A 98,884-nucleotide genomic window follows, 5' to 3' on the forward strand; every position below is an offset into this window, starting at 1 on the left:
CGGCGAATCCCGCGAAGATCTTGCGGTGCAGATCCGGCGGGTAGAGGCGCGCGACCATGACGTAGAGGGCCACGGTCATCGCACCGCCGCCGAGCCCCTGGACCAGGCGGCCCGCGACGAGCACCCACATCGATTCCGCGAGCCCCGCGAGGAGGAGACCGACGATGAACAGGGCGATCGACAGGATAAGCGGCTTCACGGGGCCTGAACGATCCGACCAGTTGCCAGCCGTGACCATGCCGATGACGCCGACCGCGAGCGGACCCGCGAAGGCGAGCGCGTAGAGGTTCGCGCCGTCCAGTTCGACGCTCACGACGGGCATGATCGTCGTGACGGCGAGCGACTCGAACGCGCTGAGGAAGACGAGTGCACAGGCGCCGATCGTCACCCAGAGGAGCGCCGGGCTGAAGATGCTCGTCGGCGGTTTCGCGAAGGGGATCGGGATCGCCTGGGTCGTCGGCTGCGGGTCGACGACCCGCCGGGAGTCTGCGCCCTGCTGGGCGTCTGCGCCCTGCCGCGCACCTGCGCCCGGCTGCGCCCCGGATTCGGCCTGGTCGTCGGAACCGCTCCGGTCGTCGGGGGTGCTGGAAACGGAGGAGTCGACGGTCATCCCCTCAGCCTAGGATCTCATGTGTACTTGAGATCAACTCGGGGACGGTGCGGGCTGCAGCACGGAACTCGTCGTCATCGTGCACCTCTCACCGCCCGCCACCCGCGGGCTGGTCGACGGCGGCAGACCCGTCAACATCAGCAGTCCCATCGATGTCGGCGGCCCCAGCGACATCAGCAATCCCGACGACATCGGCGATCGCATCGGCATCGTCCCGCCCGCGCCTCCGTCGTGTGCGCGCCCGCGACCGTTTGGCCGCACTCACGACGATCGCGACCACCGCGAACGAAGCAGGGACGACGAGCGCGACACCCGCGAGGACGAGCAGCCCCGCAACGAGCACCGCCGAGACGACGGCCATCCACCAGCCCGCGCTCCATCGGGCGAGGAGTCGCAACGCCGCAACCACGCCCAGCGCGTACACCGAGATCATCGAGCTCGTGTGGATGAGGACGAACGGTTCGAGGCCGCCGCCCGTCACCCAGACCGCCGAGAGGTAGACGAGCGCGAGCGCACCGACGAGGAGGAGCGCCCTGCGAGGGATGCCGCCGCTCTCGGAGCCCTTCGCGAACCAGCGCGGGAGGTCGCCATCGCGGCCGAGCGCCGAACCGAGCTTCGCGAACGCACCCGCGTAGGCGTTGAGCACACCGACCGCGACGATGACGGCGACGATCGTGACGGCGATGCGGCCCGCGCCCGGGACGCTCGCGTCGACGAGATCGAGCAGCGGAACCGACGACGACCCGGCTCGTTCACCGAGCACCGTGACCGTCACGAACTGGAGCGACAGATAGGCCAGTCCCACGACGGCGACCGCGATCGCCGTGGCCCATGGGATCGTTCGACGCGGATTCCGGAACTCCCCCGCGATGTGCGTGACGGCCTCCCACCCGGCGAACGCCCACACGTACAGGCTGATCGCGAGGGCGACGCCAGACCAGCCGTTCGGGAGGAACGGTCGCAATTGCACGGTGTCGACTTCTGGCGCGGAAACGAGCACGACGCCGACTACCAGGACGACGAGCGCGCCCGTCAGGACGAGCTGGACGGGGCCGGCGAGCTTCAGCCCGAACGCGTTCGACGCGAACGGCGGGACGAGGATGGCGAGAGCGACGAGGTACACGTGCCAGGGCGCTCCTCCGAGACTCGCGACGACGTACTGCGCGCCGAGGATCGCGACGACCGGGCTCCCGACGCACACGCCGAAGAAGAACCAGTAGCCGGTCATCCGTGCTGCCGTCGGGCCAAGGGCGATGCGGACGTAGTGGGCGACGCCGCCGGAATCCGGATGACGCGACGCGAGGGCGGCGAACGTGCCGGCGAGCGGGATCGAGAGCAGTAGGACGGCGGCGACGGCGACGATGGATGCCGGTCCCGCCGCTTTCACGGCGAGCGCCGGCAGCAGGAGGATCCCGGTGCCGAGGACGGCGGCCGTGTACAGGGCCGCCCCGAGCGTGAGCCCGATCGTACCCGTCTGCGGTGCGACTGCTGCGTCATGCGGCGCGGGCACCGCTCCCGCGCCGGCATCGCGCACGGTCGGGGCCGACTCGACAGACTGCTCAACGCTCATGCGTCAAGCGTGGCGTGCGCGGATCGCTTTCGCCGCTGGCAGCCCAGCCGACCTCCATCGCTTTCCTGCCATCCCTGCCCGTCTCTCGCTGACGCGCGTCCGACCCTCATCCGACCCGCATTCCGCCGCTCCGCATCCGCCCAGCCGTTTTCACAATTCCGGAAAACGTGTGACAGGAGTGACGAAATCGGCCGAATTCGCCCAAGTAAGCGCCTTCCGCCCCAACTTCTCCGGAATTCCGAACAGTCCTCCATCACCACCGGGGTTGCAGAATTCAGGATGGTTTGCAGAATTCAGGACGATCGGACGGCGAGTCGGCCGAGATCATCCTGAATTGTGCAGATGTTCCTGAATTGTGCAACCACGGGGCGGGCAGCGCACGGGACGCGGCGCGGCGCCCTACTTCGAGAGCTTCGCGAGCGCGCGATCGAGATCCGCGATGAGGTCCTCGACGTCCTCGATGCCGACCGACAGCCGCACGACGTTCTCGGGAACCTCGAGCTCGGTGCCCTTGACCGACGCGTGCGTCATCTCGGACGGGTAGCCGATGAGCGATTCGACGCCGCCGAGCGACTCCGCGAGGCTGAACAGCTTCGTCTTCTCCACGAAACGGCGCGCGGCCTTCGGACCCGCCTTGAGCGCGAGCGACAGCATCCCGCCGAAGCCCGACATCTGACGCTTCGCGAGCTCGTGGCCGGGGTGTGACGGCAGGCCCGGGTAGTAGACGGCCTCGATCGCCGGGTGCCCGACGAGGTGCTCGGCGATCGCCTGCGCGTTGAGGCTGTGCTGGCGCATCCGCACCGACAGCGTCTTGATGCCGCGGGTCGTGAGCCATGCGTCCATCGGTGCGGACACGGGTCCTACTGCGAACTGCAGGAAGCCGACCTGCTCGGCGAGTGCGTCGTCGTTCAGGACGAGCGCGCCACCAAGGACGTCCGAGTGCCCGCCGAGGTACTTCGTGGTCGAGTGGACGACGACGTCGGCGCCGAGCGCGAGCGGGTTCTGCAGCGCGGGCGAGGCGAAGGTGTTGTCGACGACGACCGTGATCCCGGCGGCGTGACCGATCTCGGCGAGCTCTGCGATGTCGCTGATCTTCATGAGCGGATTGCTGGGCGTCTCGACCCACAGGATCTTCGTGCGGCCGGGGATGATCGCCTTCTGCACGGCAGCGAGGTTCGACATCTCGACGGTCGTGTTCTCGACGCCCTGCGCACCGTGCACACGGTTGATGAGGCGGTGGGTGCCGCCGTAGACGTCGTTGCCGAGGACGATGTGATCGCCCGACTTCACGAGCGCACGGATGAGCGTGTCCTCTGCGGCGAGGCCGGATGCGAAGGAGAGGCCGTGCTTGCCGCCTTCGAGCGCGGCGAGCTGCGTTTCGAGGGCCGATCGGGTCGGGTTGGCGGAGCGGCTGTACTCGTAGCCGCCACGCAGCTTGCCGACGCCTGCCTGCACGAACGTGGAGGTCTGGTAGATCGGCGGGATGATGGCGCCCGTGCTGGGGTCGAACGCCTGACCGGCGTGGATGGTGCGGGTGGCGAATCCGTGCTGCTTCTTGCTCATGCTTCGAATCTCTTTTCAGAATTCAGGAACATCCGCACAATTCAGGATGTTTGGGGCTCGGATTTCGCATTCCGGTCCTGAATTGTGCCAGGAGTCCTGAATTCTGAAACCACGAGGGTGGGAGAGGAGGAGGTGAGGAGGGGCCGGACGAGGCCGGACCGCTAGTGGGAGAGGTAGGTCAGCAGGTCGTGGCGCGTGATGACGCCGATCGGCTTGCCGTCCTCCGTCACGAGCAGGGCGGGCGAGACGCCGAGCGCGGCACGAGCGGAGGCGACCGACTCGCCCAGCCCGATGAGGGGCAACGGGTCGCCGACGAATCCGCTCACGGCATCGCTCATCTCGGCGCTGCCGCTGAACACGCTGTCCATGAGGCTCGCCTCATCGATCGCCCCGACGACCTCGCCCATGACGACGGGCGGTTCCGCGGTGATGACGGGCAGCTGCGAGACGCCGAACTCGGTCATGACGTTGACGACGTCGCGCACGGTGTCGCTCGGGTGCGCGTGGACGAGGTCCGGAAGCGCGCCCGTCTTGGCCTTGAGGATGTCGCCGACGGTGCGATCGTCCGAGATCTCGCTGAACCCGTAGGAGCGCAGCCAGCCGTCGTTGAAGATCTTGCCGAGGTAGCCGCGACCGCCGTCCGGCAGCAACACGACCACAACGGCCGATGCGGGGAGGTCACGAGCCGCGACGAGGGCGGCCTGCACGGCCATGCCGCTCGATCCGCCGACGAGCAGTCCCTCTTCACGGGCGAGGCGACGGGTGAGCGCGAACGATTCGGCATCGGTCACGGCGATCACGTCGTCGACGACCGACGGGTCGTAGGCGGCCGGCCAGAAGTCCTCTCCGACCCCCTCGACGAGGTACGGGCGACCGGTGCCGCCCGAGTAGACGGAGCCTTCCGGGTCCGCACCGATGATGCGGACGGCGCCGTCGGAGATCTCCTTCAGGTACTTGCCCGTCCCGGAGATCGTCCCCCCTGTGCCGACGCCGGCGACGAAGTGGGTGATCTCGCCGTCGGTGTCGCGCCAGATCTCCGGACCGGTGGTCTCGTAGTGGCTGCGCGGCCCGTTGGGATTCGCGTACTGGTTGGGCTTGAAGGCGCCGGGGATCTCAGCCGCGAGGCGGTCGGAGACGGAGTAGTAGGAGTCGGGGTGGTCGGGGGCGACCGACGTCGGGGTGACGACGATCTCCGCGCCGTACGCCGTGAGGACGTTGCGTTTGTCCTCGCCGACCTTGTCCGGCAGGACGAAGACGCACCGGTAGCCGCGCTGCTGGGCGACGAGCGCGAGGCCGACACCCGTGTTGCCGGAGGTCGGTTCGACGATCGTGCCGCCCGGCTTCAGCTGGCCCGAGGCCTCCGCTGCATCGATGATGCGTGTGGCGATGCGGTCCTTCGAGGAACCGCCGGGGTTCAGGTACTCCACCTTCACGAGGACGGTGGCTGCGATGCCCTCCGTCACCCGGTTCAGCTTCACGAGCGGCGTGTTCCCGATGAGGTCGAGAATGGTCGATGCGTATTTCATGTTTTCAGTTCCTGTCAGAGGCGTCGACGCCACGGGATGCGGTGGCGGACACGGGGTCGCTGGACGAGTGTGGGGTCAGCGACGACAACAGGAACGCGAGGGAATGGAAAGCATGCCAGCAGCTTATCGCGGCGGCATGGATTCCGCTCGGGAACGTCGCGATGCGGTGATCGGACGGCCGCGAGACTGCGATGGGACGTCCGCGAGACGCTGGCGATGCGAGGTGGGCCCGGTGCACGCCCGCGCCGTTGCCTAGAATCGGGGTATGTCCGTCTCGCGTCTGTCCGCACTCGCGCAGGACTATCTCAAGGCCATCTGGAGCGCCACCGAGTGGTCCGACGAGCCGGCGACGGTCAAACACCTCGCCGATCGGATGGGCGTGCGCCCCGCGACCGCATCGGATGCCGTCAAACGTCTCGCCGCGCAGGGCTTCGTCGTCCACGAACCGTACGGGAGCATCGAGTTGACCGATGCCGGTCGTGTGCACGCCGTCGCGATGGTGCGCAGGCACCGGCTGATCGAGACGTTCCTCGTGGAGCTCCTCGGCTACGGCTGGGACGAGGTGCACGACGAGGCGGAGATCCTCGAGCACGCGGTGAGCGACACGATGATCGAACGCATCGACACGGCCCTCGGGCACCCGTCGCGTGATCCGCACGGTGACCCGATCCCGTCCGCGGACGGCACGCCGCATCGCCCGGACGCGGTCCAGTTGAGCCTCGCACCGGTCGGTTCCGCGCTCACGGTGGTCCGGTTCTCCGACGCCGATCCCGACACGCTCCGGCACCTGTCCGCTCACGGTCTCGCGCTCGACACGCTCCTGCGGGTCGACGCGCATCGGCCGTTCGCAGGTGAACTGAGTCTGCAGCTCTCGGGCCAGGACTCGCCGGTCGTCCTCGGCAGCGTCGCGGCCGACGCCGTCTGGGTCACCGTCGGCGCCTGAGCCCCCGCGCCGGAGACGCTCGCGCCCGCCCCGCTTGGCAGGAGGCGCGCAGGGGCGTCGCGATAGACTACGCCCGTGGAAATCCTGGATCGCGGCGTGCAGACGACGAGTGACCGGACGCTCGGAATCGACGCGTACGAGCGCATCCTCGCGCTCATCATGAGCAACGAGATCCCGCCGGACGCACGCATCAACATCGACCGTCTCGCCCTCCGCCTCGAGGTCTCGGCGACGCCCGTCCGTGAAGCGCTCACGCGTCTCGAAGACGACGGACTCGTCGCCAAGACGCACCTCAAGGGCTACCGGACCACGGCGATGCTGACCGCTCAGCAGCTCGACGACCTCTACGGCCTCCGCCTGCTCCTCGAACCGGCGTCCGCCGCGACGGCCGCCGAGCGAGGATCGGACGAGGACATCGCTGCCCTCCAACAGGAACTCGACAGCTACGTCGGCACGCCTGCCCCGGACTCCGCGCAGAGCTACGCACGCTTCAGCGAGCACGATGCCAGGCTGCACGCGCTCATCGTCCGCGCGGCCGGCAATCCCGCCGTCTCGCACGCGCTCGAACGCACCCACTTCCACCTGCACGCGTTCCGGCTCTCCTACGATCAGCCGGCCGCTGTGACGACCTCCGATGAGCACGCACGCATCGTCGCGGCGATCGTCGCGCGAGACGCCGATGCCGCATCGGCCGCGGTCCGCGAGCACCTCGAGGCCTCGCGCAAGCGGTTCCTGCCGCGCGCGCCCGTGCCGCCCGCCGCCGACTGAGTCGTCCGCTCGCCGTCGTTCCACGCTCAGTCCCCACCACGACCCACGCGCACATCCTCCGTTTCAGGAAGAGGGAGACGTCGAGCGCACCCTGGGCTCGGCACAGCGCTCCTCCGGAGAACGGAGGACCCGGTGGAGGATGTCGAGGGCGAGGGCCAGGTCGTCGGCGCCGCCCGCCTCGTGTCCGTTGTGCGGCCAGACCGCCAGGTGCTTCTCGGCCGCATAGGCGTCGAACGCGGCGAGCACGGTGCGCGGGGTGCTGATGTCGTCGAGCAGGCCGACCGACAGGTGGCCCGGCGCGGTCGCCCGCTTGGCGAAGGTGACCCCGTCGAAGTAGGCGAGCGTCTCCTGGAAGGCTGCGGCGTCGTATCGCCGCATCGCGAACAGCGCCAGGAGTTCCGTGATCGGCCCGGATCGGGTGTGCGCGATCGCCTCCGGGAAGTCGCACAGGAACGGCGCCTGCGCGAGCACGGCCGCGAGGCCCGGGACGAGACCGCCGACGGCGAGCGCGATGCCGCCGCCCTGACTGTTCCCGATGACGGCGACGCGCGCGGCATCGACGATCTGCAGCGTACGAACGGCGTCGACCGCCCGGACCGCGTCGGTGTACACGCGCCGATACGTGTACCGCTCCTTGTCGGCGAGGCCGCGCGTGATGAAGCCGCCGCCGGAGGGGCCGCTCCCGACCGGGTCGGCCGTCACGCCGGAGCCCTGCCCGCGCGTGTCCATGGTGAGGTGGACGAAGCCGGCGCTCGCGATCGCGAGGTCGTCGAGCGGGTTGCCACGACCGGCGCCGTAGCCGGTGAAGTGGACGACCGCGGGCAGCCGCTCATCGCGTTCGAGCGTTCCTGCCGGTGCTCGGAGCCAGCCGTGGATGCGATGGCCGCCGAAGCCGCGGTAGCTGAGCTCGTAGACGTCGATCGTCCGCAGGCCGGTCGGCACGGGTTCGAGCGCGACGTCGATGTCGAAGGCTCGCGCGGCATCGATGGTGGTGCGCCAGAACTCGTCGAAGTCGGCCGGTTCGATCTGGGCGCTGCGCACCTCCCGCAGCTCGGGCGGGAGCCGGTCGAGGCTCATCGAGAGCCGTCCGCGACGAGCGCCGCGGAGGCGTCTCGAACCGGGGTGTCATCCCGTCTGGAGCCGGCATCCGGCACGCTGTCGTCCGCCGCCCGCACCTCGATCGCGGCCCCGAGGAGGTCGACCGACTCCCCCACCCCGATGCAGACGACCCGCCGCACGCCGCCGCCCACGATCACGACGTCGGCACCGGCATCACCTGCCAGGCGTCGTACGGTCGCCCGGACGATCACGCCGCCCGCCCATTCGACGTCGACCGCGAGCCCGCCCCGCGCTCGCACGCCGCGCACCGATCCCTCCGACCAGGCGGAGGGCAGCGCGGGCAGCAGCCGCACGGCGTTCGACTCGCTCTGCACGAGCATCTCGACGATGCCCGCCACGAAACCGTAGTTGCCGTCGATCTGGAACGGCGGGTGCGTGCTGAAGAGGTTGGGGAGCAGCCCGCCCCACTCGGAGCCGTCGACGGGGGCGAAGCGATGCGCGTCGCGCGTGAACGGCTCGGTCGCCTCCCGGAGGAGGGATCGTGCCGTCTCGCCGTCGCCGAGACGGGCGCGCAGGGCGATCTTCCACGCCCACGACCAGCCCATCGCCCCGGGTCCACGACGGTCCAGAAGCGCTGCGGCGGCTTCGGCGAGCTCCGGCGACTCCGCCGGATCGAGCGTTCCGAGCGGGTACAGGGCGACCATCTGCGACATGTGTCGGTGCTGCGGGTGCTCCTCGACGTGGTCGACGTCCCACTCCTGCAACCAACCGCCGGCCGTGATCTGCAGCGGCCTCAGGCGGAGCATCGCCGCGTCGACCCTGGCCAGCAGCTCGCCGCCCTCTCCCAGCACACGGCCGGCGTCGAGCACGTTGCCGAAGAGCTTCCGGAAGAGTTCGAGGTCCATGGGCGAGGAGTCGCCGAGCGATTCCGGATGCCCGTCCGGCCCGAGGAAGGTGTTCTCCGGCGACGTCGACGGGCTCGTCCGCAGCCAGCCGTCGTCGCCGTCGTCGATGAGCCAGGACAGCGCGAACTCCGCAGCGCCGACCAGGAGCGGCCACGCCTGATCGCGCAGGAACTCCAGGTCGTGGGTGAACTCCCAGTGCTGCCACAGGTGGTCGGACAGCCACGTGCCGCCGAGCATCCAGATCGCCCAGCCGGGATCGCCGTGCCCGTTGCCCACCGGCAGCGCCCAGCCCCACAGGTCGGTGTTGTGGTGGACGACCCAGCCGCGCGCTCCGTACAGTTGCTCGGCGACCGCGGCGCCGTTCCTGGATGCGTGGCCGAGGAGGTCCATGAGCGGCAGGTGGCACTCGGCGAGGCCGGCGGTCTCGGCACCCCAGTAGTTCATCTCCGTGTTGATGTTGACGGTGTAGTTCGAGGACCACGCGGCGCGCAGCTGATCGTTCCAGATCCCCTGCAGGTTGGCGGGCGGCCCGCCCGGACGCGACGCCGATGCGAGCAGGTACCGGCCGAACTGCACGAGCACCGTCGCCTGCAGGCCGTCGTCCTCACCGAAGACCTCGGTCGCCACGTCGAAGGTCCCGGCGCGGCGGCTGCCGACGGTCACGGTCGTCGCGCCGAGCAACGGACGGATGTCGGCGAGGTGCGCGTCGAGGATCGCGACCGGTCCGCGCGCGGCGGCGTCGACCGCCCGCTCCTCGGCTTCCGCGAGGCGCGCAGGGCGCTGGGAGGAGTCGAGGGAGAGGTCGTCGCCTCGCCACCAGTGGAGTGCGTTCGTCGAACTCGCAAGGGTGATGAACACCTCCGTCGCGCGCTCGACGACGAGGGAGTCGCCCACGGCTCTGGACGTGCCGTCGGTCGCGACCGCGACGGCCGCCGCGGCGAAGGGGTCGAAGCGGCGAGGACGACCGGATGCGTCGGTGCCGTCGATCTCCACGTCTCCATCGCCCCAGGTGAACGCGGGGGTCTCCTCCTCATGGAGCGGCGCGCCGTCGATCGGGACCTCCACGGCGAGGCGGAGGAGTCCCGGTTCCGCGTCGAGGCCTGCCGATCGGAGCGGCGTGGACAGGCCGACGGTCACGTCGATCGGTCGGTCCGACTCGATCCGAACGCACAGGACACCCGCCGGATGCGATGCCCAGGTGCGACGGCGCACGTTCACGCCGCCGGCCGTGAAGTGTTCCAGGACCACCGCGTCGTCGAGGTCGAGGATGCGCTCGCCACCGCCGTCCGCAGCCGCGTCATCGCCCGAATCGCCAGTCGTCGCATCAGCATCAACACCGCTCGGCGCGACCTCGATCGACAGGTCGACGAACGGCAGGAATTCCTGCGTGTAGGAGCCCTCGAACGCCATGAGGAGCGACTCCGCGGTGCGGTAGTCGCCTTCGGCGAGCGCCGCGCGCACGGCGGCGAGACGGTCCGGTCCGGCTCCGCCTTGGACGACCCGGTTCAGCTCGAGCGCCGGCCCGGCAGGCGTGCCGGACCACACGGTCGCGTCGTTCACCTGGATGCGAGCGGACCGGCCTCCGCCGAACACCATCCCGCCGAGCAGTCCGTTGCCGACGGGCACCGCCTCGTTCCAGTCGCGGGCGGGCTCCGGCCAACTCAGACGCAGGTGGCCTGAGACCTCCTCGGCCGTGTGGTCCTGGCTCGCTTCCGGGCGTGCGTCGGCGGGTTCTGCAGTGCTCATCCGGAGGAATCCTTCTCGTCATCGAGTGTGGTGACGGATGTCCTCCGCCGACTTGCATCGACAGCCTAAGGATGATTAATTGATGTTGTCAAATAACTCGTCGACGAAGGACGCACCATGCAGCAGCACCGGCCGGACGTGGCCTACCTCCGTGCAGGCGGGACCTCGCTCGCCATCGACCTCGGCGGTCCCGCACCGGCCGTCCTGCACTGGGGCGCCGACCTCGGCCCGCTGTCCGATGCCGGCATCGCGGCGATCAAGGGGACCGCCGGCAGCGCTGAACTCAACAACGCCCCCGACGTTCCGCGCGTCCTCACGCTCTGGCCCACGGAAGCCGACTCGTGGACGGGCGCGCCCGCCATCGAAGGGCACCGGAACGGCGTCGACACCACGCCGCGGCCCACGCTCGTCAACGCGAGTGTGGAGCTCTGCGCCACGGGTTCCGGCACCGCGGGAAGCGCCCGCGGCACTGGCGGCACGATCACGCTCGACCTCCACGACGCGATCAGCCGACTCGGCATCCATGCCACCTACCGACTGACGCCCGAGGGCCTCCTCGAGGTCGCGTCGACCATCACGGTCGACGACGACGCGGACGGCGTCTACGACCTCACGGCGGTCACCGCGATGCTGCCCGTCCCGGCCCGCGCGACGGAGATCCTCGACCTCACCGGCAAGTGGTGCCGCGAGCGGTCCCCCCAACGCCAGCCCGTCCGCGACGGCAGCCACACGCGAACGGTGCGCCGCGGCAAGCCCGGCGTCGACTCCCCCTACCTCATGATGGTCGGCACCCCCGGCTTCGGATTCCGGCACGGTGAGCTGTGGGGCATGCACGTCGCCTTCAGCGGCGACCAGCGCTGGTTCGTCGAACGCGTCGCGGAAGGCGCGGGAGAGTTCCAGGCGGTCGTCGGCGGCGGCGAGTTCCTCCGCTCGGGCGAGATCCGGCTCGCTGCTGGCGAGAGCTACGCAGCACCGACCGTCGTGTTCGGCTGGTCCGATCACGGCACCGACGGCCTCGCCGACCGATTCCACGACCACCTCCGCGCACGCGCGACGCACCCGACATCGCCGCGCCCGCTCGTCCTCAACACGTGGGAGGCCGTCTACTTCGACCACGACCTCGACCGCCTCACGGCCCTGACGGATCGAGCTGCGACGATCGGCGTCGAGCGGATCGTCCTCGACGACGGCTGGTTCGCCGGACGCCGCAGCGACCAGTCCGGCCTCGGCGACTGGACCGTCGACACGGGCGTGTGGCCGGACGGCCTGCACCCGCTCGTCGACCGCATCCGCGAGCACGGGATGCAGTTCGGCCTCTGGTTCGAACCCGAGATGGTGAGCCTCGACTCCGAGGTGGCGCGCACACACCCCGAATGGTTGCTCGCACCGTCCGCGGGCGTCGGCCTGCCGTCCCGCAGCCAATACGTGCTCGACATCGCGATCCCCGAGTGCTGGGAACACGTCCTCGGTCAGATCAGCAGCCTCGTGGGCGAGTACGCGATCGACTACCTCAAGTGGGATCACAACCGCGACCTGAACGAGGCGGTCATCCGCGGCGGCGCAAGCGGCACGGTCGGCGACCGACCGGGCGTCCACGCGCAGACCCTCGCGTTCTACGCGCTCATCGATGCACTCAAGGAGCGCCATCCCGGACTCGAGATCGAGACCTGCTCGGCGGGCGGCGGGCGCATCGACCTCGGCGTCCTGGCACGCACGGACCGCGTGTGGGCGTCGGACTGCAACGACCCGATCGAACGGCAGGCGATCCAGACCTGGACGTCGTTGCTCCTCCCGCCCGAACTCGTCGGCACGCACGTCGGTGCACCGAGGTCCCACACCACCGCTCGCGTCTCCGATGACTCGTTCCGGCTCGCGACGACCCTCTTCGGCCACTCCGGCATCGAGTGGGACATCACCTCCTGCACCGAGGCGGAGCTCGAACTCCTCCGCGCGTGGGCGGCGATGTACCGCGAGTTCCGCGACCTCATCCACACCGGTCGAACGGTCCACGCGGATGTCGCGGACCCCTCGACGATGCTGCACGGCAGCGTCTCCCAGGACGGCGGACGAGCCCTGTTCAGCTGGGTTCGCCTCGCGACGTCCGGCATGGCGCAGGTGGGGCGGGTTCCGTTCCCCGGCCTCGATCCCGAGCGCGAGTACCGCGTGCGCGTCCGTGAGGACCTCGGGAAGGCATCGCTGCACCAGAGCGGCGGCCCCGCCTGGTTCGACGCCGCTCGCGAGGGTTGGTTCACGGTTCCCGGCTTCGTCCTCACCACGATGGGACTGCCCCTCCCCAACCTGAACCCGGGCCAGGCCCTCCTCCTGGAGGTCGCCCCCGCCTGATCCCAGCCCGCGAGGTGTCACATACGGCTAGTTCAGGCATGTCCGGACGAGCCATATGTGACACCTCGCGAGCCGAGGGGGTCAGGCGGTTCCCGTGGCCGTCAGGTAGATGAGGGCGACGTTGAGCGCGACGATGAGGACGACGACCGTCCACGCGATGACCCGCGTGATGACGGCGTCGACGTGCACCCCCATCACCTTGCGATCGCCCGTGAGACGCACGAGAGGGATGAGCGCGAACGGGATGCCGAGACTCAGGAACACCTGGCTGAGCACGAGGGCGAGCGTCGGATCGATGCCGAGTCCGAGGATGATGAGCGCCGGGATGAGTGTGATCACGCGCCGGGTGAGCAGCGGGATCCGCACGTGCAGCAGGCCGCCCATGATGGCGGCGCCGGCATAGGACCCGACGGAGGTCGACGCGAGTCCCGATGCGAGCAGCCCGATCGCGAACACGCCGCCGATGACGGGTCCGAGCGCGGCCGTGATCGCCGCGTGCGCACCCTCGATCGAGTCCGTCCCCTCCACACCGCCGAGGGAGGCGGCGGCGAGGAGCAGCATCGCGATGTTGACGGCTCCGGCGATGACGAGTGCCAGCGCGACGTCCCAGCGCGTCGCCACGATCAGGCGGCGGACGACCGACGGTTCCGTCTGCGCCCCGTGCCGATCGCGGCTGAGCGCCGAGTGCAGGTAGATCGCATGCGGCATGACGGTCGCCCCGAGCATGCTGGCGGCGAGGAGGACGGTCGGCGTGCCCTCGAAGCGCGGGACGAGTCCGCCGGCCGCATCGCCCCAGTCGACAGGGCTGACGAACAGACCCGCGAGGAAGCCGACGGCGATGACGCCGAGCAGGGAGACGATGACGATCTCGAACGACCGCTGACCGTGCCTCGTCTGCACGGCGAGGATGATCATCGATGCGATGCCGACGATCACGCCGCCGACGATGAGGGGCAGGCCGAAGAGCAGGTGGAGGGCGACCGCGCCGCCGATGACTTCAGCGAGGTCCGTCGCCGCCGCGACCAGTTCCGCCTGCAGCCAGAACGCGCGGCGCTTGCCCGTCTTGAGGCGTGCTCCGAGGAGTTCCGGCAGGCTCTGCCCGGTCACGAGACCGAGTTTCGCCGAGAGGTACTGGACGAGCACAGCCATCGCGTTCGCCGCCACGAGCACCCACACGAGCAGGTACCCGTACTGTGCGCCCGCCGTGAGGTTGGCGGCGACGTTTCCCGGATCGACGTAGGCGATGGCCGCCACGAACGCCGGCCCGAGCAGGAAGAGCATGCGCGGGCGACGGGCGGTCGGGGTGATGGTGGAGCTGGTCGTCATCTGGTCCTCTGCAGGTCGTACTCGATGTGTCGGGGTTCGGGTGAGACGAGATTAGCAGCGTCAGCATCTTAAAGTTAGACCACTCGAACATTTTCTCTGCGAATCCAATCGAACGGCTGAGAATCCCCTGCGCGCTGTGCCGATGGGACACCTGATGGGAAGCTGATCTGGTTCGATTGAGTCCGATTACGTTCTCCGAGAGGCCACCAGTGACCCCCGCACCCGATCGCCCGTCCGGCGCTCCCGTTCCGCCCGCAGTGAAGCAGCAGAGTCAGAAGCAGGCACGGGAGACGCAACGCGCGGCCAAGGTCGCCGCCTTCAAGAATGCGCAGGCGAAGAAGGCCCGGAACAAGCGCATCGGAATCTGGGCTGCAGTCGTCGGCGGCGTCGCGATCATCGCCGTCCTCGCCACGAGCATCTGGCTCACGATCCCCAAGTACGCGAGCTACCCCGGCGGCGGCACGGGTACGGGGACCGACATCGCCGGAGTGAAGACGTTCCAGAACACGGCCGGTCACGTCGAGGGCAAGGTCGACTACCAGCAGAACCCGCCGGCAGGCGGTGAGCACAACCCCGTCTGGCTCAACTGCGGCGTCTACACCGAGCCCGTCCCGAACGAGAACGCGGTCCACGACCTCGAGCACGGCGCCGTCTGGGTCACCTACGACCCGTCGATCTCGGCCGATGAACTCGCGAAGCTCAAGTCCCTCATCCCGAGCACCTACGTCGTGCTCTCCCCCTACAAGGACCTGCCGTCGCCCATCGTGCTGAGCGGATGGAACGTGCAGCTGCAGGTCAGCAACGCGAGCGACAAGCGCATCCCGCAGTTCTTCCAGGAGTTCTGGAAGAGCGCGAATGTTCCCGAGCCGGGCGCGCCGTGCACGGGCGGCCTCGACGGTCCGGGAAAGAGCTAGTCGGGTGTCCTCATGCGATCGGCCGGTCGACGACGCTGTGCCCGACGGCGCTGACGTCGCTGCCGTCGCTCACGTCGCTCACGTCGATGACGCAGCCCTCGACGACGTCACGGACGAGGAGCTCGCGGCCCACGATCACGCACCGTCCAGCCGGACGCGCATCGTGGTCGCGGTCGTCGCCATCCTCGCGGTCGTCGCGGCCGCAGCGATCGGCTTCTCCGCCGGTCGCCTGAGCACCCTCGCCGACCCGACCCCCACGACGACGAGCGTCGAGGCCGGTTTCTCCCGCGACATGCAGGTGCACCACAACCAGGGCGTCGAGCTGTCGCTCATCGTGCGCGATCGCACCGACGATCCGGCCGTCCGTACCCTCGCCTACGACATCACGGTGACGCAGGGCCAGCAGTCGGGCCAGCTCTACGACTGGCTCGTCCAGTGGGGTCTGCCGCAGGCCGAGAGCGAGCCGTCGATGACGTGGATGTCGAAGCCCACGCTGGCGGGCGCCCCCGGGCATCAGCACACGGCGGATCCCACCGCGCCGGCGCATGTACCGGGCGGGCCGATGCCTGGACTCGCGACACCAGGGCAGATCGCGCAGTTGCAGGCCGCCTCCGGCGTCGAGGCGGAGCGTGTGTTCCTGACACTCATGATCGCCCACCACAAGGGCGCGGTCGAGATGGCGGAGGCCCTCGAACCACGGACGACGAACGGTCCGGCGCTCGCGTTCGCGAAGTCGGTCATCGTCAGTCAGGACGCCGAGATCGACCTCATGACGAACATGCTCGCCGAGCGCGGCGGTCCGATCGCCCTCGTCCCCTGACCCGCGGTCCCTGAGCCCGTCGAAGGGCCCGGTCCCTGAGCCTGTCGAAGGGGAGAGCCCGACTCGAGATCCCCACGCTTCGACAAGCTCAGTGACCGGACACGACACGCTCAGTGACCGGAACGGACCGCCGTCCTACGCATCCCCGTCGTGCAGCCGCTCGAGCGCGAGCTCCACGGCATCGGCGGCGGACAGCTGCTCGTCCTTCATGATCTCGGTCAGCAGTTCGGCGGCGTGCACGGTGATCGCCACGGTCGCGTGCGGCGGTTCGGCGCCGTCCTCGGGCAGGCTCCGCCGGCGTCGTTCACCGATGCCGAGGATCGACGATCGCAGGAACCCCGCGCTCGCCACGACATCGATCTCCCAGTGCCCGTTGCGCCGGTCGGCCACGACGTTCCCACGGCGGATGTTCGTCATGAGCGACGACCGGCTCACATGCAGTCGCGCAGCGAGATCGGTCGTGCGGATGCCGATCGGCAGACCGTCGATGAAGTCCGCGACGAGGGCATCCTGAAGCTGCGCCCAGGCCTCGTCGGGAGCGAGGGGGGCGCGGTCTTCGGGTCCGTCGGCAGGTGTGTCCGCCACGGTCCACCCCCTTGCCGATCGTGTCGTCCGACATCCATCGTGCAACGATTCGCCGGAATCCGCTTCCCCCAATGCGGGCCACCCCGGTTCGCGGGGTAGTGCACGGAAACCGCAGGTGGCGAAAGCAAACGGCCCCGTCCTGCAGCTGCAGGACGGGGCCGTTCGACGCTGGTCGTGACTAGACGAGCGGCGAGGTCTTCTTCGTGCCGTCGAACAGCAGCTTGAAGCTGAATCCGGCGATGAGCGCACCGATGATCGGGAACACGATGAACACCCACACCTGTGCGAGCCAGTCGCCGCCGCCGTAGATAGCGGTCGCAATGGAGCGGGCCGGGTTGATCGAGGCGTTGTCGATCGGGATGGCGATGAGGAGGAGGAGCGTCAGCGTGAAGCCGATCGCGATGGGGGCGAAGCCGGCGACCGCGCGAGCGTGCGTCACGCCGAGGATCACGTAGAGGAACACGGCCGTGATGATGACCTCGATCACGATGGCGGAGCCGAGGCCGAAGCCGCCCGGCGACTGCTCACCGAAGCCGTTCGAGACGAAGCCGCCCGCGACGGCCGCATCGAGGAAGCCCTTGGGGCCGCCCGCTGCGAGACCGAAGATCGCGGTGGCGCCGAGGATCGCGCCGACGAGCTGAGCGACGATGTAGCCGCCCACCTCGCGCCACTCGAAGCGTCCGGCCGCTGCGAGGCCGAGGGTCACGGCGGGGTTGAAGTGGCCGCCGGAGATCGGGCCGAACGCGTACGCGCCGATCATGACCGTGAGGCCGAGGGCGATGGCGACCCCGAGGAAGCCCACACCGAGCGGGTTCGACGAGTCTGCTCCGGGGAACACGGCCGAGAACGTGGCCGTTCCGACGAGGCCGAAGACGAGGAGGAAGGTACCAGCAACTTCGGCAACGAGCTTCGCTGCAGTTGATGGTGACGCCGGCTGGGGCGCATCAGGATACGACATTGGGAGCTCTTCTCAATCGTGAAACAGGGAAACGCAGCATCCAGAGGACGACTGCGTCGGACACCAGAGTATTCGCTGTGAATCTCCTGCGCACGTACCCTACGTCGTGTGTCGTTCGACCGACTGTGCGCTGCATGGCGCGTTCACTGTGCGCTGTGCCGCGCGTTCACCGTGTACTCCGTGTCGGTGTGATCGCCGCGCACGGGCAAGAACTGCGCATCGAACGGCCGAGCGGGCCTGCATCAGCGCCCGAGCGTCCCCCGCACCACCCCGGCCTCGGCCAGCGCACGCGCCGCCTGCTGATGCTTGTTCTCGATGGATTTCCCGATCTCCTGCGCGAGCCGCGGTTTCGACCGCACGAGCGCATCGATCGTCGGCAACGGCATCCGCAGGACGAGCGTCGTTCCGTCGGCGATGGCGCTCGCCACGGCGATCTCACGGGTGAGCGCGGTCTGGCCGATGAAGTCACCGGAGTCGAGCCGTTGGAAGCTGATCATGCCGTCGTTCGTCGGCACGGCGAGATGTACACCGCCTTCGACGAGGAAACGGATGCTGTCCGGCACCTGTCCGGCGGACTGCACCGTCTCCCCCGGGCCGTAGCGTTCGAGCGTGCACGTCGCGGCCAGCGCGTCGTAGTCGGCTTCGCGGACGTGGAGGGTCGGTGCGAGCGCGACGATGGCCGCGCGCAGTCGTTCAGGGGTCGCGATGGGGTCCGTCGAGTCGCCGTCGAGCGCGAGCCCACGGCGCCGGGCGGCGTACCAGAGCCACGCGCGGAAGAGCGCTGTGGCGTCGCCGGCCGTCGATGGACCGGTGACGGGCAGGGACACCGAGTAGCTCGCGTTCCCGCCGTACGAGGCCGTCGGCGTATCGCCCTTCTCCAGCATCGGCAGGCCGGATGCGACGTCGCGCAGGAGCCGCAGGACGTCGTCCGGCGGGTCGTCGGTGGAGAACTTCACGTCGACGGACGCGGTGTACGCGCCGACCGGCTGGCTCAGGTTCGTGAAGGAGGAGTCGGCGAGCGACGCGTTCGGGACGATCTGGATGCCGTTGCCGGTGTCGATGTGGACCGCACGCCAGTTGACCTCGACCACCCGTCCGCGGACGCTGCCCGTGTCGAGCCAGTCACCGAGCTTGAACGGCTGCTCGAAGAGGAGGAGGAGTCCGGAGATGACCGAGCCGACCGCGTTCTGCAGCGCGAGACCGATGACGATCGAGGTGACGCCGAGCGCAGCGACGAGCCCCCCGACATCGGCGTCCCACACCCAGGAGAAGAGGATCGCGAGACCGACGAGGATGAGGGCCAGACGGGCGAGGTCGACGAAGATCGACGGGATGCGGCTGCGCCACGAGCCCTCCTGCGCGTTCGTGAAGAGGGCGACGTTGAACGCCGACAGCACGAGCAGGATGACGAGGAACCCGAGCAGGGTGCCCACGATCCGCACCCACGTCCACTCGTTCGACTGCCGCGACGCGAAGACGAGGAGCGCGAAGACGGCGGCCACCGGCACGACGTAGTTCCGCAGCAACCGGACGGGTTTCGCTGCGGCCTTCCGGCGCCTGGTGAGGACGCCGAGCACCTCGGTGAGGATGATGAGCAGGACGGGCACGCCGACCGCGATGCCCACCGCCCAGGGGAACCAGGACTCCTGCCACACCTGCGTCATGATTTGGCCTGCACGACTTTCCACACGGGCTGCGAGCCCTCGCGGGTCTCCACGGTGCCCATCGACTCGAACGTCATGGTGTCCTGCATCCGGTCGTACACCCGTTGGCTGACGAAGATGCCGGGTTCGCCGGACACCGTCTGCACGCGGTTGGCGATGCTCACGGCGTCACCCCACATGTCGTAGGCGAGGCTCGCCCGTCCGACGAGACCGCTCGTCACGGTTCCGGAGTCGACGCCGACGCGCAGCGTCAGGTTGGCCTTGTGCTGCGCGTTGAAACGGTCGATGATCGTCCGCATCTCGAGCGCGAAGTCGAGCGTTCTGCGCACGTTGTCGACACGCGGGACGATGAGCCCACAACTCGCGAGATACCCCTCGCGGAGCGTCCGGACCTGCTCGATGCCGAGTCGTTCCGCCGCTTCGTCGAAGCTCCGCACGATGCCGTTGAGGAGCGCGAGTTCTTGCTCGGAGCTGAGGCCGCCGGTGAGGTCGTCGAAGCCGACGAGGTCCGCGAAGACGACCGAGACGTCCTGATGGACCTCGGAGATCGTCTCCTCGCCTTCCTTGTAGCGTTTGGCGACGCTTGCCGGCATGAGGGTGTGGAGCAGCTTCTCGTTCTCCACGCGCTGCTCGTCGATGAGCTCCTGCTTGAGGCGCAGGCTCCGGCTCATGTCGTTGAACGCGTTGCCGAGGTCGCCGAACTCGTCACGCCTCGTCCCCGGCACTTCGACCGTGTAGTCACCACCGGCCACTCGTCGCACAGCCGTGACGAGCGATCGCACGGGTCTCGCGAACACCTGCGCGAGCAGGAGCGACAGCAGTGAGACGACGATGATGATGCCGAGCATCGAGACGATGAGGTTGCGGGTGAAGTCGGTCACCGGGGCGAACGCCTCCGACGCGTCGATCCGCGCGACGATGACCCACTGCAGCCCCTTGAGGTCGAGGGGCGCGTAGGCGGTGAGGTTCTCACCGCCGAGATAGCCCGTTCCGATGTAGGTACCCGTCTTGCCCTGCAGCGCCCGGTCCACGGACACGCTGCGCGTGGGCTGGATCTGCACGGTGCCCTTCACCGCGACGGCGCGCTTCGCGAGCTCAGGCGACGTTCCCGCCGCGATCGCCTGCTTCTCGTACGCCTTCGGATCCTGGATGAGGAGGCGGGACGTCGACCGCATGAGGTGGTCGGGACCCGCGAGGTAGGTCTCACCGGTCTTCCCGAGTCCGTCCTTCTCCCATTCCCCCGACGCCGTCATGATGTCGTTGATCTTGTCGATGGGCACCTGCAGCGCCATCACACCGGTCACGACGCCGTCCTGGCCGACGGGGGAGAAGATCCACTGCGTCGGCACGTTGAACGACGGTTGGTACCGTTCGAAATCGGTGATGCCGACATAGTCGACAGCATTGGACCGGAGCGCCTGCTTGTAGCCGTCCTCGAGGACGCCGCCCTTGTACGGGCCGGTCAGGACGTTGGTGCCGAGATCGACGCCCTTGTAGGCCGAGTAGACGACGTCGCCGTCGGTGTCGATGAGGAGCGCGTCCTCGTAGCCGAAGCGGTTCAGGATCTCCTGGAAGTACTCGTGGTAGCTCGCGTGCGCCGCGGACCAGGCGCTGCCGTCGCCCGCGTCCTGGACGGTGATCGCCTTGTCGTAGTCGAGGTCCTTCGGCGTGTACTCCGCCTGCAGGTACTGCTCCGCCGGGTTCGTCGGGATGAACGCCGCCGAATCGGTCTGGGTGCCCGTGCGCTTCTCATAGGCCGGGATGAACGTCTTGTCGTAGAAATCGGCGACCGCCGCCGCCTTCGCGGGGTCTTCCGGCTGGGCCTCCAACTGCTTGAAGCCGTCGCTGAACGCGACCATCGCATCGTTCACGGACCGGCCGCGCGTGTAGACGACGAGCGAGTCCTGCGTCTGCTGGTAGTAGTTCGTGATCTCGCGCGAACGCGATTCGCGCAGCTCGATGAGGCGCTGGTACGCGGCCTGCTTCAAGGACTCCGTGCCGGACATGTAGCCGACGACGCCTGTGAACACCGAGGCGCCGACGCTCACGAGGAGGAGCATCACGAGCAGTTTGGACTGGATGCTGAAGCCGGGTCGACCGAGGCGACCACGCCCGAGGCCGGCCTTGCGGGCGGGGGGTACGGTGGGTGCCGCGAATGCGGGCGATGGGGCGGACGCATCGTGCGCGCCACCGGTAGGCGGGCCTCCCGCCGAGCCGCCGGACGGCGGAACGGGGGGTACGGGCGGTACGGATGGCGGGGTGGCTTCAGCGGTCATCGTCCCTGTCCTGAACAGCAGCGGCCCGGTTGCCCCACAGGTGGGGGTCGGTTGGCAGCAACTCTAGCCACATGCGTCACACGGATACAACGGTTCCGGCACCCATTTCGGGCAGGTTTCTGAGGTGCTAATCTGCGCCTCTCCGCCTCCCCCTGTTCACAACTCAGGAGCGCTGCGGCGTGTCGTCACCGAAACGCCGCCGCGTCGATCCGACACGCCGACGCTCCCCTGAGTTGTGAACACGGAACGCCGCTTCAGTCCGTCTCCGGGCAGCATCCGACCGCCCCAAGACGCCCCGGGCTCAGGCGCTGACGGTCTGCTGCTCGTAGAGGCGCGCGTACACGCCGTTCGCGGCGAGGAGTTCCGTGTGCGTCCCGCGCTCGACGATGCGGCCGCCGTCGAGGACGAAGATCACGTCCGCTGCGACGATCGTCGACAGCCGGTGGGCGATCGAGACGGTCGTGCGCCCGCGCGTCGCATCATCGAGCGCCACCTGCACGACGCGTTCCGAGATGGTGTCGAGCGCGCTCGTGGCTTCGTCGAGGATGAGGATCTCCGGATCCTTCAACAGGACGCGTGCGATGGCGATGCGCTGCTTCTCCCCACCGGACAACCGGTAGCCGCGTTCGCCGACGATCGTGTCGTACCCGTCCTCGAATCGCATGATCGAATCGTGGATGTTCGCGGCCCGGCACGCGGCTTCGAGCTCGGCGGCCGTCGCCTCCGGTTTCGCGTAGCGGAGGTTCTCGGCGATCGTCGCGTGGAAGAGGTACGTCTCCTGGCTCACGATGCCGATGCGGGACACGAGCGATGCCTGGGTCACCGCGCGCACGTCGGCGCCGGCGACGCTCACCGTGCCGCTCGAGACCTCCTGGAAGCGCGGGATGAGGTAGGAGATCGTCGTCTTGCCTGCGCCGGACGGCCCGACGAACGCCGCGAACTGGCCCGGTTGGATCTCGAAGGAGATCCCGTCGAGCGTGGGCGTGCTCGACGCCGGGGCGTCCGCATAGCGGAAGGTGACGTCGTCGAAGCGGATCGCTGGCGGCGCCTGCGGGAGGTCGACCGCGTCCGGCCGATCGGCGATGGAGGGCTTGAGGTCGAGGTACTCGAAGATGCGGGCGAAGAGCGCCCCTGATGTCTGCAGGTCGAGCGCGACGCGCATCACGCCCATGAGCGGGAACAGCAGCCTGGCCTGGATCGTCGTGAACGCGACGATGGCACCGGCCGTGATGTCCGTCGCCCCGCCCGTCACGAGGTAGCCGGCCACGAGGTACACGATCGCCGGGATCGACGACAGGAAGATGTTGACCATCGCGAAGAACCACTGGCCGCTCATCGCCTGGCTCACCTGCAGACGGATCTGCGTGCGGTTCTCCGAGCTGTACCGCTCGACCTCGGTGGCCTGGCGGTTGAAGCTCTTCGCGAGGAGCACGCCGGACACGCTCAGCGCCTCCTGGGTGATCGCCGTCATCTCCGACAGCGACTCCTGCGTCTTCGTGGCGATGCGCGCACGCACCTGCCCCACCTTCCGCTGCGCGATCACGAGGATCGGCATGAGGATGAGGGCCACGATCGTGAGCTGCCAGTTGAGGATGATCATGGCGACGAGCGCGGAGATCACGGTGACGGTGTTGCCGAGCACGCTCGAGACCGTGTTCGTGAGGACGTTGGCGACCCCGCCGACGTCGTTCTGCAGCCGCGACTGGATGATGCCGGTCTTCGTCTTCGTGAAGAAGCTCAGCTCCATCGCCTGCAATTGGCTGAACAGTTTGATGCGCAACGCACCCATGACACTGTTGCCGACGGTCGCGGTCAGATAGGTCTGCCACACGCCGAGGAGCGCTGCGATGACGAAGAGCGCGACCATGGCGACGACGATCTCGACGAGCGCGGGCAGGTTCGGTTTGCCGCCGTCCGTGGGGAAGAGGCCGACGTCGAACGCCTGCTTGACGAGCAGCGGCGGGATGACGGCGAGGCCGGCGCCGATGACGACGAGCACCATCGTGGTGATGATCTTGCCGCGGAAGGGGATGAAGAGGGCGGCGATGCGCTTGCCGAGATTGGGGATCTTGGGCGCTTCCGCGTTGATGGCCCGTTGGGCTGCAGCGTCCCCGCCGCTCACCCGCGCACCTCCGCGAGGGCCGCCGCCCCCACCACCTCGCATGCTCATATCGTCAGACTATCCCCGCCCGCCGACTCCCCCGCCCACTTGCCCTCACCGGCAGCCCGGTCGGCCACCCCGACCGTCCCTGTTCACAACTCAGGAGCGCCCCGGCGCGGCGCGCCCGACACGCCGCCGCAGACCGCCGACACGCCGCACCTCTCCTGAGTTGTGAACAGCAGCCGGCTGATCGATCGGACTCGCGCGGCTCCTCCACAGGCGACGGCGCACCGCACTTGTCCACAGTTCGCACCGACGGCCACCCGACACGACATCGTCCGGACCACGATCGACGGATGCATCGACTCCAACAGACCGTGTTCGACTTCGGCAGCGTCGCGACCAGGCGCGAGCTGATCGCGGAAGGCTACACGGGCCGTCAACTCGGCTACGCAGTCGCCATCGGCATGCTCCTCCGCGTCAGGAAGGGCTGGTATGCCACACCGGATGCCGACCCGGCGCTCCTCACCGCGATCCGCGTCGGCGGCCGCTTGGGATGCGTGTCGGCCGCCGAAGTGTACGGCTGGGCGACTGCGGAAGGGCACACCGTCCACATCAGCCTCGCCGAGAACGCCTCCCGACTCCGACACTCGGAGACCTGGGCCGTCCACCCGCCGGCGAACGAGATCCCGGGAGTCACCCTGCACTGGCACTCTCCCGTCCGCCGCCCGAATCGTCAGCGGCTCCTGACCTCGCGGTACGAGACGGCTCTGCAGATCGCGTCGTGTCAGGATCCGAATTTCGCGGTCGCCGCATTCGATTCCTTCGTGCACACGGATCCACGCGGGAGCGCCGACATCGAGGAGTGGCTGGGCGATGTCGCGCCGCGATTCCTCGAGACGCTCCCGCGGCGGGAGGCCGGATGCCACAGCTTCCTCGAGACCATCGGCCGCATCCGCTTGGAACGCTCCGGCCTCACGGGCCGGCATCAAGTCGACGTCGACGGCGTCGGCCGGGTCGATCTCCTCATCGACGACTGGCTCGTCATCGAATGGGACGGACGCGAGTTCCACGATCGACCCGACGCCCACGAGCAGGACCGCTGGCGCGATGCGATGCTGACGGCGCGCGGCTACCGCGTGCTGCGATTCAGCTATCGCATGGTCATGGACGATTGGTGGGCCGTCATCGGCGCCATCCGCGCCGCCCTCGTGTCGCGCGTCTGACCCGCTGACCGCGCTGCGCCAGACCCTGAGACTCCTCGCGTGTGTTCACAACTCAGGAGCGGTGCGGCGTGTCGCTCCCGACACGCCGCAGCCGGGCGCCGACACGCCGAGACGCTCCTGAGTTGTGAACAGCCCGGACACACGGATGCCCGGGCGCCGAAGCACCCGGGCATCCACGATCGACGACGCTGTCGATCAGCTCGGCGGAAGGACTCGGATCATCCCTTCGTCGAGCCGGCCAGCAGACCGCGCACGAAGTAGCGCTGCAACGCGAAGAACACGAGGAGTGGCACGAGGATCGACACGAAGGCGCCCGCGGTGAGCAGCTGCCACTCGTTGCCTCGGGTACCGGTGATCTCTGCGAGCAGTTTCGTGATCGGGGCGACCTCGCCGTCCGCGAAGATGAGGGCGACCAGGAGGTCGTTCCACACCCACAGGAACTGGAAGATCGCGAACGAGGCAATGGCCGGCATCGTGAGCGGCAGGACGATGCGGAAGAATATCTGCCCGTGTCCGGCGCCGTCCACGCGAGCGGCCTCGATGACGTCCGCAGGGATCTCCGCGACGAAGTTGTGCAGCAGGAAGATCGCGAGCGGCAGGGCGAACATCGTGTGCGCGATCCACACCTGCGCGTACGTCCCGCTCGCGTCGAGTCCTTCGCCCACCTGCAATCCGAAGATGTTCAGCCCGCGGGAGAACGTCGACAGCAGCGGCACGAGGGCCATCTGGATCGGCACCACCTGGAGGGCGAACACGAGGATGAACATGAAGTTCTTCCCCCGGAAGTCGATCCACGCGAACGCGTATGCCGCGAGGCTCGCGATGACGAGCGGGATGAGCGTCGCCGGGATGGCGATCGCGATCGAGTTCACCCACGAGCCGGCGAGGTCGAGCGTCGAGTTGCCCGCCTGGAGCACCTGCACGTAGTTGTCGAGGGTGACCTGGAAGTCGGAGAAGATCGTCCACCAACCGGTCGTCTTGATCTGCTGTTCCGGGCGGAACGAGGAGACGAACAGACCGAAGGTGGGGATCGTCCAGATGACGGCGATGATGATCGCGGCGATCGTCGCACCACGGCTGGTGAGCCGCTTCTTGGTGCGCCGGCTCGACGCCTCGAGGCGGTTCTCGCCGGTCTCCAGCTGCTGCTTCGTTGCGGGATCGAGCGGCAGCTCGATCGGGGTGACGGCGCTCATCGGATCTCCCTCTGCTTCTTGATCTGCCTCGCGTTGTAGATGACGATCGGCAGCACGAGGATGAACAGCACCACGGCGAAGGCCGCGGACCGCCCGTTCTCGAAGTTCTTGAACTGGGTGTACATCTCGTTCGCGATGACCGAGGTGCCGTTGTTGCCGGCGGTCATGGTGCGGACGATGTCGAACACCTTGAGCGACGCGATCGAGATCGTCGTGACGACCACGATGAGCGACGAGCGGATGCCGGGCACGATGACGTTGAGGAATCGCTGCCAGGCGGAGGTGCCGTCGAGTTCAGCGGCTTCCAGCTGCTCGGTCGGCACGCCCTTGATGGCTGCGGACAGGACGACCATCGCGAAACCGGTCTGCACCCAGATGAGGACGACGATGAGGAACAGCGTGTTCCACGGTTCGTTCTGCAGCCACTGCACGGGCGTGCCGCCGAACCAGACGACGATCTGGTTGAGCAGACCGATCTGCTCCTGGCCGCTCTCACGGTACGCGTAGACGAACCGCCAGATGATCGACGCACCCACGAAGGAGATCGCCATCGGCATGAAGACGAGGATCTTGTAGTACTTCTCACCGCGCGACTTGTCGATGAAGACCGCGTACGCGAGTCCGAACGCCGTGGACAGGGCGGGGACGAGGAGCACCCAGATGATCGTGTTGACGATCGTGCGGATGGCGCTCGGCTGGGTGAAGAGCCAGACGAAGTTGTTGAAGCCGACGAAGTTCTTGCCGGAGGCGGACATGAAGGCGGCGATCGTGGTGCTGATCGTCGGCAGGATGAGGCCGATGATGAGCAGGATCACGGCAGGTGCGAGGAAGCCGACCAGTTGGACGAGGTACCCGGCGCCGCGTTTGGAGCGGTAGTCGAGGAGGAAGAGGATGCCGCCGAGGACGGCTGCGACGACGGCCGCCCAGAGGAACGAGCCGAGGAAGAGGACCACCACGACCGGGACGACGATGCAGAACGCGAGCCGGATGACGGTGTACAGCGTGCCGGAGCGCGGCGCGATGTCGATGAAGAAGAGCAGGAGCGCGACGACCAGGCCGAAGGCGAGGACGACGATCGGGATCTGGAGGAACGGAGAGAGCTCTCCCAACCAGTTGAGGAAGCCTGACATGTGTTGCCTTTCGAGTACGGCACTGGACTCAGGAAGCGACGCTCCGGAACGGTCCCGGGTGCGTCGCGATGCGGACGCCTACGGGGCATCGGGAGGCGAGAAGCCCTCCGATGCCCCGCGAGCGTTCCGTGTCAGATCACTCCGACGGCCAGCCGGACTCGATCTGCTCGAGCACCGAATCGGTGCTGTCGCCGTTGATCCAGTTGACCATGCCCTTCCAGAACGAGCCTGCTCCGACCGATCCGGGCATCAGGTCGGATGCGTCGAAGCGGAACGTGGTCTTCGGGTCCTGGAGGATCTCGATAGCCTGGGAGAGGATCGGGGTGGAGGCGTTGGCCGGGTCGAGGCCGTTGTTGGCGGAGATGACGCCACCCAGCTTGACCCGCTTGTTGGCCCACTCGGGGCTCGACAGGTACTCCTGCACCTTGACGGTGTCCGCGTCGTCGTTGAACGCGCCGACGATCTCGCCACCACCGGTGACGGCCGTCGCGCCCTCTTCGATGCCGGGGGTCACGAAGGCCCACACGTCGCCGTCTTCAGCGACCTTGGCGCCGGCGTCCTCGAGGAAGCCGGAGTAGAAGGAGGCCTGGTGGTGCAGTGCGCACGTGCCGTCCGCGACCTTGGGGGCGACATCGCCGAACTCGGTCGAGTTGATGCTGGTCACGTCGCCGAAGCCCGCGTTGACGTACTGCGGGTTGAGGAGGATCTTGCCGACGGAGTCGAAGGCTTCCTTGATCTTCGGGTCGGTGAACTTCACCTTGTTGGCGACCCATTCGTCGTAGACGTCGGGGCCCTGTTCGCGGAGGACGAGGTCTTCGACCCAGTCGGTGCCGGGCCAGCCGGATGCGTCACCGGAGGCGAAGCCGGCGCACCAGGGTGCGGTTCCCGTCTTCTCCTGGATCGTCTTGGTCACGGCGAGCAGTTCGTCCCACGTCTTGGGGACGGTGACGCCCCACTCGGCGAACTTCTTGGGCGAGTACCAGACGAAGCCCTTGACGCTCGCCATGAGCGGCGCGCCGTAGAGGGTGTCGTTGACGGTGCCGTAGGCTGCCCAGTCCTTCGACCAGTACTTCTCGACGTTCGCCTTGACGCCGTCGGGAGCCGGCTTCAGGTAGTCGCGCTTGGCGAGGTCCGCGAGCAGACCGGGCTGTGGGAAGATCGCGAGGTCGGGCGGGTTGCCGCCCTGTGCGCGGATGCCGATCTGCGACTCGAACTCTTTCGAGGACTCGTACTTGATCTTGATGCCGCTGTCCTTCTCGAAGTCGGCCCAGCTCTCCTCGAGCAGTTTGGCTTCGGTGTCGGCGATGGTGCCGTAGATGGTGACGGTGTTGTCATCCTTGCCGGATCCGCCTCCCGATCCACCGGAACACGCGGTCAGCGCGATCCCGGCCACAGCCAGTGCTGCGAGCGGCAGGGCCGCGCGACGGGTTCGAATGAAACTCATCTGTGTCCTCCTCATTGAGTGATGCAGTCGGGAATCCGCCGATGTGAGACGGCGATTCACTGCTGGTGCGTGGAGTTCGGGCCTCATCATGAGGAACCGATTCCATGCGTCAAAATACGGCAACCAGCGAAGGATTACAAGCACGAGAACATAACGAATGACTCAATGAGAGCGCTCTCATGATTTCGCGGTTCAGAAGCCGCAGAAGTGCTGTCTGAGACTCGTCTGAGCACGGCAAACTCATGTTCCACATCCGTTCCACATTCGCTACTGTGTGTTCTATCCAATGGAGGAGGAACGATGGCGGGCGCGATCAGCGATGTCGCCGCTCTCGCGGGCGTCTCGAAGGCGACGGCGTCGAGAGCGCTCACCGGTCGGGGATACGTGTCGTCCGAGACGAAGGAGCGCGTCATCCGGGCCGCGGCCGAGATCGGCTACGTGCCCTCCCCCATCGCCGCGAGTCTCGTGACCGGCCGCACCAAGAACATCGGCGTCATCACGCCCTTCGTCGGGCGATGGTTCTTCGGCGAGATCCTCGAGGGCGTCGAAGCGGCCCTCCTCGACCGCGGCTACGATCTCACCCTGTACAACCTGCACCCGGATTCACCGGATCGCGACCGCGTCTTCGACTACTTCCTCGCCCGCAAGCGCTTCGACGGGATGCTCGCGATCGGTGTGGAGACGACAGCGGACGAGGTCGAGCGGCTGCTGCGGATCGAGCGGCCGATCGTCGGCATCGGCGCGATCCAGGGCATCCCGTGCATCTCGATCGATGACGAGACGGTGGCGAGTGATGCGACGGAGCATCTGCTGACGCTCGGGCACACGCGGATCGTGCACCTCGGAGGCATCGGTGCCGAGGATCACCCGCACACGGTGCAGGGCCGACGGTACGCAGGGTTCAGAGCGGCGATGGCGCGGGCCGGCCTGGGCGTCGAGCGCGCGTTCTTCACGGCCGAGCTGTCGGTGCCGGGCGGCTACGAGGCGGCGGCCCAGCTGTTGCGCGACGTCCGCACCAGGCCGACCGCAGTGTTCGCGGCGACGGACGAGCTCGCGATCGGTGTCATCATCGCCGCCCGTCGACTCGGGATCGCAGTGCCCGCGGAACTGTCCGTCATCGGGATCGACGGGCACGAGTTCGCGGAGATGTTCGCGCTGACGACCTTCGAGCAGCATCCGCAGGCGCAGGGCGCGTATGCCGTCTCGCTCCTGCTCGATCACCTCGACGACCACGCCGCCGACCCGGCTGCGGACTCCTCGTCGGCGACTTCCCCTGCTCCACTCGCCCCGGAGCCGTGGCCGACCCGTCTCGTCGTCCGGTCCAGCACCACGCGGCCCGACCAGCCTCCGTCGGTCCTCTGACCCCCGGTCACTGAGCCACAGCCCGGTCACTGAGCCTGTCGAAGTGCACCCGGTCACCGAGCCACACCCGGCCACTGAGCCTGTCGAAGTGCACCTTCGACAGGCTCAGCGACCAGCGCCCGAGCGGCTCAGGCCTCGGCGGTCGTGAGGACGATGGCCTCTTCGAGGTCGGTCTCGACCGGCCCGTCGACGCGCGTCAGCCACTTCCGGCCGAACACGATGATGAGCATCGCGATCACGATCGACCCCGCGGCCGCGTAGTACGGCGCGGCGGGCGCGATGAGCTTCGCGATCTCGGCCGCTGCGGGCGGAGCGATCGCGCCGCCGAGGAACCGCACCGAGGAGTACGCGGAGGACGCCACGTTGCTCGGCAGGTCGGTCGCCTCCATCACGCACTCGGTCAGGACCGTGTTCATCACGCCGAGCAGCAGGCCGCCGACGATGATGCAGACGATGAGTCCCGTCGTCGACTCGATGAAGAACCCCGCGGCGATGAGATCGAGCGCGAGGAGCGGCAGCACCGTCTTGAGCACGGTCGTGCGGCGCATCCGGGCGGTCAGCATCGGTGCGACGAAGACGCTCGTGATAGCGAGGGCCAACCCCCAGCCGAAGAACGTGAACCCGAGGCCCATGGCGCTCAGGCCGAGCGGGAACGGCGAGTACGCGAGGAGCACGAAGAAGCCGATGTTGTAGAACAGTGCGGCCGCGGCGAGGATGCCGAGCGACGGGATCGCGAGCGCCTTGAACGGAGCGGACAGCTTGAGCGGCGTGGGCTTCTGCGGCTCCGATTTCAGGAGCACGGCGATGGCGATGAAGCCGACGGCCATGAGCGTCGCGGTGCCGAAGAACGGCCACTTCCAGCCGATGCCGCCGAGGAGACCGCCGAGGAGCGGACCGACCGCGATGCCGATGCCGAGTGCCGCCTCGTACAGGATGATGGCGCTGGCCCGGCCGCCCGACGCGGCTCCGACGATGGTCGCGAGAGCGGTCGAGATGAAGAGTGCGTTGCCGAGGCCCCAACCGGCACGGAAGCCGATCACGGCGCCCACCGATTCGGACAGGCCGGCGAGGAGCGCGAACACGACGATGAGCGCAAGGCCGATCATGAGCGTGCGCTTGGCGCCGATGCGGCTGGAGATCCAGCTCGTGAACAGCATCGCGAAGCCCGTGACGAGGAGGTAGCTCGTGAAGAGCATCTCCGCCTGGGTCGGGCTCGCCTTCAGGTCTGCTGCGATGGCGGGGAGGATGGGGTCGACGAGGCCGATGCCCATGAATGCGATGACGCTCGCGAACGCGACGGCCCAGACGGCTTTCGGCTGCTTGAGGATGCTGCCGAGGCCGGCGGATGCGTGGCCGCTCATGCGGAGGCCTCCAGCTCGGACGCGACGGCGACGCGGTCCTGGATGATCGCGACGGTGCGCGCGAGGGCGGTGCGGTCGGCGGCGTCGAGGTCTTCGAACGCAGGAACGAGGGCGTCGGTCAGCTCGTTGCGCCAGCCGGTGAGCGCCGCGTTCCCCTTGGGAGTGATGGCGATGAGCCACGCGCGGTGGTCGTCGACGTCCGCGATGCGCTTGATCCATTCGCGCTCATCGAGGTTCTGGACGAGCTTCGTCATGGTGGGCTGCGAGACGCGGCTCTGGCGCGCGAGTTCGCCGACCCTGACGGGTCCGACGCTGCTGAGCACGGAGAGGGTTCGCCAGACGGCTGGGGATTCTGAGGACCCGGTGGCCTGGGCGGCAAGACGCGTGAGGCGGTGCGATGCCGTGATGAGGTCGCCGAGGATGGTGTGCAGTTCTGTGTGCAATGGGTTCTCGGTCATGATCATCCCATTATACATAGCTTGGCTATATACATCTCCTCCGACCCCCGACCCGCCCGGCCCTCCACCCCTCCGGTCCCTGAGCCTGTCGAAGAACACCGTTCACAACTCAGGACGCCCTCGGCGTGTCGGCCGCGCCGCGCCGCCTGTCGCCCGCGACACGCCGCATCGCTCCTGAGTTGTGAACACAGCACGATGCCCCGCCGCCATCCGCATGGAGCGGACGGCGATGGGGCATCGCTTCGAGGTCAGCGCATCCAGGTCGTGAAGCCCTGGCTGCACCGCATATCGGGCGGGTGGGCATCGCTCGCCCGCTCGGTCTCGACGGTCATGGACACGAGCATCGCCCGGATCCGGTCGGCGACGAGTCGCCAACGTGAGGTGGTGGTTGACATGGTGGTTCTCCTGATGCAGGGCACCACGAAACGCACGATGACGTGGATGCCTGTTCGAACCGTCGACGAACGTCGTCGACGGGTGCAGGTTCCGTGTCACGTGCAACTCGCCTGGAGCGGCCCTCCCGCATCCACATCGCTGTGGGTACGAAAAAGGGCGCCGCTCCCGAACGAATCGGGGGCGACGCCCTCCGATCACGGAATCACTGCCGGATGCGTGAAGCATCCGTACTCAGGAATCCGCGATCGTCAGCATCAGAACGACCCGAGGGCCGTTCATCACCTCTGTAGCAGTTCTCCCCGCAGGGAGGATTCCCCCGAAGGGGACCGACTACTTGAGGGTGACGGTGGCGCCGGCAGCCTCGAGGGCTTCCTTCGCCTTGTCAGCGGTTTCCTTGTTGGCGCCTTCGATGACTGCCTTGGGGGCGCCATCGACGACTGCCTTGGCCTCGCCGAGTCCGAGGCTCGTGAGCTCACGGACGACCTTGATGACCTGGATCTTCTTTTCGCCAGCAGCCTCGAGGACGACGTCGAAGGAGTCCTTCTCTTCGACCTCTTCGACTGCAGCAGCAGCGCCGCCGGCAGCAGCGACTGCGACGGGAGCAGCAGCGGTGACCTCGAAGGTCTCCTCGAAGACCTTGACGAACTCGCTGAGCTCGATGAGCGTGAGCTCCTTGAACGCGTTGATCAGTTCTTCAGTTGACAGCTTTGCCATGATTTTTCTCCTTGTATCTGCTCCTGCGTCCGACTGTGCCGGCACGCGGGAAGGGGGTTGTTTGCGTCGCGAACCGATTACTCGGCCGCGGACTCCTGCTTCTCACGCAGCGCGTCGACCGTGCGAACGGCCTTCGACAGCGGTGCGTTGAAGAGGTAGGCAGCACCGAACAGCGAGGCCTTGAAGGCGCCGGCCAGCTTGGCCAGCAGCACCTCACGGGACTCGAGGTCTGCGAGCTTGCGCACCTCGTCAGCGGTCAGCGGGTTACCGTCGAAGTAACCGCCCTTGACCACGAGGAGAGGGTTTGCCTTGGCGAAGTCGCGGAGACCCTTCGCGACGGCGACAGGGTCACCGTGCACGAATGCGATGGCGGACGGACCGGCGAGCTCGTCGTCGAACGACGAGATGCCAGCGTTGTTCGCCGCAATCTTGGTCAGCGTGTTCTTCACCACGGCGTAGGTTGCGTCCGCACTGATGTTCTTGCGCAGCGTCTTGAGCTGAGCAACAGTGAGGCCGCGGTACTCGGTCAGCAGAACGGCGGTCGAGCTCTGGAATTTCTCCGTGAGTTCGGCAACCGAGGCTTCCTTGTTCGCCATGGCCACTCCTTTTCGAATCTTGAACGCACACCGCGGAAGCGGTGTGCAACGAGATCGCCGGTGTGTGAAGCACGTCCCAGAAATGGAAAAAGCTCCGGCGCAAGCGCACGGAGCTGGGGTGACCGTTTGCACGGCCGTTCAGATCTTCATACACCTGCGCAGGTCGTCTCTTCCGAGATCTTTCGATCGTTGTGCACTTCTGCGCACCACGATGACCGGCGGTCTTTGGTTTCCTTCAGCATACGTGACGGCGGCGGCCTCGTGCAAATCCGGCCGGCGGCACCCTGACCCCGCCCGCCGAGCCCGCCCCGGCCACCGAGCCTGTCGAAGCACCCGACGAGCACAACTCCTTCGATTCCGACACGTCCCGATCGTGAGGCCCGGAAATCCGGGGCTCCGAAACGGTGACGGTCGAAATCGAAGGAGTTATGACGGTGATGGGCGACGCGAGGTGGGCGCTGGGCGGCGCGAGTGGCCCGCTTACTCGACGAGCTTGCCCGCCGTGGAGACGTCGCGCATGAGCGCTGCGATCTCGGCCGGGATCTCGGGGATCGACTCGCGCTCGATACGACCGGGGCCCGACCACACGAGGTTCACCTGCAGCGATTCGTCGAGCTCGGGATAGTCGCTGCGGTTGTGGCAACCGCGCGTCTCGCGGCGCTCGACGGCGGCTTCGAGGGTCGCCCGGGCCGCGAGGGCCGCGGACTTGAGGTCGAACGCGTGCGCGAGGTCCTGGTAGCCCGCGATGTCCGGGTGCACCCCGACATCGGCGATCCGCGCTTCGATCTGGTCGAGTTCGGCGAGCCCCGCGAGAAGTCCGGCTTCGTCGCGGACGACACCGGCGTGCTCCGTCATCGTGTTCCGGATGGCGCGCTGCAGGGCGCGGACGTTCTCCGGACCGTCCGATGCGAGGAGCTCGTCGATCTCCGCACGGGCTTCTGCGAGCGCCGCAGCGGACCGGGGCTGCGCTTCGAGCCCTTCCGAGTACGCGGCGGCCGCTTCGCCGACGATCCGTCCGAAGACGAGCAGCTCGATGAGCGAGTTCCCGCCGAGACGGTTCGCGCCGTGGAGGCCACTGGAGGCCTCGCCGATCGCGTAGAGGCCGTCGACACCCGTGCTGTGATCCTCCGGACGCACCCACACGCCGCCCATCGAGTAATGCGCGGTCGGCGCGATCTCGATCGGCGTGGTCGTGATGTCGAGCATCTGCAGTTCCAGCATCGTCTGGTAGACACGCGGAAGACGACGCATGATGGTCTCGCGGGGCAGGTGGGAGACGTCGAGCCAGACACCGCCATTGGGCGTCCCGCGGCCCTCCTTGATCTCGGTGTACGCGGCGAGCGCCACCCGGTCACGCGTGGAGAGCTCCATCCGCTCCGGGTCGTACCTGGCCATGAACCGCTCGCCGGACGCGTTGCGGAGGATGCCGCCTTCGCCGCGCGCCGCTTCGGAGATGAGGGTGCCCGCCGCGTTCTCCGGCTCGATGATGCCGGACGGGTGGAATTGGACGAGCTCTGGATCGCGGATCTTGCCGCCGGCTTCCACGGCGAGACGGAAGGAGTCGCCCGTGTTCTCATCGCGTCGTGAGGAGGTGCGGCGCCAGATGCGGTTGTGGCCGCCGGCCGCGAGGATCACCGAGTCGGCGTGGATGACGTAGCGAGTGCCGTCCTCGACGTCGAAGCCGTACGCGCCGAAGATCACGTTGTCCTTGACCAGCAGACGCGTGATGTAGACCGTGTCGAGGATCGGGATCTCCAGCTGCGTGGCCCGGTTCACGAGTGTGCGCTGGATCTCGAGGCCCGTGTAGTCGCCGGCGAACGCGGTGCGACGGAAGGTGTGGGCACCGAAGAAGCGCTGGCTGATGCGGCCGTCCTCTTCCCGGGCGAAGGGCATCCCGTACCGTTCTAGGTCCTCGATGCCACGGGCGGCGCCCTCCGTGACGATCTGCACCGTCTCCGGGTTCGCGAGCAGGTAGCTCTCCTTGAGCGTGTCCGCCGCGTGCTGCTGCCAGGTGTCCTCCGGGTCGATCGTCGCGAGGGCCGCGTTGATGCCGCCGGCGGCGAGCGAGGTGTGCGCGTCCGCTTTCGGCCGCTTCCCGACGGCGAGCACGTCGACCCCGCGTTCAGCGAGTTCGATCGCTGCACGAAGGCCCGATCCTCCCGTACCGATGACGAGGACGGAGGTGGCGATCCGTCGTTCGGACGACTGCATGGTGTCTCCCTTATTCGATGGTGCTGTCGCAGCTCTGACCGGCCGGCCTCGTCCGATGTGACGGACGGTGGGCGTGGATCAGGGCGTGTGCCGTTCGTCGGTGACGGTGGTCCGCTCGATCGTGCGGCACAGGCGGTTCACTCGGACGTTCGTGCTGCAGCCGATCCAGAGTGAGAAATGTTGGCGGGTCGCTTCGTCCACGTGGACCCATTCGTCGAGCCATGCCTCGACGGCGCGAACGAGCGGTTCGCCTTTGGCCGCGCCCGCGCCGACCCGTTCCTCGCTGCGGCGGAGGTCGCGGCACAGCCAGGTGACGTTGACGCCAGGGGGCGCTTGCAGGTGCTCGATCTGGATCGCTCCGAAGACCTCGATGAAGACCTGTCCCGTCGCGTCGAGCGGGAGGCGTCCGAGGATGGAGCGGATGGAGTGGAGATCGGCGGCATCACCGGCGATGAGGAGCGGCCCGTCGAGCTCGCTCCAGTGGCCGTGATCGTCGTCAGGACGCTGCATACCATCCACTCTAAGTTAGGTAACCCTTACCAGCCACCCTTTCGCCCCATTCCCACCCTTTCCCCAGTCTCCAATCCCCAGTCTCTTCTGCCGAGGGGTCCCAAATTGCGGGTGCCACCTGCGCCGCACCCGCAATTAGCGACCCCTCGGCAGAAGAGGACGGACGTGTCAGGAGTGCGTGCGAGGGTGGAGTCATGTTGCAGACGCTCGCCGTATCCGGGTACCGGTCCATCCGGGACCTCGTCGTCCCACTCCACGGCCTCGACGTCATCACAGGGGCGAACGGATCCGGCAAGTCCAACCTGTATCGCGCCCTCCGCCTCCTCGCGAGTGCGGGCGACGACACCGTGATCGGGGCGCTCGCACGAGACGGCGGCCTCGCCTCCACCCTGTGGGCAGGACCCGAGACCATCAGCCGGGCGATGCTCGACGGCGACGTCCCGGTGCAGGGCACACGGCGATCGAGCACCATCGGCCTCAAGCTCGGCTTCGCGACCGACTCCCTCGGCTACCTCATCGACCTCGGCCTCCCCCAAGCCGACGGGTCCGTGCGCACACTCTTCGCCCGCGACCCAGAGATCAAGCGGGAGCAGATCTTCAGCGGCGGCATCGCGAAGCCGAGTTCACTGCTCGTCGAGCGGAAGGGGCCGTCGGTCCGGATCCGCGACGGCGGCTGGCATCCCGTCGGCCGCAGCCTCGCACCCTACGAGAGCGTCCTGACCGAGCTGTCCGACGCCGATGCCGCGCCGGAAGTCCTGCGGATCCGCAACCAGGTCCGCGGGTGGCGGTTCTACGACCACTTCCGCACGGACCCGACCGCGCCGGTCCGCTCGCCGCGCATCGGCACCAGGACACCGGTGCTCGACCACTCGGGCGATGACCTCGCGGCGGCGCTGCAGACGATCATCGAATCAGGGTGGCGCGACCGCCTCGACCGTGCGATCGACGACGCGTTCCCGGGGAGCGTCCTCCGCGTCGACGGCGGTGAGGGCATGTTCACCCTCGAACTGCGCCAGCCAGGCATGCTGCGCCCGCTCGGCGCCGGTGAACTCTCCGACGGGACGCTCCGCTACCTCCTGCTCGCGGCCGCGCTGCTCACCCCGCGCCCGCCGGAGCTCATGGTGCTGAACGAGCCGGAGACGAGCCTGCACGTCGACCTCCTGCCGAAGCTCGCCCGTCTCATCGTCGCGGCGAACGAGGACACCCAGATCCTCGTCGTCTCACACGCACGCGGGCTGATCGATGCGCTGCAGGAGGAGAGCGATGCCCATGAGCACCGGCTCGTGAAGCAGCTCGGGCAGACGACGCTCGAGGGGCAGGGCCTGCTCAGTGCGCCCCCCTGGAACTGGGGCTCGCGCTAGGGGCCGGTGCTCCGCCGACAAGCTCAGGGACCGGAACGCACCGGTCACCGAGCCTGTCGAAGTGCCTCCCCACCCTTCGACAAGCTCAGGGACCGGAACGCACCGACCACTGAGCCCAACCACCGGTCACTGAGCCTGTCGAAGTGGGGACGCGGACCATCCGAGCAACACACCTCGACACGCTCAGGGACCAGAGGCCGGGCTAGGACAGGGCAGCCGCCACGAACGCCCGGATCAAGTCGACCGACTTCACGCCGGGCGCCGACTCGACCCCGCTCGAGACGTCGACGCCGGCCGGCCGCAACTCCGCAACGAGCGCAGCGACGTTGTCCGGCCGCAATCCGCCCGCGAGGATCCAGTCGCGATGCGGTGGATCCGCGAGGAGCGACGACGCATCGAACGTCTCCCCCGCCCCGGGCACGGGCGCGTCGATGAGCAGCAGGTCCTCGTGGAAGTCGTCGCGGCGCTCGTCGGCCGCGTACGACGCAGCGCTCGTGGCCCGGATCGTCTTCCAGCCGCCGTCGTGCAGCCGATGATGGTCGGCGGGCGGTTCATCGCCGTGCAGTTGCACCCACCCGACCCCGGATTCGCGTGCGATCGCGACGACCTCGTCGATCGGCTGCTTCCGGAACACACCGACCGTCGCGACCCCCTCAGGCACGTCGGCGATGAGCGCGCGCACTGTCGCCGCATCGGTCGTTCGAGGACTCCGCGGCGCGAAGACGAAGCCGATCGCGTCGGCGCCGGCCTCGATCGCCGCTCGCACGGTCTCGGTCGTCTGCAACCCGCACACCTTCACCCACATGCCGCCAACGCTACCCGTCCGGCTCGCGAGGTGTCACGAATGGCTCGTCCGATGCCTCAGGACTGGCCATGTGCGACATCTCGCGGGCCAGGCGGTCAGGCGGGGAGGGTGACGCGGAAGGTCGTGCGGCCGGGGGCGGTGTCGACCGTCACCTCGCCGTGGTGCGCGACGACGACGGCCTGCACGATCGCGAGGCCGAGGCCCGTGCTGCCCGTTGCGCGCGACCGGGAGTCGTCGCCGCGGACGAAGCGCTCGAACAGCGTGGGCACGATGCGTTCGTCGATGCCGGGGCCATCGTCGCTCACGGTGAGCACGGCGACATCGCGCCCGTCGCGCCGCTCGACCGACAGCGCGGTCCGCACGGTCGTTCCGGCGGGCGTGTGCACGCGGGCATTGGCGAGGAGATTCACGATGACCTGTTGCAGCCTCGCCCAGTCCCCCGTCACGACGACGGGCTCCTCCGGGAATGCGATGTCGTACACGTGATCGGGGCCCGCGACGTGCGCGTCTCCGACGGCCGCGATCGCGAGCTCGGTCAAGTCGACCGGTTTGCGGGCGAGTTCGCGGCCCTCGTCGAGGCGGGCGAGGAGCAGCAGGTCCTCGACGATCGTCGTCATCCGCCCCGCTTCGGAACGGATGCGGCCGAGCGAGTGCGTGACATCGTCTGGCAGCGCATCCGGGTTTCGGGCGGCGAGCTCGGAGTATCCGCTGATCGACGCGAGGGGCGTGCGGAGTTCGTGGCTCGCATCGGAGACGAACCGTCGCACCTTGTTCTCGCTCGCCTGCCTGGCGTTCAGTGCGGACGACACGTGTCCGAGCATGCGGTTGATCGCGGCGCCGACACGTCCCACCTCGGTGCGCGGATCGGTGTCGCTCTCCGGCACGCGGACCGCCAGCGCCACCTCGCCGCGGTCGAGGGGCATCTCGGCGACGACCGATGCGGTCGCGACGACCCGGTCGAGCGGACGCAGGGAGATGCGGACGATGATGAACGCGGCGATGCCTGCGACGATCAGGACGAGGATGCTCACGCACGCGATCATCCCGACGAGCTGGCCGACGGTCGATTCGACTCCGCCGAGAGGGAGGCCGACGACGCGGGTGCCGTCGAGTCCGTCCGAGACGGCGACGACCCGGTACTCCCCCGTGCCGTTGCCGAGGTCGACGGTGCGCGGCTCGTCTCCTGCTGCGACCGTGAGGATGACGGCGTCCTGTTCCTCGCTGCACGGGACGGCGGCGCCCTCGGTGTCGAGGTAGCCGGCGTCGACGACGACGCCCGCACGCACGATGGCGCCGAGCGCGCCCGGGCCGAGACCCGGCAGCCCGATGAACGCCGGCGGTTCGCGGGTGCCGCCGTAGGGGTTTGCGACGCCCGGGTCGATGAGACCGGACGTGCCGCCGCCCTCATGACCGAAATTCGCAGCTCGATCAGCCGCTTTCACCAGTTGGAGGTCAACGCCCTCGATGAGCAGTCCACGCATCGAGACGGCGCTCGCGACGCCGACGATGACACTGCCGAGCGCGAGGAGGCCGACGACCACGAGGAGGAGCCGGCGGCGAAGCGTCCACGGTGCTCGCTTGGGGCGATCGGGACCGGCGCTCGTCGCGGTGGAGGAACCGCCGGGGCCCGCTGAACCGCCTGCGCCGAAGGCACCGGCACCGGCGCTGCTGCTCCCGCCCGCGAGCGCCGCCCGCCGCGCAACCGCGGACGGAGGCCCGGACGGAGAACCCCCGGACGGCGCCCCGGCCGACGAACCCCGTGGAGACGTGCTTGAGGTCACGGCTGCACCGTCGGGATCTTCAGCATGTAGCCGGCTCCCCGCACGGTGTGGATCATCGGTTCGCGTCCCGCATCGATCTTCTTGCGCAGGTAGGAGATGTAGATCTCGACGACGCTCGCACGACCGCCGAAGTCGTAGCTCCACACGCGGTCGAGGATCTGCGCTTTGCTGAGGACCCGGCGCGGGTTGCGCATGAGGAAGCGCAGCAGTTCGAATTCGGTGGCGGTGAGCTCGATCGATTCGCCGTCGCGGGTGACCTCGTGGCTGTCCTCGTTGAGCACGAGATCGCCGACGATGATGTCCGGCCCGGACTCCTCCGCGGACAGGAGGGTGGAGCGGCGGATGAGCCCGCGCAGCCTGGCGACGACCTCTTCGAGGCTGAAGGGCTTGGTGACGTAATCGTCCCCGCCCGCTGTAAGGCCGGCGATGCGGTCGTCGAGCGAGTCCTTCGCGGTGAGGAAGAGGACGGGGACGTCGCTTCCGGATCCGCGCAGACGCGCAAGGACCTGGAGCCCGTCGAGGTCGGGCAGCATGATGTCGAGCACGATCGCGTCAGGTCGGAAGTCACGTGCCACGCTGATCGCCTCGCGACCGTCCGCCGCCGTGCGGATCTCCCAGCCCTCGTAGCGGAGCGCCATCTGGAGGAGGTCGGTCAGGGTCGCTTCGTCGTCGACGACAAGGACGCGGACGGCCGTGCCGTCGGCTCGCTTGAGAACGGTGCGGGCGGCGGTCGTTCCGGAGGTCTGAGTGGTCACGGGAACAGTATTCGCCTGGATTCTATGAACCGTCTATGACTTTCCCTCACGCGCCATGTGCATCGGCTGCGTGGTGGGAGTCGGCTCTGGCGGGAGTCGGCGCACTGCCTCACGGCCAGAGCATGCCGTGGGACCAGGGCGACGACGGACCAGTCGACTCGCGCTCGTATCGGACCCGCAGATGCGCGCGGTCGCGGGAGGCCTGCCAGAACTCGACCGCGAGCGGCCGGACCAGGAAGACGGTCCATCCGGGCGCGACGATGTCGGGCTCCGCCTGCACCCGTTCCCGTGCCGCGGCTGCAGCGGTCTCGTACTCGGCCTGCGACGCGAGCGGTTCGCTCTGCCGTCCCACGAGTGTCGACGAACGCGATGCCTCCGGTCGCGCGAGGAAGTCGGCAGCCGCGAGCTCGTCGGGCATCGCCTCGACCACGCCGACGATCCGCACCTGTCGGCCCCGGGTCGGCCAGAAGAAGGTGAGCGCCGCACGCGGGTCCTCGGCGAGCGCCCGACCCTTGGGGCTTCCGGTGTTCGAGGCGAATTGCCAGCCGTCGTCGTCGACGTCCTTGAGGATCACGATCCGCGCATCCGGACCGGTCTCAGGAGTGGCGGTGGAGACGGTCATGGCGTGGGCGGCCTGGACACCCGCGGAAGCGGCATCGGCGAGCCATTCGAGGAACAGGTCCACGGGCGCCTCGGGAACTCGCGCGGGATCGAAGTCCGGTGACGGCGTCGTGAACACGGGCAGCGAGCGCAGCCATTCGCGGGTGCTCGCTGCCGGCCGGGTCTGCTTCTGCGGGTCGCTCATCTCCCCATCCTCCCGCCAACGTCCCCAGTCCCCCACCCACACCTCCGTTTTCGTGCAAAAAGTGCCCTCGGAACCGGCGGTATTGCACGAAAACGGAGGTCTGGGGGCTGGGGTGATTCATAGGAACGGCACTGCACCGGCATAGCGAGGGTTCATACGGTCTCCTCCAGAACTCGACAACACGAAGGAGCACCATGTTCGGAACGTACCTCCGGCGGGAGTTGACCGGCCGCCGCAAGCAGACGGTGATCATCGCGATCGGCATGGCCCTCGCCATCGCCCTCGTCATCATCGTCGACTCCGTCTCGGCGGGGGTGCGGACGGCCCAGGCCTCCGTACTGCAGTCCGTGTACGGCGTCGGCACCGACATCACCGTGAGCCAGGCACCGGCGGCGCCGACAGAAGGCTCCGGCGGCCCGCGCGAGAACTTCGCGTTCGGCGGCGGCGAAGGCCGGGAGTCCGGCGGCACCACGACCGTCAACCAGTCGCGGCTCACCGCAGCGCGTGGATCGACGACGTTCGACGCCACCGCGCTCGACACGATCTCCGGCATCAGCAACGTGAAGTCGGCGGCGGCGACCCTCTCGCTCAACAACATCACCTTCACGGGCGAACTCCCGAGCCAGGCGCAGGGCGGCACGTCCGGCGGCACCGGGACGGGCGAAGCGCCAGGCGCAGGCGGGACCGGGACCGGCACGTCCACCGGCGGCGCCGACGGCCGCGGGGGCAGCTCCTTCGGCATCGAATCGGTCACGGTCCTCGGCCTCGACCCCACGGCGGACGCCGTCGGCCCGCTCTCCGCAGTGACCCTCAAGGACGGCCGCAGCCTGACGAAGGCCGACATCGGCACCGACAACGCCGTGCTCGATGCGAGCTACGCGACGGAAGCCGGCCTCGCGACGGGCGGCACGATCGATCTCGGCGGCACGACCTTCACGATCGTCGGCACCGTCACCTCCTCCGACGCCGATGCCGCGACCGCCTCGAACGTCTACATCCCGCTCGATGTCGCCCAGACCCTCTCCGGCGAGACCGGCAAGGTCAGCAGCGTGTACGTCCAGGCGGCGTCCTCAACCGACATCGCCCAGGTGCAGTCGGCAATCGAGAAGGCCCTCCCCGACGCGACCGTGAGCACGCAGGAAGACCTCGCCTCGACCGTCTCCGGTTCGCTCGCCTCCGCGTCGAGCCTCGTCACGAGCCTCGGCACCTGGCTGTCGATCATCGTCCTGGCGGCTGCGTTCCTCATCGCGATCCTCTTCACGATCTCCGGCGTCTCCCGCCGGACCCGCGAGTTCGGAACGCTCAAGGCGATCGGCTGGAGCAACCGTCGAGTCGTCGGGCAGGTCGCTGGTGAGTCGGTCGTGCAATCGCTCATCGGAGGCGTCATCGGTGTGGCCGTCGGGCTCATCGGCATCCTCGTCATCAACGTGATCTCCCCGACGCTCACCGCTTCGGCAAGCGCGTCCGGACGCGCGGCCGGTGGGTTCGGACGCGAGATGGCCAACGGTGCGACGGGCGCGGCGGGCGCCGCGGGTGGCACCGCGGCCCAGGGCGCTGCCGGCGGCGGATTCGGTGGGGCACGCGCCGCCGCCGCGACGACCGACATCGTCCTGCAAGCACCCGTAACCGTATGGATCATCGTGATCGCGGTCGCCCTCGCTGTTCTCGGCGGCCTCCTCGCCGGCGCGATCGGCGGCTGGCGTGCGGCGCGACTCCGGCCGGCGGAAGCACTTCGCTCGGTCGGTTGATCTGCCGGGGTCGGCCCTGCTCAGGGCCGACTCGCTCTCGGGCCGGCTCCGCGCCGGGCCGGCTCCCTCCTCGATTCCCCTCCTCCGACGCCCCTCCTCTGATACCCATCCCTCCGACCATCACGGACAGGACACACCTCATGTACTCCATCTCCTCCCTGACGAAGCGCTACCAACAGTCGAAGCGTTCCATCACCGCCCTCGCCGATGTCGACCTCGAGATCCCCGACGGCCAGCTCGTCGCCATCCAGGGACCGACGGGCGGCGGCAAGTCGACGCTCCTCCAGATGCTCGGCGCCCTCGACCGCCCCACCTCAGGCTCGATCTCCCTCGCGGGCGACGACCTCTCGAAGCTGACGGAGGCGAAGCTCGGCAAGATCCGGGCGAAGCAGATCGGTTTCGTCTTCCAGGGCTTCAACCTCATCCCGACGCTCAACGCGCACGAGAACGTCGCGACCGCCCTCGTCCCACTCGGGATGTCGACTGCGGAACGCGACACGAGGGTGCGGGCGGCGCTCGCATCGGTCGGTCTCGGCGAGCGCGGCGAACACCGGCCCGCGGAACTCTCCGGCGGACAGCAGCAGCGGGTCGCGATCGCCCGGGCACTCGTCAAAGAGCCGTCGGTGCTCCTCGCAGACGAGCCGACCGGCAACCTCGATGAGGGAACGCGCGACGAGATCATGGATCTCCTCGAGGGCCTCTGGCGGGAGCGCGGGTTGACGGTCGTCATCGTCACCCACGACAGCGCCGTGGCGAAACGAGCGGAGCGCCGCCTGCGCATCAAGGACGGGCGATTGACCGATGTGACGAACTCGCGATAGTTCAGCGGGTCCGGTCCCTGGGCGCGGTGGTCCCTGAGTTCGCTGGTCTCTGAGCTTGTGCCCTTCGACAGGCTCAGGGACCGGGGCGCGATCAGGGACCGGCACACTCAGGGACCGATCGGGTCCGGTCCCTGAGCCCGTCGAAGGGCGCTCCCCCACCCGTCGAAGGGCATCGGGAATACGACGCCGCCTCACTTAGTTGACGTACATCAACAACTTGTCATATAGTTGCGCAATATCAACTAACTGAAGCGGGCGGCTCCATGCCGTCACCACGTCCCGATCGCGGAGCTCATGTCCACCAACACCACCACCGTTCCCACCGCTCGCGCGGAGAACGGCATGACGCATCGCCAGGTGCTCGAGGCCCTCTCCGGCCTCCTCCTCGGCATGTTCGTGTCGATCCTCGCGGGCACCGTCGTCTCCACCTCGTTGCCGCGCATCATCTCCGACCTCGGCGGCGACCAGACCGCGTTCACCTGGGTGGTCACATCCACCCTCCTGGCCACCACGGTCTCCACGCCCATCTGGGGCAAGTTCGCCGACCTCTTCAACCGCAAGCTGCTCATCCAGCTCGCCCTCGGCATCTTCGTCCTCGGTTCGGCCCTCGCCGGGTTCTCCCAGGACACCGGGACGCTCATCATGTTCCGCGTCCTGCAGGGCCTCGGCGCCGGTGGCCTCACCGCGCTCAGCCAGATCATCATGGCCGACATCATCAGCCCGCGTGAACGCGGCCGCTACATGGGCCTCTTCGGCGCGGTGATGGCCGTCGGCACCGTCGGCGGACCGCTCTTCGGCGGCCTCCTCACCGACTCCGTCGGCTGGCGCTGGAACTTCTTCGTCGGCGTCCCCGTCGCGATCGTCGCCATCTTCCTCCTCCAGAAGACGCTGCACCTCCCCAAGCGGAAGGTCGGCAAGGTCCGCATCGACTACCTCGGTGCAGCCCTCATCGCCGGTGGCGTCTCGCTCCTCCTCATCTGGGTCACGATGGCCGGCAGCCAGTTCGAGTGGGCCAGCATGACCACGCTCGTGATGGTCGGTTCCGCCGTCCTCATCCTCGCAGCGGCGGTCATCGTGGAGATCAAGGTCAAGGAGCCCATCATCCCGATGTCGCTCTTCAAGAACCGCACCTTCACCCTCGCGGTCGTCGCGAGCATCTCGGTGGGCGTCGCGATGTTCGGCACCTCGGTCTTCCTCAGCCAGTACATGCAGCTCGCCCGTGGAGCGACACCGACTGAATCCGGCCTGCTGACGCTCCCGATGATCGGTGGTCTGCTGATCGCGTCGATCGTCGTCGGCCAGATGATCTCGCGCTTCGGACACTGGAAGCCCTACCTCATCGTCGGTTCCGTCCTCCTGACCGCCGGCCTGTTCCTGATGAGCACGATCCACTACGACACGAACTACGTGCTCGTCTCGGTGTTCATGTTCATCCTCGGCGCAGGCGTCGGCATGGTGATGCAGAACCTCGTGCTCGTCGTGCAGAACGACGTGCTGCCGACCCAACTCGGAACCGCGAGCTCCGGCATCGCGTTCTTCCGGAGCCTCGGCGGCACGATCGGCGTCTCCGTCATGGGCGCCGTGCTCGCCACGAAGGTGACGAACATGCTCGCCGACCGCGCCGCGGACCTGCAGGCGGCCATCGTCGCCCTCGGCCCGAGCGGTGCAGCAGTCGCCAAGCAGCTCCAGAGCGGCACGATCCCCAAGGTGAGCTCGCTCCCCGAATCGGTTCGCGTCATCATCGAGTCGGTCTACGGCAACGCGGTGGCGGAGATCTTCCTCGTCGCAGCGCCGCTCGCGATCCTCACGATCATCGCCGTCATCTTCCTCCCCAACCGCAAGCTGGGGACGAAGACCGCGCTCCAGCGCATGGCGGAGGCGAAGGGCGCAGACGGCGCGGCCACCGGCGTGGTGACCACGGCGACGGGTTCGATCGCAGCGCAGGCCGGCGAGACCGTCCTCGACGTGGCCGACGCCACCATCGGCTCGGAAGTGACCTACGACACGTCGACGCTCGAGGCGGAGTTGGATGCCGAAGTGGCCAGGGAACGATCGGCCGCGGCGAGCGTCCCCGGTGCATCGGCTGGCGAATCGGCTGGCGGGTCCACCGGCGCCGCGGACGGCCACCACGACGGCCCCAAGCACGCCGACCGCCCAGTCGACTGACGCGAACGCTGCCGTACAATGCTCACGATGTCCAGCGATCACGCGCCCGAGCGCAAGCAGACGGGTGAGCCACTCACCGCCGAAGTCCCGGAGACGAACGAACTCGTCTCCGGGGCTTCGGCCGTTGTCGATTCGGGCACGGCGGGAGGCCCGAGCGCAGCTGATCGGCGGGCGGAAGCACGTCGCGCGGAGGCCCGTCGCGCAGCCGCCGAGCCCGGTGCGCTGAATCTCCCCGCGGCATCGAAGGCACCGGGTGATCCGGGATTCGACGAAGCGATCTCTGCAGTCGAGGAGCAGTTCGGGCTGCTCGTGAACCGCATCCGGGTCGCCATCCGCGATCGCGCCGAACGCGTGAGCCCCGGCTTGCAGCCCGCCGCGTACAAGCTGCTCACGATGGTCGTCCGCTACGGCTCGGTGCGCTCCAGCTCGCTCGCCGAGCTGCTCTCCTCCGACAAGAGCTCCGTCAGCCGGATGGTGCACCAGCTCGAATCGCTCGGCCTCCTCGAACGGCAGGCCGACCCCGATGACGGCCGCGCGAGCCTCATCGTCGCGACCGACGAGGGCCGCACACGCGTCAACGAACTGCGCGTGAACGACCAGGCCGTCCTCTACCGCCAGATGGCGTCGTGGGACCGTGGCGACATCGAGCGTCTCGCGCAGCTGCTCGGCAAGCTCAACGACACCCTCTAGCCCGCGAGGTGCCTCTAGCCCGCGAGGTGTCACACATGGCTAGTGTTCGGCGCCGTTACTCACCATCTGTGACGCCTCGCGGGCCGCGCGCCAGGAGTACTGCGGGTCGAAGCCCAGCACCCGGCGGGCCTTGTCGATCGACAGGAGGGTCTCGTTCGGACCGACCTCGCGCGTCACGGGCACGCCGGGGAACACCTCCGCGATGAGCTCGGCGTTCGGCCGCGACATCACGGTGTCGGCCGCCGCGATGATGAACCGGTCGAACCCGCGCTGCTCCAGTTCCAGCGCGCGGAGCACCGCCTGCGCGCCGTCCCTCGCATCGATGTAGCCCCACAGGTTCCACTTGCGAGCACCCGCGTCCGCGTCGAACGACGGGAACGCCGCGTAGTCGGCCTCATCCATCACGTTCGAGAACCGCAGCGCGACGATCTTCACCTCGGGATGCCATCGCGTCAGCTGGATCGCGAGCTGCTCCTCGAGATGCTTCGACAGCGAGTAGGTCGATTCGGGTCGGGCGTCGTACTCCTCGTCGACGGGGATGTAGGGCGGAGGGGTGTCGAACGGCAGCCCGAGCACGGTCTCGCTCGACGCCGTCACGATGTTCGTGATGCCCGCCTTGATCGCGCCGCTCAGCACGTTGTAGGTGCCGAGCATATTGTTGTGGAACGTCGCTGTGTTGGAGGCGAGTCCCGGCGCGGGGATCGCGCCGAGGTGCACGACAGCGTCGAATCCGTCCGGCGCCTGCTCATCGATGCCGGTGAGCGCGTCGAGCACCTGGCCGGCGTCCTGCAGGTCGATGCGGACGAAACCGGGTCCGCGCTCCCCCGCCTGGTCGAGGTTCACGACGTGATGGCCGTGCCCCCGGAGTTCCCGAACTACTGTACGACCGAGTTTGCCCGAGCCACCCGTCACTGCGATTCTCATGCGCCCATCCTCCTCCCCTCTCCCTCCCGGATGTTCACAACTCAGGAGAGGCCCGGCGTGTCGTGGGCGACACGCCGCGCGGGCGGCGCGACGCGCCGCAGCGCTCCTGAGTTGTGAACATGACGGACGGCGGGGACGGAATGCAGGGACGGCCGTCGACGTTGGGGCCAGTGTGAAGTTGCTGCTGTACACCTCGGCGTTCTGCGCCCCCTGCATGCAGGCGCGCTCGGTCCTCGCCGAGGTCGCGACCCTCGTGCCCGGTGCGATCGTCGAAGAACGCGATGTCGCCTTCAGGATGGATGAGGCGGAAGCGGACGGCATCCGGTCCACACCGACCGTCATCATCTCCCGCGAAGACGGCACGGAAGTCTTCCGCGCCGCCGGTGCGCCCACACTCAACCAGGTGCTCGTTGCTGCTGCGAAGGCCGTCTAGCTCGCACCAGTCGGCTGCACCGATCGACTCCGGCACCACCTGATCGACACCAGCATCACCCGCTCAGCACAGGCACCAGCCGTTAACCGCCCGAGCTGCGACCGCCACCCGTCCGGGCCCGATCGGCGCCGGCACCGTCCTCGGCATCCGTCTCAGCCGCAACACAGAACCGCGGCCGTGCGAGCCGTTCCAGAGAGAGCGGACGGCTCGCACGACCGCGGGGGTCGTGGGGCGGCGGTGGACCCGGAGTTCCGAGCCAGGCGTGACTACTGCGTGTTGAACACCGCGTCGAAGGACTGCGCGGGGAGGTCCCAGAGCAGCGAACGGATGTAGGTCACGGCTTCGGCCGCCCCGTGGAGACGGTCCATGCCTGCGTCCTCCCATTCGACGGAGATGGGGCCTGCGTAGCCGATGGACGTGAGGGCACGGAACGCGTCCTCCCACGGGACGTCGCCGTGGCCGGTGGAGACGAAGTCCCAGCCGCGGCGCGGGTCGCCCCACGGGAGGTGGGAGCCGACGATGCCCGCGCGACCGTTGGCCGGGCGGACCCGCGTGTCCTTGCAGTCCACGTGGTAGATACGGTCCTTGAAGTCCACGATGAACGCGACCGGGTCGATGCCCTGCCACATCATGTGCGACGGGTCCCAGTTGAACCCGAACGCCGGACGACGATCGATCGCTTCCAGGGTGCGGACGGAGGTCCAGTAGTCGTACGCGATCTCAGAGGGGTGCACTTCGTGAGCGAACCGCACGCCTTCGGCGTCGAAGACGTCGAGGATGGGGTTCCAGCGGTCGGCGAAGTCCTGGTACCCGGCGTCGATCACCGATGCGGGGACGGGCGGGAACATCGCGGAGTACTGCCAGATCTTGGATCCGGTGAAGCCGACGACCGTGTCCACGCCGAGTTTGCGGGCGACACGAGCGGAGCGCTTCATGTCCTCGGCGGCGCGCTGGCGCACGCCTTCCGCGTCGCCGTCGCCCCAGGTGTAGGGCCGGACGATCGCTTCGTGACGGAAGTCGATGGGGTCGTCGCACACGGCCTGGCCCGTGAGGTGGTTCGAGATCGCGTGGACGGTGAGGCCGTGGCGGTCGAGGATGTCGAGCCGCGACTGGACGTACGAGTCGTCCTCGTCGGCACGCTTCAGGTCGAGGTGGTCACCGGAAGCGGCGATCTCGAGGCCGTCGTAGCCCCAGCCCGCTGCGAGGGCTGCGACCTCTTCGAAGGGGAGGTCGGCCCACTGGCCGGTGAAGAGGGTGACGGGGTGGCGTGCGGGGGTGCTCATGAAGCGGTCCTGCTCTCTGCGGGGAGATCGGTGTGGAGGTGTGCGGGCGAGCCGGCGTGGACACCGGCCGGGCCGGACGCGGGGATGGCGATCCAGGCGTCGGCTTCGGCCGCGTCGAGCACCGCTTCGGTGATGAGTGATGCTCGGAGACCGTCCGCGAATCGCGGCAGGCCGTCCGGCCGCTCACCGGCGATGGCGGCGTAGGTGTCGGCGACGAAGGCGTTGAACGCGTCCTGGTATCCCTGCGGGTGGCCGGACGGCACGATCGACAGTCGTGCGGCGTCGGGGTGCAGCTGGTCGGCGTCCCGCGGGAGGAGCTGCGAGCCGGTGCGCCGGCCGAGCCAGAGGGTCTCCGGCTGTTCCTGGTCGAAGCCGATGCTCTCCTCGGTTCCGGATATCTCCAGATGGAGGCGGTTCTTGCGACCCGGTGCCGCCTGCGAGACGAGGACGGTGCCGATGGCGCCGCCGCCTGCCTGCAGGACGACCGCAGCGGCGTCCTCCGTGGTGATGGCATCGTGCTGGGCGCGCTCGGCGAAGAACGTCCTGGTCGTGGCCGCGATGCGATCGATGCGCTGACCGCTGATGAACTCGATGAGGTCGACGAGGTGCGAGCCGATGTCGGCGAATGCGCGGGAGCGACCGCCGCGTTCCGCATCGACCCGCCAGTTGTCGTCCTCCGAGGAGAGCAGCCAGTCCTGCAGGTAGGTGCCGCGAATGGTGAGGACGCGACCGACCTCGCCGGCGGCGACGCGTGCTCGTGCTTCACGCACGAGCGGGTGGAAGCGATAGACGAACGGCACCGTCGCCACGACTCCTGCGTCGGCCGCCGCTTCGACCAGCAGTGCGGCATCGGCCGGGTTCGTGGCGAGCGGCTTCTCGCAGATGACGTGCTTGCCCGCCCGGATCACGGCGAGCGCTTGCTCGGCGTGGAGTCCGTTGGGCGTGCAGACGTGGACGACGTCCACGGCAGGGTCGTCGAGCAGCTCATCGAGCGATGCGTACCCGCGCTCGAATCCGAGTGCGTCGGCGGCAGCGGCGGACCGCTCCGGACGGGAGGAGACGATTCCGACGAGTCGTGCGCCGGCTTGCCGCGCCGCGCGACTGTGGACCGTCGCCATGAAGCCGCCGCCGATGACGGCGACGCCCGGAGCGATCCGTGCGCTCATGCCTCGAACGTCCTGACGAGCGGGTCCCAGTCCTCGGCGAGGGCAGGAGCGAGCTCGACCGTGCTCTCGACCTCGACGGAGGTCTTGCTCGTTCCGGACTCCGCGGTGGCGACCATGACGTCGAGCACGTGGAAGGCGAGTTCACCCGAGGCGCGCTCGGGGCGTCCGGCGCGGATCGCCTGAGCCAGTTCGACCACACCGGTCCCACGCGATGACGTGGACCCTGTGGCCGGGATGGTCTCCGGGTCGGTGCCACGGTAGACGAGCAGGTCGCCCTCGAAGGTGTTCGGGTCCGGGACGACGAGCGTGCCCGTGGAACCGGCGACCTCGAACTGGGCGCGGGCCAGCTTCGAGTCGAAGCTGAACACGCTCTGCGCAACCTGTCCGCTTTCGAATTCGTACAGGGCGCTCACGTGCGTGGGCACGGTGACGTCGAACGACTCCCCTGCGCGTGGGCCGGAGCCGATGGTGCGCGTGGGCGACGCGGTCGACGCGAGCGCCGTGACGCGGGCGACGGGTCCGAACAGCTGCACGAGGGCCGTGAGGTAGTACGGGCCGATGTCGAACAGCGGGCCTGCGCCCTCCTGGAAGAGGAAGTCCGGGTTCGGGTGCCACGATTCGGGGCCGGGGCTCTGCATGAGCGTGAGCGCGGTGAGCGGTGCACCGATCTCGCCGGACTCGATGAGACGACGCGCCGATTGGATGCCGGCGCCGAGGAAGGTGTCCGGGGCGGTCGCGACGCGCAGTCCGGCCGCGTTCGCTGCGGCGAGGAGCTCCTTGCCGCTCTCGCGGTCGAGCGCGAACGGCTTCTCGCTCCAGACGTGCTTGCCGGCGGCGAGCGCCTGCAGGGCGATGGCGACGTGGACCTTCGGGATGGTCAGGTTCACGACGATCTGGATCTCGGGGTCGGCGAGGAGTTCCTCCACCGTGCCGGACCCCGGAACGCCGTACTTCTCGGCCTGCGTGCGCGCACGCTCGGTGTCGAGGTCCGCGACGAATCGGACGTCGAGGTCAGGGAAGGTCGTGAGGTTCGTCAGATACTGGTCGCTGATGACGCCCGCGCCGATGAGGCCGACGCCGACCGGGCCGGTGGTGGTGTTGGTCATGCGGTCACTCCGTTTGCGGTGAGGTAGTCGTAGCTCTGCTGCAGGCCGGCGAAGATGTCCCCGTCATAGTCGTCGAATTCGACGACGCGGAGGGCGTTGGGCGCCGCCGCGAGGATGTCGAGCACGGGGATGACGCCCGCGCCGGAGGGCAGCTGCTTCTTGGTGTCGCGTGAGGCGTCGCCATCCTTGACGTGAAGGAGCTTGACGCGGTCGCCGATGCTTGCGAGGACGTCGACTGCACGGCGTCCGCCGACCTCGACCCAGTAGGTGTCGACCTCGAAGACGACGGCCGGGTCGGTGATCGACGCGAGGTACTCGAGCGGGCTGGTGCCTTCGATGTCGCCTTCGAGCTCCCACCAGTGGTTGTGGTAGCCCATCTCGACGCCGTGCTGCGCACCGACGGCGGCGGCGGCATTGAGGTCGTCGGCGATGCCTTTGACGCCGTCAGCGGAGCTGAAGCGCTCTGCGGCGATCGCGGGGTCGATGAGCACCTTCACGCCGGCTGCGGCTGCGGCGCCGAAGTAGGCGGCGAGGTCGGTGCCCTCTTTGATGAAGTTGGCGTGCGCGCTGGGCGTGGTGAACCCGGCGCCGTGCACTGCGGTGAGGTCGGCGTCTGGACCGAAGCCGAAGGGCTCCGCCTGACGGAAGCCGATCTCGGCGAGCCGCTGCAGGGTTCCGGCCGTATCGGCGGCGAGAGCGTCACGCACCGAATAGAGCTGGACGGAAAGTTGGGAAGTCGACACGATTCTCCTCGTTGATGATGGTTCCGAACAGCCGTTGCTGCACGGGCAAGCCTAGTGACACTTCTGTCGGGGGTCAATCAAAAGTCATTCGTCGATCGTCATCGACCTCATTTCACCCCTCCGGCCGCCAGGCCTGTGACGAGGTGCTTCTGGACGAGCGCGAAGCCGATGAGCACGGGGAGCGAGACGACGATCGACGCGGCCATGAGCTCGTTCCAGAGCACGGTCGTACTGCTCGCGTACGCCTGCAGGCCGATCGGCAGGGTACGGGTGGCATTGTTCGTCAGGACGGACGCGAAGAGCACCTCGCTCCATGCGGAGATAAAGCAGTAGACGGCGACCGCGATGATGCCGGGTTTCGCGACCGGGATGATCACGCGGACGAGTGCGCCGAGGCGGCCGGTGCCGTCGATCATCGCCGCTTCTTCGAGCTCCTGTGGGATCGCCTGCAGATACCCGCTCAGCATCCAGATCGCGAACGGCAGGGTGAACGTCATATAGGTGATGATGAGCCCGAGGTAGGAGCCGTTGAGTTGCAGCCCGACGAGGCGCTGCACCTGCGTGAAGATGAGGAACAGTGGCAGCAGGAAGAGGATTCCGGGGAACATCTGCGTGGACAGGACGACGAGGCTGAACACCCTGCTCCCCCGGAACCGCAGCCTCGCCATCGCGTACGCCGCGAGGATCGCGATGATGACCGACAACAGGGTCGACACCGAGGTCACGATGAGGCTGTTCGTGAAGTACTTGGCGAGCGGGACCGTGCGCCAGATGTCGACGTACGGCTCAAGGGTGATGGTCGCCGGCAACCAGGCGAAGACGCCTCGGACGTCCTGCAGCGGTTTGACCGAGGTGCTCACGATGACGTAGAGCGGTGCCGCCACGAACGCGGCGAGGATCGTCAACACGATTCTCCGCAGCCAGATGAAGCCGAGGGTCTCACGCACGGTTCTGTCCTTTCGGGAGCACGATGCGGATGTAGACGACGGATGCCGCGAAGAGCGCCAGCAGGAGCAGGACGCTCATGGCGCTGCCGATGCCGAAGTTCCAGCTCACGAACGAGTGCTCGTAGATGAGCGGGGAGATGAGCCGGGCGGACTCGGGAGCGCCGGCGCCGAACAGGATGAACGGCACGTTGAACTGGTTGAAGAGCCACAGGCCCATGACGAGCAGCATGACCGCGTTGGCCGGACGGACCATCGGCAGGGTGATGGCGGTGAATCGCCTCCACAGCGACGCTCCGTCGATCGCGGCCGCCTCGTAGACGTCGTCCGGCACGTTCTGGAGGGCCGCGAGCAGCATGAGGAATGCGAAGGGCCACATCTGCCAGACGGACACGACGACGAGCACGATGAAGGCGTTGTCGCCGATGAGCCAGAAGGGTCTCTCGGACAGCAGATGCAGGTCGTCGACGAGGAAGCGGTTGATCGCGCCGTCACGTTGGTTGAACATGAACGCCCACGCGATCGTGCCGACGTAGCCGGGGAGCGCATACGGCACGAGGAAGAACGTGCGAAGGAACGCCCGCCCCTTGACCTTGGACGTCAGGAACACCGCACCCGCCATGCCGAGCATCCACGAGAGCGCGAGCACGATGGCGACGTAGAGGACCGTTCGGACGAAGGTCGTGTACAGCTCACCACCGATCGGGCCCTCCGGGTTGAGTCCGGCGATGAAATTACCGAACCAGATGAACGGCACCGTGACCCAGTTGCGGATGTTCAACTGCGTGAGCGAGGTGAACGCGATCCAGACTCCCAGCGCCATGGGGATGATGTGGATGAGCAGTTCTGCGAGTCCGGCGGGCAGGATGAGCCAGTACGCGAGCCGATGCGTGTCATGGTGGCTTGACCGGGGTCGCCGGCGCCCGAGCGACGTGCGCTCAGGCGCCGTGCACTCGGGCGCCGGAAGCGGGGTGCGCGGAGTCATCAGCCGGCCGCGACCAACTGGCTCTGGGCGTCCTGAAGGGCCGCACGGATCTCCGTCTCGCTGACTCCGCCGGTCGTCGCCGCTTTCGCGAGCAGGCCCTTCACGGCCGTCCCGATGAGGGTCTCCGCCTGCCCGGTCCGGCTGTCGAGCGGGAACGGCGCGGCGTGATCCGCGAGGATGCCCTTCGCGATCTCGAGACTGGGGTCGGCCCGCTCGAGTGCTCCGGACTCGTACGCCTCGTCCGTCACGGCGAGCGTCGAGTAGGCCTCGTTGAGGTACTCCTGCTCGCTGACGCTCGTGAGGAAGCTCACGAACTGTAGCGCTTCATCCTGGTGGGGCGAGTCTGCGAACACGCTCACATTGGTCCCGGCGACGTGCGACCCGATCGGTTTGCCGCCGGCCGGCAGCGGATCGATCACGGGCATCTCGGCGAGCTCCCAGTCCTCGAATCCGGCGAGCAGGAACTGCGCTCGTGGACTCTGGACCATGATCATCGCCGCCTTCCCGTCGACGAAGTCCTGAATGGAGTCCGCGCCGAGCTCCGACTCAGCGTCCGAGGGGGCCGCGACCGCGTCCGCCCCGACGAGGTCGACGTACTGACGCACGGCCGCGATCATGCCGTCGGAGTCGAGCTGCGGCGTGCCGTCCGGGCCGAACCAGTCGGCGCCGTGCTGCTGCCCGAGCAGGAAGGCGAAGTGGGCGCCGCTCGTGATGGCACCACCCGTGAGCGTCGTGCCCCACTGGTCGATCGCGCCGTCGCCGTCGGTGTCGACCGTGAGCGTCTTCGCGTCCGCCACGAACTCGTCCCAGGTGACCGGCGGGGAGTCGATCCCGGCGGCCTCGAAGAGTTTCGTATTGACGTAGAGCCCGTAGGACATGGCGTACAGCGGCACCGACGTGGGCGCCTGACCGGGCTTGCCCGATGCCTCCCACGCCGTGGGCACGAAGCGCTCGGATCCGCCGATCGCCTCGAGCGCCTGCCCTTCGAACGGCACGAACGCACCCGTCTCCTGCAGTGTGACGGCCCAGGTGTTTCCGATGTTCAGGACGTCGGGCCCTTCGCCGCTGCTCACGGCGGCGAGGATCTTGCTGTAGAGGTCCGCCCACGGAACGACTTCGAGTTCGACCTCGATCCCGGTGCGCTCGGTGAAACGATCGATCGTCTCCCCGAGGATCTCGGCGTCCTGCTCGAGCGAGATGGCCTGGTTCGTGGCCCAGTAGGTGAGCGTGGGCGGCCCCTCTTCGCCGGGCGAGCACCCGGCCGTTCCGAGCAGACAGGCCGCGACGCCGGCGACGGCGATGATGCGGAGTGCGGGAGCAGGGCTGCTTGCGCTGCGGAGTGGTTTCTTCATTGATCCGTTCTCTCCTCGGTGACCCGGACGGTTCCGGTGCGGTGGTGATCCTGCGCTGGATCCGTCATGGAATAATGCATCTGTACCTCATGCATATATGCATCATACGCGGCTTGTGCGCACGAGTGAGCAAAAGACGTCAGACTGTGGACAACTTTGTGATTCGCCCACCTGTGAGCGAGGATCGGATCCACCCCGCCGAATCCACCGAGAGACGAGGACCACATGACCCCGACCCAGCCAGTGCCCACCGGTGTCGGAGACGTCTTCCAGCTCTTCCGGGACGGCCGCCCCAGGACGAAAGCCGAACTCACCAGGATCACCGGCCTCGCCCGCTCAACGGTCTCCTCGCGCGTCGATGCGCTCCTCGCCACCGGCCTCCTCGTTCCGGCCGGCGAAGCGGCCTCCTCGGGCGGCCGCCCGCCAGCCACGCTCGTCTTCAACCCGCACGCGCGCGTCGTGATCGCGGCTGACCTCGGCGCCAGCCACGGATTCGTCGCCGTCTGCACGCTCACGGGCGAGGTGCTCTCCAGCGTGCGCTCCGACATCGCCATCTCCGAAGGGCCCGATGCCGTCCTCAGCTGGGTCGCCGACGCCGCGCGCGCCTGCCTGGCCGAGATCGGGAAGTCGCTGGACGACGTCGTCGGCGTCGGCGTCGGCGTCCCCGGGCCGGTCGAGCACTCGACCGGCAGACCCGCCAAACCGCCGATCATGCCCGGCTGGGACGGCTTCGACGTCCCGGCCTTCGTCGCCGAACGCCTCCGCGGCCCCGTGTTCGTCGACAACGACGTCAACATCCTCGCCCTCGGCGAACGCGCCACCGTCTGGCCCGACATCGACGACCTCGTCTACGTCAAAGTCGCCACCGGCATCGGCTCCGGCATCATCAGCGGCGGCCGGCTCCAGCGCGGCGCGCTCGGCACGGCGGGCGACATCGGCCACGTGCAGGTCCCGTTCTCCCGCGACTCTCCGCGGGAACCCGGCGATGAGCGCGATCTCGAAGCGGTCGCAGGCGGCATGGCCCTCGCGGCCCAGCTGCACACCGACGAACACCCCGTCCGCACGAGCGCCGATGTCGTCGCGCGCCTGAACGCAGGCGATCCGCACGCCGTCGAACTCGTCCGACAGGCCGGGCGCGAGGTCGGCGAGGTGTTGGCGATGACCGTCAACCTGCTCAATCCGTCCGTCATCGTCATCGGCGGCAGCATCGGCATCGCCGGCGAGCACCTCCTGGCAGGGGTCCGCGAGGTCGTCTACCGCCGATCGATCCCACTTGCCACCCAACACCTGTCGATCGTGCAGTCACGGTCCGGCGGTCTCGGCGGCGCGATCGGCGCGGCCCACCTCGTCATCGAGCACGCTCTCGAACCGCACGCGGTGGACGCGCTCGTCGCCGCGGGGTGACCGCAGCCGCAACGAGGCGAGGCCCGGCCAGCCAAGCCAAGCCGAGACAAGACGAGACGAGACCGGCCGGGCCCGAACCCAAGCCCGCGCCGGCCCCGAGACGGCGCACGACGAACCGGTGCCCTGCGCGTCCAGTGACACCCGGCGCCCGTGGAACGGATCGGCCCGCGACTGCGAGACAATGGACAGGTGAATCACGCCGTCCTCTCCCGAATCGTCGCTGATTCGACCGACCGAGTGGCGTGGCTGCGAGCCCGATCGCGTGGGATCACCGCGACCGACGTCGCCAAGCTCTCCACGCCCGGCTCGATCATGACGGCGGCCGATGCGAAACTCGGCGGCACGGGCTTCTCCGGCAACGCGTACACCGACCACGGGCGCGCCCGCGAACCCGAGATCGCCCGCTGGGTCGCGGCGACGCACGGCATCGATCCGTCGTCGGCGCTCTTCCGGGCCGAGGTCGAGCACCGGCACCTCGCGACCCCGGACGGCCTCGCCGTCACCGATCGGGGGACCGTCGTCCTGTCCGAGATCAAGACCACCACCAAAGCATGGCGCAGCATCCCCCGCAACTACCTCCGACAGGTGTGGTGGCAGCAGTACGTCCTGGGCGCGGAACGCACCCTCGTCGTCTGGGAGGAGCACAACGACTTCGTGCCCGTCGGCGAGGAACCGCTCTGCCGATGGGTCGACCGCGACGACGCCGAGATCCACAAGCTCGTGACGCTCGCCAACGCGCTCATCGACGAACTGCACTCCCGCACCACTCGCCGCTAGCCGGCAGGCCCCGGAGCGACGGCCCACAGCGCCCCACAGCACCCCAGACCACTGGCCTCAGAGCAGACCACTTGCCTCAGTGCAGACCACTGGCCTCACTCAGTGCAGACCACTGGCCTCAGAGCGGCGGGCGGGTCCGCATCGCCTCAGCGAATCCGTACCCGACAAGCCATGCGAGCGCGACGGTCATCGCCACGAACTCGAGCCAACTGCCCACCTGCACGCCGATCTCGGCGAGCGACAGGAGGCCGCCGATGCCCGCGACGACGGCGACGGTGATCCCGGCGGTCCACGAGCCGATGCGCACCGCGCGGTCACTCGATCTGAGCGCGGCGACACCCATCGCCAGGCAGGCGAGCGCGAAGCCCAGCACGGCCACGCTGATGTGCGACGCGTCCTGGATCGTGAACGCCGGGCTGCTCGGGATCGGGCATTCGTACGTGCACGTCACCTGCGAGGCGACGAAGAAGCAGAGGCTGGACGCGGCGATGAGGACCCACGGCGTGAGGAGGGCTGCGGCCGGACGCCTGCCCACCGGCACGGGCGCGGCGCGACGTGCCACGACCGCGGCCCGCCGCATCGCGATCGCCAGGCTCAAGCCGCCGACCGCCACCATGAGCAGGGCAGCGTTGAACACCGTGGCCGTCACCTCGCCCGTGGCGCCGAGCCCGCTCACATAACTGTTCTTCCGCAGGCTGAGCCGCGCGCCCCAGATCATGATCGTGGCGACCGCGATGAGGAGCCCGCCGATGCCGGCGAACGCGAACGCCGCCGTGTTCATCCGGTCGCGCAGCCGCGCGGCGTCGCCCTCCCTCGCATCGGAGAGGGGGCTCGTCGCGAGGACGTCCGTTCCACCGCCGAACCCGTCCTGCACCGCACCGCTCACGTCGTGTCGCCGTCCCTACGAGCGGATGATCCGCGTGCGGCTGAGCCAGACCACCGCGACGCCCATGAGGCCGATGAATCCGGCGATCGCGATGACGTACACGGCGACCGCCCCGTAGCCGCCGGGCTGCGCCGGGTTGAGGAACGGGTACGGGTACCACCCGGTGATCGCGCCGCGGATCATCGTGTACACGGACCAGACGAGCGGGAAGGCGATGATCGCCCACAGCTGTCGCCATTCCAGGCGCGACTTGCCGGGGGCGAGGATCCAGACGAGCACGAGGTAGATGGGTGCGTACAGGTGCAGCACTTCGTTCGACCAGCCGAGCGTGGCGCCCTGGTCGAGGGAGATGTTCCGGAGCAGCAGATTGTAGACCACACCCGTCGTCGCCATGTAGGTGACGATGCCCGCGAGCAGCAGGTTGAACCACGGCGGGTCGATCTTCGTCCGGAAGCTGAACCAGGCGCCGATGATGAGCGCGATGGCCGCGAGGGCGTTCGACAGGATCGTGAAGTAGCTGAAGAAGTTCACGAAGAACATCGCGCGATCGGGGAGGTCGAAGGTGAGGCTGTAGAGGAGCTGACCGACGATGGCCGCGATGATCACACCGGCCGCGATGAGCCGGATGACCCCGAAGAGAGCACGCATGGTGACACTCTAGCGGGCCAGTCCGCGAGCTCCCGCCGACGCGAGCGAAGCGGGTTCGAACTCAGCCCGCGCCCCTCACCCGTCCCCCAAAGAGAGGGGTGCGTTCTCACCCAATTGACACCGCCGTAACATCGACGACTCATTGGCGGTCTTGAATGAGGAGTACGACCGCGGCCCGGCTCACCGGGCGCGGATGGCAGTGACAACGAAGGAGCGACGATGCGTCACAGAATCGGGCACTCCTGGTCCACGACGGCGGTCGCTGAGCGGCCGAGGCCCGTCCCGGAGACCATGCGTGCGGCACTCATCGACGGCACGGGCAGTGCCGAGGTGTTCCGAATCGGGTCGATACCGACCCCGGACCGGGTGAACGCCGAATACCTTGTAAAGGTGGTCGCTGCGGGCGTCAACCCGATCGATGCGAAGACTCGGGCCGGTCGCGGCGTCTCCGGGGCGATCCCCGCGTACCCGACGGCGCTCGGCTTCGACTTCAGCGGGATCGTCGTGCAGGCGCCGTTCGAGGCATCGGAACTGCAGCCGGGCGATGAGGTCTACGGCGTCACGAGCTTCCCGAGGACGCTCGGCAGTTACGCCGAGTACGTCGTGGTGTCGTCGCTCGGGCTCGCGAAGAAGCCGACGACGCTCTCGCACGTCGAGGCGGGCGGGGTTCCGCTCGCCGCCCTCACGGCGTGGGGCATGGTCGTGGACGTCGCGAAGGCGCACGAGGGTCAGCGCATCCTCATCCACGCGGGCAGTGGCGGCGTCGGGCACTTCGCGGTGCAGTTCGCGAGCTACTTCGGCGCGCAGGTCGTGACGACCGGTTCGACGCAGAATCTCCCGTGGTTGCGGGAGCTCGGCGCTTCGCAGGTCGTCGACCACACGGCGACACGATTCGAGGACGTCGTGCGCCAGGTGGACGTCGTCATCGATCTCGTCGGCAACACGATCGATGACACGGGCACGCGTTCCCTGTCCGTCCTGCGTCCCGGCGGCCTCATCGTGAACGCGCCGACGGGGAGCTGGCCGTCGTTCCTCGACGACAGCCAGGATGCGGGGGTGCGTGCGACGACGTACAAGGTTGCGCCGGACGGCGGCACCCTGGACACGATCACCCGGTTGCTCGAGTCCGGGGACGTCCGGGTGTTCGTCGACGAGGTGTTCGACCTCGAGGACGTCGCCGATGCGCACGCCACGCTCGAGCGTGGGCACACCCGCGGCAAGCTCGTCCTCAAGGTCGCCGAGGGCTGACCCTCCGACCACCCTTCGACAGGCTCAGGGACCGGACCCCGTCACCGAGCCAACACCCGGTCACCGAGCCCAACACCCGGTCACTGAGCCTGTCGAAGTGCCCCACCGAACCGCATCGATCACCGCCCATAGGCGACCTGAACCCCGACCGCGTCGAGTTCACTGAATCGCAGATCCTGGGAACCCCCGTTGCATTGCGGGTAGTGCATGATCGACACCGAGTCGTACGGGGTGAGCGGCGTCCAGTCATCGTCCTCGTAGCAGGTGCCGGCCTCGGGCCTCGTGTGCTCGTGCCTGAACCCGAGGGCGTGCCCGAGTTCGTGCGCGATGATGTTCGCCGGCGCCCATCCGGATGTCGTGAGGGACGGCGTGACGAGCACGTTGCGCTGCGCTTTCGGGGTGTTCGGGAAGAACGCGCGAGCGATGTAGCGGCTCGTCTCGGTGGGTTCGACGGAGAACACGACCGAGTCGTTCGAGGTCGTGCAGGCCCCGTCCTGACTCGGGTCGTAGACGAAGCGGATCGCCGACGATGCGCCCTCCCAGATGGCGCCACCGTCCCGCATCGCTTCGACGACCGACGGTTTGCGATCCGCGAAGTCGTCGCTCACGCAGTAGCTGAGCGCGCCGACCTCGGGAGCGCTCCACAACGTCGGCGCATCGTCGACCCCGGTGTTGGCGGTGAGGGCTGCCGGGTCCGGTCCTCGATGGTCCGCCCCTGTGATGCGGTCGAAGAAGCCACGCAGCGCGGATTCGTCCACCACGGGTTCGTCGCCGTTGACGATGAACTGCCCGTCGACGTCCTCATACGCGGAACCGAGGAACTCCTCCCACGACGGCGGTACCGCGCCGATCGTGGTGGTCTGGTCGGGCGCCCCCGTCCGGCTCGGCGTCGTCTCGCTCTGCAGCACGGCGTCCGGCTGCGTCGGCCTCTGCATCGCCCGCTCAGGCGGGGCGATCTGCCCCTTGGTCGAGCCGATGACGAAGGACTTCGAGAACCCCAGGAGCTCCAGCTCCGGAAGGGATCCGATCAGCGGCAGCTTGACGCGCAGCCCTCCGGCGACCGCGGCCTTCACGACCGCTTCGAGCTGGTAGTCCACACGCCCGTCCACGACGTCGACGGTGGCCGTCGCGCCGAATTGGGCGGATGCCGTCAGGTACGGACCGGCGAGGCCGTAGATGAGGATCGAACCGCTGAGCATCGGTCCGGCGACGATCGTCGCCTTGCCGTGCGCCCCAGCGCTGACCGATGCTCCAGAGGATCCGGTCGACGAGGTGCTGACAGTCTGCAGGCCGCTTGACGATCGGTAGATGAAGCCGTACTCCGCGGTCCGGCTCACTCGTTGGGCGAATCGGACCTCGCCTCGTGCTTCGGCCGACAGGTCGACCTTCACCGAGAGATCGAAGGACGGGACGATCACCACCGGGACCGGGCCGACGAAGAACACCAGCGCATCCGCGGCGATCGAGGCGAGCTGCTTGCGGAGTTCCTTCGTCCAGGACGCGCTGAGGTTCACGGTCGCCACGACCTCCCCGGCGATCACCGTGTGCAGCACGACGGAGAATTCGCGCACGGTCGGGACCGGGATGAATCCCCACTTCCATCTGACGCCGACGTCGAGTGCGACGTGCAGCCGCAGCGCGAGCGAGGCTTCTGCGCGCAGATGGATCCCGCCGGCGGCGACGACCCCGGCTTTCGCCGCGTCCTTCGTCTCCGCGCTCGCCTCCGTCGTGTCGGACGACGTGCCGTCCGACCGCCAGGCGAGTTCGAGCGGGTAGGAGATCGCCGTGTTGAAGACGTCTCCTTCGGCACTGAGCGCGCGCGGGCCGCTGAGCGCTTCGGTCCCGTCCTTCACGTGGTCGACTGCGATCGGCTGGGCGCCGAGGTCGAACTCGTCGGAGTCAACGTCGGAGACGGTGATCCCGGCGTCACCGCCGGGTTCACGGATCGACTCGATCTCGTCGTCGCTCTCGTAGACCGGAGTGTCCGGGATCCCGAGGCCTGTGGCGGCACCGATGATGTCCCGCTGCTCATCCAGCTTGACCTGATGGAAGACGTTCTCGATGGTCGCCTGGCTCGTGTAGACGGTCCAGTATCCGTTCACGAGGTCGATCGACGTCACCGTTCGCATGTACCCGTCCGGGGCCGCCGGCGAGCTCGGACCGACCACGAACGCACCCGGGGCGTAGGCGGGTTTGCGGTCGAAGACGAGGCTCTCTGCATCTGAGGCGATGAGCTGTGCCACGCCGTCGTCCGTGCTCGCCTTCCACACCGCGTCGGCGTCCGCGGCGCGCACGGTCTCTGTGTCTCCCACAACCCAGGCGTCCGCGTCATACACGATCGCGTCGTCGTCGGGGAGGCGCAGATCGACCGTCACCGAGGCGCGGCCTTCGTTCTTCGCGCGGTCGACGGCGACGGCTTCGAACGTGTACCTGTCGCTCGTCGGGGCGCTCGTCTCGAACTCCCAATTCACGGCGCTTCCGTGTTCGTAGCGCAGGACAGCCGTGCCGATCAGGAGCCGCTGACGGTTCTCGTCCAGTCGTCCGGTCGCCCAGATCTCGACTCGCTCGATGGTGTTGCCGGCCTCCGTGACACGACCGGACATGGTGAAGGTGCTCGCCGAACCGAGGTCGACATCTGCATCCTGCGACGGCGAATCGATCGTGAGGGTCGACGGGGTGTCGTCCTCGACCGCCGCGCCGAGCACGGACCCGATCGTCGTGACCGAGGCCTCGGTGGTCCCGCGCTGCACCTGCAGCTCGGAGGCCCCTGCGGACACCGCGCCGATGGTGAGCTGCGGGATCGCACCGAGAACGGGGTCGACCACTACTCCGCGGCCTCGCCCGAGGATAGGACGATCGAGCTCGACGAGCGTCGTCGTCGTGGTTGCGGAGGCTCCGACGAGTGCGATCACGTACTGGGCGTCGGCCGAGACGTTCGCTGCGACGCGTTGCGGAGCGGTGTCGGAGACCGACGTCGTCTTGGTCGTCGGCTCACCGAAGGTGAGTCCACCACGAAGATTCGCGGCGGACGCGTTCGCGGCCGCCTCCGGCACCCACCCGCGGACGTCCACCCTGACCGAGGCCGAGCCGGTCGGCGCGACGACGGTCGTCGACCCGTCAGCGTCTGGAGCCACGAAGGTCGAGAGGAAGCTGTCGCCTTCCGGAAGGTCGAACCGTTGGCCTCCCAACGAGATCGTCTCCGCCGGGCCGGTGTGACTGAGCGTGACGAACACGGCGCGCACACCCTCGCTCGGCACGCCGCCCTGTCCGGTCAAGCCCACCACGAATCGGCCGGTGGTGAGACCGTCGAGTCCCAACCCCGTCGTCTCGTCTGCACGGGTGACCGGTGCGTCGAGTTCGACGACCGATCCGGGAGCGTTCGGTTGGCCGGAGAAGCCGGCGAGCATTTCGACCCGCAGCGGCGCGGACGCCGTCCCCCAGAGGGAGACGGCGCCGTCACGGATCGGGACGAGCACGGTCGTCGACGCCGATCGTCCGCCGTTCGTGTGCAGGGCGGGCGAACCGCCCGCGTGCACCGTGACGTCCTCGCCGGGGCTCAGCACACTGACGCGCAGGAGTGCCGAGCGGTGGCCGCGACCGGCCGGCCCGAGGTCGACGATCGTCGCTGCGTCGGTGCTGAGCCGTTCACCGTGACCCGCTTCGCTGTCGATGAGCGGCAAGGTGCGATCGGGAAGCACCCGTTCGGCCAATTCGGGACCGCTCGTGAGTGCGACGTCGGAGGAGGTGGGGGCCGTCGCTCCGGCCGGTGCCGTGTAACCGACGACGACGAGCGCGCTGCACAGCACGACTCCGAGCCCGCTGCGGAGCAGACGCGCGATCATGCGCGGCCACCGATCCTGCGGGCACGGACCACGAGGCCGAGCGCGATCGCGATGACCGCGGCGACGATGAGCGCGAGTGGAAGCGTCCAGCCCGAGTTCGCCAGCCAACCGCTCTTCGCCGCAGCCGACCGCTCATCGTCCGTTCCCGTGTCGGGTGCGCCCGGGGTGATCGATCCCGGCGCCGGGTCAGCACCCGGACCGATGTCGATGCGCGAGGATCGTGCGGAGAGGACCTTCCCTGCAGTGTCGACATAGGTGAATGCGACGTCGGCGTCGACGCTCGCGTCCGCATCGATCACCAGCGCGAGCTCGCCCGCGCCGACGTCGACGATCGTCGTCAGGCCGAATGTCGTCGGTCGTGGCGTCGTTGGCAGGGCTTCGTCCACCGTGCGCATGGTGAGCCTCGTGTTCTCCGGCGTCACGTCCGGATGCTCCACGTCGACCCACACGGCAGCGGTGCCGGGTGGGGCGGTCGAGGTCACCTCGACTCCGGTGGAGGCGTCTGCGGGAGCCGATGAGGCACCGACGAGTACCGCCGCAATGGCGATGGTGGACAAGAGATCGAACCGCACGATGAACCACTTCCTGAGCTACTCGTGTTTTATATTTCTGACACGGTAGCCCGGAGAGGGGGGACGCACGGCGCCCGGGTCGACATCCCGGGGCGCTTGCGTGGCGGTCGCGGCGCAAGATCCGCGCCACGGTCGGACAGAATGACAATCCTGGGAATCGGCCCACAATCCTGGCCGATCTCTCCCATCCGTTGCCGTCTGTAGTACGTGCCCATCTGCGCCGTGATATCACGTCACCTGCCCGGTGATCGCACGGGGGCGCCGGAGTGATGCCGGGGTATCCGTCGATGGCGCATCGGAGCGCCGACTCCGTCCCCTCCGAGGGGCTCAGGGCCGGCCTCCGGGCACTGCGCACGGACCTCGCCTCCCTTCGAAACACTCCGGGACCGGCGCCCGGTCGCCGAGCCCGTCGAAGCCCTCCACACCGTAACTCCTTCGATTTCGACAGTCCGGAAGCGAGAACCCCGGAAACATGCGGCGGCCGCTCGGTCCGATGCGCCGATCGAAGGAGTTGTGCTCAATCCCGAGGGCAGCTCAACACCCCGGGAACGACGAAGGGCCCCACGGCGTACCGTGGGGCCCTTCGTGCTCAACGAGTGAGCTGCAGTGCTTAGAAGACGTTGACGTCCAGCGGGATGCCGGGGCCGAACGTGGTCGACACGGCGCCCTTCTGGATGTAGCGGCCCTTGGAGCTGGACGGCTTCAGACGAACGACCTCTTCGAGGGCTGCATTGATGTTCTCTTCGAGCTGCGAAGCGTCGAACGAGGCCTTGCCGACGACGAAGTGCACGTTGGAGTGCTTGTCGACGCGGAACTCGATCTTTCCGCCCTTGATGTCGGAGACGGCCTTGGCCACATCCGGCGTCACGGTGCCGGTCTTGGGGTTCGGCATGAGGCCACGGGGTCCGAGGACCTTACCGAGACGACCGACCTTGCCCATGAGCTCGGGGGTGGAGACTGCCGAGTCGAACGAGGTGTAGCCGCCGGCCACCTTCTCGATGAGCTCGTCGCCGCCGACCTCGTCAGCGCCAGCAGCGATGGCGGCTTCAGCAGCCGGTCCCGTTGCGAACACGATGACGCGAGCCGTCTTGCCCGTACCGTGCGGGAGGATGACCGTGCCACGGACCATCTGGTCCGCCTTGCGCGGGTCGACACCGAGCTTGAGGGCGACCTCGACGGTGCTGTTGAACTTCGCGGAACCGGTTTCCTTCGCGAGGGCGACCGCTTCGTTGGGGGTGTAGAACTTGTCAGCCTCGATCTTCTCGGCTGCGGCCCGGTAGGCCTTCGACTTCTGTGCCATGTGCGTTCTCCTATGAGAAATGTGGTCATCTGCGCCTGGCCGGCGCTGCCACGAATGATTAAGAAAGGGCGCGAGCCCTGCGGATCGGGGTGATTAGCCCTCGACGGTGATGCCCATGGAACGGGCGGTGCCGGCGATGATCTTCGATGCAGCCTCGATGTCGTTCGAGTTCAGGTCGGGAGCCTTCTGCTCAGCGATCTGACGAACCTGCTCCTTGGTGAGCTTCGCGACCTTGACGGTGTGCGGGGTTCCGGAACCCTTGGCGACGCCGGCAGCCTTCTTGATGAGCTCGGCGGCCGGGGGCGTCTTCAGGATGAAGGTGAACGAACGGTCCTCGTAGACGGTGATCTCCACGGGGATGACGTTGCCGCGCTGCGACTCGGTCGCTGCGTTGTACGCCTTGCAGAATTCCATGATGTTGACGCCGTGCTGACCAAGGGCGGGGCCGATGGGGGGAGCGGGGTTGGCGGCGCCGGCCTGGATCTGCAGCTTGATCAGACCCGTGACCTTCTTCTTCGGTGCCATGTTTCTTCCTTCTTTGTGGGTTCGAGTGCCATCGGATGATGGGCGCTCTCCCGCGCGCCCGGTGGGCGGCGGTGGTTCGAGAAAACTTGGGGTGCTCGGTTAGAGCTTGGTGACCTGGTCGAAGCTGAGCTCGACGGGCGTCTCACGCTCGAACAGGGAGACGAGGACCGTGAGCTTGCCGCTCTCGGGCTTGATCTCGCTGATCGATCCGGGGAGACCCGCGAACGAGCCTTCCTTGATCGTGATGGTCTCGCCGATCTCGAAGTCGACCTCGGCCGGGATGACACGCGACTGCGTCGCGCTGCCCTTGGCGCCGGAACCCTTGACGGGTGCGGTCTCCTTGACCTCGACGAGGCTCTTCAACATGTTGAAGGACTCTTCGAAGCGGAGCGGGGTGGGGTTGTGCGCGTTGCCGACGAAGCCCGTGACACCGGGGGTGTGGCGGACGACCGACCAGCTGTCCTCGTTGAGGTCCATGCGGACGAGCACGTAGCCGGGGATCCGGACACGCGTGACCATCTTGCGCTGGCCGTTCTTGATCTCGACGACGTCTTCCATGGGCACTTCGACCTGGTAGATGTAGTCGGCGACCTCGAGCGTGGACTTGCGCTGCTCGATGTTGGCCTTCACCTTGCGCTCGAATCCGGCGTAGGAGTGGATGACGTACCACTTGCCGGGCAGGAAGCGGAGTTCCTTGCGGAAGGCGTCGTAGGGGTCTTCCTCCTCGACGGGCTCTTCCTCTTCTTCGGAGATGGCTTCAGCGGCGGCTTCGACTTCTGCGGCCTCGTCCAGCTCGAGAGCGTCTTCGACGACTGCATCGGCTTCGGGGTCGACTGCTTCGGCCATGGCGTCCAGGACTGCGTCGAGGTCGACCTCGTCGGAGTTCTCGTCTTCGACGTGCAGGGCGTTGTGCTCAGCAGGGTCGACCGAGTGCTCGTCGGCTGCGAGTACGTTGCCCTCCTGGGCTTCGTCGTCCTCCGAGGACTGCTCAGCGGCGGTCGCCCAGTCGACGTCGTTCACGTTTCGCTCAGACACTGAATTCCATTCCATTCCTGTTGCACGCCATGCGGATGTTCCGCCGGACGCCGCACCCGATCCGGGTACGAGGCGGTCATGCCGCCGTTGTTCGATTGTGGGGCTGGACTAGCTCGCCGCCGGCGTACCGAACACCAGCGTGACCACCCAGGCGAACACGAAGTCGATGCCGTACACGAGGGCCATCATGATGACGACGAACACGAGGACGACAGCCGTGTAGCTGATGAGTTCTTTCCTGGTGGGGGTGACGACCTTCTTGAGTTCGGCCACCACCTGCTTCAGGAACAGGATGATCCCCGCGAAGAACCCGCGCCGTTCGGCGCGATCTGCCTTCGCCTTGACGACGACGTCCTCACCGGGCGTCTCGCTTGTCTTCGGGGCCACTCGTTACACCTTTCGTGTGCCGGCACTCGTCGTGCCGACTCGCAGGGCGGACAGGACTTGAACCTGCAACCTGCGGTTTTGGAGACCGCTGCTCTACCAATTGAGCCACCGCCCTTCAGTGCAGATGCACTGCAGGGGTCGAATCTACCTGCATTTTCCCACCCGCTTCCACCTGGACAGACTCTCGACTGCTCACGGGGAAAATAGGCGCAAAAAAGCATGGCAGATTTCAACTACCTCCTTCAAGTGTACGGCACGCTGGACCCGGTGACAAACGCCAGGGCTTCATGCAGGAACTCGGGAGGTGTTCCGCCGATCAGATCTCGTGCGAGAGTTCCTCGTCGAGTTCGTCGTGTGCGCGATTGTTGCGGGATCCCGCTGCGTACGCGGTCTCGTCGAGGCCGCGGCTCCAGTAGCCGATGACGAGTTGCTCGCGACGATCGAATCCGATGCCGAGGCGCAGGTGCGTGCGGATCGCCTTCACCGTCTCGGATTCGGCGCCGACCCAGACCCGGACGGATTCCGTGGCCGTCGGCAGGTCGAGGAGCTCGACGGCGTCAGCGAGGAGCGAGACGTCCGCCGAATCGCCGCCGTCGCGGTGCAGCCAACGGACCTCGAAGCCCTCCGGAGTCGCGAAGGGCTGCTCCTCCGCGGCATCGGCGACCTCGATCAGGGCGATGCCGCGCTGCTCCGCGTCGAAGCCCTCGATCATCGATGCGATCGCCGGCAGTGCGGTCTCGTCGCCGACGAGGAGCTTCCAGCTCGCATCGCCGATGAGGTTGCCGCCGCCGCTCAGGACGCCGATCGTCGAGCCGATCGCGGCCGAGGCGGCCCATGACCCGGCGACCCCTCCCCCATGCAGGACGAACTCGACGTCGAACGTTCCGGCGGCGTCATCGATGCTGCGGATGGTGAAGGTACGGACGCGCTCTCGCGCCCCGGCCTTCCAGACGTAGCGGCCGAAGGCGCGTTTCGGCAGGTCGAACGCGCCGCCCGCGGGATCGGGGAAGAAGAGTTTGACGTTCGGTTCGCGATGCGGTTCCGCGAGATAGACCGCGGCGCCCGGTCCGCCGAAGGTCACGCGACGAAGGCGTGGGGTGACGTCGACGACCGCCGTGACGGCGATCTCCTGGGGCAACTGCTGTTCGGTCATGGAATGAGCATAGGCTCACCTAACCCCCTCGTGCACCTCCCCACGGGAACCGCGAGCGCACGATCGGCAGAGCGAATCACCGGTGGCGCTTGGCGAACTGTTCTGCCTGCTTCGTGGCGGCCTTCGTCGCCTTCTTGCCTTCCTTCACGGCACGCTTGCGAATCTTCTTGACCTGCGGGTCGTTCCAGGCGGACAGTGCCACCTGGCGGATCTCGCGGTAGCGCTCACGGCCGGCCTTCGCGCCGAGCACGTAGGCGGTGACGCCGACGGCGATAATGAGGATCCAACGGAACGTTTTCGACATGGGTCGTGCCTTTCTGTCCGGGTGGGTCTCGCGGACAGCCCACGAACATCCCCCGGACCTCCACGCTAGGCGCGAGTGCGCGAGGGCGACAGTCGGTTGACAATCACGGCGAGGACTGGCAGGGCCGACGACCGCTTCGACCCTCCGTCGCGCACGCAGCGATGTCGGCACTCCCGTGACGAGAGTGCCGACACCGACTCCACAGCTGATCACGGGGCGATTGGGGGCCACCGTCGTGATCGTCAGGGATGACGGACCGTGTTCCTGCGTTCCGTCGTCGAAAACGCTATCAGACACAAGTATCAGATGCTATGCGTGAGGAGTTCTTGATGAGATCTTCCGCATCTGTTGCGTTGTGGACGCATCCGGAGGCCGAAGGCGTTCACGCGGTCGCGGCCGGCGAATGGGCTTCCAGGAACTCGTACACCTCGACCTGGTCGACGCCCGGGAACGTGCCGGTCGGCAGCGCGGCGAGCAGGCTCGTCGGCGTCCGGGCGGCCGGCCAGGAGCGACCCGCCCAGCGGTCCGAGAGCTCCGACGAGGCGCGGCGGCAGCATCGGTCGTCCGGGCAGTTCGACACGGCCCGGTGCGTCGTCTCGCGGCCACGGAACCACTTGACGTGCGCGAACGGCACTCCCACGCTCACCGAATACTCGCCCTCCTTCGCCTTCTCGATGCGGGAGGTGCACCAGAACGTGCCCGTCGCCATGTCCGTGTACTGGTACCACGGACTGAATCGGTCCTCGACGTCGAAGACGGACCGCGCGGTCCAGTTGCGGCAGACCGTCGACCCCTCGACCGCGCCGAGCGCATCCGACGGGAACCTCACCCCGTCGTTCTCGTACGCCTTGATGATCGTCCCCGACTCGTGCACCTTCATGAAGTGGACGGGCAGCGCGAGGTGCTTCGTCGCGAGGTTCGTGAAGCGATGCGCGGCCGTCTCGTACGACACTGCAAACGCATCGCGCAGGTCCTCCATCGAGATCCGGCGGAGGTTCTTCGCCTCGGTGAGGAACTTCACGGTGTCGCGCTCGGGCAGGAGGATCGCAGCCGTGAGGTAGTTCGTCTCGACCCGCTGGCGGAGGAAGTCTGCGTAGTTCCGCGGCTCCGCATGACCGCACAGGTGGCTCGCGAACGCCTGCAGGATGGGTGATCGGGAATCGCGCGACGCCGACTGCTCGGTCGGCAGGTAGATCCGGCCGTTCCGATGGTCGAGGACCGACCGGGTCGAATGCGGGAGGTCGCCGACGTAGTGCAGCGAGAAGCCGAGGTGCTGCGCCATGTCGGCGACCGTCTGCTGCGAGACCGGCCCTCCCGTGTGGCCGACGGCGTCGAGCAGCCCGCGCGCGATCACCTCGAGCTCCGGGAAGAAGTTGTCGTGGGCGCGCATCTCGGCGCGCAGCTCCGCGTTGGCCCGACGCGCCTCCTCCGGTGTGGCGGCCCGTTCACGGTGAAGGCGCGAGACCTCGTCGTGGAGGGCGAGGATCGTGCGCAGCGTCTCATCGGCCGTCCCCTTCGACACCCGGACCGGGTCGATGCCGAGCGATGCGAAGACGGGCCCGCGCTGAGCCCGCTCGACGGCGATCTCCAGCGCGGCGCGCTCGCTCGGCGCCTCGTCCTTGAGGAGTTCGTCGACGCCGACGCCGACCGCCGATGCGATCGTCCGGAGCATCGAGATCCCCGGTTCCCGCCGACCGTTCTCGATCGCGGACACCTGCGAGGGCGCTCGATCCATCGCGCGCCCGAGGTCGTCGAGTGTGAGACCGGCCCGGATGCGCGCTTCGCGGATACGACGGCCGAGAACGAGCGCGTCGGCGGGCGCGGACGGGGCCGCCCGATCCGTCGGCGCAATCGGCGCCAGTGGGGCCGTCGGGTCTGCTGGTCGCGTCACAGCATCGGTGCTGGTCATGCGGTCGATGCTGCCACGGGGCGATTCTTCTGGCAAACAGAATTTCTGCGGTTCTTCTGCTGACCAATCCCATTCCGGCGGCTTCCGCGGGGCGCACGATCGATACCAGCACGACCGAACATCGGATCTTCCGCAGTCGTCCGTCCTGGACGAACCGCGGCGACATCGCACCGGCATCGCACACCCCGACGACAGGAGCACCCCGTGAGCACCGAAGCCACCCAGCCCCAGCCCACGCACCAGCCCCAGCCCACGCACCAACCTCAGCACCGCCAGCCGCTGCGCGCCGGCGACCAGACGCAGACGGCAGCCGAGCTGCAGGAGAGCTGGGACACCGACCCCCGCTGGGACGGCGTCCGCCGCGATTACACGGCCGAGGACGTCGTCCGGATCCGCGGCGGCGTCCGCGAAGACGCCACCCTCGCCCGCCGCGGCGCAGAGAACCTCTGGAACCTCATCCACACCGAGGAATGGGTTCCGGCGCTCGGCGCACTGACCGGCAACCAGGCCGTCCAGCAGGTGCGCGCGGGGCTCAAGGCGATCTACCTCTCCGGCTGGCAGGTCGCCGCCGACGCCAACCTCTCGGGCCAGACCTACCCCGACCAGAGCCTCTACCCTGCCAACTCGGTGCCCGCGGTCGTGCGTCGCATCAACAACGCGCTGCTGCGGGCGGAGCAGATCGAGTTCGCGGAGACCGGAAGCACGGAGATCGACTGGCTCGCCCCGATCGTCGCCGACGCGGAAGCCGGCTTCGGCGGTCCGCTCAACGCCTACGAGCTCATGTCCGGCATGATCCAGGCCGGGGCCGCCGGCGTGCACTGGGAGGACCAGCTCGCGAGCGAGAAGAAGTGCGGACACATGGGCGGCAAAGTCCTCGTGCCGACCGGCCAGCACATCCGCACGCTCAACGCGGCCCGACTCGCCGCGGACGTCGCGGGCGTCCCGTCGATCGTCATCGCCCGCACCGACGCGCTCGCCGCGACCCTCATCACGAGCGACATCGACGAACGCGACCGTCCGTTCCTGAACGGCGAGCGCACACCCGAGGGCTTCCACGAGGTGACGAACGGCATCGAGCCGGTCATCGCCCGCGGCCTCGCCTACGCGGAGTACGCCGACCTCCTCTGGGTGGAGTCCGCGGAACCCGACATCGAGCTCGCCCGCCGCTTCGCCGAAGCGATCCACGAGCGGTTCCCCGGCAAGAAGCTCGCCTACAACTGCTCGCCGTCGTTCAACTGGCGATCCCACCTCGACGACGCGCAGATCGCCTCGTTCCAACGCGACCTCGCCTCGATGGGCTACGCGTTCCAGTTCATCACCCTCGCCGGATTCCACGCCCTCAACCACTCGATGTTCACGCTCGCCCAGGACTACAAGGACCGTGCGATGAGCGCCTACGTCGATCTGCAGGAGGCGGAGTTCGCGTCAGAAGCCAGCGGCTACACCGCGACCAAGCACCAGCGCGAAGTGGGCACCGGCTACTTCGACCTGGTCGCCACCGCCCTCAACCCGACGAGCGCCACCCTCGCCCTCGCCGGGTCCACCGAGGCCCAGCAGTTCCACTAGCCCCACGTCCCTCTCCTCCTTCACCCTTCGACAGGCTCAGGGACCGGTCGTCCCGGTCCCTGAGCCCGTCGAAGGGCCATGGACCCCGCACCACAACCGCATCGGAGATCATCATGAACACGCTCCTCGACACCCGCACCCTCCCCACAACGGGAGCGATCCCGACCACCGCCGCAGGCCCCGCCATCGAGGTCGTCGGCCCCCTCCGCGGCCGCTACGACGAGATCCTCACCCCCGACGCCCTCGCCTTCCTCACCGAGCTGCACCAGCGCTTCTCCGGCATCCGGCACGATCGGCTCGCCGACCGCATGCGCCGCCGCTTCGAGATCGGCAACGGCCGTGACCCGAAGTTCCGCGACGACACCGCGCACATCCGATCCGATGGCGCGTGGCGCGTCGCCGGCGCGGGTCCCGGTCTCGAGGACCGTCGCGTCGAGATCACCGGCCCCACCGACCCCAAGATGACGATCAACGCCCTCAACTCCGGGGCGAAGGTGTGGCTCGCCGATCAGGAGGATGCCACGAGCCCCACCTGGAAGAACGTCATCGAGGGCCAGCTCTCCCTGCGCGACGCGATCCGGGGCGAGCTCACCTACACGAACGACGCCGGCAAGCGCTACGCGGTCACGGCCGAGCAGACGCCGACGATCGTGATGCGCCCGCGCGGCTGGCACCTCGTCGAGAAGCACCTCCGCTTCGTGGACCGCGCCGGCTCCTCGATGGCGACGTCCGGCAGCCTCGTCGACTTCGGCCTGTACGTCTTCCACAACGCGCAGGCGCTCATCGACGGCGGCCGCGGCCCCTACTTCTACCTCGCGAAGCTCGAATCGAGCGAGGAGGCGAAGCTGTGGGACGACGTCTTCACCTTCACGGAGGAGTATCTGCACCTCGCGCACGGCACGATCCGCGCGACCGTGCTCATCGAAACGCTTCCCGCGGCATTCGAGATGGACGAGATCCTCTACGTCCTCCGCGACCACTGCGCCGGCCTCAACGCGGGCCGCTGGGACTACATCTTCTCCATCATCAAGAACTACCGGGGTCGCGGTGCGCGCTTCGTCCTCCCCGACCGCAGCGAGGTCACGATGACCGTCCCGTTCATGCGGGCGTACACGGAGCTGCTCGTGCAGACCTGCCACAAGCGGGGCGCGCACGCGATCGGCGGCATGTCGGCGTTCATCCCGGACCGTCGCGACCCCGAGGTGACGGAGCGGGCGATCGCGAAGGTCTCCGCGGACAAACGACGAGAGGCCGGCGACGGCTTCGACGGCACCTGGGTCGCGCATCCGGACCTGATCGCCACGGCACGGTTCGAGTTCGACGAGGTGCTGGGCGACCGCCCGAACCAGCTCCACCGGCTCCGCGACGACGTCCACGTGACGCCTGCGCAGCTGCTCGACGTGCACATCGGCAGGGCTGTGACCGATGCGGGGCTCCGCGACAACGTGTCGATCGCGGTCCGCTACCTGGACTCGTGGCTGCGCGGCATCGGTGCGGCGGCGATCGACGGGCTCATGGAGGACGCGGCGACCGCTGAGATCAGCCGTTCACAGGTGTGGCAGTGGATCCACCAGGACGTCGCGACGGATGACGGCCTGCCGATCACGCGGGAACGGGTGGAGGGCGTGCTCGGCGCGCTCCTCGCATCGCTCACCCGTTTCGACGGCGACCGGTTCGACGATGCCGCGGAGCTGTTCCGCGAAGTCGCGCTGCGGGACGAGTTCCCCACCTTCCTCACCGTGCCCGCCTACGCGCGTTACCTCGACTGAGCTGCTGCGCCCATCGCGCACAACTCCTTCGATCCGTCCGGCCCGCGTCGCGTGCCATCGCGCATAACTCCTTCGATCCGTCTGTCCGTCCAGCTCGCCGCCCCGACATTCCGGGGGTCTGCGGCGGGAGCGGTCCGGATCGAAGGAGTTATGCGCGATGGGGACAGTCGGTGGAGAGACGGATTGAAGGAGTTGTGGTGGGGAGGGAGGGCAGCCTCGGAACCGGCTGACACATTCTCCACAGGGGATGCGCCTGCCGGTACGCTCGAAGGGTGCCCCTGACACCACGCCTCTCCCAGAAGATCTCGGCCATCGCCGAGTCCGCCACCCTGAAGGTCGACGCGAAAGCGAAGGCCCTCCAGGCCCAGGGCCGTCCGGTCATCAGCTACGCAGCCGGTGAACCCGACTTCCCCACGCCGCAGCACATCGTCGAGGCCGCCCTCGTCGCTGCGCGCGACCCCAAGAACCACCGGTACACGCCGGCCGCCGGGCTGCCCGATCTCCGTGAGGCGATTGCCGCGAAGACGCTGCGCGACTCCGGTCTCACCGTCGACCCGTCGCAGATCATCGTCACGAACGGTGGCAAGCAGTCGGTGTACGAGGCGTTCCAGGTCCTCTTGAACCCGGGCGACGAAGTCATCGTCCCCACCCCGTTCTGGACCACGTATCCCGAGGCGATCTCCCTCGCCGACGGCGTCGCGGTCGACGTCTTCGCCGACGCGTCGCAGAACTACCAGGTCACCGTCGAGCAGCTCGAAGCCGCCCGCACGGAGCGTACCAAGGTCCTGCTGTTCGTCTCCCCCTCGAACCCGACCGGTTCCGTTTACTCGCTCGAGCAGACGAAGGCCATCGGCGAGTGGGCGCTCGAGCACGGCATCTGGGTCATCACCGACGAGATCTACCAGAACCTCACCTATGACGGCGTCAAGGCCGTGTCGATCGTCGAGGCCGTCCCGGAGCTCGCCGAGCAGACCCTCCTCGTGAACGGCGTCGCGAAGACGTACGCGATGACCGGATGGCGTGTCGGCTGGACCGTCGGCCCGAAGGACGCCATCAAGGCGCTCGGCAACCTGCAGTCGCACCTGTCCGGCAACGTCAACAACATCGCGCAGCGCGCAGCGATCGCCGCCCTCACGGGTCCGCAGATCGAAGCGGAGCAGATGCGTGATGCGTTCGACCGTCGCCGCAAGCTCATCGTGAGCGAGCTCAACAAGATCGACGGCTTCCAGACGCCGACGCCGCAGGGCGCGTTCTACGTGTACCCGGACGTCACGGCGCTCCTCGGTCGCACGTGGGGCGGCGTCACGCCGCAGACCTCGCTCGAGCTCGCCGACCTGATGCTCGACCAGGCGGAGGTCGCCGCGGTGCCCGGTGAGGCGTTCGGCCCGTCCGGCTACCTGCGCTTCAGCTACGCGCTCGGCGACGACGCCCTCCTCGAGGGCGTGCAGCGCCTCCAGCGACTCTTCGCCTGACGCGAAGCCGCTTGCACGACGGAACCCCACCGGCCGGAAGGCTGGTGGGGTTCTGTCGTCGGCGGGTACCCTTCGACAGGCTCAGGGACCGGGTGCCGCACAGATCGAGCCCTTCGACGGGCTCAGGGACCGGGTCTCGGGCGGATGGTGCCCTTCGACAGGCTCAGCGACCGGGTCTGATTAGCGGCTGCGCTGCAGCGCGATGAGGCCGGTCGGGAACCGGTCGCGCGCCGAGACGTAGACGACTCCCTTCGCCTGATCGACCGAGACGCCGTACACCTTGTTGCCGTACGCCGTTCCGGGCAGGTTCGCGATCTGCGTCAGATCGGCCGCCCGCAGGATGAGCACGCCGCTCGCATCGAACGCCGCGGAGGAGTGCCCGATGTACAGACGACCGGCGAGCGGATCGACGGCGACGGACCGGAAGTCCGGTTTGACCGCGGCGAGCGAGGAGAGGAGCGCGTAGCTCGTCCCGTCGTACACCCGGACGCCCTCGGTCCCCGCCGAGTTGTCGTTCGTCGTGTAGATCCGGTTCGCCGTGGCGTCGAACGCGATGCCGTGGGTCGTCCAGTTGGCGCCGTCGGTCGCGACCGTCGTGATCTTCGCCCCCGTCGTCGCGTCCATGACCTCGAAGCCGGTCCCCCGCGTCGCCCCGAACACCCGTCCGGAGGCGGTGTCGACGTCGATGCCGCGCACGTTCGCGGTGAAGGCGAACGGACCGCGTGCGATCGTGTCGTCCGCGAGCTTCACCACGCTCCACGAGTTGCCGTACGCCACGTACAGCTCCCCCGTGGCCGCGTCGATGGCGACGTCGCGGACGCCTTCATCGGTTCCGCCCGGGATCACATGGGTGGCGACGAGGGTGTCCGTGGCCGGATCGATCTCGAGCACCCGGGCGGGCCGTTGCTCGTTGCCGACGAACACGTGACCACTCACCGGGTCGACGACCGATCCGACGGGCTTCGTGTCGAGGTCGGCATTCGCCTCCGAGGACGGGATCGCCGTCAGCGGCGCGGGCGCGTAGCTGAGTCCGGTCGGCGGCGTCGTCGGATCGGTGGGGTCGACCGGTCCTGGATCCGTCGGGTCCGTGGGGTCCGTCGGATCAGTCGGGTCCGTCGGGTCCGTCGGATCAGTCGGATCAGTGGGGTCAGTCGGATCGGTCGGATCGGTCGGATCCGTCGGGGTCGTGACGCCGGCACGCTGGCTGACCGTCACGGCGACGGGCGTCCGCTCCGAACCGGGCGGGTTCAGGCGGAAGTCACGGTTGGAGACGAACACGCGCTGACGTTTCTCGTCAACCGAGATGCCGTAGCCCTCCTTGCCGTACTTCGGGTCGGCGAGATCGGCGAGGACCGCACCCGTCTTCACGTCGTGGACGGAGAACCCGCCGGTGCCAGCACCGGTGCCCGTGTACCCGACATACACGAGCCCGTTCGTGGAGTCGATGTCGAGCTGGCGGGCGTTCGGTCTGGTGGGCGTCTCCCACAGCGGGGTGAAGCCCTTGTCCACGTCGAACGCGGCGACGTTGATCGCCCCGGGCACGTCCTCGAAGTATGCAGACGCGACGATGCCGCGAGCCGGGTCGGCAGCGACGTAGTACGCCCCCGCCGTCCCACCGACGACACCGAGCGATGCGCCCGTCACGGCATCGAGGACCTCGACACCGCGGGACGGGACGGCGCCGTACACATAGCCGCGCACGGGGTCGACATCGATCGACCGGTTGGACTCGATGAACGGGAACGGCCCGCGGACGACCTGACCGAAGGTCGCATCGGCGATCGACACGACCACCCAGTTCCGGTTCTGCTGACCCACGTACAGGAGCTGACCGGCGTCGTCGATGCCGAGGTCGCGGATGTTCTCCGGGAGCGTCATCGTGCGCAGGATCGTGTCGGTTTCCGGGTCGATCTCCGAGATCGTACGGCTGTTCTGGTCGCCCAGGTAGAGGACGCCCTTCGCCTCGGAGAACGCGGAGCCGGCCGGCAGCTGCGTGTTCGACGGGTTGGCTGAGTCGAGGTTCGCGACGGGCGCGTACTCGTAGCCGGCGTCGAGGACCCGTTTGCTCACGGTGACCGCGACGGGATCCTTCTCGGACCCGGGCGGGTTCAAGCGGTAGTCGCGATTGGAGACGAAGACCCGCTGCTGCTGCTCATCGACCGAGATGCCGTAGCCGTCCTTGCCGTACTTCGGATCGGCGAAGTCGCCGAGGACCTTGCCGGTCTTGGCGTCGTGCACCGTGAATCCGCCAGAACCGACGGCCGTGCCGGTGTAGCCGACATAGAGGAGGCCGTTCATCCCGTCCGCATCGAGCTGACGCGGGTTCGCCCGGCTCTTCGAGGACCAGAGCGACGCGAACGCGTTGTCGACGTCGAAGGACTCGATGTTCTTCGCGTCCTTCACATCGCTGAAGTAGACGGTCGAGACGAGACCGTTCGCCGGGTCGGCGGACACGTAGTAGGCGTCGGCCGTCCCGCCGATCACGCCGAGCGAGGCGCCCGTTACCGCGTCGAGGACCTCGACACCGCGAGACGGGACGGCGCCGTAGACGTAGCCACGGACCGGGTCGACATCGATCGACCGATTGGACTCGATGAACGGGAACGGCCCGCGGACGATCTGACCGAAGGTCGCATCGGCGATCGACACGACCACCCAGTTCCGGTTCTGCTGCCCCACGTAGAGGAGCTCGCGCTCATCGTCGATGCCGAGGTCGCGGATGTTCTCCGGGAGCGTCATCGTGCGGCGGATCGTGTCGGTGTCCGGATCGATCTCCGAGACCGTGCGGCCGTTCTGGTCGCCGAGGTACAGGGCGCCCTTCTTCTGGGAGAACGCGGAACCGGCGGGAAGCTTGACAGCGTCCTGCTTCGGCGAGGCGAGACCGCCGACGACGGTGTAGTCGACGCTCTGCTCCGGTGTCCCCGGGTCGGTGGGGCCGCCCGGATCCGGGTTCGGCACGCACCCGAGGCACGGCACGGACGTCCCCGGTTCGATGACCTGCGGAACGGTGTCGTCCGTCACGGCCTTGCCCGCCTCGTTCTTCACGATCGTCAGACCGTCGTAGTAGACGCCGTCGGCCGTGCGTGATTCGTAGCGGAGCGAATCGCCCGAGACGTCGATGAGCTGATAGAGCTCGATGTCGCCGCCGAGCTTCTTGAGGTGAGCGTCGTTCTCGTTCCACAGGCGCGGTCCGGCTCCCGCGTACATCTTGGAACCGACGACCGAGACGGCGTAGACGGGACCGTCGTAGCTGAGCTCCTTGTTCCAGCTGACCGGGTTGCCCTTCTCGGCCTCGTTGGAGTTGCCGCGACCGTAGTTGTGGTCGTGGCCCTGCAGCACGAGGTCGACGTTGTTCGCCTCGAAGAGCGGCAGCCAGGACTCGCGGATCGCACGGTTGTTCCGGCCTTCGTCGAGCGAGAACACCGGGTGGTGGAAGTACACGACCGTCCACTTGTTGGGGTTCTGCTCAAGCGTCTGCTTGAGCCATGCCGTCTGGACGGCGAGCGCAGACGCCTCCGTGATGTTGCTGTTGAGCGAGATGAAGCGGACGCCCTGGTAGTCGGAGTAGTAGACGGTCCCCTTGAGGAGCGCTTCGACTGCCGCGGAACCCTTCGGTCCGTTGTCCGGGTAGGCGAACTGCGCCTGCCACTGCTTGGAGAGCGCCTCGCCCTGGTACTCGTGGTTGCCCGCGGCCGCAAGGAAGTTCTGCGTGCCGAAGGTGTACCCGGAGGCGTCGAACACCTCGCCCCACTGGGTGTCGTCGTTCGCGTCGTCGATGAGGTCGCCGGCCTGCAGCACGATGCTCGCGTCCGGTCGGTCGCGGAAGGCGTTCCGAATGACCCGCGAGGCGTCCGACTTGATGCCGTTCTGCACGTCGCCGAGGTAGATGAACGAGAAGTCGTCCGGCGCGGCCGACGCGGTGGTGAAGTGCTGCCACTCGCTGAAGTTCGTGCCGTCCCCGACACGGTACTGGTACTGCGTGGAGGACTTCAGACCCGTGAACGCGACCGTGTGGAAGGACTCGTCGTAGCCCTTGTCGGTGGGCACGTCGACGTTCTTCGACGCCTGCACGGTCGTGAGGTCGGTGCGGTACGGCTCGGCCGTCGCCACACGGATCTGCGCCTGCGCGGTGTTCACGCCGGTGGAGGTGCGCCAGGTGACCGATTGCGAGGTCGCGAGGTCTCCGGACGGCGTGAGGACGAGGCGATCCGGAATGCGGGACGGACCGTGCTGGACGATGGGCGAGACGGTGGCAGCTGCCGCTGGTGCCCCGGCGGCAGGTGCCACCGCAGCTGCCGAGCTCGGGGCGGCGACCGCTGGAGCGGTCGCCCCGAGCGAGCCGAGCAGCGCTACCGCGAGGGTTGCCGCTGCGAGCGCACCGAACGGCTTGCGGCGGCCGCTTCGACGAGTGGACGTGGTCATGGGTTGAGGCTCTTTCCTCGGTTCGAACGGGGGTGTCGGTTCAGGGACTGGCGTGCGGGCGCCGAACGGGGATCGCATCAGGCTTCGTCTCCCGTGGTGCGGCGGCGGAAGAACACGATGAGGAAGGCGGCGGCTCCGAGGAGGAGCGCTCCGCCCGCGACGGCGACGAGGATGCCGACACCGTCCGCTCCGGTGCGGGCGAGGTCGCGCTCACCGGTCGTGGCTGCGCCCACCTCGAGGATGGTGATGGGCGCGTCGACGGTCGCCCCGGACTCGAGGCCGCGCACCGTGACGGTGTGCGCCCCCGGGGCGACTCCCGCGGGGATGTGCGCTTGGAAGGAGTACGCGCCGGATGCGTCCGCCTTCGGGTAACCGAGCGTGATCGGGTCGGAGTGCAGAGTGACCTCGAGGTCCTCGTTCGCCCAGAAGCCGCCACCGCGCATCCCGAGCGTGCCGCCGGCCGCGATGCCTGTCGCCGACAGCTCGATGGGTGTCGGCTCTGCCGCGGGCTTCGGCTCCGGCTTGTCCGTCGGCGGAGTCGTGGGAGTGGTCGTCGGCGGGGCCGTGGTGGGTGGCGTCGTCGGCTGGACGGTCGGTTCGACCGTGGGTTCGACCGTGGGCTCGACGGTCGGCTTCGGAGTCGAGGTCGGCTCGTCCGTCGGCTTCGGCGTGGGCTCGTCCGTCGGCTTGGGCGTCGGCGTGGGCGTCGGCGTGGGTTCCGGCGTCGATCCCGGACCGGGCTGCGCCGGCGTCGGCCGCTCGGGCGCCTTGACATCGGCACGCGCGGAGCCGGGGCCGGATGCACGTGCGACCGTCTCATCGGTGACGAGCTTGACGCCGTCGTCCGACTTCGTGATCGTGAACGCGTCGAAGAGTTCACCGGTGACCTTGTGGCTCTCCACGTGGATCTCATCGGCCGTGACGTCGACGGTCTGGTACATCTGCGTGTCGCGGTTCATGCTGCGCAGATTCGCGCCGTTCTTGATCCAGTTGTTGGATTCGAGCGGGTCCGGGACATACATCTTCGGTCCGGCGATCGTGACCATGTAGACGGGGCCGGTCTGGCTCGTCGCCGGGTCAGCCCCAGCAGGCAGGTTCTGCTCGTTCGCGATGAGGTTGCCGCGACCGTAGGCGTGGTCGTGGCCCTGCAGGACGAGGTCGACGTTGTGCTTCTCGAAGATCGGCAGCCACGCATTGCGGATGGTTGCGTTGTCGCGGCCGGACGTGACGGAGAAGATCGGCTGGTGGAAGGAGACGACACTCCACTTGCCGGGGTTCGATTCGAGGACGCCGTCGAGCCAGGCGCTCTGCGACTCCATCTCGGCACCGTTGATCACCGAGGCGTTGAGCGAGATGAATCGCACGCCCTGGATGTCCGTGTAGTAGACGTTCTCGTCGTAGATCTGCTTGATCGCGGGCGTCGTGGCGGGACCATTGCGCGGGTACTCGAACTGCGCACCCCAGTAGCGGGTGAGGTCCGGGCCCGGGTAGTACTCGTGGTTCCCGGGGGTCGCGAGGACGTTCATCGACGAGTTCGCGAAGCCCGCAGCACCGAACCACTCACCCCATTCAGCGTCGGCGACGTCGGTGTCGATGAGGTCGCCGAGGTGGACGACGGCCTTCGCGTACGGGCGCGCTTCCGATGCGGCGCGGAACGACCGGGAGGCGTAGGACTTCACATCGTTCTGGGCGTCGCCCTGCACGAGGAAGGAGAACGGCGCCGCGGCCGCCGCGGCCGTCTCGAACTCGAACCACTCGCTCCAGGTCGTGCCATCGCCGACCCGGTACAGGTAGGCGGTCGACGGCGCGAGGCCCGTCATCGTGGCGGTGTGGTACTTGATCGAGTAGCCGAGGTCGGTCGCGAAACCGGTCGTACTGACGGCCGGCACGGTGGATCCAGCCTTGGGCGGTCCCTTGGTCGCAGCGCTGAGCTGGAGCTGCGCGGTCGTGACGTCGATCGACGTGCGCCAGGAGACGTTCTGTGAGGAGAACGGCGTCTCGGTCGGGGTCATGATGACGCGATCCGGAACCGCTGACGCGACGTGAACGGTCGCGGGGGCGACGGGCGGCGGGTTCAGACCGCCGGCGGCGTAGGCGATACCACCGCCGAGTGAGACGAGGGCGACTGTGGCGGCGAGACCGCCCGCCAGGAGCGCTGTTCGAGGGCTGAGGCGCGCGCAGGCGCGCCGAGAGATCGCTCTTCATCGGGGGAAGGTGTCCTTCGGGCAGGACCGGCGTGACCAGCCGGTGGTGTTCGGGGCGCTGCCATCGGAGGCAGCGCCGCTCACGCTAACGAACCCACGATGTCCAATGGGTGTCGGACAACGAGGTTCCCCGAACGTTCTCCCGCCGTTCCCACGCGCCCGTTGGAACGGTTCAACCGGTCAACAGGAGTTCACCCTGGAACCGCCGAACACTGTTGTGGCGAGCCGCTCGCATGCACTACGGCGAACGGCGGCCCCCGACGATCACCGACCCGCGATCGTCGTCCCGTCGAGGAGCGTCTGCCACGGGTTGTCGGCACCCACGAGCGTGTTGCCGTCGCACGTCAGCAACAGGTTCACGAGGACGCTTCCCTGCTCCGCCACGCGCAAGGCGCTGTAGAGTCCGGCCGGATTGCCCGTGTTCTCGCTCGTGTACTTCATCGTCGTGAGGACGAACTCGACCGTTCCGCCCTGCTCCGTGCCGACGTCAACGCGGCCGTCGTCGTCGTTGAGCGACGCATCGGCGAGCTGGTCCGTGAATCGGCTCACGTCATCGAGGGCCACGGCACGCGTCGCCGGGTAGTCACCCGTCCCACCGCCGACGCTGCCGGTGGGATCGAAATCGATCGACTCCACCGAGTAGTTGCACCCGAGCGCACCGTTCGTCCAGGCACGGACGCCCTCTGCGTCCGAGTCGGTCGGCACCCACCCGTTCGGCAGCGAGACCGAGACGTCCGGGGCACTGTCAACCTGCCAGAACTCGTCGATCGACACGGCGCCGGACTGCGGAGCGGACGACGGCGGATCGCTCGGCTCCGCGGATTCCATGGGCGTCGGCTGCCGAGAGGAGGAGTCGGGAGCGTTGACGATCCCCGCCGCGAGGCTGCTGGCGATGATCGACACGATCACGATGATCGCGATCACCACGACGATTCCGCCACCGATGAGCCACCACGCCCACGCGGGAAAGCCGCCCTTGCGCGGTGGACCGGGCGGGAAGCCGGGGCCACCCGCGCCAACGGGCTGGCCGTACGACTGCTGCCCGTAGGACTGAGGCGGTTGCCCGTACTGAGGCGATTGCCCGTACTGAGGCTGCTGCCCGTACGGCTGGGACGGCTGGCCGGACTGGGGCGGTTGCCCGTACTGAGGCGGCTGCTGCCCGGAAGACGACTGGGGCTGGGCGTAGGGTCCGGGCTGCCCCTGCTGTCCGTACGGCGCTGGCGCCTGCTGCGGCGGGGTCGGAGCGCCGTAGTGGGGCGGCTGCTGACCGTGGAGCGGCTGCTGCGGCTGGCCGTACTGCGGCTGCGGCGGCTGGGGATCAGACGGCTCAGGGGGCACACCGGCCTGATCTGGCGGCTGGAACGACATCGCTTCTCCCCTTCCGCATCATCCCGGAGGCGGGTGTTGCGCCAACAACTCTACCCACGCCGGACGGACCGGCAAGGGCTTGCACACGTCGGATCGTCCGCCTTCCCGCTTCGTCTCGTCGATCATGCCGGTCGCCGTCCTCACTCGCACAGCACATTTGTCAGCATCCAAAATTTTGGTATTCTTGATGATCATCGGATACAAGAGAGGCGGTGCCGCGCCCCGGTCGGTCACCGATCCCAACCCCCGGTGGAGCGAGAGATGCGTGGAATGACCTGGACACCCGCGGTGAAGCGCGTGATCCTGCGACGGTTACGATCGGATCCACCGTTCCTACCCCGCCGGAGTCTTGCATGCCCGTTCCCACCGTCACTCAGGTCGCGCACGCCGAGCGTCCCATGCTGCGCGACACCGTGGCACAAGCGATCCGGGCAGCGATCATGGACGGCACCTTCGCACCGGGCGAACGACTCCACGACGAGCAGTTGCAGACGTGGCTCGGCGTCTCGCGCACACCCGTCCGCGACGCCCTCAACGAGCTTCGCAGGACGGGGCTCATCGAGATGGCCGCGAACCGGTACACGCGAGTGACCGCGCCCGACGGCACCGATGCCGTTGAGGCCGTCCACGCTCTCGGAGTCCTCCTCGGCGGCGTGGTCCGACTCGCCGTCCCCCGTCTCGATGCCTCGACGCGGGACGTCATCGCGAACGCCATCGACCGCACCCTCGTGCACCTGAGCCCTGCCGAGGGCTCCGACGTGGACGCGGAACGTCTCAGCATCGCGACGCTGCACCTCTTCAACCACTACGTCGAACACTGCGGCAACCAGCTGCTCATCCGCGTGTGCAACGACTCCCTCGACGGGCTCGCGTACCGGCTGCGCATCGGGCAGCTGAGCACGATCCTCGACTTCCCGACGATGCGCGACGCATATGCGGCGTTGCGCGAGGCGACGCTCACGGGCGATGCCCTGGCCGCGCAACTGGCGACGGAATCACTCCACCAGCTGCCCGGCGCCCGCGAGCGCGTCTGACCGATCGGACGAACGCGGAACGCTCGGCGCCGAACCAGAATGCCGCGTACGCCCTCGAACGCCTTCGAAGCGCGCTAGATGCTGACGCCCACCGTCACCGGCTCAGGTTGCAGGAGCACGCCGAATTCGGAGAGCACCCGCGCCTGGACGAATCGCGCCAGCTGGGCGATCTCCTCGGCGCTCGCTCCCCCGCGGTTCGTGAGCGCGAGCGTGTGCTTCGACGACACCGCGGCCCGGGAACCGGGGATCGCATACCCTCGACGGATGCCGGACCGCTCGATGAGCCACGCCGCCGAGAGCTTCACGAGCCGCTCGGACGGTTGCGCGATCGGCGGGTTCACCACGGCCCCCAGCTCGAAGACGTACTCCGTGTCCACCTCCGGTTCCACCGGCCACCACGGCGCACCGGCGGGGAGCGATCTCGCGACGTGCTCCGAGACGATCGGGTTCGTGAAGAACGAGCCGGCACTCGCGGTGTCGCGATCGGCGGCATCGAGCACCATGCCCTTCGACGCGCGCAACGCCAGGACGGTCGCACGAACCTGGGCGATCGGGACGGCCTCCCCGAGCCCGACTCCGAGCGCGAAGGCCAACTGCTCATAGGCGATCGGCGCACCGGCTCCGCCCACACCGACATCGGTGAGGTCGATCGTCACAGCGAGGACGATCGCCTCGCGCTCCGGCGCCGCACCACCGTGCCGTTTGAGGACGGACGTGCGGTAGCCGAGCTCCAGCTCCGCGGCCGGAACCGTGACGACGTCCCCGGTCGCCTCGTCGAGCAGGTCGACGGACACGAGCGCCGAAACGAGTTCCTGGCCGTACGCGCCGATGTTCTGCACGGGCGCCGCTCCCGTCGATCCGGGGATGCCGGACAACGCTTCGATGCCGGCCCACCCCTGCTCGACGGCATGGGCGACGAGCCCGTCCCACGACTCCCCCGCCTGCACGCGCAGACGAACGGTTCCGGCGGCCGCATCCAACCGTTCGATGCCGCGAGTCGCGACCCGGATGACCGTCGCGTCGATCTCCTCGTCGCCGATCAGCAGATTCGATCCGCCGCCGATGAGCAGCCAATCACCGCCGTCCGCCCACACGCGTCGTGCGACATCGGCGAGGTCGGCCTCCGTCGTGCACTCCACGAAGTGGGTCGCGATGCCGCCGACCTGCAGCGTCGTGTAGTCGCTCAGCCGGACGGACGTCATCGGAGCGAGACCACGACCTGCGCTTTGCCGAGGACGGTCTGGTCGGCGTAGGTGACCGTGAGGTCGACGCGCGCCGTTCCGGCCTCGGTGTCGAGCTTGCCGATCTTCGCACTCACGTGCAGAGTCGCGCCGTCCTGTGCGTCGACGAGGACGGGACGAGTGAAGCGCACCTGGTAGTCGAGGATCTTCGCGGGATCACCGATCCAGTCGACGACCGCCTGCACGGCGAGGCCCATCGTGAGCATCCCGTGGGCGAGCACGCCGGGGAGGCCCACTGCGGTCGCGACGTCGTCGCGGTAGTGGATGGGGTTGAAGTCGCCGGACGCGCCGGCGTAGCGCACGAGCGAGTCTCGGCTCAGCTCGACGGTCCGTTCTGCGACCACGTCGCCTGCGGCGAGCGCCGCGATGTCGAGGCTCATTCGTCTCCCCTGACGACCAGGGTGGAGATCGCGGTCACCACGTGCTGGCCGGTCGCATCGGTCATGTTGGATTCGCACGTCACCATCGAGTGGCCGCCGAGCGATTTGATGCTCGTGACCGTGAGGGTCGCCGTCAGTTCATCGCCGGCGACGATGGGACGGGTGTGGATGAACCGCTGGTCGCCGTGGACGACACGGCTGAAGTCGATGCCGGCGTCCGGCTCGGCGAGGAGCTGCGCGAGCGTCTGCTCCTGCACGACGACCGGGAAGGTCGGCGGCGCGACGACATCCGCGTATCCGGCTGCGCGGGCGGCTTCCGGATCGAGGTTGATGGGGTTGGTCGCGAACACGGCGCGGGAGAACTCGCGCACCTTCTCGCGTCCGACCAGGTAGGGCGGGGCGGATGGGAGGACCCGCCCTTGCAGTTCAGGGTTCACAGACACCCCCCAACCCTACTCTCAGCCCGCGAGGGGTCGCATATGGCGAGTCGGACCGGGTCCGGACTGACCGTTTGCGACCCCTCGCGGGCTTCGACGGGTTACTTCTTGGTGCCGCCGCCGAAGAGGCCGCCGAGCGAGCCGAGGATGTCGCCGAGGCCGCCGCCCGCGGAACCGCCGGAGCCGGACGAGGTGCCGCCACCCGTCAGGCCGCCGAGGAGCCCGCCCAGGACATCGCCGATGCCGCCGCCGCCTGCAGCCGGTTGTCCGGCAGCATCAGACGCTGCCGGTTCCTGCTTCCCCTGGAACTGCTTCGCGAGGAAGCTCATGACCACGGGAGCGAGCATCGGAAGGAGCTTGCCGATGAGATCGCCGCTGATGGGGCTCGATGCCGCCGCCGGCTGCGTGTTGCCGAGCGCCGCGACGACGTCCTGCTTCTTGTCGCCGAACACGTGGTCGACGATCTTCTCACCGTCGGCCGTGTCGACGTCGGCGAGCGAGACGCCGCCGTCGACGAGCGCGGTCCCGTGCTGCTCGACCGCTTTCGCGATCGAATCGGCGCCGCCCTCCTTCGCGTTCGCCTCCAGACCGCCGACGAGCGCGGGCAGAGCCTGCTTGACCGCGGCCTCCGCCGTGCCGGAGTCCACGCCGAGCTGCTTGGCGATGTCGCCGATCGGCAACTGCGCGATGAGATCTTCCAGACTGCTCACAACACCCTCATTCCTGACGGCGCATCGGCGCGCCGCCAATCGCTGCCAGGCTACCGCGCAGTCCCGCCCGCGCACAGACCCCGATTCCGGACGATCCGTGCACCCGATGCGTCGCATCCCGTGGACACGACGTGAACGGGATGCGACGACACGCGCGACGCCATCGACTCCTGCCACCGATCGACTTACGATGTGCGCGTGGTCATTCGTCGGGAACTCCGTCTGCAGGACGGCCGGACGCTGTCGGTCCACGACAGCGCGGGCAGCGGCGAGCGCACAGGCAACAAGGCCTCAGCGACGATCTCGCCCGACCTCGCAGTCGGCCTCGCCATCGACGAACCGACGTGCACGATCGTCTGGTTCCACGGCTCGCCGCAGACCGGCGCGCTGCTCGAGCCACTCCTCGGAGCCGCGGCGGAACGCGGCATCCGGCTCATCTCCTACGGTCGGCCCGACTACGGCGGTTCGACCCCCGTTCCGGATCGGAACGTCGCCTCGGCCGCCGCGGATGTCGAGGAGCTCGCCGATGCGCTCGGCCTCGACCGGTTCGCGGTCCTCGCCGCGTCCGGCGGCGGACCCCACGCGCTCGCCTGCGCTGCACTGCTCCCCGGCAGGGTGACTGCCGCGGCGTGCGTGGCGGGACTCGCGCCGATCGAAGCGGCCGACGACATCGACTGGTTCGCCGGCATGGCGGGCGACGGCCCCTCCTTGCGCGCGGCCCTGGACGGACGCGAAGCGCGCGAACGGTTCGAGGAGACGGCCGAGTTCGACCCGACGAGCTTCAACGCACGAGACTATGCCGTCCTCGACGGCACGTGGGCGTCGCTCGGCGCGGATGTGGGACTCGCCTCGGCGGAGGGGACGGCCGGCATCGTCGACGACGATCTCGCGTTCGTGCGCCCATGGGGCTTCGACGTCGCCGACATCGCCTGCCCGGTCCTGCTCGTCCAGGGCACGGACGATCGCGTCATCCCGCCCGCCCATGCGGAATGGCTGCTCCACCGGATCCCGCGTGCGGAACTCTGGTTGCTGCCCGGCGACGGCCACATCTCCGCGCTCGATCAGTGCCCTGCGGCGATGGACTGGCTGCTCGCGCACACCGGCCCCTGAGCCGCACGCCCGGTCCCTGAGCCTGTCGAAGGGCCGGTCCCTGAGCCTGTCGAAGGGCCCGGTCCCTGAACCTGTCGAAGGGCGGACCTCAGCGAGTCCGAACCGCCTGCAGCACCATCCGGACCGCGATCACGATGAGGAACGCCGCGAACAGCAGGTTGCCGACGAACGGCGGGATCCACGCCGCCACGACGGCCCCGAGCGCGGTCGTCGTGCACGCCGCGACCCCGATGATCGCGGCCGCCCTCAGATCCACATTCTTCCGTCTGGCGTTGCCGATCGTCCCGGAGATCGCGGTCGGAACCATCATCAGGAGCGATGTGCCCTTCGCGACGAGGTCGCTCGAACCGAACAGCACGATGAGCATCGGCACGACGATCACGCCGCCGCCGATGCCGAGGAGCCCGGAGAGCACACCAGTCACGAAGCCGAGTGCGACGAGTCCGATGACCGTGCCGACGCTGATCACGATGCTCGAGTCGCGTGACGGGATCACCAGGAACAGGGTCACGATCACGACGGCGAGGAAGCCGATGAACCCCCACTGCAGCGCGCGTTTCGGCAGGCGTTGCAGGAGGTAGCTGCCGAGTTGGGCGCCGGCGATCGCGCCGATGGCGAGGATGACGGCGGCGAGCCAGTCGACCGTTCCGTGGAGGGCGTAGGAGATGACGCCGACGATCGAGGTCGGGACGATCGCGGCGAGCGAGGTGCCGGCGGCGAGGCGCTGGTCGAAGCCGACGAGGAACACGAGCGCCGGGACGATGAGGATGCCGCCGCCCACGCCGAACAGGCCGGAGAGGAACCCGGCGACGAGTCCGGTGACGATGAGCCAGACGATGCGGACGGTCGGGCTGGGGGTACTGGTCACGGCTCTACCGTATCCCGTCGTCGTCGAAACCCTTCGACAGGCTCAGGGACCGGACCTCCCGGTCACTGAGCAACACCCCGGTCACTGAGCAACACCCCGGTCACTGAGCTTGTCGAAGTGCACCACCCCGACCCCGCCCTTCGACAGGCTCAGGGACCAGGCCTCCCGGTCACTGAGCCGCCACCCGGTCACCGAGCCACATCCGGCCACCGAGCAACACCCCGGTCACTGAGCTTGTCGAAGTGCCCTCAGGGACCGATCGCCCTCAGACGGAAGCGACCCGCGTCGCGCCGGCGGCGATGACCGCCCAGCCGTCCGCGGTGCGTTCGAGCGTGGAGATGGAGCAGTTCTCGAGCGGTTCGATCTCGCGCCCCGCGATCGCCGTGAGCGTGAGCCGGATGAGCGTGCCGTGGCTCACGATCGCCACGTTCGCATCGCCGTACTCAGCCGCGAGCTGCTCGAGCGCGAGCAGTCCGCGCTCGGTCACGGCGTCGGCCGGTTCCATCTCCGGGTAGTCGTGGTCGGGCCAGCTGGCGCGGATGATCTCAGCGTTCGCCCCCTCGGCCTTGCCGTAGTGGCGCTCGATGAAGCCCGGGTACGTGCCGCCCAGCTCGATGCCGAGTTCCGTCGCGATGATGCTCGCCGTCTCACGCGCCCGGCCGAGCGGCGAGCTGACGATCGCGTCCCAGTGACCGGTGAGGAGCGGGGCCGCGGTGAGGGCCTGCTGGCGTCCGACGTCGTTGAGCGGGATGTCGGTCGTGCCCTGGAGCCGACGGGCGAAGTTCCAGTCGGTCTGGCCGTGGCGGATGAGGGCGAAGGTCATGGAGCTGCGCTTTCGGCTTGCCGGACGGGACGTCTTCAGCCTACCCGCGCCCTCTGACGGGCGGCTGTGGGCGACGGCGCGCACCCATCACCCACAGCCCTCGCCGACGCTCAGCCCTGCCGTCCGTTCCAGCGCGGGTTCTTCTTGTTGATGACGAAGACCTTGCCGCGCCGCCTGACGACCTGCGATCCCGGCTTGTTCTTCAACGATTTGAGCGATGCCCTGACCTTCATGTGACGCCTCCGGTTTGTTATTGAGAATCCTTCTCAGTAGCATCGTAAGCCACAACCGACCAGGAAGTCTCCCGTGCACTCAGCCCCGCTCACCGTCACCCTCGTCCTCGGCGCCTGCCCGCCGGAGCGGCGGACCGTCGCGCGTCGCATCGCGAACGACCTCGCCGCGCTCGTCACGATCGAGCGCCCCATCGGCGTCGGCAGCATCGCCACCCTCATCGATGAAGCCGTCGATGCACTCCTCGCACACCCGGTCCCTCCCCGGCGCCTCGTCATCGACTGCGGCGCCACGGTCCAGCCGGTCGACGCGGTCTCTGCCGTGATCACGCGCGCGCCCGACGTGCTCCTCGACGCCGTCGTCACGGTCGTCGACGCGGCGCACATCCTGCTCGACCTCGAGGACGACCGCTACATCGGCCACCCGTCGGCCGACGTCGTCGCCTACACGAGCCGCGCGATGATCACGATGGAGCAGCTCGAGTACGCGGACACGATCGCGGTCGCCGGTCGGCACGGCGTCAGCCACGAGCGCCTCGCCGTCCTGCTCGCGCTCCTCAGCAATCTCAACCCGACCGCCCTCGTGCGACTCGCCGACGCAAGCCGGACCGCTCGGTACACGGATTCACCGTTCGACCTCGACCGCTTCACCGGCTCACCCGGCTGGGTGTCGAAGATCAACGGGGAGCACACGCCCTGGGTCGAGCACCCTCGCGTCACGACGACCCTCTTCGAGAGCGCGAGGCCGATGCATCCCGGCCGACTCTTCGACCTGTTCGACGGACCCATCGAAGCCGGTCGCTTCGGACGGATCGTTCGCACGGCGGGCTTCTGCCAGCTCGCCTCACGCGGATCCGCCATCGGGATGCTGCAACAGGTTGGGACGATGCTCGAACTCGATCCGACGCCCTTCGACGCCTCTCACCCCGAGACGGCGATCGGACAGGAGCTCGTCTTCACGGGGATCGACGTCGACACGGCCGCGCTCCTCGCGGCACTCCACGACTGCGCCCTGACCGATGCTGAACTCCTCGCGGATCCCGTCACCTGGGCCGGGTTCCCGGACGCGTTCACCGTCTGGCTGGAACCGCATCCCACCGACCGAGACTGAACCGATCAGGCCTGAGCCAATCCATCATTCCGTCCCGGAACGGAACTATGCAGCAGTGCGCGCCGCGACGACCTCCGCAGCGATCGCCCGTGCGTCTGCGGCGGTGCGTGCAGTGAGCACCCGGCCGGCGAGCTCCTGCGCCTCGGGCAGCGTGTAACCGGCGATCTCGCGACGCACATCGGCGAGCGCGGCAGCACTCATCGAGAGACTCGTGACGCCGAGACCGACGAGCACGACCGCGAGCAACGGGTCGGCGGCAGCCTCGCCGCAGACGCCGACGCTCTTGCCGGTCGCGGTTCCCGCACGACCCGCCTCACGCACGAGTCGCAGCACGGCCGGGTGCCACGGATCCTGGTAGCCCGCGACTGTTCCCAGCTGGCGGTCGGCGGCGAGCGTGTACTGCGTGAGGTCGTTCGTGCCGATGCTGATGAAGTCGGCATCGTCGAGGATCTGTTCTGCGAGGAGCGCTGCGGACGGCACCTCGACCATCACGCCGGCCACCTGCACACCGAGTTCGCGCGCGAGTGCGGTGAAGTAGGCGCCGTCCTCGGAGTCGGCGACCATGGGCGCCATGACCCACAGCTCGACGCCGGTGCCGGCAGCCGCTTCGACGAGGGCGCGCAGCTGATCGCGCAGGATGTCCTCGTGGGCGCGGAGCGCACGGAGCCCGCGACGACCCAGCGCCGGGTTCTCCTCACCCTCGTCGGTCAGGAAGCTGAGCGGCTTGTCCGCGCCCGCGTCGAGCACTCGGACGACGACCTTCTTGCCTGTGAACGCGGCGAAGAGCGCCCGGTACTGGGCTTCCTGGCTCTCGACCGTCGGTGCCGAGGCAGCGTCGAGGAAGAGGAACTCGGTGCGGAACAGGCCGACGCCCTCCGCGCCCAGCTCGATCGCCGCGGCCGCGTCGTCGGCGGATCCCACGTTCGCGAGCAACGGGACAGCGGTGCCGTCGGCGAGGTGACCCGGCGTGACGGGGGCACTGGCCTCGGCTTCGCGGGCGGCGATGGCGGCACGCGCGGAAGTGATCGCGGCCTCGGTGGGTTCGGTGTCGATCGTTCCCGCCGCGGCGTCGACGATGACGACCGTGCCGTCCGTGAGCGCGAGCACGCCCTCCGCGCCGACGAGCGCCGGAATGCCCTTCGAGCGCGCGAGGATCGCCGTGTGCGAGGTGGGTCCGCCGCCTGAGGTCACGACGGCGAGGACCTTGGAGAGGTCGAGCAGCGCGGTGTCCGCGGGGGCGAGGTCGCGTGCGACGAGGACGAACGGGGTGTCAGAGACCGGCAGCCCGGGGACGGGGACGCCGCGGAGTTTCGCGATGACGCGCTGCGAGACGTCGCCGAGGTCCGTCGCGCGTTCCGCCATGTACCCGCCGAGTGCGGTGAGCATCGACTGGAATTCGGCGAACGCCTCGTGCACCGCGTACTCGCCCGTCGCGCCGGCCGTGATGCGCTCGCGCACACCATCGGCGATCGCCGGATCCTCGGCCATGAGGGCCTGCGATTCGAGGACGTCCTTCGCCTGACCACCCGCGCGCTCGCCCGTCGCTTGCAGCTCAGCGGCCGTTTCGGCGAGTGCTGCGAGCGTCCGCGCGACCTCCTGCTCGACATCGCCGGTGAACGGCGTGTGCTCGGGCGCCGGGAGGGGCTCCGACATGATCAGGACGGGTCCGACAGCCGATGCGCGGCCGACTCCGGCGCCAGTGAGCGTCGTCACAGTGGTTCCTCTCGATGCTGGCGGCAGCCGAAGGCGCGCGCCTGGACGTTCGTCCTCCGAGGCTACCCCGGCTCCCTGGGTGAGCGCGCGGGTGCTGCGGCCTGCTGCGTCTGGGCCTGGTTGCCCCAGCGGCCGGCAGGGAGGCCGCCGACCTAGTCGCTCGACAGGAGGGGAACGGCACGACACGAGGACGAATCCAACGATTCCGTCCTCTCCTCGGGCCGTTCCCCTCATCTCGTGCGTGGCATCGGCTCGACTGCGGGGAGGCATCAACCGGCCCCTCAGCGGAAACCATCGACAACCGAACGGTTTTCCTTCGCCCTTCCCGGAGACGCCCCGATACTCGATACACAACCGAACACACGTTCGAATGTCGGAGGACATCATCCTTCACAGACACACAGAAAGGAGGGGCAATGGTTCTCAAGTACCAGCATCCGACGTCGAATCCTGACCTCACTGATGGCTGGGGCTCCTGGACCGGAGGCCGGACCCAGGCGCATCGAGGCATGGACTACCAGCCCGGGGCGGGCTCGACGATCGCCGCAGTCGCATCCGGAACAGTGTCCGCGAACGTCTGGAACGGCGCCCTCGGCAACGTCCTCGTGATCGCTCATCCCGACGGCATGTATTCCGGCTACTGCCACATGCGCGAACGCTCCTCACTCCAGCCGGGAACGCAGGTGTCACGCGGCCAGGTCATCGGGTATGTCGGCAACACGGGTTCGGCGACGACGGGGCCGCACCTGCACCTCACTGTCACGTTCACCGCGGACGGCACGTGGAACAACGGCAACATTAACGTCACAACTGACCCGTTCATCTTCATCAACGGTCGTCTGACCGGCGACGATCCCGGCACCACACCCACACCAACATCCAAAGGAGAACAAGACGTGCAGTACTGGAAGTATCAAGCGAACGGCATGGTCGCAGCCGTCGACAACGTCCGCATGGAGTACCGATTCCTCGGTACCTACGAGCTCATGGTCGTCTCGAATCTGGTGAGCGCGGGCATCACACAGGTGTCGACGTTCTCCGAGCCGGCCTGGACCAACACGCTCGGCAAGTTCCGAGAGATCAAGGCGCCACTGCCCGCGACGTCAGGCGCGAAGTCAGCCGTCTGAGCGCCTTCGCGCACGACCCCTGGTCGTGCGCATCGCGGCACTAACAAGTGGCCGTGAAACCTCACAACAGAGAAAGGAGAGGCAATGGTTCTGAAGTATCAACAGCCCTTCGCGCAGACCGATCAGGCAACCGACGGTTGGGGATCCTGGGCAGGCGGTCGCGAACAAGCTCATCGCGGCGTGGATTACCAGCCGGGTGACGGCGCAAGCATCCCAGCTGTGGCAACGGGTTCCGTCTCGTACAACAACTGGAATTCAGCCCTCGGGAACGTGCTCGTCATCGCGCATCCGGATGGCATGTACTCCGGCTACTGCCACATGAAGTTCGCATCACCGCTCGCGGTCGGCGCGGCCGTCACTCGCGGAACGATCGTCGGCACCGTCGGAAACACCGGCACCGCCTCACGAGCATCCCATCTCCACCTGACGATGACCTACACGGCCGACGGAACGTGGAACAACGTCGACATCAGCGTCACCACGGACCCGTATGCCTTCATCAATGCTCGCCTCAACGGCGACGACCCAGGCACCACCAACCCACAACCGAAGGAGGACGACATGGTTCGTCTCGTACGCATTCCCATCAACGGTCAGAACGGCGACGCCGGCTGGCACTGGCTCGTGGTCGACCACGGCAACCACTCGTACTGGAACGTTCCGACGACGGCGATGGTCGAACTGCTCCGCGCGCAGAACATCATCGAGCTCGCCGGCCTTCAGTCCCCGGCAATCATTCAGGGCTACAGGAACATCACTGCAGCGGCATAGGGCGGGCTGCGAGCCACTTCTGCTCGCTCGCACTCTTCACGAAGCCCTCCGGCTTCATTCACACACATAGAAAGGAGGGGCAATGGTTCTCAAGTATCAGTTCCCGTTCCCGATCGAGTGGTATGACACCGACGATAAGTTCGGGAACACGAGCCCGCCCTGGCGCACTCCGTCTTCCCCGCATCGAGGATCCGACTTCAATGGCGGCAGTTCTGGTCAGAGCAAAACGCCCATCCCGGCCATCGCGGCAGGTCGTGTCGTCTTCAGTGGCTGGTACCCGGGACTCGGCTACATGGTCACGCTTTCCCATGCCGACGGCGCATTCTCGGGCTATTGCCACCAGTGGACGGCCTCACCTCTCACCGTCGGCGAGAACGTCCCCCGCGGCGGCATCGTCGGCGGCATCGGCGGCACAGCGGATGGCACGTTCGAATACGCACCGCACCTGCATTTGACGATGGGGTGGGATATCGCTGGCACCCAGGGCGGAGCGAGCCGCTTCGATCCCATCCCATTCATCCAAGCTCGCCTCAACGGCGACGACCCAGGCACCACCAACCCACTACAGGAAGAAGACGACATGTACATCCTCGTTCGCGGACAGGGCACCCCCATGGTGTATCTCAGCAACATGATCATCCGCCGACCGATCGCCACCGAGCCCGAGCTCGCAGGCGTGCAGTGGTGGCTGGGGCAGCGCGGCATCAGTGACACGAGTGTCAAGGTCGTTGACGATGTCGCCGCGTTTGGAGTAGTCGTCAAGCCGTAGGTTGCGTCCAACTCAGATTATGCAGAAATCGCCCCTTCGCCCACACGGAGGGGCGGTTCTGCGCGCGCAGATACGGGCCTAGTCGCGCGGTAGCACTGAAGCACCCCAGAAACGCAAAAACCCCGGCGAACCGGGGGAAAATGTAGCAGGAGCGGGATTCGAACCCGCGACCTCACGATTATGAGTCGTGCGCTCTCACCAACTGAGCTACCCTGCCGCGTACTCCCCGTGAGCGGGCGAGCGCATCGACGGAGAGTAACGAGCCCCGAGTCAGGTTTGAACTGACGACCCCTTCCTTACCATGGAAGTGCTCTACCACTGAGCTATCGGGGCGCTGCCGTCGCACTGTCGCGCGAATGGCACCAGTAGAGAATAGCATCCCCGAGAGGCGCCCGCGCACACGCTCGTCACCGAAGGTGTACGACGCCAATCAGCGGCCCGCGTACTCGTTCGCCGCGTCCGCCACCTTGTGCAGGTAGCTGTCCGCACCGTTGTACGACCGGATGGCGTTCACCCAGTTCCCCTCGTCCTGCAACTGCCCACCGGCATCGCACAGGTATCCGGCCGTGCTGAGCGCTGCATCGTCGAGGTTCTGCGGATCCGCGATGCCGTCCCCGTTGCCGTCGACGCCCCAGATCTTCCACGACGACGGGATGAACTGCATCGGCCCGACCGCACGATCCCAGCGGGCGTCGCCGTCGAGTTTGCCGCCGTCTGTGTCGGCGATGGCGTCGAACGCCTGGCCGGTGAGGGCGGGGCCGATGATCGGCGGGACCGTCACGCCTGCGTCGTTGATCGCACCGCCGTCGATGGTCCCGTGCACCGATTCGACCCGCCCGATCGCCGCGATCGTGTTCCAGCCGATGCCGCACTCGGGACGCGACTCGGCGATCGCGAGCGACGCTCCAGCATAGGAACGCAGGGCGCGGAGGGGGATGCCGGTACGGGCGGCGGTCTGCTGCGCCCACGTCGAGTCCACACGATCCGCGATGCCCGCGGGCGGCCCACCCGGACGGGGCACGGCTGCGAGACCCGGCCCGTCCGGCGCTGCATGCGGGGCGAGTTGCACGGTCGCTTCAGCCGGATGCGTGCGTTCCAGGAACGCCGGTACAGCGAGCAGCACACCCACGACCACCGCGATCGCGACGACGCACACGATGCCGCCGATGATGAGCCAACGCTTGCCGTGCAGGGCGCCTCGCGCGGGACCGCGGGAGGACTTGGGGCGTGAGCGGGCGGTGCGGGGCCAGCGGCGCACGCGGGGCGAACGGCGTGGGCGGGATGCACGATGCGGCTTGGGAGCGGCCGATGCGGGGCGTCGCTTCGCGGAGACCGTCCGGCCCTTCGCTGCCGCGGCGGCGCTGCGCTTCGTCGTGTCCGCTGCACGTTTGGCGGCGACGGGACGCTTCCGGGACGGAGAAGCCGAAGCGGAAGCGGAACCCGATCGCGACCCGGATGCCGCGGTGGACTTCCGGCGTCCAGGGGTGCCTGCCGCCGTCCGATTCGCCACGACCCAACCGTACCCGCGGCATCGGACGTCGCCCTCGTCGTCACGCGCTCCGCGGCCAGGGCGCGGTGCCGAGCGCGGGTCTGTGCCGCGAGCGCGAGGCGGGTCCGGGGCGC

The 98,884-nt window shown here is 68.1% G+C and carries 82 protein-coding genes and 3 tRNA genes (1 of these 85 only partly in view); 25 read left to right on the forward strand and 60 right to left on the reverse strand.

Annotated elements, in window-relative coordinates; genetic code table 11:
• The 4 genes from ACQ3HB_RS10275 to ACQ3HB_RS10290 all read right to left on the reverse strand — a co-directional run.
• Positions 1-610, reverse strand: partial view of an MFS transporter gene (locus ACQ3HB_RS10275; RefSeq protein WP_430919950.1) — the start only. 989 nt of this gene lie to the left of the window's left edge; the window shows 610 of its 1,599 coding nt (coding positions 1-610); the start codon lies at positions 608-610; its stop codon lies off the left edge, out of view.
• A gap of 88 nt (positions 611-698) precedes the next feature.
• Positions 699-2,180 carry an APC family permease gene (locus tag ACQ3HB_RS10280; RefSeq protein ID WP_430919951.1) on the reverse strand — a complete coding sequence of 494 codons (1,482 nt, stop codon included), beginning with the start codon at positions 2,178-2,180 and terminating at the stop codon, positions 699-701.
• A gap of 399 nt (positions 2,181-2,579) precedes the next feature.
• Positions 2,580-3,743: a cystathionine gamma-synthase gene (locus ACQ3HB_RS10285; RefSeq protein ID WP_430919952.1), complete on the reverse strand. Its 1,164-nt coding sequence runs from the start codon at positions 3,741-3,743 to the stop codon at positions 2,580-2,582.
• A gap of 161 nt (positions 3,744-3,904) precedes the next feature.
• Positions 3,905-5,269, reverse strand: coding sequence for a cystathionine beta-synthase (locus ACQ3HB_RS10290; RefSeq protein ID WP_430919953.1), 1,365 nt, complete (start codon positions 5,267-5,269; stop codon positions 3,905-3,907).
• Between the two features lie 265 nt (positions 5,270-5,534).
• Between ACQ3HB_RS10290 and ACQ3HB_RS10295 the strand changes: the two genes are divergently transcribed.
• Together ACQ3HB_RS10295 and ACQ3HB_RS10300 are read left to right on the forward strand one after the other, a co-directional pair.
• The gene (locus ACQ3HB_RS10295) at positions 5,535-6,212 is read left to right on the forward strand and encodes a metal-dependent transcriptional regulator (protein ID WP_430919954.1); all 678 of its coding nucleotides are present in this window, start codon (positions 5,535-5,537) and stop codon (positions 6,210-6,212) included.
• A 75-nt stretch (positions 6,213-6,287) separates the two neighbouring features.
• The gene (locus ACQ3HB_RS10300) at positions 6,288-6,980 is read left to right on the forward strand and encodes a GntR family transcriptional regulator (protein WP_430919955.1); all 693 of its coding nucleotides are present in this window, start codon (positions 6,288-6,290) and stop codon (positions 6,978-6,980) included.
• 63 nt (positions 6,981-7,043) lie between these two features.
• Here ACQ3HB_RS10300 and ACQ3HB_RS10305 read toward each other — a convergent pair whose 3' ends face one another.
• Together ACQ3HB_RS10305 and ACQ3HB_RS10310 are read right to left on the reverse strand one after the other, a co-directional pair.
• Complete coding sequence (locus ACQ3HB_RS10305) at positions 7,044-8,057, reverse strand: acetylxylan esterase (protein ID WP_430919956.1); 1,014 nt, start codon at positions 8,055-8,057, stop codon at positions 7,044-7,046.
• Positions 8,054-10,690, reverse strand: coding sequence for a glycosyl hydrolase family 95 catalytic domain-containing protein (locus tag ACQ3HB_RS10310; protein ID WP_430919957.1), 2,637 nt, complete (start codon positions 10,688-10,690; stop codon positions 8,054-8,056). Before ACQ3HB_RS10310 ends, ACQ3HB_RS10305 begins: the two co-directional genes overlap by 4 nt.
• Positions 10,691-10,807: 117 nt before the next feature.
• Here ACQ3HB_RS10310 and ACQ3HB_RS10315 point away from each other — a divergent pair, with 117 nt between their 5' ends.
• Positions 10,808-13,033: an alpha-galactosidase gene (locus ACQ3HB_RS10315; protein WP_430919959.1), complete on the forward strand. Its 2,226-nt coding sequence runs from the start codon at positions 10,808-10,810 to the stop codon at positions 13,031-13,033.
• A gap of 81 nt (positions 13,034-13,114) precedes the next feature.
• On the opposite strand, the gene ACQ3HB_RS10320 is transcribed toward ACQ3HB_RS10315, so the two are convergent.
• Positions 13,115-14,359 carry an Nramp family divalent metal transporter gene (locus tag ACQ3HB_RS10320; protein ID WP_430919960.1) on the reverse strand — a complete coding sequence of 415 codons (1,245 nt, stop codon included), beginning with the start codon at positions 14,357-14,359 and terminating at the stop codon, positions 13,115-13,117.
• 209 nt (positions 14,360-14,568) lie between these two features.
• Between ACQ3HB_RS10320 and ACQ3HB_RS10325 the strand changes: the two genes are divergently transcribed.
• Together ACQ3HB_RS10325 and ACQ3HB_RS10330 are read left to right on the forward strand one after the other, a co-directional pair.
• Complete coding sequence (locus tag ACQ3HB_RS10325; protein ID WP_430919961.1) at positions 14,569-15,273, forward strand: DUF3105 domain-containing protein; 705 nt, start codon at positions 14,569-14,571, stop codon at positions 15,271-15,273.
• Positions 15,274-15,277: 4 nt separating this feature from the next.
• Positions 15,278-16,093 (forward strand): DUF305 domain-containing protein, encoded by an 816-nt coding sequence (locus tag ACQ3HB_RS10330; RefSeq protein WP_430919963.1) that lies wholly within the window; start codon positions 15,278-15,280, stop codon positions 16,091-16,093.
• Positions 16,094-16,228: 135 nt separating this feature from the next.
• On the opposite strand, the gene ACQ3HB_RS10335 is transcribed toward ACQ3HB_RS10330, so the two are convergent.
• The 5 genes from ACQ3HB_RS10335 to ACQ3HB_RS10355 form a co-directional block, all read right to left on the reverse strand.
• Positions 16,229-16,678 carry a hypothetical protein gene (locus ACQ3HB_RS10335; RefSeq protein ID WP_430919965.1) on the reverse strand — a complete coding sequence of 150 codons (450 nt, stop codon included), beginning with the start codon at positions 16,676-16,678 and terminating at the stop codon, positions 16,229-16,231.
• Positions 16,679-16,856: 178 nt separating this feature from the next.
• A complete protein-coding gene (gene aqpZ / locus ACQ3HB_RS10340; protein WP_430919966.1) occupies positions 16,857-17,636 on the reverse strand; it encodes an aquaporin Z in 780 nt (259 codons plus the stop codon).
• Positions 17,637-17,878: 242 nt separating this feature from the next.
• Positions 17,879-19,300 carry a mechanosensitive ion channel domain-containing protein gene (locus tag ACQ3HB_RS10345; RefSeq protein ID WP_430919967.1) on the reverse strand — a complete coding sequence of 474 codons (1,422 nt, stop codon included), beginning with the start codon at positions 19,298-19,300 and terminating at the stop codon, positions 17,879-17,881.
• The gene (locus ACQ3HB_RS10350) at positions 19,297-21,576 is read right to left on the reverse strand and encodes an adenylate/guanylate cyclase domain-containing protein (RefSeq protein ID WP_430919968.1); all 2,280 of its coding nucleotides are present in this window, start codon (positions 21,574-21,576) and stop codon (positions 19,297-19,299) included. The genes ACQ3HB_RS10345 and ACQ3HB_RS10350 overlap by 4 nt, the downstream gene beginning before the upstream one ends.
• A gap of 301 nt (positions 21,577-21,877) precedes the next feature.
• Complete coding sequence (locus tag ACQ3HB_RS10355; protein WP_430920035.1) at positions 21,878-23,740, reverse strand: ABC transporter ATP-binding protein; 1,863 nt, start codon at positions 23,738-23,740, stop codon at positions 21,878-21,880.
• Between the two features lie 293 nt (positions 23,741-24,033).
• Between ACQ3HB_RS10355 and ACQ3HB_RS10360 the strand changes: the two genes are divergently transcribed.
• Complete coding sequence (locus tag ACQ3HB_RS10360; RefSeq protein ID WP_430919969.1) at positions 24,034-24,903, forward strand: DUF559 domain-containing protein; 870 nt, start codon at positions 24,034-24,036, stop codon at positions 24,901-24,903.
• 218 nt (positions 24,904-25,121) lie between these two features.
• Here the strand turns inward: ACQ3HB_RS10360 and ACQ3HB_RS10365 are convergent, their stop codons facing one another.
• The 3 genes from ACQ3HB_RS10365 to ACQ3HB_RS10375 all read right to left on the reverse strand — a co-directional run bounded on the left by ACQ3HB_RS10365 (position 25,122) and on the right by ACQ3HB_RS10375 (position 28,670).
• Entirely contained in the window at positions 25,122-26,096 is a 975-nt protein-coding gene (locus ACQ3HB_RS10365; RefSeq protein WP_430919970.1) for a carbohydrate ABC transporter permease, read from the reverse strand.
• Complete coding sequence (locus tag ACQ3HB_RS10370) at positions 26,093-27,226, reverse strand: carbohydrate ABC transporter permease (protein WP_430919971.1); 1,134 nt, start codon at positions 27,224-27,226, stop codon at positions 26,093-26,095. Before ACQ3HB_RS10370 ends, ACQ3HB_RS10365 begins: the two co-directional genes overlap by 4 nt.
• Before the next feature lie 136 nt (positions 27,227-27,362).
• Positions 27,363-28,670, reverse strand: a complete 1,308-nt coding sequence (locus ACQ3HB_RS10375; RefSeq protein WP_430919972.1) for an ABC transporter substrate-binding protein — start codon at positions 28,668-28,670, stop codon at positions 27,363-27,365.
• Positions 28,671-28,970: 300 nt separating this feature from the next.
• Here ACQ3HB_RS10375 and ACQ3HB_RS10380 point away from each other — a divergent pair, with 300 nt between their 5' ends.
• Entirely contained in the window at positions 28,971-30,032 is a 1,062-nt protein-coding gene (locus tag ACQ3HB_RS10380; protein ID WP_430919973.1) for a LacI family DNA-binding transcriptional regulator, read from the forward strand.
• A gap of 128 nt (positions 30,033-30,160) precedes the next feature.
• Here the strand turns inward: ACQ3HB_RS10380 and ACQ3HB_RS10385 are convergent, their stop codons facing one another.
• The 7 genes from ACQ3HB_RS10385 to ACQ3HB_RS10415 all read right to left on the reverse strand — a co-directional run bounded on the left by ACQ3HB_RS10385 (position 30,161) and on the right by ACQ3HB_RS10415 (position 36,278).
• A complete protein-coding gene (locus ACQ3HB_RS10385) occupies positions 30,161-31,393 on the reverse strand; it encodes an MFS transporter (RefSeq protein WP_430919974.1) in 1,233 nt (410 codons plus the stop codon).
• Positions 31,390-31,851, reverse strand: a complete 462-nt coding sequence (locus ACQ3HB_RS10390; RefSeq protein WP_430919975.1) for a MarR family winged helix-turn-helix transcriptional regulator — start codon at positions 31,849-31,851, stop codon at positions 31,390-31,392. Before ACQ3HB_RS10390 ends, ACQ3HB_RS10385 begins: the two co-directional genes overlap by 4 nt.
• Before the next feature lie 248 nt (positions 31,852-32,099).
• Positions 32,100-32,246: a hypothetical protein gene (locus tag ACQ3HB_RS10395; protein ID WP_430919977.1), complete on the reverse strand. Its 147-nt coding sequence runs from the start codon at positions 32,244-32,246 to the stop codon at positions 32,100-32,102.
• 331 nt (positions 32,247-32,577) lie between these two features.
• Positions 32,578-32,961 (reverse strand): 50S ribosomal protein L7/L12, encoded by a 384-nt coding sequence (rplL, locus tag ACQ3HB_RS10400; RefSeq protein WP_430919978.1) that lies wholly within the window; start codon positions 32,959-32,961, stop codon positions 32,578-32,580.
• A gap of 77 nt (positions 32,962-33,038) precedes the next feature.
• Positions 33,039-33,557 (reverse strand): 50S ribosomal protein L10, encoded by a 519-nt coding sequence (gene rplJ / locus ACQ3HB_RS10405; protein ID WP_422778159.1) that lies wholly within the window; start codon positions 33,555-33,557, stop codon positions 33,039-33,041.
• Positions 33,558-34,037: 480 nt separating this feature from the next.
• On the reverse strand, positions 34,038-35,768 hold the full coding sequence (locus ACQ3HB_RS10410) for an L-aspartate oxidase (protein ID WP_430919979.1): 1,731 nt from the start codon (positions 35,766-35,768) through the stop codon (positions 34,038-34,040).
• 78 nt (positions 35,769-35,846) lie between these two features.
• Positions 35,847-36,278: an SIP domain-containing protein gene (locus ACQ3HB_RS10415; protein ID WP_430919980.1), complete on the reverse strand. Its 432-nt coding sequence runs from the start codon at positions 36,276-36,278 to the stop codon at positions 35,847-35,849.
• A gap of 194 nt (positions 36,279-36,472) precedes the next feature.
• Between ACQ3HB_RS10415 and ACQ3HB_RS10420 the strand changes: the two genes are divergently transcribed.
• Positions 36,473-37,639 (forward strand): AAA family ATPase, encoded by a 1,167-nt coding sequence (locus ACQ3HB_RS10420; RefSeq protein WP_430919981.1) that lies wholly within the window; start codon positions 36,473-36,475, stop codon positions 37,637-37,639.
• Positions 37,640-37,841: 202 nt separating this feature from the next.
• Here the strand turns inward: ACQ3HB_RS10420 and ACQ3HB_RS10425 are convergent, their stop codons facing one another.
• The 4 genes from ACQ3HB_RS10425 to ACQ3HB_RS10440 all read right to left on the reverse strand — a co-directional run bounded on the left by ACQ3HB_RS10425 (position 37,842) and on the right by ACQ3HB_RS10440 (position 41,785).
• Positions 37,842-38,444, reverse strand: a complete 603-nt coding sequence (locus ACQ3HB_RS10425) for a phosphoribosylanthranilate isomerase (RefSeq protein WP_430919982.1) — start codon at positions 38,442-38,444, stop codon at positions 37,842-37,844.
• Between the two features lie 95 nt (positions 38,445-38,539).
• On the reverse strand, positions 38,540-40,225 hold the full coding sequence (locus ACQ3HB_RS10430) for a sensor histidine kinase (RefSeq protein WP_430919983.1): 1,686 nt from the start codon (positions 40,223-40,225) through the stop codon (positions 38,540-38,542).
• The gene (locus ACQ3HB_RS10435) at positions 40,222-40,980 is read right to left on the reverse strand and encodes a response regulator transcription factor (RefSeq protein WP_430919984.1); all 759 of its coding nucleotides are present in this window, start codon (positions 40,978-40,980) and stop codon (positions 40,222-40,224) included. Before ACQ3HB_RS10435 ends, ACQ3HB_RS10430 begins: the two co-directional genes overlap by 4 nt.
• Positions 40,981-41,089: 109 nt before the next feature.
• Positions 41,090-41,785 (reverse strand): pyridoxine/pyridoxamine 5'-phosphate oxidase, encoded by a 696-nt coding sequence (locus ACQ3HB_RS10440; protein WP_430919985.1) that lies wholly within the window; start codon positions 41,783-41,785, stop codon positions 41,090-41,092.
• Positions 41,786-41,979: 194 nt separating this feature from the next.
• Here ACQ3HB_RS10440 and ACQ3HB_RS10445 point away from each other — a divergent pair, with 194 nt between their 5' ends.
• The 4 genes from ACQ3HB_RS10445 to ACQ3HB_RS10460 all read left to right on the forward strand — a co-directional run bounded on the left by ACQ3HB_RS10445 (position 41,980) and on the right by ACQ3HB_RS10460 (position 47,210).
• A complete protein-coding gene (locus tag ACQ3HB_RS10445; RefSeq protein WP_430919987.1) occupies positions 41,980-43,533 on the forward strand; it encodes an ABC transporter permease in 1,554 nt (517 codons plus the stop codon).
• A 140-nt stretch (positions 43,534-43,673) separates the two neighbouring features.
• The gene (locus ACQ3HB_RS10450; RefSeq protein ID WP_430919988.1) at positions 43,674-44,354 is read left to right on the forward strand and encodes an ABC transporter ATP-binding protein; all 681 of its coding nucleotides are present in this window, start codon (positions 43,674-43,676) and stop codon (positions 44,352-44,354) included.
• Positions 44,355-44,648: 294 nt separating this feature from the next.
• Complete coding sequence (locus ACQ3HB_RS10455) at positions 44,649-46,520, forward strand: MDR family MFS transporter (protein WP_430919989.1); 1,872 nt, start codon at positions 44,649-44,651, stop codon at positions 46,518-46,520.
• A 27-nt stretch (positions 46,521-46,547) separates the two neighbouring features.
• A complete protein-coding gene (locus ACQ3HB_RS10460) occupies positions 46,548-47,210 on the forward strand; it encodes a MarR family winged helix-turn-helix transcriptional regulator (RefSeq protein WP_430919990.1) in 663 nt (220 codons plus the stop codon).
• A 39-nt stretch (positions 47,211-47,249) separates the two neighbouring features.
• On the opposite strand, the gene ACQ3HB_RS10465 is transcribed toward ACQ3HB_RS10460, so the two are convergent.
• A complete protein-coding gene (locus tag ACQ3HB_RS10465) occupies positions 47,250-48,134 on the reverse strand; it encodes an NAD-dependent epimerase/dehydratase family protein (RefSeq protein WP_430919991.1) in 885 nt (294 codons plus the stop codon).
• Positions 48,135-48,306: 172 nt separating this feature from the next.
• Between ACQ3HB_RS10465 and ACQ3HB_RS10470 the strand changes: the two genes are divergently transcribed.
• Positions 48,307-48,567 carry a YbbN family protein gene (locus tag ACQ3HB_RS10470; protein ID WP_430919992.1) on the forward strand — a complete coding sequence of 87 codons (261 nt, stop codon included), beginning with the start codon at positions 48,307-48,309 and terminating at the stop codon, positions 48,565-48,567.
• A gap of 266 nt (positions 48,568-48,833) precedes the next feature.
• On the opposite strand, the gene ACQ3HB_RS10475 is transcribed toward ACQ3HB_RS10470, so the two are convergent.
• From ACQ3HB_RS10475 to ACQ3HB_RS10505, 7 genes are all read right to left on the reverse strand, one after another.
• Positions 48,834-49,850 carry a sugar phosphate isomerase/epimerase family protein gene (locus ACQ3HB_RS10475; protein ID WP_430919993.1) on the reverse strand — a complete coding sequence of 339 codons (1,017 nt, stop codon included), beginning with the start codon at positions 49,848-49,850 and terminating at the stop codon, positions 48,834-48,836.
• Positions 49,847-51,016: a Gfo/Idh/MocA family protein gene (locus tag ACQ3HB_RS10480; protein ID WP_430919994.1), complete on the reverse strand. Its 1,170-nt coding sequence runs from the start codon at positions 51,014-51,016 to the stop codon at positions 49,847-49,849. The genes ACQ3HB_RS10475 and ACQ3HB_RS10480 overlap by 4 nt, the downstream gene beginning before the upstream one ends.
• The gene (locus ACQ3HB_RS10485) at positions 51,013-52,122 is read right to left on the reverse strand and encodes a Gfo/Idh/MocA family protein (RefSeq protein WP_430919995.1); all 1,110 of its coding nucleotides are present in this window, start codon (positions 52,120-52,122) and stop codon (positions 51,013-51,015) included. Before ACQ3HB_RS10485 ends, ACQ3HB_RS10480 begins: the two co-directional genes overlap by 4 nt.
• On the reverse strand, positions 52,119-52,865 hold the full coding sequence (locus tag ACQ3HB_RS10490; RefSeq protein WP_430919996.1) for a sugar phosphate isomerase/epimerase family protein: 747 nt from the start codon (positions 52,863-52,865) through the stop codon (positions 52,119-52,121). Before ACQ3HB_RS10490 ends, ACQ3HB_RS10485 begins: the two co-directional genes overlap by 4 nt.
• Before the next feature lie 107 nt (positions 52,866-52,972).
• Positions 52,973-53,812, reverse strand: coding sequence for a carbohydrate ABC transporter permease (locus ACQ3HB_RS10495; protein ID WP_430919997.1), 840 nt, complete (start codon positions 53,810-53,812; stop codon positions 52,973-52,975).
• A complete protein-coding gene (locus ACQ3HB_RS10500) occupies positions 53,805-54,794 on the reverse strand; it encodes a carbohydrate ABC transporter permease (protein WP_430919998.1) in 990 nt (329 codons plus the stop codon). Before ACQ3HB_RS10500 ends, ACQ3HB_RS10495 begins: the two co-directional genes overlap by 8 nt.
• On the reverse strand, positions 54,794-56,146 hold the full coding sequence (locus ACQ3HB_RS10505) for an ABC transporter substrate-binding protein (protein ID WP_430919999.1): 1,353 nt from the start codon (positions 56,144-56,146) through the stop codon (positions 54,794-54,796). The genes ACQ3HB_RS10500 and ACQ3HB_RS10505 overlap by 1 nt, the downstream gene beginning before the upstream one ends.
• A gap of 225 nt (positions 56,147-56,371) precedes the next feature.
• Here ACQ3HB_RS10505 and ACQ3HB_RS10510 point away from each other — a divergent pair, with 225 nt between their 5' ends.
• Together ACQ3HB_RS10510 and ACQ3HB_RS10515 are read left to right on the forward strand one after the other, a co-directional pair.
• On the forward strand, positions 56,372-57,550 hold the full coding sequence (locus ACQ3HB_RS10510; protein WP_430920000.1) for an ROK family transcriptional regulator: 1,179 nt from the start codon (positions 56,372-56,374) through the stop codon (positions 57,548-57,550).
• Positions 57,551-57,739: 189 nt separating this feature from the next.
• A complete protein-coding gene (locus ACQ3HB_RS10515; protein WP_430920001.1) occupies positions 57,740-58,327 on the forward strand; it encodes a YqaJ viral recombinase family protein in 588 nt (195 codons plus the stop codon).
• 118 nt (positions 58,328-58,445) lie between these two features.
• Here ACQ3HB_RS10515 and ACQ3HB_RS10520 read toward each other — a convergent pair whose 3' ends face one another.
• The gene (locus ACQ3HB_RS10520) at positions 58,446-59,213 is read right to left on the reverse strand and encodes a DUF998 domain-containing protein (protein ID WP_430920002.1); all 768 of its coding nucleotides are present in this window, start codon (positions 59,211-59,213) and stop codon (positions 58,446-58,448) included.
• 15 nt (positions 59,214-59,228) lie between these two features.
• Positions 59,229-59,861, reverse strand: a complete 633-nt coding sequence (locus ACQ3HB_RS10525) for a Pr6Pr family membrane protein (protein WP_430920003.1) — start codon at positions 59,859-59,861, stop codon at positions 59,229-59,231.
• Between the two features lie 219 nt (positions 59,862-60,080).
• Here ACQ3HB_RS10525 and ACQ3HB_RS10530 point away from each other — a divergent pair, with 219 nt between their 5' ends.
• Positions 60,081-61,109 carry an NADP-dependent oxidoreductase gene (locus ACQ3HB_RS10530; RefSeq protein ID WP_430920004.1) on the forward strand — a complete coding sequence of 343 codons (1,029 nt, stop codon included), beginning with the start codon at positions 60,081-60,083 and terminating at the stop codon, positions 61,107-61,109.
• A gap of 119 nt (positions 61,110-61,228) precedes the next feature.
• On the opposite strand, the gene ACQ3HB_RS10535 is transcribed toward ACQ3HB_RS10530, so the two are convergent.
• The 10 genes from ACQ3HB_RS10535 to ACQ3HB_RS10580 all read right to left on the reverse strand — a co-directional run bounded on the left by ACQ3HB_RS10535 (position 61,229) and on the right by ACQ3HB_RS10580 (position 72,136).
• Complete coding sequence (locus tag ACQ3HB_RS10535; RefSeq protein ID WP_430920005.1) at positions 61,229-64,951, reverse strand: zinc metalloprotease; 3,723 nt, start codon at positions 64,949-64,951, stop codon at positions 61,229-61,231.
• Positions 64,948-65,523 carry a hypothetical protein gene (locus tag ACQ3HB_RS10540; RefSeq protein WP_430920006.1) on the reverse strand — a complete coding sequence of 192 codons (576 nt, stop codon included), beginning with the start codon at positions 65,521-65,523 and terminating at the stop codon, positions 64,948-64,950. The genes ACQ3HB_RS10535 and ACQ3HB_RS10540 overlap by 4 nt, the downstream gene beginning before the upstream one ends.
• Positions 65,524-66,133: 610 nt before the next feature.
• Positions 66,134-66,823: a 50S ribosomal protein L1 gene (gene rplA / locus ACQ3HB_RS10545; RefSeq protein ID WP_430920007.1), complete on the reverse strand. Its 690-nt coding sequence runs from the start codon at positions 66,821-66,823 to the stop codon at positions 66,134-66,136.
• Positions 66,824-66,916: 93 nt separating this feature from the next.
• Positions 66,917-67,348 (reverse strand): 50S ribosomal protein L11, encoded by a 432-nt coding sequence (rplK, locus tag ACQ3HB_RS10550; protein WP_347870612.1) that lies wholly within the window; start codon positions 67,346-67,348, stop codon positions 66,917-66,919.
• 99 nt (positions 67,349-67,447) lie between these two features.
• The gene (gene nusG / locus ACQ3HB_RS10555; RefSeq protein ID WP_430920008.1) at positions 67,448-68,383 is read right to left on the reverse strand and encodes a transcription termination/antitermination protein NusG; all 936 of its coding nucleotides are present in this window, start codon (positions 68,381-68,383) and stop codon (positions 67,448-67,450) included.
• Between the two features lie 108 nt (positions 68,384-68,491).
• On the reverse strand, positions 68,492-68,770 hold the full coding sequence (gene secE, locus ACQ3HB_RS10560; RefSeq protein ID WP_430920009.1) for a preprotein translocase subunit SecE: 279 nt from the start codon (positions 68,768-68,770) through the stop codon (positions 68,492-68,494).
• A gap of 42 nt (positions 68,771-68,812) precedes the next feature.
• Positions 68,813-68,885: transfer RNA gene (locus ACQ3HB_RS10565), tRNA-Trp, on the reverse strand.
• Between the two features lie 201 nt (positions 68,886-69,086).
• Entirely contained in the window at positions 69,087-69,923 is an 837-nt protein-coding gene (locus tag ACQ3HB_RS10570) for a siderophore-interacting protein (RefSeq protein WP_430920010.1), read from the reverse strand.
• Between the two features lie 76 nt (positions 69,924-69,999).
• A complete protein-coding gene (locus tag ACQ3HB_RS10575) occupies positions 70,000-70,227 on the reverse strand; it encodes a hypothetical protein (protein WP_430920011.1) in 228 nt (75 codons plus the stop codon).
• A gap of 382 nt (positions 70,228-70,609) precedes the next feature.
• Entirely contained in the window at positions 70,610-72,136 is a 1,527-nt protein-coding gene (locus tag ACQ3HB_RS10580; protein WP_430920012.1) for a helix-turn-helix domain-containing protein, read from the reverse strand.
• Positions 72,137-72,415: 279 nt separating this feature from the next.
• On the opposite strand from ACQ3HB_RS10580, the gene aceA reads away from it, so the two are divergent.
• From aceA to ACQ3HB_RS10595, 3 genes are all read left to right on the forward strand, one after another.
• On the forward strand, positions 72,416-73,702 hold the full coding sequence (aceA, locus tag ACQ3HB_RS10585) for an isocitrate lyase (protein ID WP_430920036.1): 1,287 nt from the start codon (positions 72,416-72,418) through the stop codon (positions 73,700-73,702).
• A 113-nt stretch (positions 73,703-73,815) separates the two neighbouring features.
• On the forward strand, positions 73,816-75,471 hold the full coding sequence (gene aceB / locus ACQ3HB_RS10590; RefSeq protein WP_430920013.1) for a malate synthase A: 1,656 nt from the start codon (positions 73,816-73,818) through the stop codon (positions 75,469-75,471).
• Positions 75,472-75,749: 278 nt separating this feature from the next.
• Entirely contained in the window at positions 75,750-76,943 is a 1,194-nt protein-coding gene (locus tag ACQ3HB_RS10595; protein ID WP_430920037.1) for a pyridoxal phosphate-dependent aminotransferase, read from the forward strand.
• A 180-nt stretch (positions 76,944-77,123) separates the two neighbouring features.
• Here the strand turns inward: ACQ3HB_RS10595 and ACQ3HB_RS10600 are convergent, their stop codons facing one another.
• The 3 genes from ACQ3HB_RS10600 to ACQ3HB_RS10610 form a co-directional block, all read right to left on the reverse strand.
• Entirely contained in the window at positions 77,124-81,365 is a 4,242-nt protein-coding gene (locus ACQ3HB_RS10600; RefSeq protein WP_430920014.1) for a metallophosphoesterase, read from the reverse strand.
• A gap of 77 nt (positions 81,366-81,442) precedes the next feature.
• Positions 81,443-83,560 carry a purple acid phosphatase family protein gene (locus ACQ3HB_RS10605; RefSeq protein WP_430920038.1) on the reverse strand — a complete coding sequence of 706 codons (2,118 nt, stop codon included), beginning with the start codon at positions 83,558-83,560 and terminating at the stop codon, positions 81,443-81,445.
• Positions 83,561-83,833: 273 nt separating this feature from the next.
• Complete coding sequence (locus ACQ3HB_RS10610; RefSeq protein WP_430920015.1) at positions 83,834-84,937, reverse strand: hypothetical protein; 1,104 nt, start codon at positions 84,935-84,937, stop codon at positions 83,834-83,836.
• Between the two features lie 353 nt (positions 84,938-85,290).
• Between ACQ3HB_RS10610 and ACQ3HB_RS10615 the strand changes: the two genes are divergently transcribed.
• Positions 85,291-85,971: a GntR family transcriptional regulator gene (locus tag ACQ3HB_RS10615; RefSeq protein ID WP_430920016.1), complete on the forward strand. Its 681-nt coding sequence runs from the start codon at positions 85,291-85,293 to the stop codon at positions 85,969-85,971.
• A gap of 74 nt (positions 85,972-86,045) precedes the next feature.
• Here ACQ3HB_RS10615 and ACQ3HB_RS10620 read toward each other — a convergent pair whose 3' ends face one another.
• The 4 genes from ACQ3HB_RS10620 to ACQ3HB_RS10635 form a co-directional block, all read right to left on the reverse strand.
• Positions 86,046-87,173, reverse strand: coding sequence for a UDP-N-acetylmuramate dehydrogenase (locus ACQ3HB_RS10620; RefSeq protein WP_430920017.1), 1,128 nt, complete (start codon positions 87,171-87,173; stop codon positions 86,046-86,048).
• Positions 87,170-87,592, reverse strand: a complete 423-nt coding sequence (locus ACQ3HB_RS10625; RefSeq protein WP_430920018.1) for a MaoC family dehydratase — start codon at positions 87,590-87,592, stop codon at positions 87,170-87,172. The genes ACQ3HB_RS10620 and ACQ3HB_RS10625 overlap by 4 nt, the downstream gene beginning before the upstream one ends.
• Positions 87,589-88,035: an FAS1-like dehydratase domain-containing protein gene (locus ACQ3HB_RS10630; RefSeq protein ID WP_422779165.1), complete on the reverse strand. Its 447-nt coding sequence runs from the start codon at positions 88,033-88,035 to the stop codon at positions 87,589-87,591. The genes ACQ3HB_RS10625 and ACQ3HB_RS10630 overlap by 4 nt, the downstream gene beginning before the upstream one ends.
• A 95-nt stretch (positions 88,036-88,130) precedes the next feature.
• Positions 88,131-88,739 (reverse strand): DUF937 domain-containing protein, encoded by a 609-nt coding sequence (locus ACQ3HB_RS10635; protein WP_430920019.1) that lies wholly within the window; start codon positions 88,737-88,739, stop codon positions 88,131-88,133.
• Between the two features lie 198 nt (positions 88,740-88,937).
• Between ACQ3HB_RS10635 and ACQ3HB_RS10640 the strand changes: the two genes are divergently transcribed.
• Positions 88,938-89,849 (forward strand): alpha/beta fold hydrolase, encoded by a 912-nt coding sequence (locus ACQ3HB_RS10640; RefSeq protein WP_430920020.1) that lies wholly within the window; start codon positions 88,938-88,940, stop codon positions 89,847-89,849.
• Positions 89,850-89,937: 88 nt separating this feature from the next.
• Here ACQ3HB_RS10640 and ACQ3HB_RS10645 read toward each other — a convergent pair whose 3' ends face one another.
• The 3 genes from ACQ3HB_RS10645 to ykgO all read right to left on the reverse strand — a co-directional run bounded on the left by ACQ3HB_RS10645 (position 89,938) and on the right by ykgO (position 91,773).
• On the reverse strand, positions 89,938-90,717 hold the full coding sequence (locus ACQ3HB_RS10645) for a sulfite exporter TauE/SafE family protein (RefSeq protein ID WP_430920021.1): 780 nt from the start codon (positions 90,715-90,717) through the stop codon (positions 89,938-89,940).
• A 265-nt stretch (positions 90,718-90,982) separates the two neighbouring features.
• Entirely contained in the window at positions 90,983-91,540 is a 558-nt protein-coding gene (locus ACQ3HB_RS10650; RefSeq protein ID WP_430920022.1) for a histidine phosphatase family protein, read from the reverse strand.
• Between the two features lie 110 nt (positions 91,541-91,650).
• Entirely contained in the window at positions 91,651-91,773 is a 123-nt protein-coding gene (gene ykgO / locus ACQ3HB_RS10655) for a type B 50S ribosomal protein L36 (protein ID WP_422779160.1), read from the reverse strand.
• A 73-nt stretch (positions 91,774-91,846) separates the two neighbouring features.
• Here ykgO and ACQ3HB_RS10660 point away from each other — a divergent pair, with 73 nt between their 5' ends.
• Positions 91,847-92,881 carry a GTP-binding protein gene (locus ACQ3HB_RS10660; RefSeq protein WP_430920023.1) on the forward strand — a complete coding sequence of 345 codons (1,035 nt, stop codon included), beginning with the start codon at positions 91,847-91,849 and terminating at the stop codon, positions 92,879-92,881.
• Positions 92,882-92,926: 45 nt separating this feature from the next.
• Here ACQ3HB_RS10660 and ptsP read toward each other — a convergent pair whose 3' ends face one another.
• The gene (gene ptsP, locus ACQ3HB_RS10665) at positions 92,927-94,534 is read right to left on the reverse strand and encodes a phosphoenolpyruvate--protein phosphotransferase (RefSeq protein ID WP_430920039.1); all 1,608 of its coding nucleotides are present in this window, start codon (positions 94,532-94,534) and stop codon (positions 92,927-92,929) included.
• 476 nt (positions 94,535-95,010) lie between these two features.
• On the opposite strand from ptsP, the gene ACQ3HB_RS10670 reads away from it, so the two are divergent.
• From ACQ3HB_RS10670 to ACQ3HB_RS10680, 3 genes are all read left to right on the forward strand, one after another.
• Entirely contained in the window at positions 95,011-95,721 is a 711-nt protein-coding gene (locus tag ACQ3HB_RS10670) for a M23 family metallopeptidase (protein WP_430920024.1), read from the forward strand.
• Between the two features lie 84 nt (positions 95,722-95,805).
• Positions 95,806-96,492 carry a M23 family metallopeptidase gene (locus ACQ3HB_RS10675; protein ID WP_430920025.1) on the forward strand — a complete coding sequence of 229 codons (687 nt, stop codon included), beginning with the start codon at positions 95,806-95,808 and terminating at the stop codon, positions 96,490-96,492.
• Positions 96,493-96,574: 82 nt separating this feature from the next.
• Positions 96,575-97,261, forward strand: coding sequence for a M23 family metallopeptidase (locus ACQ3HB_RS10680; RefSeq protein WP_430920026.1), 687 nt, complete (start codon positions 96,575-96,577; stop codon positions 97,259-97,261).
• A gap of 143 nt (positions 97,262-97,404) precedes the next feature.
• On the opposite strand, the gene ACQ3HB_RS10685 is transcribed toward ACQ3HB_RS10680, so the two are convergent.
• The 3 genes from ACQ3HB_RS10685 to ACQ3HB_RS10695 form a co-directional block, all read right to left on the reverse strand.
• A tRNA-Met gene (locus ACQ3HB_RS10685) sits at positions 97,405-97,478 on the reverse strand.
• A 44-nt stretch (positions 97,479-97,522) separates the two neighbouring features.
• Positions 97,523-97,594, reverse strand: a tRNA-Thr gene (locus ACQ3HB_RS10690).
• A 97-nt stretch (positions 97,595-97,691) separates the two neighbouring features.
• Complete coding sequence (locus tag ACQ3HB_RS10695; protein ID WP_430920027.1) at positions 97,692-98,771, reverse strand: lytic transglycosylase domain-containing protein; 1,080 nt, start codon at positions 98,769-98,771, stop codon at positions 97,692-97,694.
• Positions 98,772-98,884: the final 113 nt, after the last annotated feature.

Source organism: Plantibacter lichenum (assembly GCF_050587525.1).
Taxonomy (GTDB): Bacteria; Actinomycetota; Actinomycetes; order Actinomycetales; family Microbacteriaceae; genus Plantibacter.

Bases quoted from the DNA above. Each gene is read 5' to 3' on its own strand.
- ACQ3HB_RS10280 (WP_430919951.1), bottom strand. From the start codon at position 2,180: ATGAGCGTTGAGCAGTCTGTCGAGTCGGCCCCGACCGTGCGCGATGCC.
- ACQ3HB_RS10285 (WP_430919952.1), bottom strand. From the start codon at position 3,743: ATGAGCAAGAAGCAGCACGGATTCGCCACCCGCACCATCCACGCCGGT.
- ACQ3HB_RS10290 (WP_430919953.1), bottom strand. From the start codon at position 5,269: ATGAAATACGCATCGACCATTCTCGACCTCATCGGGAACACGCCGCTC.
- ACQ3HB_RS10295 (WP_430919954.1), top strand. From the start codon at position 5,535: ATGTCCGTCTCGCGTCTGTCCGCACTCGCGCAGGACTATCTCAAGGCC.
- ACQ3HB_RS10305 (WP_430919956.1), bottom strand. From the start codon at position 8,057: ATGAGCCTCGACCGGCTCCCGCCCGAGCTGCGGGAGGTGCGCAGCGCC.
- ACQ3HB_RS10310 (WP_430919957.1), bottom strand. From the start codon at position 10,690: ATGAGCACTGCAGAACCCGCCGACGCACGCCCGGAAGCGAGCCAGGAC.
- ACQ3HB_RS10315 (WP_430919959.1), top strand. From the start codon at position 10,808: ATGCAGCAGCACCGGCCGGACGTGGCCTACCTCCGTGCAGGCGGGACC.
- ACQ3HB_RS10320 (WP_430919960.1), bottom strand. From the start codon at position 14,359: ATGACGACCAGCTCCACCATCACCCCGACCGCCCGTCGCCCGCGCATG.
- aqpZ (WP_430919966.1), bottom strand. From the start codon at position 17,636: ATGTCGTATCCTGATGCGCCCCAGCCGGCGTCACCATCAACTGCAGCG.
- ACQ3HB_RS10345 (WP_430919967.1), bottom strand. From the start codon at position 19,300: ATGACGCAGGTGTGGCAGGAGTCCTGGTTCCCCTGGGCGGTGGGCATC.
- ACQ3HB_RS10350 (WP_430919968.1), bottom strand. From the start codon at position 21,576: ATGACCGCTGAAGCCACCCCGCCATCCGTACCGCCCGTACCCCCCGTT.
- ACQ3HB_RS10355 (WP_430920035.1), bottom strand. From the start codon at position 23,740: ATGCGAGGTGGTGGGGGCGGCGGCCCTCGCGGAGGTGCGCGGGTGAGC.
- ACQ3HB_RS10360 (WP_430919969.1), top strand. From the start codon at position 24,034: ATGCATCGACTCCAACAGACCGTGTTCGACTTCGGCAGCGTCGCGACC.
- ACQ3HB_RS10365 (WP_430919970.1), bottom strand. From the start codon at position 26,096: ATGAGCGCCGTCACCCCGATCGAGCTGCCGCTCGATCCCGCAACGAAG.
- ACQ3HB_RS10370 (WP_430919971.1), bottom strand. From the start codon at position 27,226: ATGTCAGGCTTCCTCAACTGGTTGGGAGAGCTCTCTCCGTTCCTCCAG.
- ACQ3HB_RS10375 (WP_430919972.1), bottom strand. From the start codon at position 28,670: ATGAGTTTCATTCGAACCCGTCGCGCGGCCCTGCCGCTCGCAGCACTG.
- ACQ3HB_RS10380 (WP_430919973.1), top strand. From the start codon at position 28,971: ATGGCGGGCGCGATCAGCGATGTCGCCGCTCTCGCGGGCGTCTCGAAG.
- ACQ3HB_RS10385 (WP_430919974.1), bottom strand. From the start codon at position 31,393: ATGAGCGGCCACGCATCCGCCGGCCTCGGCAGCATCCTCAAGCAGCCG.
- ACQ3HB_RS10390 (WP_430919975.1), bottom strand. From the start codon at position 31,851: ATGACCGAGAACCCATTGCACACAGAACTGCACACCATCCTCGGCGAC.
- ACQ3HB_RS10395 (WP_430919977.1), bottom strand. From the start codon at position 32,246: ATGTCAACCACCACCTCACGTTGGCGACTCGTCGCCGACCGGATCCGG.
- rplL (WP_430919978.1), bottom strand. From the start codon at position 32,961: ATGGCAAAGCTGTCAACTGAAGAACTGATCAACGCGTTCAAGGAGCTC.
- rplJ (WP_422778159.1), bottom strand. From the start codon at position 33,557: ATGGCGAACAAGGAAGCCTCGGTTGCCGAACTCACGGAGAAATTCCAG.
- ACQ3HB_RS10410 (WP_430919979.1), bottom strand. From the start codon at position 35,768: ATGCAGTCGTCCGAACGACGGATCGCCACCTCCGTCCTCGTCATCGGT.
- ACQ3HB_RS10415 (WP_430919980.1), bottom strand. From the start codon at position 36,278: ATGCAGCGTCCTGACGACGATCACGGCCACTGGAGCGAGCTCGACGGG.
- ACQ3HB_RS10420 (WP_430919981.1), top strand. From the start codon at position 36,473: ATGTTGCAGACGCTCGCCGTATCCGGGTACCGGTCCATCCGGGACCTC.
- ACQ3HB_RS10425 (WP_430919982.1), bottom strand. From the start codon at position 38,444: ATGTGGGTGAAGGTGTGCGGGTTGCAGACGACCGAGACCGTGCGAGCG.
- ACQ3HB_RS10440 (WP_430919985.1), bottom strand. From the start codon at position 41,785: ATGAGCGACCCGCAGAAGCAGACCCGGCCGGCAGCGAGCACCCGCGAA.
- ACQ3HB_RS10445 (WP_430919987.1), top strand. From the start codon at position 41,980: ATGTTCGGAACGTACCTCCGGCGGGAGTTGACCGGCCGCCGCAAGCAG.
- ACQ3HB_RS10450 (WP_430919988.1), top strand. From the start codon at position 43,674: ATGTACTCCATCTCCTCCCTGACGAAGCGCTACCAACAGTCGAAGCGT.
- ACQ3HB_RS10455 (WP_430919989.1), top strand. From the start codon at position 44,649: ATGTCCACCAACACCACCACCGTTCCCACCGCTCGCGCGGAGAACGGC.
- ACQ3HB_RS10460 (WP_430919990.1), top strand. From the start codon at position 46,548: ATGTCCAGCGATCACGCGCCCGAGCGCAAGCAGACGGGTGAGCCACTC.
- ACQ3HB_RS10465 (WP_430919991.1), bottom strand. From the start codon at position 48,134: ATGAGAATCGCAGTGACGGGTGGCTCGGGCAAACTCGGTCGTACAGTA.
- ACQ3HB_RS10475 (WP_430919993.1), bottom strand. From the start codon at position 49,850: ATGAGCACCCCCGCACGCCACCCCGTCACCCTCTTCACCGGCCAGTGG.
- ACQ3HB_RS10480 (WP_430919994.1), bottom strand. From the start codon at position 51,016: ATGAGCGCACGGATCGCTCCGGGCGTCGCCGTCATCGGCGGCGGCTTC.
- ACQ3HB_RS10485 (WP_430919995.1), bottom strand. From the start codon at position 52,122: ATGACCAACACCACCACCGGCCCGGTCGGCGTCGGCCTCATCGGCGCG.
- ACQ3HB_RS10500 (WP_430919998.1), bottom strand. From the start codon at position 54,794: ATGACTCCGCGCACCCCGCTTCCGGCGCCCGAGTGCACGGCGCCTGAG.
- ACQ3HB_RS10505 (WP_430919999.1), bottom strand. From the start codon at position 56,146: ATGAAGAAACCACTCCGCAGCGCAAGCAGCCCTGCTCCCGCACTCCGC.
- ACQ3HB_RS10510 (WP_430920000.1), top strand. From the start codon at position 56,372: ATGACCCCGACCCAGCCAGTGCCCACCGGTGTCGGAGACGTCTTCCAG.
- ACQ3HB_RS10525 (WP_430920003.1), bottom strand. From the start codon at position 59,861: ATGCGTGCTCTCTTCGGGGTCATCCGGCTCATCGCGGCCGGTGTGATC.
- ACQ3HB_RS10530 (WP_430920004.1), top strand. From the start codon at position 60,081: ATGCGTCACAGAATCGGGCACTCCTGGTCCACGACGGCGGTCGCTGAG.
- ACQ3HB_RS10535 (WP_430920005.1), bottom strand. From the start codon at position 64,951: ATGATCGCGCGTCTGCTCCGCAGCGGGCTCGGAGTCGTGCTGTGCAGC.
- rplA (WP_430920007.1), bottom strand. From the start codon at position 66,823: ATGGCACAGAAGTCGAAGGCCTACCGGGCCGCAGCCGAGAAGATCGAG.
- rplK (WP_347870612.1), bottom strand. From the start codon at position 67,348: ATGGCACCGAAGAAGAAGGTCACGGGTCTGATCAAGCTGCAGATCCAG.
- ACQ3HB_RS10570 (WP_430920010.1), bottom strand. From the start codon at position 69,923: ATGACCGAACAGCAGTTGCCCCAGGAGATCGCCGTCACGGCGGTCGTC.
- ACQ3HB_RS10575 (WP_430920011.1), bottom strand. From the start codon at position 70,227: ATGTCGAAAACGTTCCGTTGGATCCTCATTATCGCCGTCGGCGTCACC.
- ACQ3HB_RS10580 (WP_430920012.1), bottom strand. From the start codon at position 72,136: ATGACCAGCACCGATGCTGTGACGCGACCAGCAGACCCGACGGCCCCA.
- aceB (WP_430920013.1), top strand. From the start codon at position 73,816: ATGAACACGCTCCTCGACACCCGCACCCTCCCCACAACGGGAGCGATC.
- ACQ3HB_RS10600 (WP_430920014.1), bottom strand. From the start codon at position 81,365: ATGACCACGTCCACTCGTCGAAGCGGCCGCCGCAAGCCGTTCGGTGCG.
- ACQ3HB_RS10610 (WP_430920015.1), bottom strand. From the start codon at position 84,937: ATGTCGTTCCAGCCGCCAGATCAGGCCGGTGTGCCCCCTGAGCCGTCT.
- ACQ3HB_RS10615 (WP_430920016.1), top strand. From the start codon at position 85,291: ATGCCCGTTCCCACCGTCACTCAGGTCGCGCACGCCGAGCGTCCCATG.
- ACQ3HB_RS10620 (WP_430920017.1), bottom strand. From the start codon at position 87,173: ATGACGTCCGTCCGGCTGAGCGACTACACGACGCTGCAGGTCGGCGGC.
- ACQ3HB_RS10625 (WP_430920018.1), bottom strand. From the start codon at position 87,592: ATGAGCCTCGACATCGCGGCGCTCGCCGCAGGCGACGTGGTCGCAGAA.
- ACQ3HB_RS10650 (WP_430920022.1), bottom strand. From the start codon at position 91,540: ATGACCTTCGCCCTCATCCGCCACGGCCAGACCGACTGGAACTTCGCC.
- ykgO (WP_422779160.1), bottom strand. From the start codon at position 91,773: ATGAAGGTCAGGGCATCGCTCAAATCGTTGAAGAACAAGCCGGGATCG.
- ptsP (WP_430920039.1), bottom strand. From the start codon at position 94,534: ATGTCGGAGCCCCTCCCGGCGCCCGAGCACACGCCGTTCACCGGCGAT.
- ACQ3HB_RS10670 (WP_430920024.1), top strand. From the start codon at position 95,011: ATGGTTCTCAAGTACCAGCATCCGACGTCGAATCCTGACCTCACTGAT.
- ACQ3HB_RS10675 (WP_430920025.1), top strand. From the start codon at position 95,806: ATGGTTCTGAAGTATCAACAGCCCTTCGCGCAGACCGATCAGGCAACC.
- ACQ3HB_RS10680 (WP_430920026.1), top strand. From the start codon at position 96,575: ATGGTTCTCAAGTATCAGTTCCCGTTCCCGATCGAGTGGTATGACACC.